The 115,343-nt window shown below is 34.8% G+C and carries 67 protein-coding genes (1 of these 67 cut by a window edge); 56 read left to right on the top strand and 11 right to left on the bottom strand.

Features of this window, described 5'->3' with window-relative positions:
- Positions 1 to 857, bottom strand: partial view of a GntR family transcriptional regulator gene (locus DMB65_RS03035; RefSeq protein ID WP_110305195.1) — the 5' portion only. Its footprint begins 184 nt before the window's first position; the window shows 857 of its 1,041 coding nt (coding positions 1-857); it begins with the start codon at positions 855 to 857; the stop codon falls past the left edge of the window.
- A 291-nt stretch (positions 858 to 1,148) separates the two neighbouring features.
- Between DMB65_RS03035 and rhaT the strand changes: the two genes are divergently transcribed.
- The 12 genes from rhaT to DMB65_RS02975 all read left to right on the top strand — a co-directional run bounded on the left by rhaT (position 1,149) and on the right by DMB65_RS02975 (position 19,099).
- Positions 1,149 to 2,219 (top strand): L-rhamnose/proton symporter RhaT, encoded by a 1,071-nt coding sequence (gene rhaT, locus DMB65_RS03030; RefSeq protein WP_110305194.1) that lies wholly within the window; start codon positions 1,149 to 1,151, stop codon positions 2,217 to 2,219.
- A 29-nt stretch (positions 2,220 to 2,248) separates the two neighbouring features.
- Positions 2,249 to 4,390 carry a bifunctional aldolase/short-chain dehydrogenase gene (locus DMB65_RS03025; protein WP_110305193.1) on the top strand — a complete coding sequence of 714 codons (2,142 nt, stop codon included), beginning with the start codon at positions 2,249 to 2,251 and terminating at the stop codon, positions 4,388 to 4,390.
- Positions 4,391 to 4,607: 217 nt separating this feature from the next.
- Positions 4,608 to 5,882: a TIM barrel protein gene (locus DMB65_RS03020; RefSeq protein WP_110305192.1), complete on the top strand. Its 1,275-nt coding sequence runs from the start codon at positions 4,608 to 4,610 to the stop codon at positions 5,880 to 5,882.
- Positions 5,883 to 6,052: 170 nt separating this feature from the next.
- Complete coding sequence (locus DMB65_RS03015; RefSeq protein WP_110305191.1) at positions 6,053 to 7,414, top strand: FGGY-family carbohydrate kinase; 1,362 nt, start codon at positions 6,053 to 6,055, stop codon at positions 7,412 to 7,414.
- A 146-nt stretch (positions 7,415 to 7,560) separates the two neighbouring features.
- Positions 7,561 to 8,292, top strand: coding sequence for a (Fe-S)-binding protein (locus DMB65_RS03010; protein ID WP_110305190.1), 732 nt, complete (start codon positions 7,561 to 7,563; stop codon positions 8,290 to 8,292).
- Between the two features lie 171 nt (positions 8,293 to 8,463).
- Positions 8,464 to 9,864 (top strand): lactate utilization protein B, encoded by a 1,401-nt coding sequence (locus DMB65_RS03005; protein ID WP_110305189.1) that lies wholly within the window; start codon positions 8,464 to 8,466, stop codon positions 9,862 to 9,864.
- On the top strand, positions 9,857 to 10,444 hold the full coding sequence (locus DMB65_RS03000; RefSeq protein ID WP_110305188.1) for a LutC/YkgG family protein: 588 nt from the start codon (positions 9,857 to 9,859) through the stop codon (positions 10,442 to 10,444). Before DMB65_RS03005 ends, DMB65_RS03000 begins: the two co-directional genes overlap by 8 nt.
- A 20-nt stretch (positions 10,445 to 10,464) precedes the next feature.
- The gene (locus DMB65_RS02995; RefSeq protein ID WP_110305187.1) at positions 10,465 to 11,283 is read left to right on the top strand and encodes an SDR family oxidoreductase; all 819 of its coding nucleotides are present in this window, start codon (positions 10,465 to 10,467) and stop codon (positions 11,281 to 11,283) included.
- 24 nt (positions 11,284 to 11,307) lie between these two features.
- Positions 11,308 to 12,462 (top strand): mannonate dehydratase, encoded by a 1,155-nt coding sequence (gene uxuA / locus DMB65_RS02990; protein ID WP_230470597.1) that lies wholly within the window; start codon positions 11,308 to 11,310, stop codon positions 12,460 to 12,462.
- A 158-nt stretch (positions 12,463 to 12,620) separates the two neighbouring features.
- Positions 12,621 to 14,216, top strand: a complete 1,596-nt coding sequence (locus tag DMB65_RS02985; RefSeq protein ID WP_110305185.1) for a family 43 glycosylhydrolase — start codon at positions 12,621 to 12,623, stop codon at positions 14,214 to 14,216.
- A gap of 324 nt (positions 14,217 to 14,540) precedes the next feature.
- Positions 14,541 to 17,366, top strand: coding sequence for a beta-galactosidase GalA (gene galA, locus DMB65_RS02980; RefSeq protein WP_110305184.1), 2,826 nt, complete (start codon positions 14,541 to 14,543; stop codon positions 17,364 to 17,366).
- Positions 17,367 to 18,244: 878 nt separating this feature from the next.
- Complete coding sequence (locus DMB65_RS02975) at positions 18,245 to 19,099, top strand: helix-turn-helix domain-containing protein (protein WP_230470587.1); 855 nt, start codon at positions 18,245 to 18,247, stop codon at positions 19,097 to 19,099.
- A gap of 97 nt (positions 19,100 to 19,196) precedes the next feature.
- Here the strand turns inward: DMB65_RS02975 and DMB65_RS02970 are convergent, their stop codons facing one another.
- The 4 genes from DMB65_RS02970 to DMB65_RS02955 form a co-directional block, all read right to left on the bottom strand.
- Complete coding sequence (locus DMB65_RS02970; protein ID WP_110305182.1) at positions 19,197 to 20,567, bottom strand: GH1 family beta-glucosidase; 1,371 nt, start codon at positions 20,565 to 20,567, stop codon at positions 19,197 to 19,199.
- A 200-nt stretch (positions 20,568 to 20,767) separates the two neighbouring features.
- Positions 20,768 to 21,061 (bottom strand): DUF3861 domain-containing protein, encoded by a 294-nt coding sequence (locus DMB65_RS02965; RefSeq protein ID WP_110305181.1) that lies wholly within the window; start codon positions 21,059 to 21,061, stop codon positions 20,768 to 20,770.
- Between the two features lie 15 nt (positions 21,062 to 21,076).
- Positions 21,077 to 21,808: a LytR/AlgR family response regulator transcription factor gene (locus tag DMB65_RS02960; RefSeq protein ID WP_110305180.1), complete on the bottom strand. Its 732-nt coding sequence runs from the start codon at positions 21,806 to 21,808 to the stop codon at positions 21,077 to 21,079.
- Complete coding sequence (locus DMB65_RS02955; protein ID WP_230470586.1) at positions 21,805 to 22,857, bottom strand: sensor histidine kinase; 1,053 nt, start codon at positions 22,855 to 22,857, stop codon at positions 21,805 to 21,807. The genes DMB65_RS02960 and DMB65_RS02955 overlap by 4 nt, the downstream gene beginning before the upstream one ends.
- Before the next feature lie 261 nt (positions 22,858 to 23,118).
- Between DMB65_RS02955 and DMB65_RS02950 the strand changes: the two genes are divergently transcribed.
- The 15 genes from DMB65_RS02950 to DMB65_RS02880 all read left to right on the top strand — a co-directional run bounded on the left by DMB65_RS02950 (position 23,119) and on the right by DMB65_RS02880 (position 49,633).
- A complete protein-coding gene (locus tag DMB65_RS02950; protein ID WP_110305179.1) occupies positions 23,119 to 24,282 on the top strand; it encodes an efflux RND transporter periplasmic adaptor subunit in 1,164 nt (387 codons plus the stop codon).
- Positions 24,283 to 24,287: 5 nt separating this feature from the next.
- Positions 24,288 to 27,467, top strand: coding sequence for an efflux RND transporter permease subunit (locus tag DMB65_RS02945; protein ID WP_110305178.1), 3,180 nt, complete (start codon positions 24,288 to 24,290; stop codon positions 27,465 to 27,467).
- An 18-nt stretch (positions 27,468 to 27,485) separates the two neighbouring features.
- On the top strand, positions 27,486 to 28,889 hold the full coding sequence (locus tag DMB65_RS02940) for an efflux transporter outer membrane subunit (RefSeq protein WP_110305177.1): 1,404 nt from the start codon (positions 27,486 to 27,488) through the stop codon (positions 28,887 to 28,889).
- Between the two features lie 540 nt (positions 28,890 to 29,429).
- Positions 29,430 to 30,863, top strand: a complete 1,434-nt coding sequence (locus tag DMB65_RS02935) for an MFS transporter (RefSeq protein ID WP_110305176.1) — start codon at positions 29,430 to 29,432, stop codon at positions 30,861 to 30,863.
- Positions 30,864 to 30,892: 29 nt separating this feature from the next.
- The gene (locus tag DMB65_RS02930) at positions 30,893 to 31,918 is read left to right on the top strand and encodes a glycoside hydrolase family 43 protein (RefSeq protein ID WP_110305175.1); all 1,026 of its coding nucleotides are present in this window, start codon (positions 30,893 to 30,895) and stop codon (positions 31,916 to 31,918) included.
- Between the two features lie 213 nt (positions 31,919 to 32,131).
- Positions 32,132 to 33,139: a GntR family transcriptional regulator gene (locus tag DMB65_RS02925; protein WP_110305174.1), complete on the top strand. Its 1,008-nt coding sequence runs from the start codon at positions 32,132 to 32,134 to the stop codon at positions 33,137 to 33,139.
- Positions 33,140 to 33,143: 4 nt separating this feature from the next.
- Positions 33,144 to 34,625: a xylulokinase gene (locus tag DMB65_RS02920; RefSeq protein ID WP_110305173.1), complete on the top strand. Its 1,482-nt coding sequence runs from the start codon at positions 33,144 to 33,146 to the stop codon at positions 34,623 to 34,625.
- A 10-nt stretch (positions 34,626 to 34,635) separates the two neighbouring features.
- Positions 34,636 to 35,961 (top strand): xylose isomerase, encoded by a 1,326-nt coding sequence (xylA, locus tag DMB65_RS02915; RefSeq protein ID WP_110305172.1) that lies wholly within the window; start codon positions 34,636 to 34,638, stop codon positions 35,959 to 35,961.
- Between the two features lie 280 nt (positions 35,962 to 36,241).
- Complete coding sequence (gene fsa / locus DMB65_RS02910; RefSeq protein WP_110305171.1) at positions 36,242 to 36,898, top strand: fructose-6-phosphate aldolase; 657 nt, start codon at positions 36,242 to 36,244, stop codon at positions 36,896 to 36,898.
- A gap of 590 nt (positions 36,899 to 37,488) precedes the next feature.
- A complete protein-coding gene (locus DMB65_RS02905; protein ID WP_110305170.1) occupies positions 37,489 to 40,662 on the top strand; it encodes a SusC/RagA family TonB-linked outer membrane protein in 3,174 nt (1,057 codons plus the stop codon).
- A 13-nt stretch (positions 40,663 to 40,675) separates the two neighbouring features.
- Positions 40,676 to 42,307 carry a RagB/SusD family nutrient uptake outer membrane protein gene (locus tag DMB65_RS02900; protein ID WP_110305408.1) on the top strand — a complete coding sequence of 544 codons (1,632 nt, stop codon included), beginning with the start codon at positions 40,676 to 40,678 and terminating at the stop codon, positions 42,305 to 42,307.
- Positions 42,308 to 42,344: 37 nt separating this feature from the next.
- Positions 42,345 to 43,724 carry a glycan-binding surface protein gene (locus tag DMB65_RS02895; protein WP_110305407.1) on the top strand — a complete coding sequence of 460 codons (1,380 nt, stop codon included), beginning with the start codon at positions 42,345 to 42,347 and terminating at the stop codon, positions 43,722 to 43,724.
- 13 nt (positions 43,725 to 43,737) lie between these two features.
- A complete protein-coding gene (locus tag DMB65_RS02890) occupies positions 43,738 to 45,939 on the top strand; it encodes an endo-1,4-beta-xylanase (RefSeq protein WP_110305406.1) in 2,202 nt (733 codons plus the stop codon).
- 131 nt (positions 45,940 to 46,070) lie between these two features.
- Entirely contained in the window at positions 46,071 to 47,699 is a 1,629-nt protein-coding gene (locus tag DMB65_RS02885) for a GH35 family beta-galactosidase (RefSeq protein ID WP_110305405.1), read from the top strand.
- Positions 47,700 to 47,719: 20 nt separating this feature from the next.
- Entirely contained in the window at positions 47,720 to 49,633 is a 1,914-nt protein-coding gene (locus DMB65_RS02880; RefSeq protein WP_110305169.1) for a sialate O-acetylesterase, read from the top strand.
- 417 nt (positions 49,634 to 50,050) lie between these two features.
- Here DMB65_RS02880 and DMB65_RS02875 read toward each other — a convergent pair whose 3' ends face one another.
- From DMB65_RS02875 to DMB65_RS02860, 4 genes are read right to left on the bottom strand one after another with little or no spacing between them, the layout of a single operon-like run.
- Entirely contained in the window at positions 50,051 to 51,232 is a 1,182-nt protein-coding gene (locus DMB65_RS02875) for a DUF3570 domain-containing protein (protein WP_110305168.1), read from the bottom strand.
- An 18-nt stretch (positions 51,233 to 51,250) separates the two neighbouring features.
- On the bottom strand, positions 51,251 to 51,484 hold the full coding sequence (locus DMB65_RS02870) for a DUF4266 domain-containing protein (protein WP_110305167.1): 234 nt from the start codon (positions 51,482 to 51,484) through the stop codon (positions 51,251 to 51,253).
- Positions 51,481 to 52,404, bottom strand: a complete 924-nt coding sequence (locus DMB65_RS02865; protein ID WP_110305166.1) for an FAD:protein FMN transferase — start codon at positions 52,402 to 52,404, stop codon at positions 51,481 to 51,483. The genes DMB65_RS02870 and DMB65_RS02865 overlap by 4 nt, the downstream gene beginning before the upstream one ends.
- Positions 52,405 to 52,415: 11 nt before the next feature.
- Positions 52,416 to 52,850 (bottom strand): thioredoxin family protein, encoded by a 435-nt coding sequence (locus DMB65_RS02860; RefSeq protein ID WP_110305165.1) that lies wholly within the window; start codon positions 52,848 to 52,850, stop codon positions 52,416 to 52,418.
- Positions 52,851 to 53,819: 969 nt separating this feature from the next.
- Here DMB65_RS02860 and DMB65_RS02855 point away from each other — a divergent pair.
- From DMB65_RS02855 to DMB65_RS02820, 8 genes are all read left to right on the top strand, one after another.
- Complete coding sequence (locus tag DMB65_RS02855) at positions 53,820 to 59,885, top strand: hypothetical protein (RefSeq protein WP_110305164.1); 6,066 nt, start codon at positions 53,820 to 53,822, stop codon at positions 59,883 to 59,885.
- Positions 59,886 to 59,901: 16 nt separating this feature from the next.
- The gene (locus DMB65_RS02850) at positions 59,902 to 60,486 is read left to right on the top strand and encodes a hypothetical protein (RefSeq protein WP_110305163.1); all 585 of its coding nucleotides are present in this window, start codon (positions 59,902 to 59,904) and stop codon (positions 60,484 to 60,486) included.
- Between the two features lie 51 nt (positions 60,487 to 60,537).
- Positions 60,538 to 69,294: an RHS repeat-associated core domain-containing protein gene (locus tag DMB65_RS02845; RefSeq protein WP_110305162.1), complete on the top strand. Its 8,757-nt coding sequence runs from the start codon at positions 60,538 to 60,540 to the stop codon at positions 69,292 to 69,294.
- A gap of 2 nt (positions 69,295 to 69,296) precedes the next feature.
- Positions 69,297 to 69,839 (top strand): hypothetical protein, encoded by a 543-nt coding sequence (locus DMB65_RS02840; protein ID WP_110305161.1) that lies wholly within the window; start codon positions 69,297 to 69,299, stop codon positions 69,837 to 69,839.
- A gap of 509 nt (positions 69,840 to 70,348) precedes the next feature.
- Positions 70,349 to 71,857, top strand: a complete 1,509-nt coding sequence (locus tag DMB65_RS02835) for an RHS repeat domain-containing protein (protein ID WP_110305160.1) — start codon at positions 70,349 to 70,351, stop codon at positions 71,855 to 71,857.
- Positions 71,857 to 72,576, top strand: a complete 720-nt coding sequence (locus DMB65_RS02830) for a hypothetical protein (protein WP_110305159.1) — start codon at positions 71,857 to 71,859, stop codon at positions 72,574 to 72,576. The genes DMB65_RS02835 and DMB65_RS02830 overlap by 1 nt, the downstream gene beginning before the upstream one ends.
- 241 nt (positions 72,577 to 72,817) lie before the next feature.
- On the top strand, positions 72,818 to 74,269 hold the full coding sequence (locus DMB65_RS02825; protein WP_110305158.1) for an RHS repeat domain-containing protein: 1,452 nt from the start codon (positions 72,818 to 72,820) through the stop codon (positions 74,267 to 74,269).
- Positions 74,253 to 74,606: a hypothetical protein gene (locus DMB65_RS02820; RefSeq protein WP_123955252.1), complete on the top strand. Its 354-nt coding sequence runs from the start codon at positions 74,253 to 74,255 to the stop codon at positions 74,604 to 74,606. Before DMB65_RS02825 ends, DMB65_RS02820 begins: the two co-directional genes overlap by 17 nt.
- A 113-nt stretch (positions 74,607 to 74,719) precedes the next feature.
- On the opposite strand, the gene DMB65_RS02815 is transcribed toward DMB65_RS02820, so the two are convergent.
- Positions 74,720 to 75,658, bottom strand: coding sequence for a methyltransferase domain-containing protein (locus DMB65_RS02815; RefSeq protein ID WP_110305156.1), 939 nt, complete (start codon positions 75,656 to 75,658; stop codon positions 74,720 to 74,722).
- Between the two features lie 98 nt (positions 75,659 to 75,756).
- On the opposite strand from DMB65_RS02815, the gene DMB65_RS02810 reads away from it, so the two are divergent.
- The 21 genes from DMB65_RS02810 (at position 75,757) to DMB65_RS02715 (ending at position 114,144) form a co-directional block, all read left to right on the top strand.
- Positions 75,757 to 76,767, top strand: a complete 1,011-nt coding sequence (locus tag DMB65_RS02810) for a hypothetical protein (protein ID WP_110305155.1) — start codon at positions 75,757 to 75,759, stop codon at positions 76,765 to 76,767.
- A gap of 301 nt (positions 76,768 to 77,068) precedes the next feature.
- Positions 77,069 to 77,269 (top strand): hypothetical protein, encoded by a 201-nt coding sequence (locus tag DMB65_RS02805; protein ID WP_110305154.1) that lies wholly within the window; start codon positions 77,069 to 77,071, stop codon positions 77,267 to 77,269.
- A 213-nt stretch (positions 77,270 to 77,482) separates the two neighbouring features.
- Positions 77,483 to 77,614 (top strand): hypothetical protein, encoded by a 132-nt coding sequence (locus DMB65_RS22580; protein WP_262511958.1) that lies wholly within the window; start codon positions 77,483 to 77,485, stop codon positions 77,612 to 77,614.
- 616 nt (positions 77,615 to 78,230) lie between these two features.
- Positions 78,231 to 80,405, top strand: a complete 2,175-nt coding sequence (locus DMB65_RS02800; protein ID WP_110305153.1) for an alpha-N-acetylglucosaminidase — start codon at positions 78,231 to 78,233, stop codon at positions 80,403 to 80,405.
- Between the two features lie 31 nt (positions 80,406 to 80,436).
- Positions 80,437 to 82,365 carry a glucosamine-6-phosphate deaminase gene (nagB, locus tag DMB65_RS02795; protein ID WP_110305152.1) on the top strand — a complete coding sequence of 643 codons (1,929 nt, stop codon included), beginning with the start codon at positions 80,437 to 80,439 and terminating at the stop codon, positions 82,363 to 82,365.
- Between the two features lie 162 nt (positions 82,366 to 82,527).
- A complete protein-coding gene (locus tag DMB65_RS02790; protein WP_110305151.1) occupies positions 82,528 to 85,539 on the top strand; it encodes a SusC/RagA family TonB-linked outer membrane protein in 3,012 nt (1,003 codons plus the stop codon).
- An 18-nt stretch (positions 85,540 to 85,557) separates the two neighbouring features.
- Positions 85,558 to 87,177 carry a RagB/SusD family nutrient uptake outer membrane protein gene (locus DMB65_RS02785; RefSeq protein ID WP_110305150.1) on the top strand — a complete coding sequence of 540 codons (1,620 nt, stop codon included), beginning with the start codon at positions 85,558 to 85,560 and terminating at the stop codon, positions 87,175 to 87,177.
- Between the two features lie 261 nt (positions 87,178 to 87,438).
- Positions 87,439 to 89,751, top strand: coding sequence for a GH92 family glycosyl hydrolase (locus tag DMB65_RS02780; protein WP_110305149.1), 2,313 nt, complete (start codon positions 87,439 to 87,441; stop codon positions 89,749 to 89,751).
- Positions 89,752 to 89,758: 7 nt separating this feature from the next.
- Entirely contained in the window at positions 89,759 to 92,035 is a 2,277-nt protein-coding gene (locus tag DMB65_RS02775; protein WP_110305148.1) for a GH92 family glycosyl hydrolase, read from the top strand.
- A 2-nt stretch (positions 92,036 to 92,037) separates the two neighbouring features.
- Positions 92,038 to 92,607: a hypothetical protein gene (locus tag DMB65_RS02770; RefSeq protein WP_230470585.1), complete on the top strand. Its 570-nt coding sequence runs from the start codon at positions 92,038 to 92,040 to the stop codon at positions 92,605 to 92,607.
- A 60-nt stretch (positions 92,608 to 92,667) separates the two neighbouring features.
- Complete coding sequence (locus DMB65_RS02765) at positions 92,668 to 94,464, top strand: hypothetical protein (protein ID WP_110305147.1); 1,797 nt, start codon at positions 92,668 to 92,670, stop codon at positions 94,462 to 94,464.
- 266 nt (positions 94,465 to 94,730) lie between these two features.
- Positions 94,731 to 95,579: a DUF4861 family protein gene (locus DMB65_RS02760; RefSeq protein ID WP_110305146.1), complete on the top strand. Its 849-nt coding sequence runs from the start codon at positions 94,731 to 94,733 to the stop codon at positions 95,577 to 95,579.
- A gap of 120 nt (positions 95,580 to 95,699) precedes the next feature.
- Positions 95,700 to 97,274 carry a glycoside hydrolase family 28 protein gene (locus DMB65_RS02755; protein ID WP_110305145.1) on the top strand — a complete coding sequence of 525 codons (1,575 nt, stop codon included), beginning with the start codon at positions 95,700 to 95,702 and terminating at the stop codon, positions 97,272 to 97,274.
- A 6-nt stretch (positions 97,275 to 97,280) separates the two neighbouring features.
- Positions 97,281 to 99,110: a metallophosphoesterase family protein gene (locus DMB65_RS02750; RefSeq protein ID WP_110305144.1), complete on the top strand. Its 1,830-nt coding sequence runs from the start codon at positions 97,281 to 97,283 to the stop codon at positions 99,108 to 99,110.
- A 40-nt stretch (positions 99,111 to 99,150) separates the two neighbouring features.
- On the top strand, positions 99,151 to 103,185 hold the full coding sequence (locus DMB65_RS02745; protein ID WP_110305143.1) for a hybrid sensor histidine kinase/response regulator transcription factor: 4,035 nt from the start codon (positions 99,151 to 99,153) through the stop codon (positions 103,183 to 103,185).
- A 219-nt stretch (positions 103,186 to 103,404) separates the two neighbouring features.
- Positions 103,405 to 104,277, top strand: coding sequence for an inositol oxygenase family protein (locus DMB65_RS02740; RefSeq protein WP_110305142.1), 873 nt, complete (start codon positions 103,405 to 103,407; stop codon positions 104,275 to 104,277).
- A 63-nt stretch (positions 104,278 to 104,340) separates the two neighbouring features.
- Positions 104,341 to 107,481, top strand: a complete 3,141-nt coding sequence (locus DMB65_RS02735) for a glycoside hydrolase family 2 TIM barrel-domain containing protein (RefSeq protein WP_110305141.1) — start codon at positions 104,341 to 104,343, stop codon at positions 107,479 to 107,481.
- Positions 107,482 to 107,593: 112 nt separating this feature from the next.
- Positions 107,594 to 108,742 (top strand): acyltransferase family protein, encoded by a 1,149-nt coding sequence (locus tag DMB65_RS02730; protein WP_110305403.1) that lies wholly within the window; start codon positions 107,594 to 107,596, stop codon positions 108,740 to 108,742.
- Between the two features lie 74 nt (positions 108,743 to 108,816).
- Entirely contained in the window at positions 108,817 to 110,454 is a 1,638-nt protein-coding gene (locus DMB65_RS02725; protein WP_110305140.1) for a sodium/sugar symporter, read from the top strand.
- Between the two features lie 39 nt (positions 110,455 to 110,493).
- Positions 110,494 to 111,933 carry a glycoside hydrolase family 28 protein gene (locus tag DMB65_RS02720; RefSeq protein ID WP_110305139.1) on the top strand — a complete coding sequence of 480 codons (1,440 nt, stop codon included), beginning with the start codon at positions 110,494 to 110,496 and terminating at the stop codon, positions 111,931 to 111,933.
- 225 nt (positions 111,934 to 112,158) lie between these two features.
- Entirely contained in the window at positions 112,159 to 114,144 is a 1,986-nt protein-coding gene (locus DMB65_RS02715) for an alpha-L-arabinofuranosidase C-terminal domain-containing protein (RefSeq protein ID WP_110305138.1), read from the top strand.
- Between the two features lie 96 nt (positions 114,145 to 114,240).
- Here the strand turns inward: DMB65_RS02715 and DMB65_RS02710 are convergent, their stop codons facing one another.
- Entirely contained in the window at positions 114,241 to 115,119 is an 879-nt protein-coding gene (locus DMB65_RS02710; protein ID WP_110305137.1) for a helix-turn-helix domain-containing protein, read from the bottom strand.
- Positions 115,120 to 115,343: the final 224 nt, after the last annotated feature.

Genomic DNA, 115,343 nt, shown 5'->3' with positions numbered 1-115,343 from the left:
TATTCTTCATCTCTTATTTGTTTGACTAAATTCACCAAATCAGATTCTTCAATAGTGATAAACAAGTCTCCTTTTTTCAAGATCATATCATCATAAACTTCGCTTAGGATTTCAAAGTTAATTTCATGCTCAACACAAAACTTTCTGAAACCATGCAAAATTCTTCTCGGATAGGGGTATACGGCTTTTTCAGGATAAACTAAAATCAGTCTTTTGTATTTATTTATTTTAGAGAGTCCTTCTTTTAAGGCATTGTAAATATCATTTTCAAAATCCTGATAAATTTTAATAACCTCGGTTCCTAAACCAATCTTTATGTTATCCATGATTACCAATTTGTCCTGCGGGATTTGCTGGATGGCTTTGGCTACTTCATCAGTAAAACTTAAGTGTTTTAATTCATCAGTCTTAAAATGTGTTGTAATTACATAATAATCATAAGCACCTTCAAATTTATCCAGCAGATTTAGAAACAGAGTTTCATCACAATGGTAAATATGTAAATCAACATGTGCATTTGCTCCTAAAGTGTTAATAAAAGAGCTGTATGTTTTCATTTTATATGCACTCAGTTTATTAAAAAGAAACAAAATATTGACTTTCGATTCTAATTTTGTTCTGGTAATATAGTATCCCTTTCCTCGTATTGAAGAAATGATTTTTCGTTCTTTCAAAATATTATAAGCTTTCTCAACGGTATCCCTTGACATATAAAACTCTTCACTGAAATTGTTTATAGAAGGAATCTTTTGATTTATTTTCAGGTTACCATTGGCAATATTTTGTAGAATAGAATCTACAATTTGCTTGTATTTAGGTACTCTGGAGTCTTCATCTATTTTAATTAACTTAATCATGGTTGGTATAGTAAAGTTTCTCTAAATGTTAAGAGATTGGAGTTATTAATTGTATAATACGTAATATTTTTCTTCAAAAAGGTCTAAAAAATATTAATAACGCATGAGTTTGCTAAAATATGAATTTTAAATTTAAAAAAACACTATAAAACCAATCTTATCGCAATAATTTATGATTTGAAATAAATAAAAAGTAGAGAAAGGACAGTACAGGATAGTTTTCTTTTTTACATTCTATTATTTTACATCATCAGATTTAACTATCGCCTTAACCACTAAATAAAAAATTAAATGGAATCATTACTAGGGATTATTTTTCACTCCATTGGAGGATTTTCTTCAGGCAGTTTTTATATGCCTTTTAAAAAAGTTAAAGATTGGGCTTGGGAAAGCTATTGGCTTATAGGTGGTTTTTTCTCCTGGTTAATTGTTCCCCCGATTGCTGCTTATTTAACGATTCCAAATTTTGTAGATATTATTGCTGACACTTCTTCAAGTGTAAAAGTACTGGCTTATACAATGGGATTAATATGGGGTATTGGAGGACTTACTTATGGTCTTGGTGTTCGCTATTTGGGGATGTCATTAGGAAACTCAATCGTTTTGGGTTTTTGTTCTGCCTTTGGAGCTTTAGTACCTTCCATATACTATAATTTTTATCCTACAGAAGGTAAAATTTCTTTTACGGATATGCTAACTAATAATGGAGGAAGACTGGTTTTACTTGGTGTATTGGTTTGTCTTATTGGGATAGCAATTTCAGGAAAGGCAGGAATGCTGAAAGAAAAAGATTTTGCTGTAGGTCATGAAGATAAAGATCAGGATTTTAATATTACAAAAGGACTTATCATTGCTATTGTTTCAGGGATTTTAAGTGCGTTCTTTAATTATGGTATTGAGGCAGGAAAACCAATGGCAGATGCTGCTAATGAAGCATGGAAAGCATTGCATCCAAATCAGGGTGAATTTTTGTTTCAAAATAATGTAAGCTATATCGTGATACTTTGGGGTGGACTGACGACTAATTTTGTATGGTGTCTTTATCTTAATTTCAAGAACAAAACTTTTGGAAATTACACTGATACCAAAACACCAATTTCAAAGAACATACTTTTTTCAGCCATTGCGGGAACAATGTGGTTTTTACAATTTTTCTTTTACGGAATGGGTGAAAGTAAGTTAGGAAACGGGGCAAGTTCATGGATTTTGCACATGTCAACTATTATTCTTACGGCAAACTTCTGGGGATTTTACCTTAAAGAATGGACAGGTGTTTCTAAGAAAACGTTCAATACATTTTTATTAGGAATCGTATTGATCATGTTATCCATTGTTTTAGTAGGAATTGGAAACTCTTTATAATAATCAAAACATAAATATATATTCATAAAATGTCAAATATAAACACAAATAATATGACTTTTCAGCATGTAAGCTATCTTTGGGATGACGCTAAAGCTGCAGCACTGGCAGGAGACGAAGTTGCTCTTTTTATCTATCGCTCTAATTTATTGGGAGCTGATTTAAGACTTACCAATTATGGAGGTGGAAACACTTCTGTAAAAATCACAGATAAAGACCCATTGACAGGTGCAAGCTCTGAGGTAATGTGGATTAAAGGTTCTGGTGGAGACATCGGGACATTGACAAAATCAGGTTGTGCAGCACTGTATTTGGACAGATTGCGCAATCTTGAAAATGTATACAGAGGCATTGAATTTGAAGATGAGATGGTTGAGTTGTTTAACCACTGTATTTTTGATTTGGCTTCTAAAGCACCTTCAATTGATACACCTTTACACGGTTTTTTACCGTTTAAACATATTGATCACCTGCACCCAGATGCCGCTATTGCAATTGCGGCAGCAAAAGACGGAGCAAAAATCACAGAAGAATTATTTGATGGAGAAATCGGTTGGGTAGGCTGGCAGCGTCCAGGCTTCGATTTAGGACTTCAATTAAGAAGCTGTCTGGAAGAAGCTGATAAAAAAGGAAAGAAATTACGTGGCATCATGTTAGGTTCTCATGGTTTGTTTACTTGGGGTGATACTGCTTATGAAAGCTATATTAATACACTGGAAGTAATTGAAAAGTGTGCTGAATATTTAGAAAGTAATTACGGAAAAAAACGTCCGGTTTTTGGAGGTAAAAAAATCGACAGCCTTGCCGAAGCGGATCGTAAATTGAAGGCTGCTAAAGTAGCTCCGATTTTAAGAGGTTTCTGTTCTTCTGAGCGTCAGATGATTGGTCATTATACGGATGATGCAAGAGTTTTAGAATTCATCAACTCTAATGATCTGTCAAAATTAGCTCCTCTTGGAACTTCTTGTCCGGATCACTTTTTGCGTACTAAGATCAGTCCTTTGGTTTTAGAATTAGATCCAAACGAAGATTTATCAGATATAAATGCAATTAAAGCAAAATTAACTCCTGCGTTTGAAGCATACAGAGCCATGTATAAAGACTATTACAATGCTTGTAAAAAGTCTAATTCGCCTGCAATGCGTGATCCAAACCCAGTTGTGATTTTATATCCCGGAGTAGGTATGTTTACGTTTGCCAAAGATAAAACAATGGCACGTTTAGCATCTGAATATTATGTGAATGCAGTAAATGTTATGAAAGGTGCAGAAGCAGTTTCAGAATATACTTCATTGCCACATCAGGAAGCTTTTGATATCGAATACTGGTTGTTGGAAGAAGCAAAATTACAGCGTATGCCAAAACCAAAAGCTCTTTCAGGAAGAGTAGCATTAGTTACCGGTTCTGCCGGTGGAATTGGAAAAGCTATCGCTAAAAAATTTGCAGAAGAAGGCGCTTGCGTAGTGATCAATGATATTAATGAAGAGCGTTTAGAAGGTGCAAAAGCAGAATTTATCAAAGCATTTGGTAAAGACGCTGTTTCAAGTACGTTACTAAATGTTACTGACGAGGTAAGCACAGAAAAAGCATTAGATGCAGCTTGTTTAGCATTTGGTGGAGCTGATATCATTATCAACAATGCGGGTATCAGTATTTCAAAATCAATTGCAGAACACACACTTGAAGAGTGGGACAGATTATATGACATTTTGGTTAAAGGACAGTTTATTGTTTCTAAAGCCGGAATCGAAGTAATGCGTAAACAAGGTTTTGGTGGAGACATCGTAAACATTGTTTCTAAAAATGCAGTAGTAGCGGGGCCAAATAATCCTGGTTACGGTTCTGCAAAAGCAGCTCAGGCGCATTTAACACGTTTAATGGCTGCTGAGTTAGGAGCTGATAAAATCCGTGTAAATACGGTTAATCCTGATGCTGTAATCTCAGATTCTAATATCTGGTCTGGCGGATGGGCTGAAGGTCGTGCAAAGGCATACGGAATTACCGTTGAAGAATTGCCTGCATACTATGCGAAACGTACCTTATTAAATGAAATTATATTGCCTGATGATATTGCAAACGCATGTTTTGCATTTGTGGGTGGCCTGTTAAACAAATCAACAGGTAATGCTCTGAATGTAGACGGCGGAGTAACAATGGGCTTTTACCGATAAGTTGTTTAGTTTTTTTAAGTTTATTTAACAAAGTGGTTTTTGTTTTCTAACGTTCGATTCTGTCGGACGTTAGATTTTTTATGACATTCCTGATTTTATAAATAAATTTCCTAAACACATAAAATAAAAAAATAAGTATAAAAAAGTAACATAAATCAAGGTTTTACTTTGTAGAAATAGTCCTATATTGTAGACCGACCTTAATAAAAAAATAAGTATGATAATCCAATCAAACACTATCGCATCTCATAATGATGGTTTATTAAAAAAACATCAGAATAAATTAGTTTATACAGCTTCCGAAATTGCCGAAACCGAATCGATTATTCAAAAACTAATCGATTTTCAAATTGCAATTCCATCATGGGCTTTAGGAACAGGAGGAACAAGATTCGGACGTTTTCCAGGTGGAGGAGAACCTCGTTCTATCGAAGAAAAAATTGAAGATGTAGGTTTGCTTCACGCTTTAAACAATGCTTCTGGTGCCATTTCTTTACACATTCCGTGGGATATCCCAACAGATCATGCCGCTATTAAAAACTTAGCTGCACAGCATAACCTGAAATTTGATGCTGTTAACTCAAATACTTTTCAGGATCAGGCAAATGCAGAACAAACTTATAAATTTGGGTCATTACAAAATGTAAACAAAGCTGTTCGTAAACAGGCTATTGCCCATAATATCGAAGTGATCCAGCAGGGAATTGCTTTAGGTTCTGAATCGTTAACGGTTTGGTTAGCTGATGGATCTTCTTTCCCTGGACAATTAAATTTTAGAAAAGCATACCAAAATACATTAGAAAGTCTGGAAGAAATCTACGATGCATTGCCTTCTAACTGGAAATTATTTTTAGAATACAAATGTGCTGAACCAAACTTCTATTCAACTACAGTTGCAGATTGGGGACAATCTTATTCTTATGTAAAAAAATTAGGCGATAAAGCGCAGACATTGGTTGATTTGGGTCACCATTTACCAAACGCCAATATTGAGCAAATCGTTTCTTTATTGTTGATGGAAAATAAATTGGGAGGTTTTCATTTTAATGATTCAAAATACGGAGATGATGATTTAACTGCAGGGGCTTTAAAACCATACCAATTATTTTTGATTTTCAATGAACTGGTTGAGGGTATGGACGCCCGTGGAATGAATCATGCTAAAGATTTAGGCTGGATGATTGATGCTTCCCACAATATTAAAGATCCATTAGAAGATTTATTACAGTCAGTTGAAGCAATTATGATTGCTTATGCTCAGGCACTTTCTGTAGACAGAAAAGCATTAGAAATCGCTCAGGAAGAAAATGATGTGGTGAAAGCACAGGAAATTCTTCAAAATGCTTTCCGTACAGACGTCCGTGCATTGGTTGCAGAGGCACGTTTACGTTCAGGAGCAGCGTTAAACCCGGTTGATTTGTACCGTAGTCTTGACGTTAGAGGAAATCTAATTGGGGAAAGAGGATTAAAAACTATGGCTACAGGCTTGTAATTATGAGTTATGAGTTATAAGTTAACAAACTATTGTTGTTGATATTTATCGTTGCATATAAAAAACAAAAAACTTAGCTCAATACTATTGAAGTCTTCGGACGAAAATCATAACTCTTTAATTCATAATTTATAACTCATTACTCATAATTCATAACTCATAATTAACTAATGAACGTAGTTGCAATTTTTGATATTGGTAAAACCAACAAAAAGGTATTTTTATTTGATGAAAATTATAAAATCGTTTGGGAAAAATCAGTAAATCTGGACGAAACTGTTGATGAAGACGGTTTTCCCTGCGAAGATATTGATGTATTAAAGTGCTGGATTCTCGAACGATTATCAGAAATAAAAGAACTAAATAACTATGTTCTGAAGGCTATCAATTTCAGCACTTATGGAGCTAGTTTTGTTTATATTGATGCAGATGGCAATGCTTTGACTCCTTTATACAATTATCTGAAAGACTATCCCGAAGAACTGAAAAATGGTTTTTACAAAAAATACAAAGGTGAAGAAGTTTTTGCAGTAAAAACAGCTTCTCCTGTTTTAGGAAGCCTGAATTCCGGAATGCAGATTTACAGGCTTAAAGAAGAAAATTCGGAATTATTCGACAAAGTTAAATTTTGCCTGCATTTACCGCAATATTTAAGCTTTCTTCTAACCGGTGAAGCTTATACAGACATTACCAGCATCGGATGCCATACGAATCTTTGGAACTTTAAAAAGATGAAGTACCACAAATGGCTGAAAAACGAAGCTATTAAAGAAAAGCTTCCACCAATTCATCCCGGAAGTGATGTTATTAAAAAAGAAAATGATCTGTCAATAGGAATTGGCTTACATGACAGTTCATCAGCAATTATTCCTTATACCATCAATTTTACGGAGCCTTTCGTTTTATTGTCAACCGGAACATGGAGTATTTCTCTGAATCCTTTTAACAATAAACCTTTGACGTTTGAAGAGCTTAAAAATGACTGTTTGTGCTACATGCAATACACAGAAAAACCAGTAAAGGCAGCTCGTTTGTTCTCCGGTAATGAACATGAAATTCAGGCCAAAAGACTTGCAGAACATTTTAAAGTACCTTTTGATACTTTTAAAGAAGTTTATTTTGATAAAAAAATTGTATCAAATTTAAGAGCGGTAAATTTCCAAATTGTTTATCCTAAGAAATACGATTATGATATACTGAAAGAATGTCCGTTTCAAAAAAGAGACCTTTCGGTATTTAAAACTTACGAAATCGGATATCATCAATTAATGCTTGATCTCGTTGAACAACAGGTTTTTTCAACTAATTTAGTGATTCATAACAGCCCTGTAAAGAAAATTTTTGTAGATGGAGGTTTTAGTAAAAATTCAATTTTCATGAATTTACTGGCCGAAGCATTTCCGGATGTAGAGGTGTATGCCGCTTCAATGGCGCAGGCAAGTGCATTGGGTGCTGCATTGGCGATTCATCAAAACTGGAATCCAAAGCCTATTCAGAATGATTTAATTGATTTGAAGTTTTATAAACATTAAGATTATAGAGTCACAGAATAAAGGATTTAAAAGAAATATTTCACGCAGATTTAAGCAGATTTTTTTTTTAGATAATTAATTATAAAAATCTGCTTAAATTGTTCCAAAATCTGCGTCAAAAAATATTAAAAATAATTACCCAGAATATGAAAATTGGACTTTTTATACCATGCTACGTCGACCAGTTTTACCCCAAAGTAGGTATTGCAACCTACGAATTATTATTAAAATTAGGTTGTGATGTTCATTTTCCAATGAAACAAACCTGTTGCGGGCAGCCTATGGCAAACAGCGGCTATGAATATCTGACAAAAGGCTGTGACGCTAACTTTATAGCCAATTTTTCAGAATTTGATTATATCGTTTGCCCTTCCGGAAGTTGCGTTCTGCATGTAAAAGATCATTTGCATGATGAAAAGCAGGAAAAACTGGCTTCAGAAATGCGTAAAAAGGTTTATGAATTAACAGAGTTTATTACTGATATTCTAAAAGTTGATTCTATAGAAGGGAATTTTCCGTACAAAGTAGGAATGCACGTAAGCTGCCACGGACAACGCGGGCTTAAGCTTTCACAAATGACAGAATTAAACGCACCTTTTTTTTCTAAACCGGAACAATTATTAAGCAATATTAAAGGGCTGGATTTGGTTTCATTAAGAAGAAAAGACGAATGCTGTGGTTTTGGAGGAACTTTTTGCGTTACCGAAGAAGCTGTTTCCGTAAAAATGGGACAAGACCGTATCAAAGATCATGAGAAAAATAATGTTGATTATATTACCGGAGGTGACATGTCCTGTTTAATGCATCTGGAAGGAATTCTGAGAAGACAAAACAGTCCAGTAAAAACCATTCATATTGCTGAAATATTGAATTCGTAGAAATTAAATTTAGCGAATAGTAATTAGTGAAGAGTGATTAGTCTATTGATTTAATAAAAAAGGAAGTTATTTTAATTACAACATTTGGGTTATTTAGGATGTACTTTTTAGAACTAATTACTAATAACTATTTACTAATCACTAATTGATTGTTTTCAAAAAAATATAAAAATGTCCTCAGAAAAAATAATATCACATAGCGAAGCTTCAACAATTTTCAATAAAGACATTGAACGTGTAAACTGGCACGATGAAACGCTTTGGTTTGTCCGTGAAAAACGCGACAAGTCTGCGCATCAAATTCCGGATTGGGAATTGCTCAGGGAAACGGCTTCACAAATTAAAAATAATGTTCTCTCCAATATTCACGACTATTTAGTAGAATTTGAAGCAAACGCTCAAAAAAACGGAATAACCGTACATTGGGCTGCTGACGCCAAAGAACACAATGAAATAGTACATGCTATCATGGTGAAGAATAATGTTAAGCAAATGGTGAAATCCAAATCCATGCTTACAGAAGAATGCCATCTGAATGATTATTTAGCAGACAAAGGTATAGAAGTTATTGATTCTGATTTGGGAGAATATATCGTACAGCTTCGTAAAGAACCGCCAAGCCATATTGTTTTGCCGGCTATTCACCTTAAAAAAGAAGATGTAAGTGAAACTTTCCATGAGCATTTAGGAACCGAAAAAGGGAATTTCGATCCGCAATATTTAACGGAATCAGCACGCCAAAGTTTACGAAACACATTCTTAACCAGAAAAGTAGCGTTGACAGGAGTTAATTTTGCTGTTGCAGAAACAGGAGAATTTGTAGTTTGTACGAATGAAGGAAATGCTGATATGGGGGCGCATCTTGCTGATGTACACATTGCCTGTATGGGATTCGAGAAACTGATTCCGCAACGTAAACATTTAGGCGTTTTCCTTAGATTATTAGCGAGAAGCGCTACCGGACAGCCAATTACCACTTTTTCAAGTCACTTTAAAAAACCTAGAAACGGACAGGAAATGCATATTGTGATTGTAGATAATGGCAGAAGCACACAATTAGGAAGGGAAGATTTCAGAAATTCATTAAAATGTATCCGTTGCGGAGCTTGTATGAACACTTGCCCTGTTTACAGACGAAGTGGAGGACATAGCTATCATAATGCAGTAGCAGGACCAATTGGTTCTATTTTGGCTCCTAATTTAGATATGAGTAAAAATGCCGATCTGCCTTTTGCCAGTACACTTTGTGGTTCCTGTACTAACGTCTGTCCTGTAAAAATTGATATTCACGATCAATTGTATAAGTGGCGTCAGGTATTGGTTAAAGAAGGTCATACACCTACAGCCAAAACAATGGCAATGAAAACGATGGCGACGGTTTTAGCCAATCCAACAATTTTTAGTATTGCAGGAAAATCGGGTAGGTTTGTAATGAAAAATATTCCTGCGTTGGTTAATAATAAGATGAACAAGTGGTTCGACCAGCGTGAAATGCCGGCTGTTCCTGAAGAGTCTTTCAGAGAATGGTACAAGAAAAATTCACGAGAATCTAAAGCAAAGGATAATGAATAGCAAGGCTGAAATTTTAAAAAAAATAAAACAAAACCAACCACAGAACACTACGGATTTACCGGATTTAGAGCTTTTAAATTCGGACAACCCTAATGTTTTGGAAACGTATAAGACCGTTTTGAAAGGCATAGGGGGAGAAACTGTTGAAGTTGCAGGTTATCAGGATATTTTAGATTTTATCCGAAACAATTATTCACCTGACAGGAGAATTATCACCACTATTCCTGAACTTTCTGAGGTGGCTTCTTTGAATTGGAAAAATGATGATCCACATACACTTCAGGATGTTGAACTAGCTATTATAAGCGGACATTTTGGTGTTGCTGAGAATAGTGCTATCTGGGTAACGGATGACATATTGGGGCAGCGAGTAGCTCCATTTATAGCGCAATATTTAGCTATCATTATTAAAAAAAGTGATATTTTGGCAACAATGCAGCTTGCTTATAAAAAAATTGGAAATCTTGAGTATGGTTTTGGGACTTTTATTGCAGGACCATCAAAAACAGCAGATATCGAACAATCTTTAGTGTTGGGCGCACACGGCGCAAGAGGATTAATTGTATTTTTACTGGATTAAAAAAACTAAAAGAAAAAAAATTGAAAACAGATTTTGCATTAAACGGAAAAGTAATAATTGTTACCGGAGCAACCGGAGTATTAGGTGAAGCTTTTATTAATGGTATCGCTGCTGCAGGGGGTATCGTAGGTGTTTTGGGAAGAAACGAAAAAGTGGCCAATGAAAGAGCTGAGTTAATTGTCAAAAACGGAGGAGAGGCAATAGCGTTAATCGCTGATGTGACCATTGAAAGTGATTTAATAAAAGCCCGTGACCTTGTTCTATCTAAATACGGAAAAATTGATGGCTTGGTAAATGCTGCCGGTGGAAATATACCGGAAGCTGTAATCCAGTCAGATCAGGATATTTTTAAACTGAATATGGATGCTTTGCAAAAAGTGATGAATCTGAATTTATTCGGAACACTTTTGCCTACACAGATTTTTGGTGAAGTAATCAAAAACAGTGATGGTGTAGGAAGCATTGTAAACATCTCATCTGTAGCAACAGAGCAGGCTATTACAAAAGTTTTGGGATACAGTCTGGCAAAATCTGCAATTGATTCTTATACTAAATGGTTTTCTGTTGAACTGGCAAAACGATACGGTGATAAAATCAGAATGAATTCTATTGTTCCCGGATTCTTTTTGACAGAACAGAACCGAACGCTATTGACAAATCCTGACGGAAGTTTAACTGAAAGAGGAAATTTAATCATAGCAAATACCCCTTACAAACGTTTTGGAAATCCTGATGAATTAATAGGAGCTTTGATTTGGCTGCTTAGCGATGCCTCGAAGTTTGCTACAGGTTCAAAAGTGACCATCGATGGCGGGTTTACAATCTTTAGCGGAGTATAATTTAAGAAGACAATTATGAACAGAATGACACAAACCTGGAGATGGTTCGGTCCAAATGATCCGGTAAGTTTACAACATATCAAGCAAACGGGTGCTACCGGAATTGTAACAGCCTTGCACCATGTACCCCATGGTGACGTATGGACTATTGAAGAAATCAAAAAGAGAAAAGCAGAAGTTGAAGCATACGGTCTGACATGGGATGTGGTAGAAAGTATTACAGTTCACGAAGATATTAAAACCAGAACAGGCGATTATCAGCTATATATCGAAAAATACAAAGAAAGCATTCGTAATGTTGCAGCTTGTGGTATTAAAATTATTACCTATAATTTCATGCCGGTTAATGACTGGACAAGAACACAGTTAGATTATAAAATGCCTGACGGTTCAGAAGCCTTATATTTTAACTGGGTGGATTTGGCAGTTTTTGATATCTATATCTTAAAAAGAGAAAATGCAGAAAACAGTTTCCCTGAAAATATCGCTGTGAAGGCAAAAGAACGTTTTAATTCGTTAAACGAAGAACAATTACAGGCACTTTCAGATGTGGTGATGTTTGGAATCCCCGGAGAAAAAAAGATGGCCGTTGCCGATATGCAGGCAAAGTTAAAACCTTATAAAAACATTGACAGAGCAATTTTAAGAGAAAACCTGAGTTACTTTTTAAATGAAATTTGCCCTGTTGCTGATGAAGTTGGAGTAAAATTAGCCATTCACCCGGATGATCCTCCTTTTGATATTTTGGGATTGCCGCGCATTGTAAATTCAATGGAAGATTATGATTTTATCCTTTCAAAAGCACCTTATAAATCAAACGGAATTTGTTTTTGTACAGGTTCTCTTGGAGCATCAGAAAAGAATGATTTACCTGAAATAGCAAAAGCTTTAGGCGATAAAATACATTTTATTCACCTGAGAAATGTCCGCAGGGACGAAGAAGGTAATTTTTTCGAAGCAGATCACTTAGATGGAAACGTAGACATGTATGCAGTAGTAAAAGAGTTGTTGCTGATTCAAAAAAACAGCAATATTTCAATTCCGTTCAGACCGGATCACGGACACCAAATGTTAGATGATTTAGGAAAAGTAAATAATCCTGGTTATTCGGCTATTGGAAGATTAAGAGGTCTGGCAGAATTAAGAGGTCTTGAGGAAGGTATTATTCGATCGTTGTAAATTGTATATTATAAGTATAACTTCAACATTTATAGTTGTTTAATTTAGTTTTTATCAAGTTATTGATAAAGTAAAAATAAGTCATATAGGGACATTTAATTTTAGATGGACTTATATGACTTATTTATATTAAGGTATTTTAATTAAAAAAAGAGAAAATGGAAATTAATAAAAATCACTCGGCTTTACTATTGGCATCTATTTTTTGCATCAGCATAATCAATACAGTTTGCTCACAGAAACACAATATCAAAAATGACGTTTTTTGGAATACAAAAGACGGACAGCCATTAAATAGTCAGGGTGGAGGTATTTTTAAATTTTCAAAGCCGGTTAATGGAGTGCAAAAATATTATTGGTATGGTGTTCAGTATGAAGAAGCGAATATGTATAGAAATGCTCCACATATTACTTTACCCAATGCTACTTTTAAATCGGTTACCTGTTATAGTTCTACAGATTTAGTGAATTGGACTTTTGAAGGAGATGTAGTAACCAAAGAAGAAGCAAATAAGTCAGGAAAAACCTGGGTTGGCCGTTTAGGAGTCGCTTATATGAAAGAACTGAATAAATATGCCATGTTTGTTCAGCATGGAAGTGAAGTATTGATTACGCTATCTGATTCTCCAACAGGGCAATTTAGCTGGCATCAGAAAATCAATATGGAAAAAATGATTGGAACCAGTAATACCGGCGATCAAACTGTATTTACGGATGAGGATACCGGGAAATCTTACCTAATCTATTCTTATGGGAAAGGAAGAAATAAGATTTATGTTTCAGAAATTGGTATCATAGAAGGAAAAGTAAACTTATTAGACTGTACGCAGGTTTTTAAGGGTGAAAGCCGTGAGGGAAACTGCATGTTCAAATACCAAAACAAATATTATATGTTTGCCTCTAATATTTATGGCTGGGATGCTTCACTTGCCTATTATTTAGTTGCCGATGATATAAAGGGACCTTATCTTCCTATTAATGAAATGCTGGTTACAAATGGAGTTTCTGAGGATTTCGCACACGTATCACAGACTGGTTTTTTCTTTTCTGTAAAAGGAAGTAAGCAGGAAACAATTGTGTATTGTGGTGACCGATGGGCAGATTTTGCAGGAAACGGATTAGGCTATAACCAATGGTGTCCAATCTCCTTTGATGGACAAACGCCTTATTTTAACTCGCTGAACTCCTGGAATATTAACGCCAAAACTGGTGAGTGGAAAGTAGCCAAAGACAATGATTACGTTAAAAATGGCAGTTTCGAAGCCGATCGCAGGCATATTCCGAGTCCTGTTAAACCTGTACAAACAGAATTAACGGGCTGGACGAATGAGGTTATTGAAGGAAATAAAATCGGGTTGGATACTTTAACTTCTCCGGTAATCAATTATTTCAATACTGAAAATGACAGGAAGATCGTAATAGGCGAAAAAAGCTTAAATATTAATGACAAGGTTAATTTTAAGAGAAAAACGTTTCAAACCATCGTTTCTTCACCTTATGTAAAACTCGAAGATGGATCGTATACGCTTACTGCCAAAGCAAAGAACACCAAAGGTTTTACCAACTTAGAAATGTATGCTGTAAGTAATGGCATAAAACTTTCATATAATATAAAAGAAGAAAATGCATCATGGAAAACCATAATCATAAAAAACATAGCTGTTAACGAAGGAAAAGTTGAGATTGGTTTCCTTGCTGATGGTACTGCAAATGCTTCTTGCCAGATCGATGATGTTTCATTGGTTAAGAAATAATTTTCTGTACAGAGTTTCTAGTGAGATTTCTTCTTTTGGTCGAAATGACAAATTGTACAGATGATGATTTTTTTAAAGAAGCTAATCCCGCTATCCGTTTCAATCTTTTATGGCGAACCCCGCCACAAAAGGATTTTCACTGCTATCGGGGCTAGGGCAATCGTTTTTTCATAAGAATATTTAAAAGAAGAAAAAGTGAATTTACAATTCAGCATTTAATCACTAAAATTGATTTAGACTTTGATAAAATACTATTAATTCTGGTGATGTAAAAAGGGTATATTTATCACCTTTAAATAACTATCAAATTAACCGGAATTATTTATGAAATCTATTACTCTTAATCGATTTTTTCTCTGTTTTATTTTTTTTATATCCTTTTATATTTCAGCACAAAATCAGTCTGAAAGAGATTTGACTTTAATTGATAAAGACTGGCGTTTTTCATTTGGTCATTTGTATGATACCCAGAAAGATTTTAACCATGCAACAAGCTATTTCTCCTATCTGACGAAAACCGGATTTGGTGATGGTCCTGCCGCTCAGAATTTTGATGATCGTGCCTGGAGAAAATTAGATTTGCCTCATGATTGGGCAGTAGAACAGCCTTTTAGTGAAAAAGGAAGTTTTAGCCACGGATTTAAAACAGCCGGAAAGGGCTTTCCTGAAAAAAGTATTGGCTGGTACCGAAAAAAAATCACTATTCCGGAGGCTGATAAAGGGCGAATGATCTCTTTGAAATTTGATGGTGTTTTTAGAAATTCTAAGGTGTTTTTTAATGGTTATTTCCTCGGAACTGAAGAAAGCGGTTATAATGGATTTGAATACGATGTCACAGCTTATGTAAATTACGGAGGAGAAAACACGATTGTAGTTCGTGTTGATGCTTCGATGGAAGAAGGCTGGTTTTATGAAGGAGCCGGTATTTACAGACATGTTTATTTACAGAAAACAAATCCGATTCATGTTGCAGTAAACGGAACTTATATAACTTCAGAAATTCAAAATAAAAATGCAGAAGTTACAGCTCGGGTTACAATCGAAAATAAAGGAAATTACAAAGGAGAAATCGAAGTTATTCAAAGCATTTTAGATACCGAAGGAAAACAAATTGCAACAGTTTCTGAAAATATTACTGCTCCTGATTTTTATAAAACAGCCCATTATACTTCAAAATTTAAAGTCAATAATCCATTATTATGGGATCTTGAAAATCCAAATTTATATCGTTTGGTAACACTAATTAAACAGGAGAGAAAACCAATTGACCGTTTTGAAACGACTTTCGGAATCAGAACTATAAAATTTGATGCTGAAAAAGGTTTATTCCTTAACGGAAAACCGATAAAACTAAAAGGGACAAACAATCATCAGGATCACGCCGGAATAGGAACAGCCCTGCCTGACGAATTACAATACTACAGAATTAAAAAGCTGAAAGAAATGGGTTCGAATGCTTATCGTTGTTCACATCATCCGCCAACACCGGAATTACTTAAAGTTTGTGATGAGTTGGGCATGCTGGTTATAGACGAAACCCGTTTGATGGGAGTTAATGATTATCATCTGAATAATTTGAAACGAATGATAGAACGTGACTATAATCATCCAAGTGTTTTTTGCTGGTCGGTAGGGAATGAAGAGTGGAATATTGAAGGCGGAATCGTGGGCGAACGAATTACAAATGTCATGCAGGGATTTGCGAAAAGTATTGACCCTACAAGACCAGTTACCGTAGGAATCAGTAGTGGTTTTAAAACCGGGATATCTTCTGTAGTCGAAATTATGGGGTATAATTATATGGGGAACGGAGACATAGATGCTCACAGAAATGAATTCAGACAACAGCCTGGAATGGGTACAGAAGAAGGTTCTACCTTTGCCACACGAGGCATTTATTTTACTGATGATGACAAACATTACCAAAGTGCTTACGACAAAAAACCACGCCCGTCTTTTTACAGCATTGAGGAAGGCTGGAAATTTTATGCCGAAAGACCTTATCTGGCAGGAATGTTTATCTGGACTGGCTTTGATTATCGAGGAGAACCAACACCTTATGGATGGCCATCGGTTACGTCATATTTTGGAATGATGGATGTTTGCGGTTTTCCAAAAGACAATGTTTATTATTTGAAATCTTGGTGGGGAAAAGAACCGGTTTTACATATTATGCCTCACTGGAACTGGGCAGGAATGGAAGGCAAAGAAATTGATGTTTGGGTACATTCAAATTGTGATGAAGTCGAACTTTTTCTAAACAAAAAAAGCCTGGGAAAAAAGAAAATGGAATTAAACAGCCATTTAGAATGGAAAGTTAAATATATTCCGGGAACATTAGAAGCAATTGGATATAAAAGTGGTAAAAAGGTGCTTACAGAAACCAAAAAAACAACTGGAATTGCTGAAAAGATAGAACTTACTGCAGATAAGGAAAATGCTTCAAACGGAAATGTTGTGGTGGTAACTGTTGCAACCACAGACAAAAAAGGATTGTATGTGCCAACTTCCAATCATGAAATAACATTTTCTGCAAAAGGAGGAAAGATTCTGGGTGTAGGGAATGGTAATCCGACATCTTTAGAAAATGATCAATTTATTGATAATGTAGATCTTGTTTCGATTACAAATTTTGAAGAGAAGAAATTAGCCTCTGCGAATACAGACCGGATACCTTCTGAAGGAGATAATAGCTGGAAGGAAGCTTTTAAAGACCGTGATTATAAAAACCAGGCTCCGGCGTATGTTTATCGTGGTAAATTTGAATTAAAAAACAATCTGAAAACAAATACAGTTAACTTTTTTCACAAAAAAATAGGCACAGAAACAGTAGTTTTTGTAAACGGAAATAAAGTTGTTCCAAGTACAGAAGATAATCAAAAGTATGTTTTGAACAGCAACGTTTTAAATCAGGGAACAAATACGATTCAGATTATTGCAACGCCTTTGCAAAAAAACAAAGACTGGGATGTAATGAATACAGATCCTGGAATCATTCAGGTGATAACGCCTGCAGAATCATGGAAAAGAAAACTGTTTAACGGATTTGCTCAAATCATTGTTCAAAAAGATGGAAATGCTAATGAAGTTGTTTTATCTGCTTCAGCCAATAGTTTAAATCCGGGAACATTAGTTATTTCTAAGAAGTAGGTTTTTGGTTTAAGTTATACCTTATATAATTCATTTAAAAGTTCGATATTCTCTGGAATAACTCTGATATAAATACAAGCTAATTTTATTAGGCTCTATTGACTACAAAATCATCATTTCACTAATCCTGCAAGGTCTTTTCGACCTTGTAGGTATAATTTAAGCCTATTATAGTTGAATAAGTAAGAAATTTAATCTTTTTTCATATGTTGTTAAAATAAAATAATTTATCTTTGGTTTGTTAATGTATTGGTATATAGGTATATATTGCCTTTTTGTTCATGTGGAATTTTAATACATCAACGTTAATACTAAATTAATTACCAATTTAAACAATAACACAAATGCCTATTAAAAGAAAGATTGTGCATGTAGATATTGGTGATCGGTGGTATGACGACCGTGATACCTTTTCCTCCTGGAATAGTAAAAAAGTTTACAAAACTTGGATTAAGGCTAAGTATACTTTTCAATGGCTTAATAAATCAATTCTTTTTAATTGAACTCAAAAAGACATATAGGAATGTATTAATACGGATTAAGTTATTATGATGGATATTCTACTTTCACTTTTCTTTTTTTTAGCTATAATACTTGGGTTTGCAACTTCATTTATAGTCCTTTTTTCGAGAAATAATTATTCAAAAAGTTTTTTTCTGGGATTATTTTTGTTGAGTCTGGCTGTAGTTAGTATATATAGTTTTTATTTATCGGCTATTAGTTTTAAAAATTTACCCAGTTTATTTATACTTGCTAAATCTTTCCTGTTTTTAGTAGCTCCTTCGGCCTTTTTGTATATACGAAGTGTTTTGTTTTCAGATAAAACATTAAAAAAATATGACTGGCTACATTTTTTGCCTTTTTCAATATATTTTAGTTTGACAATTTTTGTCTGGATTGGTAGTTATTTTGACTTCAGGTTTATCGACTTTCCTTCAGATAAAACAGATAGCCCATTTTCAATGCTGAGCCTCACGATTTGGTTATTTTATGCTTTTTGCCAAACGATGATGCTTTTAAATTATGATCCCAAAAAAATTGAAGAAAATAAGCTGTGCAGAATAAAGTTATTAGGCTGGATAAGAGTCTATAATTTGGTAATATTATTTTTGTTTTCAACTCTTTTTGTACATCACTTTTTAATTAGTGAAATTGATGGAGTAGATTTATCATGTTATATCCTGCTATCATCAGTACTTATTTTTACAGTTGGCTGGCTTTATTTTAAACCGCAAATTTTTAATGATTCAAATTATTCATTAGATAGTTTTAATTTTATAGATGGTAATTCACAAATTACAAAAACTATTCAAAATGAAAGCTCGCTTCCCTTAATAAAAGAAATCTCACAAGAAAAAAAAGAAGAATATTTATTGAAACTCAATACGGTTTTTTCTCGTAAAAAACTTTTTTTAAAAAAAAACTTTGTAATTCGGGATCTGTCTGATGAAACCGGTATATCAGTAAATAATCTTTCTAATTTAATCAACTCAGAATTTAATCTTCATTTTCAGGATTTTGTAAATCTTAAAAGAATAGAATATTTTAACGAAAAGGTCAACGATCCCGAGTGGAAAGATCTGTCTCTTGAAGGTATGGCATGGGCAGCAGGTTTTAAATCAAGGAGCACTTGTTTCAGGGCTTTCGTAAAGCATACTGGAAAATCACCTTCCGAATATTTTAAAGTCGTCCGGAAAAATCCTGATAAGTCAAATTTAAGTATTCAGAATTAATTCAATTGAAGATGTGTAATTCTTTTGTTTTTAGGGTTTTAAAAACAGATGCTGTATGTTAAATTGCGGCATAAAAAAGGATTATATAAATACTGAGTTATAAAATTTCTTTATTTTTTTCTAAAAAATCCCGAAACCAGATTCCTGATTGTTTGATAGTTCTTTTTTGAGTTTCAAAATCAATGTAAACTAATCCGAACCGGGCATTGTAACCCTCGGCCCATTCAAAATTATCAGTAAGGCTCCAGACAAAATAGCCATCAGCTTTACATCCTTCCTGTTTTGCTTTAAATAATTGCTCTAAATGGTCTTGTATATAATGTGTTCGCTTAATGTCATATACTTTTCCATTTACTACTTTATCAGGAAATGCAGCACCATTTTCGGTAATTATAATCTTTTTAATTCCACTATAAGAATTAAATTTTTGTAATATGTGGTATAGGGCAGGAGGGTAAATTTCCCAACCCATTTCAGTCGATATAACATTTCTTTTTTCTGCGCTTACTAATTCAGCCCCAATGTACGGAGTAAGTAAGGACGATTTGACTATTTCGCGGGTGTAACACTGTAGCCCTATGAAATCAAAGTCAAAAGCTAAATTGTCAAGATCATCTCCCTGAATATAATTATTAAGTTTTTTAAGAACCGGCAAATCATTTTGAGGATATCCCAGTCCCAAAATCGGTTCTATAAAAGTTCTGTTCAACAACGTATCAACACGTTTAGCAGCCTGAATATCTGAAGGTTTATCTGAGAATGGTTCAATATGTGTGCAGGAAAAGGTAGTACCAATATTGGCCTCAGGAATGTTATGTCGTAGCTTTTTTGCCCCTGCGGTCGTAGCTAATGTTACATGGTGTATTGCTTTTAAATAATTCGTTATGCCTTTTTTTCCCGGCGCATGAATCCCAAGAAAATAGCCAGCACCTGTAAAAACAGAAGGCTCGTTGATAACCATCCAGTTTTTTACACGATCTCCAAAATGCTGTGCACATACTTCTGTATAATCTGCAAACCAGGAAGTACATTCTCTGTTTGTCCATCCTCCTTTAATTTCGAGAGCATGTGGTAAATCCCAGTGGTAAAGTGTAACCCATGGTTCGATTTTGCATTCCAGTAAAAAATCGATTATTTTGTTGTAGTACGCTATTCCTGCCTGATTGACAGGATGAAGACCGCTGGGCATAATGCGCGACCAGCTAATAGAAAACCTGAAATTCGGAATATTCAGTTCTTTTATCAAATGGATGTCATCTTTATAGCAATTATAAAAATCGCATGCATTTATAGCATGATGACCATTTTTTATTTTACCTTTTTGACGGGTAAAAACATCCCATATCGAAGGTCCTTTTCCGTCGGCGTCATGGGCTCCTTCTGTTTGAAAAGCTGCAGTAGAAACACCCCACAGAAAATCTTCACCAAACTGGTCTTTATTTAAAAATGACTTCTCTAATTTATTCATTCAAATTTACTATCCTGATTGTGAAAATTAATGAATGAAAGAAGAATGCATAGCTCTTAAAAAAAGCCATTCTTTAAATGAAATCAGGAAATTTAAGCTTAAGAATTTCATAACTATTTGTTTTATTCAAATTAAGAAAATAAATATAAATCTATAGTAACCTTAATGTTATCAAATAGTTAACTTGAAAAAAGTTTTGTTTATAAACTTTTCAGCTTTTTCATGAAGGCTGGAAATACTTCATTTATTTCATCAAAAAGAGGATTATGTCGATGTTTTAATTTAATTTCTCCAAATAATTTTAAGCCTAGTGCAAATTGAGTCGCTTCGGATTCACTATCAAATAAGTTTTTAGCTTTTATTCTTTCGATGATGCTAAAAATTTCATCGTGGTTTTCAAATTCAATTCCAAGTTCTTTGGCGGGTTTTGTTTCTCCATTTGCATATTCTTTTAAGCTTAATGTGAGATAATATTTGTTTGATCTTTTTTTCATGTTGTTGTATTATAGTTATTTAAGCCATTTTTCAAGTATAGTTCGAAATGCTTCTTTATATTGTTCACCTACAGTAATTTCAGTTTTTCCAATGAAAACAGAATTTTTGCTAATGCTATTTATTTTGTCCAGAGAGACAATGAAAGAACGATGAATTCTCATAAATTTTGTGGATGGTAATTTTTCTTCCAAAGCTTTTAAAGAGATAAGCGAGAGTATCGCTTTATCAGAATCTACGAAATGAACTTTTACATAGTCTTTTAAACTTTCGATATACGATACCTCTTTTAAAGAAATCCGGACCCATTGATACTCAACTTTTAAGAAAAAAAACTCATCATCTCCTGTAGCGTATTGGTAAGAATTTAAACTTTCGTCATTAATTTGCAGGACTTTATTGGCTGCACGTAAAAACTCTTCATAGCTAAAGGGTTTCAAAAGATAATCAACCGCATTTACTTTATAACCTTCAATTGCATAATGATTATAGGCAGTTGTGAAAATTATTTTCGGAATAGGTACGGGATGATCTTGTAAGAGTCTTGCCAGTTCCATTCCGGTGAGATTAGGCATGTTTATATCCAAAAAAACAAGATCAGGCTGTTTTTCACGAATTAAACTTAAGGCTTCAACTGCATTATCGCAACTACAGCTTAATTGCAGAAAAGGGGTCTGTTCGATAAAAGTTTCGACTAGTTTTAAAGCCAATGGCTCATCATCTACTGCTATACATTTTAATACTGTCATTGCTCTAAAGTTATCTGCAGTTCAACTTCATATTTTCCGTTATTGTTTATACCACAGTTTATAATATGTTTTTGAGGATAAATAAGTTGTAATCTGCGTTTTGTATTCGTTAAACCAATTCCGCCAGGTTCTGTATTGGATGTTTTTTCGAAGAAAGTATTGAGTACTTCGAATGTCATATTGGCGTCATATTGTTTTAAGGTTATGATAATTTCGCTTTTTTCAGTAGCATGTACCCCATGTTTAAAAGCATTTTCTACTAAAGGTAATAATAACATTGGTACGATTGGGTAATCGTTTAGCTTTTCAGGTATGTTTGTCATAATATTCAACTTGCTGTTGGCACGAAGTTTCATTAAGGCAATAAAATCTTTGAGGAATTCAACTTCTTTGAGTAATGTTGTTCTTTCACCTTCGGTGCTGTAGAGTAAATAGCGCATCATTCTGCTCAAAGTATGCAGTGCATTTCTGGAGTCTTCGATATTATAATAGGTAAGAGAATAGATGCTGTTTAAGGAATTAAAGAAAAAATGCGGATTAATTTGTGCTTTCAGCATAGCCAGCTCAGCCATTGTTTTATCCTGTTCCAGTTTTTGCTTATGTTGTGCTGCTTTTTGCCAATATTGTAGCATTGACCAGCTGGTACTAATTCCTAAAACCAATAATGTGAGCATAAAGACGTAATTGTCAAAATATGGATTTCTATATTTTTTAAAACCTATGACTTCGCTAACTTTGGTATGTACACCAGTTTGCGAAGAAAAAAAATAAGCAATAAGCTGCATGGCAAAAATCGCCAGAAAGGCCCAAACTAAAAAAGGTGTGGTGTTGTCTTTAAAAATAGTTTTTGGAACAATGATTTTGGCATTAGAATAAAATAAAAGAATTAATAATATCAGGACGATCACCTGCCAAAGCCAAAAAACATCCGGAAGAACGACGTTCCATGCCAAAGGGATATAAAACAACATAACAAACCCCAGTAATAGCCAACCCAGAATATGAAGTCCGGCAAATAAATAGGGTTTTAGAAAATTTGGTGCTATCATAATTTATGATTTTAAGACAATATTACATTTTATTTAAATACCAATAAAAAGCAATCGCCGAATATAGAATTACACGCTTTATAAACCATTTTATAGCCGACGGAGGCGAATTTAAACACTTGTTTAATAAATCATAAAAAACCATCGGCTGTAAAGTTATCTCTATCGATTGTACTTAGCTGCTCGTCTATTTGGGAAATTTTGTTTTGCTTATTTGCTTTATTTTGTTCGAATATAATCTATAATTATACCTTTTTCAAAATGAACAAGCAATCTTTTTTAAGCATCTTTGCTGCGTCTTTTATCATCGTTTCATGCGGAAATAAAGATGATAAATCTGCTCAGGCCGGCGGTGCGTTACAAGTTAAGGAATATAAAACACTAACTTTAGAAACTAAATCAGCTACCTTATATACTGATTTTCCGGCAACTATTCAGGGGCAGCAAAATATAGAAATCCGCCCAAGGGTTGAAGGTTATATCGACAGGATTTTTGTTGATGAAGGTGCAGTAGTCAAAACGGGGCAGCCTTTATTTAAGATTAGTGCGCCGGAATATGAACAAGAAGTCCGAACAGCATCAGCAAGTATTAAAAGTGCACAGGCTTCTGTTAGTGCCGCAAAATTAGCAGTTAACAAAGTAAAACCTTTGGTTGAAAAAGGAATTATAAGTAAGTACGATTTAGAGTCGGCACAATATAACTACGAGTCAGCAATGGCTACTTTAGCGCAGGCAAATGCAGCTTTGGTAAATGCAAAAACCAATTTGGGATATACAACCGTAACCAGTCCGGTTAATGGGGTTGTGGGGTCTGTTCCGTTTCGTTTAGGAAGTCTGGTAAGCTCAAACACAACCGATCCTTTAACTACAGTTTCAAGTATTGGAAACGTTTACGCCTATTTTGCATTGAATGAAAAGAAGCTTTTAAACCTCACTCAAGGTAAAAGTCCCGGAATTACTTTAGCACAAAAAATCAAGAATATGCCTGAGGTCTCATTACTCCTTTCGGATGGTTCATTATACGCTGAAAAAGGAAGAATTGAAACCGTAAACGGATTAATTAATACAGAAACGGGTACCGTAAACATCAGAGCTCGTTTTTCGAATCCAAAAGGGATTATCAGAAGCGGAAGCAGTACAACAGTGCAAATTCCAAATGTGATTAAAGAAGGAATTATTGTTCCTCAGAGTGCAACATTTGAGCTTCAGGATAAGATTTTTGCAGTAACAGTAGGAAAAGACGGAAAAACCAAAAATGTCAATATTACTGTCCTGGATGACACAGCAGGCAATTACTATGTGGTGACAAGCGGCTTAAAGGCAGGCGATCAAATTGTATTGGAAGGTGTAGCTTCATTAAAAGACGGAAGCCAAATAAAACCTCAAAATCAGAATCAGAAAACAGTTTATACTGACTTAAAATAAAAAAGATGTTTAAAATATTTATACAAAGACCTGTACTTTCGACAGTAATATCTGTTATTATTGTCATCTTAGGAGTTTTAGGTTTGGTAGAACTCCCTATATCGCAATATCCTGATATAGCCCCTCCAACAGTAAACGTATCAGCGAGTTATACAGGTGCCAATGCTGATGTTGTATTAAAAAGTATTGTAATTCCGCTGGAGGAGCAGATTAATGGGGTAGAAAACATGACTTACATGACTTCTACAGCAACGAATGACGGAAATGCTTCTATCAAAATCTATTTTAAAGTAGGAACAAATCCTGATTTAGCAGCTGTAAATGTTCAAAACAGGGTTTCAAGAGCCACAAGTTTATTGCCTTCAGAGGTAACGCAAGCAGGTGTAACTGTAACCAAGAGCCAGAGTAGTAATTTGTTGATTTTCTCTTTATATAGTGATGATAAAACGTATGATCAGACATTTCTTCAAAATTATGCCAAGATTAATCTTGTGCCGCAAATTCAGCGTGTGGTTGGGGTAGGAGATGTATCTGTTTTTGGATCAAAGGATTACTCAATGAGAATCTGGCTGAAACCAGATATCATGCAGCAATACAAATTGATTCCGAGCGATATTTCTGCTGCTCTGGCAGAACAGAATATTGAAGCTGCACCAGGAAAATTTGGAGAGAATGGCGATCAGGCTTTTCAGTATGTAATTAAATATAAAGGGCGTTTAACAAGCCAAAAAGAATTTGGTGATATCATCATAAAATCGGTTGGAAACGGACAAATGCTGCGTTTAAAAGATGTAGCAAAAGTAGAATTAGGGTCTTTAAGTTATGCGGCAACGATTAAAACAAATGGAGTAGAATCTGCGGCGATGGCTATTAGCCAGACCCCGGGATCGAATGCGAGAGATGTAATCAATAATTCAAAGAAACTGATTGAAGAGGCAACGAAAAGTTTTCCAAAAGGAGTAAAATATACGATTCTTGTAGATGTCAACGAAAATCTGGATGCCTCTATTGAAAAAGTAATTCACACTCTGATTGAAGCTTTTATATTGGTTTTCATCGTTGTATTTATTTTTCTTCAGGATTTAAGGTCTACTTTAATTCCGGCTATTGCAGTTCCGGTGGCTATTGTTGGAACGTTTTTCTTCCTGAGCCTATTTGGATTTACAATTAATTTATTGACACTTTTTGCGATGGTACTGGCTATTGGTATTGTCGTCGATGACGCCATCGTTGTTGTAGAGGCCGTACATGCCAAACTGGATCATGGCTATAAATCGTCAAAAAAGGCAACAATCGATGCAATGAATGACATATCAGGTGCTATTATTTCGATTACGCTTGTAATGGCAGCAGTATTTATTCCGGTAACCTTTATTAACGGATCTACGGGAGTATTCTACAAGCAATTTGGTATCACATTGGCTGTTGCCATTATCCTTTCGGCAGTAAATGCTTTGACTTTAAGTCCTGCTTTATGTGCTTTGCTTTTAAAACCTCATGCAGATGATCACAGACATAAAAGTTATTTACAAAGATTTTATACTTCTTTTAATGTGGCATTTGAGAATGTAACGAACAGATATAAGCGTTCTGTTAGTTTCCTTTCCGTTAAAAAATGGATTGTTTTAGCAGCTATTCTAATTGCTGGTTTAGGATTGTTTTATATGATGAAAACGACACCATCAGCTTTCGTTCCTGCAGAAGATCAGGGAACCATTTTTGCCAATATCAGCTTACCTCCATCAGCTTCTATGGAGCGTTCTGATATTATTGCTAAGCAGGTTGACAGTATTGCCAAAACGATTCCGGGTGTTAAAAATACGCTTCGTATTGTAGGGCAAAATTTTACGGCAGGAGCAGGGAGTGCTTATAGTATGGTTATCGTAAAATTGGTACCGTGGGGCGAACGTGACTTAAGTGTTAATGATGTAATTGGTCAGCTTTTTGCCAAAACAAGCGGTATTCGTGAAGCCAATATTTTCTTTATTTCGCCTCCAACCATTCAGGGATTTGGGCAAAGTGGCGGATTCGAGTTTCAATTGCAGGATAAAGGAGGTCATTCGACAGCCGAGTTTTTTAAAGTAAATACAGAATTCTTAGAAAGACTCGCTAAACGTCCCGAAATTCAATATGCAACAACTCCTTTTAATCCTGGATTTCCTCAATACATGATGGAAATTAATCTGGCAAAAGCCAAAGAGGCAGGTGTACCTGTAAATACAATTTTGTCAACAATGCAAGGGTATTATGGAGGATTGTACGCTTCGAATTTCAATAAATTCGGTAAGCAATATCGTGTGATGATACAGGCTTCTCCAGAATTCCGTACCAATACTGAAGGACTTAATAAAATTTTTATCAGAAACAATTCGGGAACAATGGCACCTATTACAGAATTTATAAAAATGACAAGAGTTTTTGGACCGGAATCCATTTCAAGGTTTAACCTTTTTTCTTCTATATCAATTACTGGTGCACCAAATCAGGGCTACAGTTCTGGAGATGCGATTAAAGCCATTCAGGAGGTAGCAGCAGAAAACCTTCCGGCGGGTTATGGTTACGAATTTTCGGGCTTGACACGTGAGGAACTGGCTTCAGGAAGTGAAACTATTTTCATTTTTATATTGTGTCTTGTTTTTGTTTATTTCTTGCTGAGTGCACAATACGAGAGTTATATTTTGCCTTTTGCAGTATTATTTTCGATTCCGTTTGGATTGGCAGGTGCCTATTTGTTCTCAATCATTTTTAAACTGAACAGCAATATTTATCTGCAGATTTCATTAATCATGCTGATTGGATTGCTGGCGAAGAACGGAATTTTAATTGTCGAATTTGCCTTAGACAGAAGACGAAAAGGATTGCCAATTGTAGAAGCGGCAATTGCAGGAGCGGTAGCACGTTTGCGACCAATTTTAATGACTTCATTTGCCTTTATTTTTGGACTTGTTCCGTTGATGTTTGCCACTGGTGCAGGAGCCGTAGGAAATAGATCAATTGGTACCGGAGCAGTGGGAGGAATGTTAATCGGAACCATTTTAGGAGTATTTGTTATTCCGGTATTATTTATCATTTTTCAGACTTTACAGGAAAAGGTTAGTGGTCCCGCCAAAGAGAGTTATGATGATGATGATGAGGATGATGAGGATGAGGATGAAATACAATTAATAGAAGTTCACAAAGAGTAAAATTTAATTAAAACAGAGATGACTAACAGTTCAAATAAATATATTTTACTAGTGCTGACAGCCGTACTTTTGAGTGCATGTTCAGTTACCAAAAAGTACGAACGCCCCACAACTTTAAAAACAGATCAATTGTATCGTGATCAGGTTTCAGCCGATTCTACTACGATTGCCAATATGCCGTGGCAGAGTGTTTTTAAAGATGAAAAACTAAATACATTGATTCAGAAAGGATTAGGTAATAATCTTAATTTGAAAAATGCTATTGAGAATATCATTCAGGCACAAGCTTCGCTGCGTCAAAGTAAATTGGCATACTATCCAACGTTAAGCCTGGATGCAAGTACTACACATAGTAAACAATCTGAAGCTTCTTTAAATCTTGGAGGGGCTTCGATCAACACATTAACAACGACTTATAAACTAGGTTTAAGTACTTCTTGGGAAGCGGATATCTGGGGAAAACTGAGCAGTTCAAAACGAGCAGCTTTGGCTTCGTATTTAGCTACAGATGCAGCAAAGCAGGCAGTACAGACACAGTTGATATCAGATATTGCAAATAACTATTTTCTGTTATTATCTTTTGATAAACAACTCAAAATTACAGAAGAGACTTTAGAAAGCCGTGTCAAAAATGTAGAAACAATAAAAGCCTTAAAGGAAGGTGCTATAGTTAACGGAGCATCTGTTGTACAAAGTCAGGCTAATATGTATGCGGCACAAGTGCTGATTCCAGATTTGAAAAGAAATATTCGCGAAACCGAAAACGTGCTAAATATTTTGTTAGGTCAAGCACCTGGACCAATCGAGAGAGGAACATTAGATGAGCAGGTTGTACCCGAGAACCTTTCAGTAGGTTTACCATCACAATTGTTACAAAATCGTCCTGATGTTCGTCAGGCAGAGTTTAATTTCAGAAGTGCTTTTGAAACTACAAATCTGGCTAAAACCTATTTTTATCCAAGTTTGACACTTACGGCTAGTGCTGGTTTTTCGAATCTGGAATTGAAAGATTTTTTTACTAACTCTATTTTCTATTCGATAGTTGGTGGATTGACTCAGCCTCTTTTTAATCAAGGAAAAAATAAAGCAAGACTTACTACTGCACAATCGCAACAATTACAGGCTATGAATAATTTTCAGCAAAGTCTTTTAGTTGCAGGGCAAGAAGTTTCAAACGCATTATATTCGTATCAGATGGCCGTCGAAAAAGAAGATTCTAGAGCGCAACAAATTGCAGCACTTGAAAAATCAGTCGATTTTACACAGCAGCTTTTAGAATACAGTTCAGCTACCAATTATACCGATGTACTCACTTCGCAGCAAAATCTTTTGTCTGCACAAATGAGTGGCATAGATGATAATTTACAAAAATTGCAAGCTGTTGTCGATTTATACCGTGCTTTAGGTGGTGGCTGGAAATAATTTTTTTTGATTATCTTTAATTAAAAATTGCTAAAAATGAAGAGTGTCTCAGTATTTGAGGCACTTTTTTATTCCCTAAGATATTTTCTTTTTTGTTTGATCTCCAGTTTTAAGTTGGTAAACGCAGTTACGAAGCCCTCTTTTTTTTTCTTTTTAGCCATTTAGTGTTAAAGGCATGTCGTCATCAGTCTTTCATTGTACAAGCAAATTAATAATAAACAGGAGTTTAATTTTAAAATAAAACGCTCTAATTGCTTAATCATCATTTGTTTTGTATATTGATAATAATGATTAAAAAAAAACATTTAATATTTTTTTGGTATAATTAACTTTATATAGTAACAACCGATTGTAGTTTGATGATAATAATGTTATAATTGAATTAATGCTGCTTGAATTATATTTTTATAAATTTTACACAACCGATTGTTTTTATTATTATTTTAGCACCAAAATTAAGAAGTTCATATAGCATAACTTCAAATGATACAACTATTTTAAACTTAGCTAACAAATTCAATAACCACACAAAGTAAAATGATGAATTTAACCTCTCAAAAATTATCTGTAAAAGAAAAAATAGGGTATAGTCTGGGTGATCTGGCTGCCAATTTAGTTTTTCAGACCCTAATGACCTATCTGGCCTATTTTTACACAGATATATACGGATTATCTCCAACCCACTCCTCGATTATAATGCTGGTTGTAGGCTTAGTTGCTGCTTTTATTTTTAATCCTATTATTGGGGCACTTGCAGACAGAACAAATACAAAATGGGGCAAATTTCGTCCGTGGATTTTATGGACATCAATACCTTTAGGAATTATTGCACTTTTAGCTTTTACAACACCTGATTTTTCGTATCAGGGAAAAGTTATATATGCTGTTATTACCTATTCATTTTTATTATTACTGTATGCTGCTAATAATTTGCCTTACTCTGCCTTAAGTGGCGTTATTACAGGAGATATGTCAGAGCGAAACAGTATGTCGTCATATCGATTTGTGGCCGTAATGTTTGCTCAGTTTTTTGTCCAGGTTTTTATGCTTGGCATCATTAAAAGTGCCGGAAACGGGGATAAGGCAATTGGTATCGAAAAAGTAATGACAGTTTTGGCAATAATTGGCACTATTATGCTGCTGATTACTTTTATAACTACAAAAGAGCGTATTGTACCAAGACCAGAACAGAAATCAAGCGTAAAAGAGGATTTAGCCGACTTAGTAAAAAACAAACCCTGGATTATTATACTAACCCTTACATTATTGGTTTTTGTTACACTTGCTATTAAAGGTGGCTCCTATGTATATTATTTCGAAAATTATGTAAATAAACAAGAATTAGCCGGTTTCATACAGCCTATTCTAAATTTTCTCTCCGCAATAGGATTGAACACTTTTGGTAACGATCCTGTTTCTGCTGGATTTGGATTGTTTAATGCAGGTGGTATTATTTTTATGATAGTTGGAATTACATTATCAAAGAGATTCGCTGATAAATATGGCAAAAGAAATGTATTTGGACTCTTTTTATTTATTTCTACTTTATTTATCATTGCATTTTATTTCTTTTCTTCAACCTCTATTGGTCTGATGTTTTTTTCTCAAATTTTTCACGGATTTTTCTATGGTATCACCATTCCTCTTCTCTGGGCAATGATCGCAGATGTTGCTGATTATTCTGAGTGGAAAAATAATCGCCGGGCAACGGCAATTATATTTTCGGCTATGATGGTGGGACTAAAAGCCGGATTAAGTATTGGTGGCGCATTAACAACATCACTTTTAGGATATTTTGAGTATATACCAAATTCGACACAACAAACAGATATTGCCATTAACGGAATCAAATTACTGGTAAGTATTTTTCCTGCAATACCATTTTTAATTGGAACAGTATTATTGTTTTTTTATGAAATTGATAAGAAAATGGAAATACAGATTGAAGCAGATTTAAAAGAAAGAAGAGCATAAATTATTATCATTAAAGTAAAAATACGACCATGCCTGAAGATAGCATTGAACAAATTGATTTTGAAGTGATTAACCTAACAGCCATATCCCAACCTTTGGTTAGACACATGTATACTGCAGATCCTTCTGCACATGTATTTAATGGAAAAATCTATATTTATCCATCCCATGATATTGATGCGGGGATTCCCTTTAACGATAACGGAGACCATTTTGGAATGGAGGATTATCATGTGTTTTCTATGGAAGGCATAGACTCTGCAGTGACAGATCATGGTACAGCCTTGCATGTGAAGGATGTTCCGTGGGCAGAGAAACAAATGTGGGCACCTGATGCTGCCTTCAAAAATGGTAAATACTACCTGTATTTTCCTGCGAAGCGTGCTGACGGAATTTTTCAGATTGGAGTTGCCACTAGTAATTCGCCTACAGGACCGTTTAATCCGGAACCAGAAGCAATTAAAGGAAGCTATTCGATTGATCCTGCGGTTTTTGAAGACGAAGATGGTAAGTTCTATCTTTATTTCGGGGGTATCTGGGGAGGTCAGCTTCAGAAGTACAGAAATAATCAGTTTTCTGAAGAAAACGAAGAACCTCATAAAGAAGAACCTGCTTTAGGACCAATAGTAGGCTTGCTTACTGATGATATGAAGCAATTTAGCGAATCACCAAGAGAAATTAAAATTCTCGATAAAAATGGTGATGTACTATTGGCGGGAAATAATGAACAGCGCTTTTTTGAAGGTCCATGGGTGCATAAATACAAAGACAAATATTATTTCTCCTATTCTACAGGTGATACGCATTTCATTTGTTATGCGACTGGAGACAGTCCTTATGGACCATTTACGTACCAGGGACGAATTTTGAATCCCGTAATTGGCTGGACTTCGCATCATTCTATCTGTGAGGTAGAAGGGAAATGGTATCTCTTTTATCATGATTCCAGTCTTTCAAAAGGGGTTACTCATTTGAGATCGATAAAAGTAACTGAAATTACCTATAATGAAGATGGTTCAATAAATACTATTGATCCGTATAGTAAAGAAAAGTAAATCTTGCTTTTTGTTTAAAAGAAAGTACTTCAAATTAAATTTTTAAAAAATAGGTTGCTACCGAAAATTTTATAGAGAATTTCTAAGGCCTTTGTTTAAAATTTTGAGATTACTTCATTTACTTTAAAAAGATAACAAATTTAAAGAAAAATATTTTTTTTTATAAAGTAGAAATACATAATTTAGCATACCAGAACAGAACGGAACAGTATAATGAATGAGGAACAGCAAAAGTTTGTATTTGTAATTAATCACGATAGTGATGTACCTAAATACCAGCAATTGGTAAACGGAATAAACAATGCGATTGCAAAGAATATTTTAAAAAAAGGGGATTTACTTCCATCTGTAAATTCAATTTGTAAAGAAAATCAGTTATCAAGAGATACTGTTTTTAAAGCTTATACAATTTTAAAAGACCAGAAAATAATTGATTCTGTTCCAAATAAAGGATATTATGTGTCTGGAGAAACCAGAAAAGTACTGTTGGTATTAGATACTTTTAAAGCTTATAAAGAGGTTTTGTATCACTCCTTTGTGAATAATTTGCCGGACAATATTATTACCGATGTGCAATTTCATCACTATAATATTGAGGTTTTTAAAACCATAATTAATAATAGCGTTGGAAAGTATTATAAATATGTGATAATGAATTTTGATGATCAGGAAGTATCATCAACGTTATCGGCAATTTCGAATGATAAATTGCTGTTAATTGATTGGAATATTCAGTCAAAAAAAGAGAACAATTATGTTTTTCAGGATTTTGGAAAAGCATTTTACAGTTCATTGAAAGAAGCGGCTGATTTGTTTAAAAGATATAAAAGCATCTGTTTTGTTTATCCGAATTACACGAATCATCCAAAAGAAACACTGGAAAATTTTAAGAAATTTTGTAACGACTTTAATTTTAAAAATGAAATTATAACCGATCCAAAGAAGTTTGATATTGAAAAGGGAATTGCCTACATCAGTATCAGTGACAGGATTTTGGGACATTTCTTAGAACAATGTAAGCAGAAAGATTTCGAGCCGGGTCAGGATGTTGGCTTTTTATCTTACAATGAAACCCCAATGAAGAAATTCATATACAAAGGCATTTCGGTTGTGTCAACTGATTTTAATGAAATCGGGACAAAGGCAGCGGCATTTATTACGCATGACGAAGTGATGCAGTGTTATGTACCAACAAGTTTAATATTAAGAGAATCATTATAAAATTATGTATTATATAGGATATGATATTGGAAGCTCTTCGGTCAAGGTTGCCTTGGTTGAAGCAGCAACAGGCAAAAAAGTTATTGTACTTAATGAGCCACAAAACGAAATGGAAATCCTGTCATTACAGTCTGACTGGGCAGAACAAGATCCAGAGATGTGGTGGCAGTACATTTGTACAGCAACAAAAAGGGCTATTAAAGAAGCTAATGTTGACGCTTCGAAAATTCAGGGTATTGGTATTTCATATCAAATGCACGGATTGGTCATTGTTGATAAAGACGGCAAATCACTACGAAACTCGATTATCTGGTGCGACAGCCGTGCGGTTGAAATTGGCAACAAAGCTTACGCTGAAATCGGAGCAGATAAATGTGCCGGGCATTTATTGAATTCACCGGGAAATTTTACCGCTTCAAAATTAAAATGGGTAAAAGAAAACGAACCTGAAGTTTATAATAAAATTGCCAAATACATGCTTCCGGGAGATTATATTGCTTTGAAATTGACAGGCGAAGTAACGACTACCAAAAATGGTTTGTCTGAAGGAATGCTTTGGGATTATAAAGAAAATAAAGTAGCTGACTGGCTATTGGATTATTATGAAATAGATAAGTCACTGACACCAAATATTGTAGAGAATTTTACAAATCAGGGTCTGGTTACCGAAAAAGGTTCACAGGAATCAGGGCTTCCTGTTGGAATTCCGATTGTTTACAGAGCCGGAGATCAGCCGAATAATGCGCTGTCACTGAATGTACTGCGTCCTGGAGAGGTAGCGGCAACCGGAGGGACTTCTGGTGTTTTTTACGCCGTTACTGAGACAAATTCAGGTAATAGTACCCGTGTAAACAACTTTGTTCATGTAAATTATTCGGAATCAAACCCCAGAGTTGGAAAATTACTGAACATAAACGGTGCCGGAATCCAATACAGGTGGATGCGAAACAACACCGGAAATGAGTCGTATGAAGAAATGAACGAAAAAGCATCTCAGGTAAATGTGGGTTCACAAGGATTAGTTGTGATTCCGTTTGGAAATGGTGCCGAAAGAATGTTCAATAATAAAAACATTGGATCTCATATCTTAAACCTGAATTTTAATATTCATTCCAATGCTCATCTATACAGGGCATCTTTGGAGGCAATTGCCTTTTCGTTTGTGTACGGAATGGAATGTCTGAAAGATGATAATGCAAAAATTAATGTAATCAGAGCGGGAAATGATAATTTATTCCGTTCAGAAATTTTCTCCAATACCGTAGCAACATTGATTGGTCATGAAATAGAAATTTACAATACAACCGGAGCTGTTGGAGCAGCCAGAGCAGTAGGCTTGACGGATGGTGACTTTGAGAAATTTGGTTCAGGAATTACAACCAACGATCACGTAATGACGTTTTTACCTTTAAAAAATAAAGACGAATATGAAAAGGCTTATCAAAACTGGAAAAAAGAATTAGAATTAATAGTAACAAATAAATAAAAAAATTAAAATGATAACTTTAGGAAATAAAGAATACTACAAAGGTATTGGGCAAATTAAATTTGAAGGAAAAGAATCTGACAATCCTTTAGCATTTAAATATTACAATCCGGAGCAGGTTGTGGCAGGAAAAACAATGCGTGAGCATTTTAGATTTGCAATTGCTTACTGGCATACATTCTGTGGGCAGGGAAGTGACCCATTTGGACCAGGGACACAAAATTTTGCATGGGATCAGTCTTCAGACCCATATCAGGCCGCGAAAGATAAAGCAGATGCGGCTTTTGAGTTCATCAGCAAAATGGGATTTGACTATTTCTGTTTTCATGATTATGATTTGATTGCTGAAGGCCCAACTTTTGCCGAATCAGAAAAGCGTTTAGCATTTATTACAGAATACTTAAAAGAGAAAAAAGCAGCATCAGGGATTAAATTACTTTGGGGAACTTCAAACTGTTTCTCAAATCCAAGATTCATGAACGGAGCAGCTACAAATCCAGATTTTAATGTTGTGGCGAGAGCAGGAGGGCAGGTAAAATTAGCTTTAGATGCAACTATCGCTTTGGATGGAGAAAACTATGTATTCTGGGGAGGTAGAGAAGGTTATATGTCCTTATTAAATACAGATATGGGAAGAGAATTAGACCATATGGCTCAATTTTTAACAATGTCCAGAGATTACGCAAGAGCACATGGTTTTAAAGGAACTTTCTTTATCGAACCAAAACCAATGGAGCCATCAAAACACCAGTATGATTTTGACTCGGCAACTGCAATTGGATTCTTAAAAGAATATGGTTTAGATAAAGATTTCAAAATCAATATCGAAGTTAATCATGCAACATTAGCACAGCATACATTTCAACACGAACTGGAAGTTGCTGCAAAAGCAGGAATGTTAGGAAGTATCGATGCTAACAGAGGAGATTATCAAAATGGATGGGATACAGATCAATTCCCAAACAACATTCAGGAAACTACTGAAGCGATGTTGGTTTTCCTTAAAGCCGGTGGATTGCAAGGCGGTGGTGTGAATTTTGATGCTAAAATCAGAAGAAATTCTACTGATTTGGAAGATGTTTTCTTAGCACACATCGGAGGAGCTGATACTTTTGCGAGAGCTTTACTGACTGCTGATAAAATTATTACTTCTTCTCCTTACGAAAAATTAAGAAAGGAAAGATACAGTTCATTTGACTCAGGAAAGGGTAAAGATTTCGCTGACGGAAAATTAAATCTTAAAGACTTATATACTATCGCAAGTGAAAATGGAGAATTAAATCTTCAAAGCGGTAAACAAGAATTGTTTGAAAATATTATAAATCAATATATATAATCTTAACTGAAATAAATTTTATCCAAACAGTTGCATTGTTTTAAAATTAATGTTTTAAAAAATAGTAGTATTTTTTTTATCTAAAAAAGTTCATTATCAAAATAATAGCCCTTTTTTGAGATAATTTAAGTAACTATTCTATAGAAAATTAGGGTCGGAGGTTTTTAGTTAGTTCCAACGGCCTTAATTTTTTTGTGCCTTTTTTAGCCAAATTAATGTTTTAGAAAGTTACTGTTAAAATAAATTTATTGGCGGATTATTAAAATTAAAATTTAGATAAATGAAGTTTTTTATAGATACAGCAAATTTAGAAGATATCAAAGAAGCTCAGGCAATGGGGGTTTTAGATGGAGTTACTACAAATCCGTCATTGATGGCCAAAGAAGGTATTGCAGGAAAGGAAAATATTTTACAGCATTATCTTAACATTTGTAACATTGTTGATGGGGATGTTTCTGCCGAAGTTATTTCAACAGACTATGAGGGAATGATTAGGGAAGGGGAAGAACTGGCGGCTTTACATAAACAAATTGTAGTAAAATTACCAATGATTGAAGCTGGTGTAAAAGCATGTAAATATTTTTCGAGTAAAGGAATCAGAACCAATGTTACATTGGTATTCTCTGCAGGTCAGGCATTATTAGCGGCTAAGGCAGGGGCAACTTATGTCTCTCCTTTTCTGGGAAGATTAGATGATATTTCAACAGATGGTATGCATTTGATTGCCGAAATAAGAGAAATTTATGATAATTATAATTATGAAACTCAAATATTATCGGCTTCTATCAGACATACAATGCACGTTGTTAATTGTGCAAAGATTGGATCAGATGTTATGACAGGCCCTTTGTCTGCAATCAAGGGTTTACTAAAACATCCTTTAACCGATATTGGACTAAAACAGTTTGTAGAAGATGCTAAGAAAATGAATTTATAAGCCTGAATTAACATGCAGATCAAATAAAGTTAAAATTGACTTAGCTATATTTTTCTTAGTTAGCAGAACTCCTTTCATATGTATTTGAAAGGAGTTTTTTGTTTTAAAATAACTTAAATTATCTTTTTTATCATTCATGAATTGGCAATAATATCGCTTTATAAATTTGATACCAAATATTTTGTAGGATTAGGTTTTGGTTTATTATTTAGATATTAATTTAACAGTATTTAAGATTTTAAATTCGATATAAATATTTAATTTTTTATTATTCTCTGCTTTTATGTTTTTTTTAAGAATTCATATCAATGCATTCAATATCTGTAATCTTTTATTATTTAATTACTCCTGTATTGAATAATATTTATGTTTTTGTCATTATAACTATGTATTATGTTTTTTAAATAAATAATTTTTTCAATATCCATAAAAATAATTAACACAACCGATTGTGTATTATTATATTTTATATATATTTGTCTTGATTAGGTCTGTTTTTATTTCTCTTCGAAACAAAAAAGATCATCGAAAAAATCAATTGAGTAAAAACTAACTAACTATAACCATTAACTAATTTAAATCAATTATTTATGACTAACTTTTTAATTACTAAAAGCAAATCAAAATACTTTAAAAATTTAGGATTTTTAATTCTAATGCTGGTATTTTCTGCTGCGGTAAATGCACAACAAACCACTGTATCGGGAACAGTATCTGACAGTAACGGTCCAATACCCGGAGTAAATATTATTGTAAAGGGGACAAGAAACAGCACAGTTACTAATTTTGACGGTACATTTACAATTAGTTCTGTTCCTGCTAATGCAGTTTTGAGCTTGAGTTTTATTGGATATAAAACCAAAGACGTTGCTGTAGGCAATCAAAATAAAATTAATGTAGTTCTTGAAGAAAACTTAAACAGTCTGAAAGAAGTAGTTGTGATTGGATATGGTACCATGAAAAGAGGAGATTTGACAGGTGCCATTTCTTCAGTAAATGCCAAAGCAATTTCTCAATCAGTAGCAACTACCTTAGATCAGGTTCTGCAAGGTCGTGCTGCAGGTATAAATATTCAGGCAAATAACGGTGCGCCGGGTTCCAGTTCTTCTGCCCGAATTCGTGGTATTAGTTCGATAACCGGAGATAATGAACCAATTTATGTGATCGACGGTGTAGTAATTAGCGGATCAAGCAATTCCAATAATAATAACCCTCTAGCAGGAATTAATCCGGCAGACATTGCCTCTGTAGATATTTTAAAAGATGCTTCTGCAACCGCTATTTATGGCTCAAGAGCAGCTGGCGGTGTCATTATTATTACAACAAAAACAGGTAAAAAAGGAGAGCTTGCTTTGAATTTTGACAGTTATGTGGGCTGGCAGCAAATACCTAAACAATTAGAGGTTCTTAATTTAAGAGAGTACGGAACACTGAAAAACACCCGTGCTGATTTAGGTATTGTACAAAGAGACCCTTATTTTATTCGTCCTGATTTATTAGGAGAGGGAACAAACTGGCAGGATGAATTGTTTACAACAGCTATGATGAAGAGTTATAATTTGTCAGGTTCAGGAGGTTCTGATAATACAACTTATGCTTTTGGTATTGGGTATTTAGATCAGGAAGGGATCGCAATCGGTTCAGGATTTGATCGTTTTAATCTTAGAGGGGTTATCGATTCACAAGTAAAAAGCTTTTTGAAGGTTGGAGTAAATTTAGCCTTAAATAAAACAAATCAAATAAATACATTTTCAGACGGCTCTTTAATACTTACAGCTTTAAAGCAAACACCCAATGTAGCAGCTCGTAATGCAGATGGTACTTTTGATGGTCCTGATACAACAGAATTTGTTCAGAACAATCCGTTAGGTCTGGCCTTAATGAGAGATAATCACAATCAAAATTATGGAATAAGGGGAAATGCGTATGCTGAAATTAGCTTTACTAAAGATTTAAAATTAAAAAGTCAATATTCTGTAGATTATAATTTTGGAAACACTTATACTTTTAGTCCTTCATATTCTTTTGGGGCGCTTGTAAATGATGTGAGAGAAGGTACAAGAACAAAATCATTGAGCGATAACTGGATTTGGAATAATCTTTTAACATATAACAAATCTTTTGGAAAACACGCAGTAACTGTAACTTTAGGTCAGGAATTTGTAGAAAACCATTGGGAGAGTTTGTATGGTTACCGTTCTGGTTACATTACTAACGGAGCAACTGATTTGGATGCCGGTGACCCAACAACGGCAAAAAATTCAAATGGAAGTATGACAAAGTCTCTTAGTTCTTATTTTGGAAGAGTATTTTATTCTTTTAATGACAAATATTTATTAACAGCTACTTTGAGAAGAGACGGTTCTTCTCAGTTTGCAGAAGATAATCGTTGGGATTATTTTCCGTCTGCTGCTTTTGCCTGGAAGGTTTCTAATGAAAGTTTCTTAAAAGATAGTAAGATAATTAATAATATGAAATTAAGATTAGGTTGGGGGCTTGTTGGTAATCAAAATAGTTTATACCCTTATCCTTACACGTCACTTTATGGGACATCCGCTACTAATTGGGGCAGTGGGCAAATTGCAACCAACACAGCAAACCCGGATTTAGGGTGGGAAAAAACAAAATCAACCAATATAGGAATAGACTTGGGACTTTTTGATAATAGAATTGAACTGATTGCTGATGTTTATTACAAAAAAACAGACGGATTATTACTTCCTTTATCACTTCCGGCCTATGCAGGAACAACGGGACAAGGATCTACTACGGCACCTATTTTCAATATCGGTTCTCTTGAAAACAAGGGGCTTGAATTGACTTTAAACACGATTAACATAGAAAGAGATAACTTTAACTGGAAATCTAACTTCGTTTTCTCAATGAACAGAAGTAAGGTTCTTGCTCTTAATTCAGAAACGGGAGTTTATAACCAGACACTTCAGCAAGGTTCAGATGTGACTGTTGTGACACGTTCTGCAGTTGGACAACCAATAGGTCAGTTTTACGGATACAAAGTAATTGGACGATTTGAGAAAGCTACTGATTTTTATTATAAAGATCAAAATGGAGTAGTACAGCCAACAGCTTTGCCGGAAGGAATGGTAATTGGAGAAAATGGTGTTTGGATTGGAGATTATATCTTTGAGGATTTAAATAAGGATGGTGTTATTAATGAAAAAGATACAGATTATATAGGAAACCCGGCTCCGGATTTTACTTTTGGTATCGGGAATACTTTTACATACAAAGGATTTGATATCAATATATTGGTGACAGGTACTTACGGAAATGAAGTATTAAATTATCAAAGACGCTGGTTAGAAAATCCTCGTGAAAACACCAATTTATTAAAATCAGCTTTAGGGTATGCACAATTAGAATTAATTGATCCAAATGGACCAAACGATTATCGTAACGTTCAGATTGTTGGAGGAGATCCTTATATGCCCAGAATTGGTGCTTCATCTGCTTCATCTGCTTCAAATTATCGTTTGAGTAACCGATTTGTAGAAGACGGATCATATGTAAGAGTAAAAAATATTTCAATTGGTTATAATCTGCCTAAGAGTTTATATTCAAAATGGGGAATTTCAAATATCAAAGTATATACAAATGCACAAAACGTATTGACATTTACTAAATACAAAGGATACGATCCAGAAGTAGGTTCTATCAACCAAAATAACCTTTTGACAGGTGTTGATAATGGGCGTTATCCATCACCAATCATCACTACACTTGGATTAAATGTTAACTTCTAAATTATTACAAACGATGAAAACGAAAAATATATTTTACAGGGTTCTTCTAATTGCATTACCATTTGTTTACACCAGTTGTAGTGATCTTTTAGATGTTGAACCGGAAGACCGAATTACAAAAGAAAATTTTTATAAAACTGAATCTGATTTTCAGGCAGCTACAGGACCATTATATAACAAAGTATGGTTTGATTTTAATGATAAGTTTTATTATGGTTTAGGAGACGGACGTTCAGCTAACCTTTATGCTCCATTTTCTGATTATGTTTATCCATTTACAGATTTAACAGAAACAGGATTAACAGGGCCATTAGTATCGGCCTGGGCATCTTTATATAATGTCGTACAACAATCCAATAATGTTATAATTGGTATTTCAGGTAGTACAGTTGATGCAAATGTTAAAAACAAATATATTGCAGAAGCCAGATTTATGAGAGGAACAGCTTATTGGTACTTAGCTTCATTATGGGGTGATGTGATTATTTCAACTGATCCAAAAGAATTGGTTAAAAACCCGGTAGTCAATAAGAACCCATTAAAAGATGTTTATGAATTTGCTATGCGTGATTTAGAGTATGCTGCCAAATACCTTCCGGCACAGGCAGGGCAATCCGGACGCTTAACTAAGTATAGTGCTTTTGGTATGCTATCGCGCGTTTATTTATCTTATTCAGGAGTAAGTGACAATCCTAATAGTGGAACCAGAAATGAGGAATATTTGGATTTAGCTAAAAAAGCAGCCTTAAAAGTAATTAACGAAGGCCCTTATGTTTTAATGGATAATTATGCTGATTTATACAAAATAGAGAACAATAACAATACAGAATCTATGTTTGCTTTGCAATGGGTGCCAAACGGAGATTATGGTGTAACTAATACACAACAGGCCTATTTTGCATTTAGCTCAGATATTACAGGCGATGATGCAGCCTGGGGATATTGGACAAGGGCTTCATATGATGTTTTGAAGGAATACGAGCCGACTGATAACCGCCGAAAAGCTACCTGGATGGCAGATGATGATTTTTATGCAGAAATCAATAAATCAAATGGAGGTTTTACTGTAGATCACGGAAAGGATTTCTTAACTGTAAAAAAAGGAGTTGTTGGCTCTACAAAAGACAATTCAAAAATCACCCGTATGAATTCCGCTTTAAACACCTATATGCTGCGTTTAGGTGAAGTATATTTAAATTATGCTGAGGCAGCTTTAGGAAATAATGCAAGCACATCAGATGCAACTGCACTAATGGGAGTTAATAAACTTCGTTTGCGGGCTAATGTTGGAACTAAATCAAGTCTTACTTACAATGACATTATACATGAAAGAAGAGTTGAGTTGTGTATGGAAGGACAATACTGGTATGATTTGGTTCGCAGATCTTATTATAAACAACAGGAAGTTATTAATTACATTACGGGGCAAAACAGAGGGACTATTACACCAATTTTATATGATACACCTACAAACACTGTGTCTGTTGATGCATCAAAAAGTACCAGCCCGCGTGCGATTGGTGTAATTGACGCTACTATTTTTGTTCTGCCTTATCCTGAGTCTGAACTTATTCAAAATCCTTTATTGAGAGAGAATCCTGTTCCATATAAATTTACTGAGGATAGAATAACAGATTTATTCTAGTATTATGAAAAATAATAAATATAAAAGAGCAATCAATATGAAGAAATATATTTTAAATAAAAATTATTTGATTCCCTTATTTCTTGGGATAATGATTTTTAGTATGTTGTTTACTGCGTGTGACAATAGTGACTCCAGTGAAGGTGGCGGCGAGATAACCATTACAAAAGTATTTTTAGAAGATGTAAATTCATCAGTACCTGACAGAGAAGTTAATTTTGCAAGATTAGGACAATTATTACGTATTGAAGGTTCTGGTTTTAAAGGATTAAGAAAAGTTTACATCAACGGATATTCGACTTATTTTAACGTAGTTTTCGTTACAGATAAATCGATGCTGGTTAGTGTTTCTGCTGATACTCCTATTTTAGATGCTGATCCTTCAGTTAGAAATACAATTCGTTTTGAAAATGATAACAACGAAACAATTTATTCATTTGAGATTCGTGCCGGAAAACCAATAATTACAAATGTTTCAAACACAATGCCTAATGTTGGTGAAACCATTACTGTTAAAGGATCTGGTTTGACAGAAGTAAGCAAAGTCATTTTTCCAGGAAATGTTGAAGTTACTTCAGGTATTACTTCTGACGAAGATGGTGAGTTTTTTACCGTAGCTATGCCAAATGGTGTTTCGGATATTGGAGGTTCATTATATGTACAAACTTCAAATGGTGGTGTTTATTCTCCAGCTTATTTTAATTTTAAAAAAGGAATTATTTTAGATTTTGACGGAAACGGAACTCAGGGGTATTGGAGTACTTCAACCATTCCTGGTATGATTACACCAACAGATCTGGGATCAGCTTCTATTGGTCAAACAAATCTTTCTCATGGGAAATATGTACCACATCGTCCAGATCGTATTGCTTCCATTTCGGCTGCAACAACCAGAGCAACAGAAGTTTGGACCGCAGGAACAGGGGTAGACAATTGGAGAACACAATTAACACCTTATATTCCGGCAGACACTCCTCTAGATCAAGTGGCATTTCAGTTTGATATTTATGTTCCCGATGCATGGAAAGATTCAGGTTACTTAAAAATATGTACTATTAATAATTTTAACGGAGGTGCCTGGTCTGGAGGTGTTTATAATTATATTCCCTGGCTGATCGACGGAAAATCAGTTGCTTTTCAGACAACAGGCTGGGTAACGATTACGATTCCTTTTAATAAATTTTATCAATGGTCTAAAGCTGATTTCACTTTCGAAACTGTACTGGCATATCGTGAAGCGGCAACGTATCAAAATTTTGGGATATGGTTTGAAAATGCCGATGTAAAAATGAAAGATGTTTTGGGAACCGACAGCGCAGTTGAATTTGCTTCAAAACCAACTACGGTAAAAGTTTATACTGATAACTGGAGAATAGTGTCTTTAGATACACCAGTTTATGATGATTTTGCAAACTAAAAATAATAGTAAAATGAAATATAAATATATAATACCAATAATTGCTTCATCTTTAATGATATTGACATCATGTGATGATAATCTGATGGAATGGAAAAAAGTTGAAGGGCATGGTGAAATTGCATCATCAGAATTGCCTTTAGAATTAGCTGAAAAAATTACGAGATACGAACCTCTTAAAAATTATTCTACTTTTAATTTAGGAAACGGGATTGGGGTTAGTTTGTATTTAGAAGACGAAACTTACAGAAGTATTGTTAATGCAAATTTTGATGAAGTAGTTCCAGGTTACGAAATGAAACACGGAGCGATGGTAAAATCAAACGGAAGCATTGATTTTGCAACGATGGATAAATTTGTAACAGAAACTAAAAATGCAGGTTTATCCATTTATGGACATACATTGGTTTGGCATTCCAATAATAATGCGAGTTACTTAAACGGATTATTGGCTCCAACTATTATTCCAGGTTCGAGTGGTACAAATACATTAAATATTACCGGATTAAAAGATGGTACTTTTAGCAGTTGGTCAAGAAATAATCCTGGTGCAGGAATTTCAATTGTTGATGCCGCCGGATTAACGAGTACCTCAAAGGCCATAAAATTAATTTCAAGTGCGACTTCATCACAAGCTTATAATTTGCAATTAACGTCACCAGCTGTTCCAATTGTGAGCAATCATAATTATGAAGTTTCTTTTTTCATAAAATCAGATGTAACAGGTAAGGGGCGTGTCTCTTTCAACTCAAGTTTGACCAATATGTATCCCTGGAAAGATTGGTTTGCTACTGGTGGATCATGGACAGAAGCATTTTCAACAACATCAGCATGGAAGCAGGTAAAGATTAAACTAGCTCCCGGTGATTTCGCTTCAGGAGCTACCAGCTTCCAGTTCAATTTAGATTTAGGATATTTACCAAATGTTACCTATTTGATTGATATAAATACTCTTAATGTGGTTGATTTAGATGCTGCTCCGGCAGTTACAAATCTAATTTCTAATGGTAATTTTGAAGGAAATACTTTATCGCCGTGGTCTGGTTACGGAAATAGCTCAACACGTTCTGTTTCTGCTAATGGAGAGGGACATAATGGCGGTTATGCTATGGTATTAACAAATCCAACAGCAGCAAATAATTATAGTGCTCAACAAGTTTATACTTTTGCTTCTGCTTTAACTAAAGATAAAGAATATACATGTACTTTTTGGATTAAATCATCTGTAAACGCAACATTACAGGTTGAGTTGCAAAATGCTTCTTATGCAGGCGATTATTACTCAGGCATTGCAGTTGGAACTTCATGGACACAGGTTACCAGAACATTAAAACCTTCAACTGCTGATCGTACAAAATTCATTTTTGACTTTGGTGAGACTGCGGCTACTTTATACATTGATGATATTGTGATTGTAGCAGCAGACGCTTCCTCAGGTGCAACAGGACCAGTTACCATAGAAAAAACAGATGCAGAAAAAACACAACTGATCGATGCGGCCATGACTGACTGGATTTCAAAAATGATGACGCATTTTAAAAATGATGTTCATGCCTGGGATGTAGTAAACGAACCAGTAAAAGAAGATGGAAGTTTACGTGACGGTGTTGTTACTAATATGGCAAATGATGAATTTTACTGGGTAAAATATCTAGGAAAAGATTATGCGGTAAAAGCGTTTAAATTAGCACGTCAATATGGTAATTCTACAGATAAATTATTTATAAACGACTATAATTTAGAATCAAGACTTGATAAATGTGACGGATTAATTGAGTATGTTAAATACATTGAAAGCCAAGGAGCTACTGTTGATGGGATTGGAACCCAAATGCATATTTCTTTAACAACTGATAAAGCCAAAATTGATCAGATGTTTCAAAAATTAGCGGCTTCAGGAAAACTAATAAAAATCTCTGAGCTTGATATTCGTTTGGGAACAAAGAGTCCAACACCTGTACAATTAGCAGATCAGTCTGCAATGTACCAGTATGTTATTGATTCATACAAAAAATACATTCCAGCCGCTCAACAATATGGAATAACCATTTGGGGGGTATCTGATAACGAACAAGAACATGAATATTGGTTGCCTGATGAATCTCCAAACGTATGGGATGCCAGCTATAAACGTAAACATGCCTATAAAGGTGTAGCTGACGGTCTTGCAGGAAAAGATGTGAGTAAAGACTTTTCAGGCGAACTGCAACCTTAAATTTGTATTATTATAATGAATCCGTATTAAAATCTCAATTGATTTGAGGTTTTGATATGGATTCGTTATTTTTAAATATTTGATTTTTAAAGTGAAATTGAAAAATGATTTTTAATATTAAAAAAGACAGAATGTTTAATTTTAAAAAAAGCAGGTTTATTTTATTAGGTTTCCTGGTAATTCAATTTGGATTTACGCAGAATAAAATTCCATTTCTTCAAAAAAAAGGCAATAAAACGCAGCTAATTGTCAATAGTAAGCCATTTCTTATCCGCGGAGGAGAATTAGGAAATTCTTCTGCAACCAGCATGGAAAGTATGGAATCAATTTGGTCTAAACTGACTGATATGAACCTAAATACAGTATTAACCCCTGTTTATTGGGAGCTTATAGAACCCCAGGAAGGAAAATTTGATTTTTCATTAGTAGATGATTTAATTATAAGAGCCAGGAAAGAAAATTTAAAATTGGTATTTCTATGGTTTGGATCCTGGAAAAACAGTATGTCAAGTCATGTTCCGGAATGGGTCAAATTAAATCAGAAAAAATTTCCCAGGGTTAAAGATGAAAAAAACAAAAGCCATGAAATTCTGACGCCTTTCAGCGAAAATAATTTAGAAGCCGATTTAAAAGCTTTTCAGGAACTAATGAGACACATTAAAGATTTTGATCAAAAGGAGCAAACGGTAATTATGGTTCAGGTAGAAAATGAAATTGGAATGCTGCCTACAGCAAGGGATTATTGTGTATTGGCAAACGAAGCTTTCAATAAGCCTATACCTGATGAATTAATGCTACACATGCAAAAAAACAAAGAAAAATTAGTGCCGGAATTTTTTGAGGTCTGGAAAAAAAATGGTTTTAAAACCTCAGGAAACTGGAATCAGGTATTTGGAAAAGGATTGCAGACAGATGAAATTTTCATGGCGTGGTATTTTGCAAAATTCACCAATAAAATAGCCAAAGCCGGAAAAGAAACCTATGACATACCATTATTTGTTAATGCAGCCTTAAATGCCCCTGAAAAAAAACCGGGCGAATATCCTAGTGCAGGACCATTGCCACATTTAATGGATATTTGGAAAGCCGCAGGAACTTCAATTGATTTACTCTCACCGGATTTTTATAATCCTTTGTTTAAGCATTGGAATGATTTGTTTACCCGTCTGGGAGATCCGCTTTTTATTCCGGAGCATCGCTTTGACGAAAGCGCTCCATTTAAAGGACTATATGCTATTGGACATTATGAAGCCATTGGTTTTTCGCCTTTCTCGATAGAATCTATTGTTGATGCTAAAAAAGAACCTCTTGGCAAAATTTATAATCTGGTTAAACAATTAACACCTGTTATCGAAGCCAACAAAGGGCAAGGAAAAATTGACGGAGTTTTATTAGATAAAGAAAATCAATTACAGGTAATTAAACTGGGTAATTTCGAGTTTACATTTAAGCATGATTATACCTTAAATTGGTCTGATGGAGCAAAAGCAGATGTCTGGCCAATGTCCAGCGCCATCATTATAGAAATCGCTCCGAATGAGTTTTATATTGCCGGATCCGGAATTGTAGTGACTTTTAAACCTTTAAAAAGTATGGAACTTAACGCCGGAATTTTAAAAACTGATCAGGGAATATTTGAAAATGACGTTTGGAAAACAATCAGACATTTTAATGGAGATCAGACTCATCAGGGAAGACATCTTAGAATTTCGGTGGGTGATTATGAAATTCAAAAGCTAAAACTGTATACTTATGAATAATTTAAATCCATAATTTTAAGATGAAAAAGACAGTATTGCTGATTGCATTATTCGCTAGCCTGGCAATGAATTCTCAAATAAAATTGCCCAGATTAATAAGTGACGGCATGATTTTACAGCGTAATATCAAAGTGAAAATTTGGGGCTGGGCTGCTGCCAATGAAAAAATCGAATTAACCTTTAATCATAAAAGTTACAAAACAATTACTGCTGAAGACGGAAAATGGACAATTATGCTGCCTTCACAAAAAGCTGGCGGACCTTATACAATGGTTTTTAAAGCAAGTAATACCATTACTTTAAAAAACATCCTTTTTGGCGATGTCTGGATTTGCTCGGGACAATCTAATATGGAACTTCCAATGGAGCGTGTTAAGGACAAATACAGTAAAATAATTGCAAATGCACATAACCAAGATATCAGACAATTTTTAGTACCAGATCAATATGATTTCGAAAAGGAGAACACTGATTTTTCTTCAGGTCATTGGGTTTCAGTGACTCCGGCTAATATTCTGCAATTTTCAGCTGTGGGGTATTTTTTTGCTAATGAAATTTATGAAAAGTATAAAATTCCAATCGGATTGATTAATGCTGCTTTGGGAGGTTCTCCTGCTGAATCCTGGATAAATGAGGAAGGAATTAAAAAGTTTCCGGAATTCTATCACGAATATCAAAGATTTAAGGATAAAAATCTGATTGCTCAAATTGAATCAAATGATAAAAAAATCAATAATGAATGGTACCAGTTACTGAATAAAACGGATGAAGGTTTAAAGAACAAATGGTCAAATCCAGAATTGAATGATGCTGACTGGAATACGATGGATGTTCCGGGTTATTGGGCAGATAATAAATTGGGAAATGTAAACGGAGCCGTCTGGTTCCGAAAAGAATTTAAAATTTCAAAAGTTAAGGAGAACACGGTTAAACTTACTTTAGGACGAATTGTAGATGCCGATTCTGTTTTTGTAAACGGTCATTTCGTAGGAACTACTTCCTATCTGTATCCGCCCAGAAAATATACTTTTAAATCCAATATTTTAAAAGAAGGAAAAAACGAAATGGTCATTCGTGTAATAAACAACTCAGGCAAGGGAGGTTTTGTTATGGATAAGGAATATCAATTAGTAAGTGGAAATGATTCGATAGATTTAAGCGGTTTATGGAAATATAAATTAGGAACAAAAATGCGTCCTTTACCATCACAAACTTTTATCCGATGGAAACCCGTTGGACTTTATAATGCCATGATTGCCCCACTGAAAAACTTTGCAATCAAAGGTGTCCTTTGGTATCAGGGTGAATCAAGTACCAAAAATCCGGTAGAATATTCAGCTTTAATGAAAACATTAATTAGTAATTGGAGAACAGAATGGAAACAGGGTGATTTTCCTTTTTTATATGTGCAGCTTGCTAATTATATGGAGACTAAGGCAGAACCGGTTGAAAGCAATTGGGCAGAACTAAGACAGCAGCAAAAAAATACGTTATCTGTTCCTAATACTGCGATGGCAGTAATAATAGATGCAGGCGAATGGAATGACATTCATCCTTTAAATAAATATGATGTAGGGCACAGGCTGGCTTTACAGGCAAGAAAAATGGTTTATGGAGAAAAAAAATTGGTTTCATCTGGCCCGCTTTTTCAATCCATGAAGAGAGAGCAAAATAAGTTAATTCTAAGTTTTTCAGATATCGGAAGCGGATTAATACCAAAAAATAACGCTGTTTTAAAAGGTTTCGCTATCGCTGGTACCGATGGAAAATATGTTTGGGCAAATGCTAAAATTTTAAACGATAAAATTATTGTTTGGAGTGGTTCAATTCCAAATCCAATGAAAGTGAGATACGCATGGGCTGACAATCCTTCGGAGGCTAATTTATACAATAAGGAAAATTTACCTGCTTCGCCTTTTGAAGGTAAAATTTAAATTCGAATAAGAGTACATCAAAACTATTAATATTTTAAAAATTTAGCTTTTTATTCTGTGAAAAATCTGAATTATATAAAGACTTTACATTAAGGGCAAAAAAGATTTTTTAGTTTGTCCACCACTCTGAAATTAGTTGATCCAACAGGTATAAAATTTGAAATTAATCAAAGCATAATATTAGCATCTCCAAAAGGTATTTTAGAACCCTCTCAAAATTATCATAAAACACAGAAGAATAATTATAAAGAACCATAAGATAAAATTGATTAAAATCTTATAGGAAATGATCCATTTTATACTTCCTTTTTAAAAAAAAGTTGAGAACCTCCGGGGATGATCTCAACTTTTTTATGAACAAGTTATTTTAACGCTTTATTATAATTTGAAATTAAGTCAGATTAAAATTAATACCTTTTATTTATACTTAATGTTGATACTTATAATATCCGAAGTCATATTAGTGGTTCTGGTATAATGACCGTAACGAATCTCTAATGTATTCCAGTGTTTAAGACCAAAGATGCCATTAGGAGGTGTGAATTTCATTCCCATACCAAAGAAACTGCTGTCAAACTTTGATAAATCATAGTTGCTGGTATAATATGCATCAGCAGCTGTATGTTCACCATAAGGTTTAAAATATTTGGTTCCTGTTTGCGTATAATATCTGTAAAATGGACTAATCGAAAAAGCTTGTGATAACTTCACAGGAATTTCGAGATCAGCCGTATGCGCTTTTAAGCTCCAATCATCTGTGTAATATCTATAATAAGCCCTAATAATCATATTATCTCCCAAAAAATAGCTGGCTCTGAAACCTAAAGGAATTTTTAATCTCGTATCCGGCATTTTTTCCTGATTTACAGATCCGTTTGCAAAATAAACCCTGTGAAAAGGAAGACTCAAATAGCCGTTTTGACTAATAACATCTCCTATAATCATTATTTGAAGGTTTTTATTTACAATCTGAGAATAGCTTAAAGTTCCTGCAAAAGTATTTCTATTGGCACTACTTCCATATTCTTCACTCGTAGAGGCCCCAACAGGCTGAATTAATTTTAGTTGATCGATAAAAGTTTGAAATTTTGCAGTAAATTCACCGTTTTTATCTTTTGTTTTTTGCGAAAAACTGATGTTTCCACCAAAAGACTGATAATCATATTCGGTTGATGATGAAACACCAATACCAATGGTTCTTCCGGCTGCTTCATTTTCCCTTAAATATGTTAAAGAAGGGTAGAAACGATTATCAGAAGAAGAAGCAGATGAATTTGCACTTAAATCTATCATATCTGAGGAAGCAGATGTGTAATGGTCAATACCCGCTTCGATATCAAAAGTATGCTTAATTCCGGTTTCTCCGTATTTAACTAATTTAACATCAATAGTATTTGCAATATCTGTAAGATGTTCAGAGCCGGTTCCGCCTGTAACTGCGGAATTGTTTCCATCTTGTTTGTAATAACTCGAAACTAAATTTACTTCTTCAAGTTTTAATTTTTTACTCTTATAAGCAGTAGAGTCTGTAGGAATATTTTGTGCTCTCAATTGGAATAATCCTAATAAAGCAAGTCCTGTAATGAATATTCTTTTCATTTTTTTATAGTATGAAAATTAGTTACAGCCGCAGCCACCGCCACTTTTGCCAGAATTTGCACCGGAAGCTCCTTCACGGTAGGATTGAAAACTGAGTTCTGTCTTTTCGATTTTCCTGTTAGACAATACCATCTCAGAATCGTTTATTTTTTCTTTTTGGTATTCTTTTACCGAAGTGCAAGAAGAGAGTAGGATGCCTGTGAAAGCAATACTACATAGCAATACGAAATTTTGTTGCTTTGGCTTTTTCATTTTAGGCGAATGTTTTTTGAAGTGTAAATTTTGTTGTTATCGTCGATTATAATACAATATAAATCAGGTATCTGGTCAATTAAATATAAGCCAGCCTTTATTCCCATCACTGCAATAGGTGTTGCCATAGCATCTGCAAATTCGGCATTTGAAGCAATAATGGTAACACTTTTTATTCCGGTAATAGGTAAACCGGTATTGGGGTCAATAGTATGTGAATATTTTTTATTGTTAATAGTTACAAATTTTTCATAATTCCCTGATGTAGCTACCGCTTTATTGGATATTTCCATATAAGAAAATGGGGTATTTGGGGAGTCTGGGTCGGCTACACCAATAGTCCATCTTTTACCATCTGGTTGTAATCCCCAGGCTGATAAGTCTCCGCTGGCATTGATAATTCCACTAAGTACATTTTGTTTTATTAAGATCTGTTTCGCCATCTCTGCTGCATAACCTTTTCCGATTCCTCCAAAACCTATCCGCATACCTTTTTCTTTTAGAAAGACAGAATAATTCTCTTTATCCAGAACAATATTTCTGTAATCAATAAGATGTACCATTTTTAAAGCCGTTTCAGCGTCAGGCAATTTTGTCATTGCTTTATCGAAGTTCCACAGACTCTTATCGATACTGCCATACGATATATCAAACGCTCCTTGTGTAATCTTTGAAATTCCGAGACATCTTTCAATTAGACTGAAAACTTCAGCATCTACAACTGTGGGTTGTATACCAGCATTTCTATTAATTAAATTAGTTTGACTATCATCATTATAAGTAGTCAGAAGTTTTTCAATTCTTCTGATTTCTTCAACAGCCAGGTTAATATTCTCATTTCCTGTTTTCTCATTTTCAGCTACAACTGTAATAGTAAAGCTGTTTCCCATGAGTTTTAAGGATTTTGAATATTTTTGCATCTTTTTATATTTTATTTTTTACTGTCGCAGATTGCTTTTATTTCGGCAGTCCATTCATCAGGGGTAATTTCCGGTTTTCCACGCCAGATTTTAAGAACTTTACCATCTGAATCCAAAAGTAGCGTCAGTGGAAAACTTCCTTCTTTATTATAAATTTCAGCTAACTCTTCGTTTCTTTTTACCTGCTCCGGTGTTCCGATATTTTTCTTTTTTCTTGGAAAATCAGCGTTGACCAATATCAAATTATCATTTGCCATTTGAGTAAAGTTCGGATTTCCCAGATAATCTCTGTGTAAAACAATACATGGTCCGCACCAGTCTGAACCAGAAAAATTTAAAAGAATTAATTCGTTCTTCTCTTTTGCTGTTTTTTTAGCATTATTAAAGTCCGGTTCCCAATTTATAGGAAGAAATGTAATCAAAAGTAATAATGCTGTTAGTTTCATTTTATAGTATATTTTAATATTTACAAAATAACGAATTGTAAATATATTTTATTTTTTTTAATCGCTTAATATTTGATTAATATTTAACTCTTCCTTTTCTGTTTTTCTGAAAGTTAGGTGCACGTATTATCAATACTGATTTTCAACTTGAATCTTTGCGTTTTATATCAATATGCAGGTATTGCTTTTTATAGAGTTATTAATGCATAATATGTCTAAGAAAATCGGTTCCAAAAGCAATATAAATTCGATAACGATTAATAGTATAATACACTTTGGCATTAAAATAAATCAAAAAAAAGAAGTGTGAAAAAAGATAAAGGTATAAATAGAATTTATATTTTAAAAAGAACTATAAAAGAATAAAGTTATATAGATTGATCAGAATAACCGGAAAAGCACCGATAAAAAAAGTAATTATTATTTAAAATTCACATTGACCAATTAGTGGTACATTCAGTTCTTTTGTTTGAGAATTATCAGAAACCAATTAAGTGACATAAAATATTCGGAATACTAATACCACAATAATAAAGCTATCAAGCATAGTATTATATTTTATTATTAGTTATCAACAATTATTTAACTAAATGGTTGAAAATTATTATTTTAAAAATTATTATTTCGTGAATGAAAAATTTTAAGTTTGTAGTTAAATTTAACAAGTTTTTTTGTGTAAAAAAAACACACATCTGTAAACAGCTATGAGTATTAAGTTAATTACGATTTTAATTTTTATATGCTCTTTTAAAATGTCTAGAATATAATAAAATAAGTGTTCTGCCTGAAAATATTTGACAAGTATAATTTAATAAACGTTATTAAATCATAAAAGATCCATCAGTAAATTAAAAGAATCAAACAAAAATAATTCTCATAGAACTAACCATCTTTCAAATTATGTTCTTATTATCTCCAAATGATTTCATTAAATATCCCACTCAATAATATCTATACTGAAATACTATTATGATTAAGCAAAAAAAAATAAGCAAAATAAAAAAAACAATCGCTATTTATTTAGCCATGATGATTCTGTTAGAAACTTTACAGCCTCTTCAGATGTATGCTTTAACAAGTGGTCCGACACAACCAGAGTTTAATGCATTTACTCCTATCGGTACATCTGATATGGTAGATTTAACTAATGGAGATTTTAATTACAACATCCCGATCATGGATGTAGGTGGATACCCTATAAATCTTTCCTACAATTCTGGAATTACGATGGATCAGGAAGCCTCATGGGTAGGATTAGGCTGGAATTTAAATATAGGTCAGATTGAGCGTCAGGTTCGGGGATTACCAGATGATTTTAATGGTGATGAAATACTTTATGAAAATAACCTGAAAAAGAATATAACCGTAGGTACTAATTTAGGTGTAAATCTGGCATTTGCAGGAACTGACAGCAAATTGTTTACAGCCGGTGCCGGTATTGGAGTAGAATACAACAATTATGAAGGTGTTTCTTTCCGGCCTTCGTTTGGAGTCGGTTTTAATTTAAGCGACGAAGTAGGCGTTGGACTAAATTTTACAAGTTCAGTTACTGAGGGTGCAAGTGTGACCCCTTCACTAAGTATTTCCCAAAAAATGACAACACAATCAAGTGGTGTAGTTAATTACATCGATGGTACAGGTACAATAGGATTGGGATTCAATAGTCGAAAAGGACTTGAGAATCTTAATTTATCTGCATCAGTAAAAAACAAAGCGTATGTTGCAAATTGTGAATCTAATCATGATACTCGTATAGAAAATAAAGAGAGTATTGGAGGAAGTATTTCTTTTAATAATCAAAGTTTTACACCAAGTAAACGAATAGGGTTTAATAATTACAGTTTTAGTTTTAATGGTGCCGTGGGTATTGAAGCCTGGTTCTTAGAGCCGCAGTTCCAAATGACCGGATACGGATCTTATCAGGAAATTGCACCGGAGTATAAATATCGTCCAGAAAAAGCCTTTGGGTATGAATATACTGAATATAAAAAGAAGCAATCTGGAATATTGGACTTTAACAGAGAATATGAAAGAAATGTTTCTGAAAACACCACGGCACTTCCTGTCACAAATTACACCTACGATACCTATAATATTGAAGGACAGGGTGTTTCAGGAATGTTTAGACCATATCGTTCAAAAGTAAGTTATGTTTACAACGACGCCGTTGTAGACAGAGGAACAGGAATTAGTACAGGAGCAGAATTTGGGATTGGGGAATTACTGCATTGGGGTTTTGACTTTAAAAAAACAACTACAGTTAGTTCAACTGATGGCTGGTTTCAGAATAATAATACGATAAAACATTTAGAAGAAAAAAATACAGATAAAAAAGCTCCCGGTTATGAACCTGTAAGTTTTAGGCTGGTTGGAAGCATGTCAGCAGATCCGGAAATTAATATTTACAACGGAATCCAAAATACAAATCCGTTGCGATTTGGACTTGACGGACCATCCAAAAGCAGAACCCTAACACCTAGATATTATAATGAAACCAGCGAGACAAGTCAAATTCCAATTAAAAGAACTAAACGCGTACTAAGAAATCAACTAGTTCAAAAAATCACTGACGAAGAAGCAATCAGAGACTCTAATTTCATTATAAGAAACCCCAATGCCAAACTACATCATACAGCCGGTATAAAAGTAGTACAAAATAATGGCACCACCTATGTGTACGGAAATACCGTTTATAACACCAAAAAAGTAGAAGCAACTTTTGATGTGTCGGGTAAAACCGGAAACAATACCAGTGGATTAGTTCCTTATGATGCAGATCTAACTAAAAATTACAGTCCAGACAATAAAAGCGATCAGTATTTAAATAAAATTACTACACCCTCTTATGCACACTCTTATTTATTAACTTCAGTTTTGTCCACCGACTATCAGGACATTGATGACAATGGTCCCTCCATTAATGATTTGGGAAGTTATACTAAATTTGAGTATGAAAGCAAAAATTCTAATTATAAATGGAGAATTCCGTATGAAGAAAATATGGCCACTTATAACAGAGGGCTTATTTCTAAAAAAGAAGATGAAAAAGGAACCTATTTGTATGGCGAAAAAGAATTAAAATATTTAACCCGAATTGTCACTAAAACACATGTGGCCTTCTTTGATCTGGAGGAAAGGAAAGATGCCAGAGGTGCTCTGGGAGAAACTGGTGGTATAGGTTCAGGTTCCGGAAAAATGTATAAAATTAAATCCATAAGACTATATTCGCTGCCTGAAGTATCCAATTCAGCAGGTGGTATTACGGATCCGGGTGAAGATGGCGCAATAAAACCTATAAAAACAGCCCATTTTGTTTACAATTATAACTTATGCAAAGGAATGCCAAACAATGACGGAACCGCTGTGGAACTAACAGGTGATAATGCAAAAGGAAAGTTGACATTAGAACGTGTTTATTTTACATACAGAGGTTCGAAAATGGGAAAATATACACCTTATGTTTTTGATTACGGAACTAATAATCCGGATTATGATTTAAAAGGGTTTGACATCTGGGGTAATTACAAAGTGAATCCTGAACATAGCGGAAACAGTGAAATAACTTCATCCGATTTATCAACTGCAGAATTTCCTTTTGTAGAACAAGATTTGGTAAAGGCGAATTTATATACCGGTGCGTGGACATTAAAGACCGTTACTTTGCCTTCTGGCGGAAAAATTTCCATCGAAACCGAAAGTGATGATTATCAATATGTTCAAAACAAAAAGGCTATGCAGATGTTTAAGGTTTTAGGATGTGGAAACGTTCCTGTTCCCCCAACTACTATAACCAGCACATTATACGGTAATGGCTCACAAAACAAATATCTGTATGTCAAATTAAATAATGAAACTTCAGTTACAAACAAAGACGAATTTATTGCAAAATATTTAGAAGAAAATTTAGACAAACCCATACAGTTTCGCTTTTTATTGAATATGACAAGCAAAAGCTGGCAGAAGGAATATGTTTCGGGTTATTTTAAAATTAAAGATGAAGAAGCTAATCCAATAACGATAACTGAACGATCAGAAGGCACAGTAGTTTCAATTCCTTTAGAATTTTTAAAGCTTGATGGCGGGACTAACTCAAACGATAATGTTAATCCAATAGCAAAAGCAGGCTGGGGATTTGGCAGAACGTATCTAAATCGAGTTGTTTACAGTTTAGGAGGGGACAGCGTAAATGATGATTTTACTTCAATTGTTAAAGATTTAGTAGGAAGTATTAAGGCTATTTCTGAGATCTTTAATGGTCCTAATAAAGCTTTAAATGATAAAGGCTGCGCCAGTAATTTTGACCCAAATAAATCCTGGATACGACTAGAAAATCCTACAGGAAGCAAATTAGGTGGCGGTTTAAGAGTAACCTCAATAAAATTAAGTGACAACTGGGGTAAAATGCTTGGCAATACAGGTGATGAAAATTCAGATCCAGATACGATGCAATATGGACAGACCTATACCTACAAAAATGAATTTGGAAAATCCAGTGGTGTTGCTACTTTCGAGCCTAATTCCTGCTCCGAAAATCCTTTGGTAGAACCTTTTTATAATAATCAGGGAAATTATGCCGAAAATATTGCTGCCCCAAAAGAAAACAATTACATTGAAAAACCATTTGGAAAAGACTTTTTTCCTGCGCCAAGAATTACTTATTCGCGCGTCACAGTAAAAAACCTCGAACGTAAAGATGAGGCAACACAGTTTAAGGTAAAAAAACACGCCACAGGTATTGTTGTTACAGAACATTATACAAGTTATGATTTTCCAACAAAAGTTAACTATACAAAACTAGATACCAGACCAGATATAGTACCGAATGATATTTTAGGGGCTGCAATTAAAACAGCAAATGTAAGAGTAAGAAACCATCTTACCATGTCACAAGGTTATTCAATTGAAACCAATGACATGAATGGCAAAATGAAATCACAATATGTATATGCTGAGAGCCAGGCTGATTTACTTTTACAGCAAAATCCTGCGAGTCCTGCTGTCCCAACTTCGTATGTAAAATATAAATACAATGTTGATGCAGATCAAAATTTAGTTAACAATTTAACAACAATCAATTCGGCAGGAGAGGTTGAAACGAAATTAATAGGTGTTGATTATGATTTAGTGAATGATTTTAATGAAAGCCATTCTGAAACCAACCTTGTAGGATTTGATGCGAATGTCGCCACTGTTTTGTTTGGTATTTTCCCTGTATTTGTACCTAAAGTTATTCCGAAATTGTCTTATCATGAAAATTTACTGCGCACTGCGGTAACGACAAAACATGTTCACAAATCGGGTATTCTCCTTGAAAAAACAGCTTATGATTTAGGTTCTACAATAAATACTAAAAATATAGCCTGGGATGCTGATAGCGGCGAAGTTATTTTGACCCAGACTCAAAACGAATACAACGATAATTATTATTCCTTTACCTATCCCGCCTACTGGATGTATGACGGAATGGGAATGGCCAGTAAAAATATTGGTATTGAAGGTACTTTAATTGCAAAAACTTCAGCTACACCTGTTGGTACTGATCCTGTAAATAAAGATGCTGGATATACATTAGAAAATTATACTGGACCATTAACTGGTATATTTCATGTTGGGGATGAACTTTACATAAAAGACGGTCTAACACAAACCTCTGAAGTATTTCCGCAAAACCAACCAACAGCGTACAAATTATGGGTTGTATCAGTCAATAATGGTGCTATATTATTGATGGATCGAAATGGAAATTATACTAACCCATGCGCAGACACCAATAGTATTAAATTTAAAATTATACGTTCCGGTTATCGCAATTTGCAATCAGCACCGATGGCGACCATAACAACGATGACAAACCCAATTGCCAATGGTGATTTAAATGCAAATAGTTTTATTTATTCCAGTTCCGCGTCAATTAATCCTAAAATTCTAAATGCAAATGCTATTGTGTATAAAGATTTTTGGAACACCCAAAAAGAATCTGGCTTACCACTTTATCCTGAAAGAGATCCAAATAAATATGTAACTTATACTGGTTCCGGAGGTGTGCCTGTAACAGTATATACGGGCGCTCCATATACTTCCGAAGACGGCACTCCTGTTTATTCATTTGATTTAAAATTAAATCCTTATTTATGGAATATTAAAGGAAATTGGAAAGCCGAGAAATCATACGCGTATTTGACAGGAAGAAATGCTACATCAGCAACTAATACTAATGATCCAAGAAATGAAGGTTTTTTTAATAATTTCATTCCATTTTATCAAATTTCTAATGGTATATGGATTGCAAAAACTGATAATTGGACCTATGCCAGCAGCGTTACAAAAGTAAGTCCGTATGGTCCCGAACTGGAAAACAAGGATGCCCTGGATCGTTATAGTGCAGCACAATATGGGTATGGGTATAAATTACCAATTGCGGTAGCATCCAATTCGAAATACCAACAAATGGGATTTGAAGGATTCGAAGAAATAAAGTCATGGAAGCCGAATACACATTTTGGATTTAATACTATGCCGCCCGATTTGGTTTCAACAGAATCTCATACAGGAAAAGGCAGTTTAAAAGTACAAAATGGTCAGACTAAATCATTAATCAGAAAATTATCCCCGGTATATCAAACTTACCCAAATGTCAAGTGTCCGGTTGATCCAAGCAAATTTTGCCCTACCAGTGTAACAGTTGTTAATGGAACGGAACTATCCCCTAGTTTGAATATGAATAATATGGTGGTGACCGTGCTTACCTATTCTTTCAATATTAATGATAATATCTCACTTTATGAAAACGTAAACTTCCCAACTGATAAAGTTTCGATTAAAAATGTTAATAATATAATTTATGTCGGTATTGACAAAACAGAATATAATAAATATAAAATCGGAGGTATAAAAGCTAGACAATATTTCTATGTTAGTTTTTATCATTCCATCAATGGAACCCATTTAACTAAAGTTCGAGTTGGAAGCAAAGGAAATGATTCTGCATCATTAACGTATGATTGCAATTTAAGTTCAATCAGTCCAACTTGGTAATTTTAAATAGTAAAAAATGAAAAAAACAATATACACCTTCACCCTATTCCTGGTCATTATGTCAGCTTCTTTCGCTCAAAGTAATGATGAGGGCTCTTTCATGCCTCTCACTTCTACTACCTCAGCAACAAAGTATATTGTAAGCGGATGGGTAAAAGAAACGCAAACAATATTGCCTGTAACTTATACCAATTCTTCAATAGCTGTCTCAGTAAATAATCCCACCGTCATCAAGACCATAACCTGCGCTCCTTCCGGGACAATTATTGATGGGTGGCAGCGAATTATTGGTATTCTGGAAATCCCGCCTATACCAATATTAGACGCAAATGCAAATATCAAAATTGATTTAAATTGTAGCGGAACTTCGCCAAACTGTTATTTTGATGACATACGGTTTTATCCCTACGATGGAAGTCTTAAAAGTTTTGTTTATGATGAAGACACCCAAAGACTGATAGCAGAATTAGATGAAAACAACTATGCCACCTTTTATGAATATGACTTAGAGGGAGGACTCATCCGGGTAAAAAAAGAAACCGAAAAAGGAATTTATACCATACAGGAAACCAGAAGCAGTACGGCTAAAATTACGCCATAAAAAATCTGTTTCAGCACAAAACTTTTAATTCCAAATCAATATTAAAAATATATGGACATTATATTCAAAAATTGGATCAAAAAATTCTATCTGCTTGTTGCATTTTGCTTTTCACTGTTCTCCCACGCTCAGGTACAAGAACAGGAATATGGCAGTTTTAGCCCAACACCATTACGAACTTTTACCGCCGGTACTGTTCTGGATTCTGAATACAATATCCCCAATCAAAAAAACATAGATGCTTATTGCTATTTTTCATTGGCAATAGACAATGAAAAAGCACCTTATACCGGATATAGCGTCACGGCGGCTTTTGAGATTACACCTTATGACCAGTCTGGAACTTTACTTACGGCCGAAATGGTTACCAAAACTATGACTGTCAACTACAATCATAATTTTAGTACCGTCAGCCCTGCTTTTAGCGACTTAAATTATTATAAAATCAAAAATAAATTTGGGATTAAAGTCGCCTTGGTTTCTAACAGCATTGTAGTAAAAGATCTTTCCAATACTGTAATTCCAATTTCTTCTGCCACTGCCCAACTAAATAATGTCACGGTAAATATGGGATTCAAGGCCCGAAGATATTATCCTTTGGCTACGACTTTAATTAGCCCAACAGCAACAACAAATACTAATGCAACAGCCGTTAAAATTTCCTGGGGCGCTTTAACAGGAGCCATTGAATACGAGTTAGAATGGACATGGGTTGATAATTATAGTGAAACAAACAGTACTGCTGTTACTCCTCCTCAAAATATTCCGTTTACGGAAAGAAATTTCGATTTGAATAATACCCGAATTGTAATAAAAGCAAATGGATCTGCAAATAATTACGATATTCCACAAATTTACAGCAAAGGGTATCTGATGTACAGAATAAGAGGGATAGGGCGAAATGCTACTAATGAAAATGCAAAAACATATGGAATCTGGAGTTCAGGAACCGGAGCAAAAACAACTGTTGCAGACTGGCCCAATCAAATTACAATAGCCGAGCATGAAAATAATAAAAACTGGCAATTTCAGGCCAGTTATGCCGAAGACGGGAAGAAAAAAGAAGTCGTTAGTTATTTTGACGGATCTCTCCGAAATCGCCAGACCGTTACCAAAATAAACTCAGACAATGTTGCTATTGTAGGTGAAGTTATATATGATACTCAGGGAAGGCCTGCTATTGAGGTATTGCCAACTCCGGCCGCCGATAATACAATTCATTATTTTCCAAATTATAATTTGTTTAATGCCACTACCCGATATTCAAATAAAAATTTTGATTATGGCCCAAATAGCTGTACAACTACGACAGCGTCCATGACCAATACTGTTTCAGGGGCAAGCAGATACTACTCGGCAAATAATGATTTCTCAACTTCTGTAAATCGAAACTTTATTCCGGATGCAAAACTGTATCCTTTTTCCCAGACAGAATATACACCGGACAACACCGGAAGAATTTCGCGCAAAGGAGGCGTTGGCGACAAACACCAACTGGGATCCGGCCATGAAATGAAATATTTTTACGGAGTTCCGTCAGATATAGAACTAAACAGACTTTTTGGTTATAAAGTGGGAGATGTTTCCCATTACAAAAAAAACACCGTAATTGATCCTAATGGCCAAATTTCTGTAAGTTATTTAGATCCGCAGGGAAGAACCATTGCAACTGCGCTGGCAGGAGCAAATTTTACTAATTTAGAGAGCCTTCCTGAGGAAACAAGCGCAGGCAGTCCAATAAACAACAATTTAATCACCAGTAATACATTGCAGGAAAGTGGTTCATTTAAAGGCAATTTGGATAAAAAAACAATTACTAAGGAGATTGTAGTTTCAGATCTTATACCTTATAGTTTTAGTTATACTTTCAATCAAAGCAGTTCTTTTCAGCCGGAATGCCAGACCCCTGCTTTTTCTTATCCTTTTGTTTACGATCTGGATATATCCCTTAAAAACAATTGTGGAGAAGAACAATTAACAACGCCTGTACACCAGCCTTTAGGTGAAAAAAAATTAGATGGAATCCCGGCAGGAGTTACAATAAACAAAAGTGGCCTTAGTGGACTTAGTACCCCTCAACTCACAGCGGGAAAATATAGTTTATCAAAAGAGCTGAAAGTAAATGAAAGTGCATTAAAATCTTATGCAGCCCACTATGTAAAAAAACTGACCACCCCTAGTTCGTCCTGTTATATAAACCCTAATGCATATAAGGCAGATGCATCACTGTTAATTGAAAATTGTAAATTTAGCTGTAAAACCTGCGAGGATAAATTAGGAGAAAAACCAGCATATATCCAGAATTCATTTAACGCCTATTATTCCAGTACTTTAATTACTGTATCGATTACTGGTACAACCATTAATGTTCAGCTTAATGGTGCTACAAATACTAATGGTACTGCTATTGACGCAGAAGAAAAATCAGGCTTAACGACCCGTTTTTCTAAAGAATGGGATTTGTTAAGCAGTGAATGTAAGAAATATTGTGACCCTGATGCTGTATTTGCACCTTCATGCGATGTAAATGAAGGAATGCTGCTGGCGGATGTGAGCCCAAATGGCCAATACGGAGCTACATCGAATACCTATGTTAATGATGAAAATCTTCCGGTTACACCAAATCCTGCCTATAAAGTAAGTGTCTTTAATAATACAAGTCCGGAAAGCATAACAGGAAACCAATTATTTTATTATGCTGATAATTCAACTTCTGGAAATAACTGGAAAAAACCCACAACACCCTATGTAAATGAGGATGAATCCATTCCGTGGATTGAGTTAGAAACTACAACTGCTGCAAATGGAGAAATTACATTTGACCCTGAAATTGATAAGTATAGTGATATTCCACCAGCGGGTAAACGGGAAATCACTAACCCTGATAATTCAATTACCTATAAGGTATTGCCACAATACCTGAAACACAATAAAGATTTTATTGTCAAATGGGATGATGGCTGGGCTGCTTCATTGGTAAAATATCATCCGGAATATAATTATCTGGTGTACACCAAAGCACTATGTGGAATCACAAAAACTGTTACAATTAACGGTGTTTCTGTTACCTTAAATTCAGACGATTATGACAACCGTGTCCAAAACACCACTACTTTTCTACAGGCACAATCAAATGGGTTCATTGATTCCTCAGGAAATTTTGACTTCATTTACACCAACGACCCCTATTTTCAAAGTTTTACAAGTGCTGGTATTGAAACCACTAACCAGCCTGCTCTAAGATATAACCCAAATACCTCTGGCAATACCAGTATCATGTATCAGGCACTAAAAACCAATTATGCCAAGGATGCCAATAATGTCAGTTTGACAATGTTTCAAAATGCGGTTAAGACCGTCTTGTGTTCGCCTTTAACTACTAATTGCAACTCAGCATTTAGTTCAGCAACACCAGAACAAAAAGATGCGATATGGAACATCTATAAATCTTTATATCTGGGGCTAAAGGCCAATATAAAGCACATTTATATGAACCTTTATGCTTTAGAGAAAAAAACATATAATGGTTGTATTGGTCCGGAAAAGTCTAAAAATGTAGCCAATGTGCTGAGCAGCAGTTTTGCGACCCAAAAAACAGCGATCAACAATGCCATCCAGTCCATCACTACTTCAGGCACATTATGCGCCAGCAGCAGTGCACCTCTATATGCAAAACTGGAAAGACGTTTTATTCCGACAGATTATAGTTATGATTCTTCAGCAGATCCTAATACAGTAGTCACTAATGCGAAAGCTGTAAACCATTATCAGGTCTATGCCCAAACAGGTAATTGTCCACTTTTATCAGATTTAGATCTTTTTTTAAATAACTTTTTTAAAGATCCAATTCTTCCTATTACGTTTACTACTACAAATGCTACTTATTCAACATTTAATAAGCAATATTTAAGTACTAATTTATTAAAAGCATTATCCCCGGGCGTTGCAATACCTACTGCTACACTTACTATCAACTCGACTTCTTCGGGAACAAAATTAGACATCCGTTTTAGCAGTACTACACCCAGCATCACCAGCGGTATTACAAGTTTGACTACACCATCATCTACTTACAACTGGTCTGTTTATGGCTCGACCTGGAAAATTATCAATCTAAAACAATTTTTCTATGATAAAGCAGCTTCTACGGCAGGAAGCGGTATTTTCAAATTCAAAGTAATTGCTGAAATCAGTAACGGATCAAATGCTGTAAAAATTGGAGAAATTCTATTAACAGGAACAACCTCTGCCCCAATAGGCGAATGTGGAGTTGACACTAATAGCATTGGAGAAGTATTAAATCCGAATGCAGGTTCATCTAACGAATGTAATTATAATCAAATAACTGAATTACAGACCGATTTTGTAAAACTTTTTAATGAGTTAGCTTACAATTTAGAATCTACCACTCCTGTTAATATCTCAAATTATGTTTCTTATAAAAATACTCATTTAGAAGAGTTTTTTGGTGTGGATCCCTTAACAGTTTGGTATAAGGTCCCAGGAGATTCCGGTGCTACTTACTTCATAAAAAAAGGAAATGTAATTGTTGCAAAATTCTTTTTTAGTAATAGATCTAATTTTCCTACTGTCCAGACTTTTATCTCTTTTGAAATAAGTAATTATTCATCACCGACATTTAGGTTTTCATTAAAATATCATTTAGAACGTGGACTAATATATAGCGTTAATGGAACAATGACTTTACCAGGCCGTAGTTTTGATTGTCCAATTTTAAGATGTATCCCGCAGCCTGTAGCACCCGTTGCCTGCGACAGTGCCAAAAAAACGGAATACATCGAATTTATAAATGGCAAAAGTGGGGTTCCTGCTGCTCTGTCCAATTACAGTATCGATGTTGCCACCGTACAATTTTGTGAGAACAACTACCAATATATTTTTGATAGTTACAAGGCTTATATCAATCAAATGAAAAGTATTGGTTTAAACTCCGCACACGATATTCGTTTCAGAACCATTTCAGAATTTGGAAATACCTATCTTAATTATGGTTTTTCAGATATCGGAAATGCCATTACACAATATTCCGCTTATTACGTAGCTCATGCAACTGATGCCGATTTACTGAACTGGAATAACTGGGTAAATATAGAATTTAGGAAAACCAATACTTTATGTCCGCCGGCTCCCCTGTCAAATACTTTCACAAGCCCAATGCCTGCTGATGAAGCAAAAACCTGCGATCATTTTAGTATTAATATAGATGGTGCATTTGGTAATGATATTTACAACAGTGTTATAGAAGCCAAAAAACAGAAATTCATAAAAGATTATATTACTCAGGCGATGACTGCAGTTGAGACTTTTGATATGAATTATACCGATAAGGAATATCAATATACCTTATACTATTATGATCAGGCAGGAAACCTTACCCAGACTGTGGCACCTGAAGGAGTACAGCGTATGACTTTGAATAAGGCCGCAAACGACAATATAAATGCGTACCGAACATCCGCCAACAATCCTGTAGAAAATACAGCGTTGCAGCCTGCCCACACCTTTAAAACCCAATACAAATACAACACATTAAATCAATTGGTGTGGCAAAAAACGCCTGATGGTGGTGAAACCCGTTTCGCTTACGACAAATTAGGCCGAATTATTGCCTCACAAAATGCAAATCAAGCCAAGCCGGTATCAGGATCGGTAAGATTCAGTTATACTGCCTACGATGGATTAGGCCGTATTTTGGAAGCCGGCGAAGTGCAGAATCCAAATACAACTGCAGCAACGACTTATACGATCAATGATGAGGGAAAATTAGTTTATGGAGGTGCTGCGATAGTGAATGGCTTTACCGATAATATTGCCAGCAAGGGCGAAGTCACCCGAACCGTATATTCTGATGATGTTGCTGTAGAAAACTGGAGTCCTTCGGTTCCGCTGGGAGTAACTCCTCCTGTATATACCCGAAATGCATCTTATTTCTTTTCGGATAAATCTACTACTCCTGCCCTCAATAATATAAACAGGGTAACTGGTGTTTTTTATTATGACACTTATATAGCGGCGTCTCCGCTGAATTTCAACAATGCTATTTTATATAATTACGATATTCATGGCAATGTAAAAGAAGTAGTCAATTATTATTCGGCACTTAGAGATCCTAATTGTTATTCTCCTACCAAAAATGATTGCGAAAAACATATCAAAAGAGTCGTATACGATTATGACCTTATCAGCGGGAATGTAAATACAGTGACCTTTCAGCCTAATAAGCCTGATTTATTTATTCATAAGTACAATTATGATGCAGATAATCGAATTGTTGATGTACAGACCTCATCAGACAATGTGCTATGGGAAAAAGAAGCGAATTATAAATACTATCTCCACGGTCCTCTGGCACGAGTTGAGCTAGGGAATAAAAAAGTACAGGGTATCGATTATGCCTATACACTGCAAGGATGGCTTAAAGCCGTAAATGGTGAAAACCTGACCGCTGCTGCCAATGATATGGGACAAGACGGACTGGCTTCAGGAACCACCAAAACATTTGATGCTTTTGGATATTCTTTAAACTATTACGACACAGATTATAAGTCTATTGGCAGTCCCGATGAAACTTCGGGCTTCAAACCTTTGATGTACAGCCGAAATAGCACGATTCAGCCCAATTCAAAAGATTTGTTTAATGGCAACATCAAGCAAATGACTACTGCAATACGCAAAACCGATGGCAGTTTGCTTAACATTCAAAAGAACACTTATACGTATGACCAGCTCAATCGTATAACAAAAATGACTTCCAGTGCGATTGTACCTAACGCGACTTCCGGAACTACCAGCTACGATTCGAGTTATTCGTATGATAAAAACGGAAACCTCCAGACTCTAAACAGGAAAGCGCCAAACAGCAACGGAGTACCAACCGACATGGATAAACTAACCTATGAGTATCCTAATGAAGCCGGCAAGCCCTACCGAAACAGCAATAAACTGGCCCTGGTTAAAGATGCGGCTCCGATACCGGCAGCAACATTTGTTGGCGATTTAGAAGATCAGGTGACCAAACTGGCTGCCTTAACCCCTGGCATAACGTATAATATCAATAATCCTGAAACGCATAATTATATTTATGACGATATAGGACAGCTTATTGAAGATAAAACTGAAGGGATACTCATAAACTGGCGTGTTGACGGAAAAGTAAAAAGTGTCGTAAAAGGAACTGTAACCTATGCTTTTGAATACAATGGCTTAGGAAACCGAATCGCTAAAAAAGAAGTGAAACCGGGCCTTATCACCACCACTTATTATGCTCACGATGCCCAGGGGAATGTGCTTGGCGTATATGAAGAAAAATTTAAGCCTAAGGAAACCGACCTGCAAAACGACCTGCTTTTAAACAGCTACAATGTTACTAGTGTTGCCTTAAAACGCGCCATCAATAACATATTTATGACCAGTGACGGCAGTACTGCAAGCGTAAGTGCAAACGGAAATTTAAAGCTGCAGGCAGGGAATTCTATTACGCTTAAAAATTTCACAGCGGTTCAGGGCAGTACTTTTGTGGCACAAATTACACCTGTACAGGCCAATAACAACGAGTCTGTTTTGACGCTTAAGGAACACCATATTTTTGGCAGCAGCCGACTAGGTATGGAAACCAAAAGTTTAGTGGTATACAACAGCGCCACTACCAGCGGAACACCTGATCCGGTTCCGACAAATTTTGTATCTTTGATTGGTGATAAACATTTTGAATTATCCAACCATTTAGGCAATGTACTGGCGGTAATAAGCGACAAAAAAATCCCTACCGCTACTGCAGGGGTATTTAATCCTGACGTTCTTAGTTATTCTGATTATTATCCTTTTGGGATGCTAGTACCTAATAGGCACGGAACTAGTGAACCTAATGGATACCGTTATGGGTTTAATGGGAAAGAAGAAGATGATGAAATAATGGGTGAAGGAAACTTCCAGGATTATGGAATGAGGATGTACAATCCTAGAGTTGGTAGGTTCTTTAATGAGGATCCTTTGACGAAATCTTATCCTGAATTAACACCTTATCAGTTTGCAAGCAACACGCCTATCCAGGCTATTGATTTGGATGGATTGGAACAGATGCATTATACTTTGGTTCAACCTAAAAATGGTAAGCCATATTTGAAATACTCTCATTCCACAGATATTATAGAAAAACAAATTGTACACACTACAAAAAATTCAGGATATGGTGTTACAGTCAAGAATCCAAGGAAAGAATATATTGTACACGGAACAGTCACAATAACAGCTGGTTTAGATGGCGATCGTATCTCTACTGAGGACGTTACATGGACTTTTTCTTCTGGTGCTGAAATGCGAGCAGCTGAAAAACATGGAGGGCCAAGTAATTATGGTGGTTGGAGTTCTGTTAGTTCAGATCAGTGGTTGAATATAGCTGGATATCAAAGTGCTATTGGTGTTTTGGAAGCTGAAGCTGAAAGTGAAACAGGAGGATTGGCTGGTTTGGGGTCTAAATTTAGGTTTACTACTTTAGGACGTCTAAAAGGGAGAAAAGATTTTTCAATAATTGATGATTTTTTTAAATCTAATATTGTAAAAACTATTCCTAAAGTTAGAGCTTCTGATGGAAAGGTAATTAAAGGGAAAATTGATATGTATAGAACAGATAAAATTATTATTCCGGACGGGCTATCGATTAAAACATTGAAAATATATAAAAAAAGAGCTTTAGAAATTAGGGCTGAGTACAAACCAAGTGATGCTAAATATCAAGAACAAACAAATAGAGTTGAATTGATTGATAAATTAATTTCCGAAAGAAAATAAATATGTTTAGAATAAATAAAGAAGAATTCTTAAAACAACTTAACCTTGCGGTAGAATGGACAGATGTACTTTCTCGAGACTTTGATTTTCAAAATGGTTTTTATGGAACTGTTTTTAGAAAGACAAATCCAGTTATTAATGGTATTCCATTGTATTCATTCGATGGAGATTATACCACATGGAATATTGATGAGCATAATGTAGAAAATTATGAATTGGCGTTAGAACAAGCAATTTCTAGGAGAATCTCGGTTAAAAATAAATTATCATATAATGGCAAGATACTTTGTTTCACAATTGGATTAACTACAAATGATGGGGCTGCAATTGTTGATAGTCATTGTTTTTTTGATGAGTCAGATGTGCCTCCAATAGATACTTGGTTTTATATAATTGATAATAATAATGACTATGAATGTGAAAAAGCAAATTTATTTTGTTGGATACCAACTGGATTTATTGAAGTTGTCCAGAGAGGGATTGATGTAGAAATGATGGGAAGCTATTTATGGCTTGAAATAGGTGATCTATTGGATGTTTTGTAAAAACGCAATGATAGCGCGGAAATGTTTTCCGTGCCCGCAACGATTGAGATACAAACAATTCCCCACTGGCGCTCGTTTGTTCGTCATTCTGGCGCTCGATTGCATCGAGTACCTACTTAAATTAGAAGACAAAAGGTAGCGTTTGCAACGCGGGTAATTAGCAAAAAAAGCAACTCGTAAATGAGTTGCTTTTTTGCTTTTATACTAATTGTTTAATCATATCTTTTTGAAACAGAAACGCTTTTAAGAGCGATTTTACACATTTTCTGTTCCCACTGGCGCTCGTTTGTCAATTATTCTGGTGCTCGATTGTATCGAGTACCTACTTAAATTAGGATATAAAAGGTAGCGTTTGCAACGCGTGTAATTAACCTGATGCCCAGGGCAATGTACTTGGCGTATATGAAGAAAAATTCAAACCCAAAGAAACAGACCTGCAAAACGACCTGCTTTTAAACAGTTACAATGTCAATAGCGTTGCCTTAAAACGCGCTATCAATAACATATTTATGACCAGTGATGGCAGTACTGCAAGCGTGAGTGCAAACGGAAATTTAAAGCTGCAGGCAGGGAATTCTATTACGCTTAAAAATTTCACAGCGGTTCAGGGCAGTACTTTTGTGGCACAAATTACACCTGTGCAAGCCAATAACAACGAGTCTGTATTGACGCTTAAGGAACACCATATTTTCGGAAGCAGCCGACTGGGTATGGAAACCAAAAACTTAGTAGTATATAACAGCGCCACTACCAGCGGAACACCTGATCCGGTTCCAACAAATTTTGTATCTTTGATTGGTGATAAACATTTTGAATTATCCAACCATTTAGGCAATGTACTGGCGGTAATAAGCGACAAAAAAATCCCTACCGCTACTGCAGGGGTATTTAATCCTGACGTTCTTAGTTATTCTGATTATTATCCTTTTGGGATGCTAGTACCTAATAGGCACGGAACTAGTGAACCTAATGGATACCGTTATGGGTTTAATGGTATGGAAAAAGATGACGAATTAAAGGGTGAGGGAAATAGCTATGATTTTGGTGCTAGAATGCTTGATCCAAGGATTGGAAGATGGGGCAGTGTTGATCCTAAGTGGAGAGAATTAGAATCTTTATCCCCATATAATTTTTCAGCAAATAATCCTATTAAATTTATTGATAGTGAAGGTGAAATCCCTATTGATCCTTTAGGATTGCTCTTTAAAGCTATACCTTGGATAAGAGATAATTTTACCTCAAGAAATTTTGCATTGAAGATTATAGATTCCAAAGACATTTCTCTTAAAAAGAAGAAAGAGATTATGTATAATGTTGGACTGTATGATGGAATCTTAAGTACGATTGATCTTGAAGACATGACACAAGGGGAGCAAGAAAATTTTAAAGATTGGCTTAGTTCTAAACCTTTTGATCTAACAATTTTTAAGCATAAAACTCCAGATGAAATCGAAAGAAGTATTTTAGGCTCACAAGGTATAGGGCTAAAAAAACAAACAGAACAAATAATATCTATAATTTCCAATTGGGATAAACTAGATAATTATACAAAGGGGCAAGTTCATGGTCAAATACTTGGGACTTTAATACAAATTGGGACAGCTAAAGCATCTAAATTCAAAATTTCAGAACTTAAACTTGATCTAATAAAAAGATATAGAATCAAGTTTTATACTGGAAAATTTTATTCTGGAATTCCACTTCCTGAGTTTGTTCCAGTCGCAAATAAATATATAAATCAAGCTATTAAAAAAATAGTTAGAGGAAATGGAGTTCCAAGGGTAAATCCTGATGGCAGCCAAAAAATTTATAGTAATAGAGAAGGTTTTTCAGGTAAGAATAACAGAGAATTTACTGGTGCACTAGAGTGGGAAGCGGAAGGTCCTTCCGGTACTCATTATCGAGTGCTTGAAAAAACAACCATAAATCCCGATGGAACAACAACAACAACAACATATGGTTATAGTAGTGATGTTAATTACCAAAATATACATAAATTTACACCCAAAAATCCGTAATGAATAAAGAAATTTTAGAAATTAGAATTGTTTTTAATAATGTCATAATTGGATATTGCAGTTATCTTAAATTAGAGAAAGAAATGTATACGTCTGCATCTTTTTTTTCATTAAAAGATTTTCATTTTTTAAAAGAAGTAACATTTAATCAAGAAGATGTAGTAAACATTCAAATTTATTATTATAATAAGTTTAATGTAAAAATACATCTTCTGGACTTTGGTATTTTTGTGATTGATGATTTAATTCAAGATGAGTATTTAAAAATATTCGGTTTACTTATTCCAATAGATGGAACCATTTATGATCAAAGAATTATAGATATATTTTATAAATGGCAAAATAATGAAGATATAGATTGGTGGAAAATGGATAAAGATTACAAGAAAAGTTATATCTATTGTTGTGGTAGTTGGTCTGGTTTATCAAAAGAAGTTTCTAGAAAAGATTATATTATTGATTGTTCAATAGTAAATGAAGAACTCGATTTTTATTATTTATTAGCTAGTACATTTTTTGGAAATAGAGGATATTTCGGTGATTACACCTATACTTTAGGAGATTGTTTAACCGAAATTTATACTAATTCAACTTCTTTAGCGAATCTGAAAGTTGATTTTTTACATCATGAAAAAATAATTAAGGTTTTGGGTCTTGATGTATTTAATGAAATTTGTTTTCTATTTGAAAATAGTGGGGTAAAAATATTGAAAAAATAAAATCCCACTGGCGCTCGTTTGTCAATTATTCTGGTGCTCGATTGTATCGAGTACCTACTTAAATTAGGATATAAAAGGTAGCGTTTGCAACGCGTGTAATTAACCTGATGCCCAGGGCAATGTACTTGGCGTATATGAAGAAAAATTCAAACCCAAAGAAACAGACCTGCAAAACGACCTGCTTTTAAACAGTTACAATGTCAATAGCGTTGCCTTAAAACGCGCCATCAATAACATATTTATGACCAGTGATGGCAGTACTGCAAGCGTAAGTGCAAACGGAAATTTAAAGCTGCAGGCAGGGAATTCTATTACGCTTAAAAATTTCACAGCGGCTCAGGGCAGTACTTTTGTGGCACAAATTACGCCTGTGCAGGCCAATAACAACGAGTCTGTATTGACGCTTAAGGAACACCATATTTTTGGTAGCAGTCGACTTGGATTGGAAACCAAAAGCTTAGTAGTATATAACAGCTCCACTACCAGCGGAACACCTGATCCGGTTCCGACAAATTTTGTATCTTTGATTGGTGATAAACATTTTGAATTATCCAACCATTTAGGCAATGTACTGGCGGTAATAAGCGACAAAAAAATCCCGACCGCTACAGCAGGGGTGTTTAACCCTGACGTTCTTAGTTATTCTGATTATTATCCTTTTGGGATGCTTGTACCTAATAGGCACGGAACTAGTGAACCTAATGGATACCGTTACGGGTTTAACGGTAAGGAGATGGATAATGAAATAAAGGGTGAGGGAGCTCAATATGATTATGGGTTTAGAATCTACGATCCAAGGATTGGAAAATTTTTGTCGCAAGACCCATTATTTCAGTCGTACCCTTGGTTAACTCCTTACCAATTTGCAAGTAATAGTCCTATTTGGGCTGTAGATTTAGATGGTTTAGAAAGTAAAATTGTAATTCTTGCAAAAGATGCTCCACCAATGGTTATAGAAAGGACATCTGAAAACAGAATACAATGGCAAGCAACAAAAGCAAGTTATTATAAAGCTTTTGCTAATAATTCAGGATGGGGAGAAGGGAAATCACTATATCATAGTACAACGGAGAATTGGTCTGGACCATTAAATGGTACGCTAACGATTAACGCCTCTGGAAACACTGCTAAAATATCTTATAGGGAAGGTACTAAAATAGAGGCTACAACTGAATCTATTTCAATGGGACTTAAAGCTATGAAGACCTTTTTTATTAAACCAGATCCTTTAGTTGAAGGTTCTGAAAAGTTTAATGAGACTTTTCAAAACTATATAGGTGGTGTTAGTATGGTTTTTACAGGAGGTGCAAGTATAGAGCTTAGTTTAGGGCCAAAAGCACTTTCTTTTTTAAAGACTTCAGTTGGAAAAGCTGTTTTTGAAACATTAGCTCAAACTTTAGTAAAAGGAGATATAAAAAAGGTTGATATAACCGATGTTGCCGCAACGGTTTTTATTAAAAATTCAAAAGCTAGAGATTTAGTTAAATCATTTGTTAATATGTCAGTTGATAAAGGACTTAACATAAATAATATTAATGATGGTTTGACAGAATTTGGCTTACGTTTATCATTAACTAAAGCAAGCGATGGTCTTAAAGATGGAAAAGGGCAAAAGTATGTTTTAGATATTATTAGAAAGGTTCAACTTAATGAAATTAAAAAAGAGCTCAAAAAAGATGAAAAAACTAATTAATCCATCAAGTATTTTAGTAACATTATTAATTGTTGTCATTCTCTTTTTTAGTGTGAAAAAAAGTTATAAAGAGTATTTAGATAAAAATAAAATTAAATCTAACCCAAAGATAACATTTGGTTATATTACAGATTATTATGAGATTGGATTGGCAAATTACTATTTAGATTATCAATATAGTGTTGATGGAAATCTTTATAAAAAAGAAGTGTCATCTGATGTAATATATAAAAAGTGCGAATATGACAATTGGTGTATTAATAAAAAAATATATGTTCGTTATTTTGTGGACGACCCGTCAATAAGCGAGCCAATATTAGATAGTATAGTCAACTAATACAACGAGAATAAAATAAGGTTATAAAAAAACAGGCAATTTGCCTGTTTTTTGTTTTTATACTAATTGCTTAACCCGACCGCTACAGCAGGAGTATTTAGATACAAACAATGTTAAGCTTTTATGATAAAAGTTCCTCTCTGAAACTTAGTTAAATCTTCCGTTTCTGGATTTGAAATATACTTATTTATAACATCTTTATGAATAAAATTTAAATCCAACTCTATTCTTTTTCTGTAATTTTCGCCAATAAAGCTAATTACTTTTAAGTCGTATTTTTCTGATAATTGCATGTAATAAATATAAGAAAGCCTGTTTGTATAAGCAATTGAATTACTCGCCCAAAATGACCAATATTTATCAGAATATTTTAAAAAGTTAAATTCCGAAATAGATTTGTCCTGAAAAAATCCCGGATTAGCAAAATGATCAATAAAATTTACGGTATGTACACAGAACCCATCTTTAGTTAACCAGCTTTTAGTTTTTTGAAATAATTCGTTTAAAACATCGGGAGAAATATGCTCTAAAACTACTTGTGAAGAGATATAATCGAATGACTGAGCGTGTTTCTCTATTTCCTCAAAAGTATACGGAGCAAGATAAGCAATATTTAAAAACTCAAAAAGTGCAGAAAACGATTTCTTTTCTTTTATTGAAGAAATCATCGATTTTATTTGATTTTCATCATAAACGCTTTTTGATACGATTTCGTTCAAAAAAGAAGGTGACTCAATAAAAGCAATTTGCTTTTTATAGGTTGAAAACTTCAAATCTTTAGTGATGTCAACCGTTATAATTTTCTCAAACCCTAATAAAGCCAAAACTATTGACGAAAGAATTGAATATCCTGTTCCGATTTCTAACGCTGTAGATTTTACTCTAAGATTTAAATTACAATAACTGAATTTTCTCAAACATTCATGAGTTTGGTACAGGAAAATATTTTTATGATACTCTTTGTTAAAAGTAACAGGAAGATGATTTAATTGATCTCCCAATTTACTTGCTGCCAATATCTTTTGTAATGATGCTTTTATTCTCCAGTTCATAAAGGCTAATATATTGAAAATATAGTTGTTTTGATAAAATTTACCTAATTAAATTTTCTATGTTTGTAAATTATTAACTACATATAAAACAATATGATATGAACAATTCTCTTAAATTGACTTTTTTAATATTTTTAGTTACTTTCTTATCTCAAGCTCAAATTAGTACTGGAACAGGTGGTGCATCAAATGTATTACCCAATTCTCCAACAACAAATACTAATATAGGAATTGGTATAAATAATCCAACCCAGAAATTAGAAGTTATAGGAAATATAAAAGGGACAAAAGGAATCTTTTCCGGAAATGAGTTTAGTAATCAAACTTTTGCTAATTGGGATGCTGGAATTGATGAAAGTATTTGTTTTTCGGGAGGAACGATAAATCCCGCTTACCCGAATCGTCGTGTGTTTAATATGTATGATATGTCAATGGCTAGTCCTTATGATGTAAAGTTAGTTGGGTTTAATATGTCAGACAGAACAGGTAAAGAAAGATTTGTCGTTAATTTATTTGAAAATTCTACTACTGAACTTGTATTAAATGATGCTCAAAAAGCAGAGTTTTTTAAGGTTAAAGATTATGGAGATATAAAAGGTGCTTATCTACAGATGGGAAAACCCAACACTAAAGTAATTATTGGTGGTTGGGCAAACGAACCCATTATAGCTACACATAAGTTTGTTGTTAAGGGAAGTTCTTTAATACAAGGAGACATTCTTACAGATTCGAATATTGGGATTGGAACTTATAACTTTACAGATGGAACAGAAACTTATCGTTTGTCAGTAAAAGGAAAAATTAGAGCTGAGGAGATTAAGGTTTATAATACTTGGGCAGATTACGTTTTTAATAAAAATTATAAGTTACCAAGTTTAGAAGAAGTTGAAACTTATATTGCAGCCAATGGTCATTTACAAAACGTGCCCTCTGCCAAAGAAGTTACAGAAAATGGTCTAAAACTTGGTGAAATGACTAAAATTCAACAAGAAAAAATTGAGGAGCTAACATTATATATCATTGAGCAAAACAAAATCAACGAGAAACAAAATCAAGAAATTGAAGAGTTAAAAAATCAAGTAAAAGCTTTATTAGAAAAAAAACAATAAACCTGCAACGATGAGTCACAAATATTAGTCAAACAAAAAAGCAATTCTTAAAAGGAGTTGCTTTTTTTGTTTATTTCCAATAATATGAAAATATTAAGTTTAAAAAAATATTATGATTGATGATTAAATTAGGAACTAAGAACTAAAAAGCCGGTTATAAACAAACCCGATGGCTCGGAGTGTGCTGTGAATGAGTCGTAGTTGCGAACACGATTAAATGCTGTATAAAAGATGGTAGTAGGTCTACCGCAATCGTTGTGCAAGCGAGGGTTGCAAACCACCTCTCGTTGCTTTGAAAGTAATGGATAGGTATTGGGCGGAAAGAGGAAAAGGCTGTGAAAACAGTCAGGTGCGAATAAGAGAGATGAACGCAAGTGAACCTTCGATGAAGTTGTGTCATATCGGAACATTTTGTCAAAAGTCTATTTTTCCGAGAATGGATGATTATTATAGCGAGAACTTGCTTACTGGTTATAAGGCAAACGAAATAAAGGGAGCATGACTTTTATTCAGGCTTTTATACGGAATTCGGGAAGTCCTTGTTGGATTGGTAAGAGAACGGCACAAGCGAGCATACTCTCAAGGCTTATAGTATCGAAGCCAACAAGGATCGCGGATGGTTTTGTAGTAGTGATGGAGCTTTTGTAATGTGAATGGAGCGAAGAACATCAATCATACGGTTGTTGGTAGATTAACAACTTAACTATCTTTAAGGATGACTAATTTATTTACGACAGAAACAAAACCAATTCCGATAACCAAAAAGATGGTCAGGGAAGCGTACTCCAAAGTGAATTCTAACAAAGACAGTGCAGGTATTGACAAAGAAAGTTTGGAGAAATTCTAAGAAAATTTATTTTGCAATTTGTACAAAATTTGAAATAGAATGAGCTCGGGCAGTTACTTTCCACAACCCGTCAAGGAGGCTATCATAACAGACGGATATGTAATCGTTTCAATAGCGGTTTTTAAACCAGAAACAATAGATTTTTCTTTGGACATAATCATCCATTAGCAAGAGCTGGAGAATTAAATACTTTTAGTCAGCAGATAGAGAAGTTTTAGATTTACTTCAGATATAGTAATACAACTATATGCATTAATCTTTCCCTATCACAACAATAACACTCAAAAACTACAACCCTAAGAAAGTTGTAGTTTTTTATTTCATACTGTAAAATAACAAAAAAGCAATGCTTAATATGTCCATAATTTTGAATAACGTGTCCATTTCTTAAAGAATCTTTAGCAGTAATTTTATCATAAGTTAATCATCTGGTTTGGTTAAGAGATGAAAGATTTGTAATGACTGTTTGATGTAAATATTTTAATAGAATATTGATCGTGAATTTTGAGTTAGTTTTTTAGTGATTTGAAGAAGGGAGATTTATTGATAATCTCCCTCTTTTTTATGCTTAAATCTTAAGAAAATAATTTTGTTGTTAATCTAAATTTGAATTTATATGAAAAGTGAGTGTTTTGAAATTAAAAATTATAATTCCTTAATAAATAATGGCATACTGTTTTTTCTGTTGCTGTTTTTTTTACAATCTAATACGTTTGCCCAAAACACAGCTAATACAAAAAGTGCCCTGGATGTAATTGAAAGACTTATTGGTAATCGGGCAAAACAATTTGATTTGCATATTATAGAAAATCAAAATCAGGATTTGTTTGAAGTAACAGCAACAGAAAATAAAGTAATAATTAACGCAACATCAAACACTTCAATTTGTTATGCGGCTTATACTTTTCTAAAAGATATTGGTGCTGTTTCAGTAAGCTGGGAAGGCAAACGGATCAATCTGCCCAAAACATGGCCTGCATATTCAAAAAAGCTGACTACTCCTTTTAAATATAGAAAATACCTAAACGCCTGTACCTTTGGCTATACTACACCTTGGTGGGACTGGAAACGCTGGGAACAGGAAATTGACTGGATGGCGCTTCACGGAATTAATTTGCCGACCGCTTTGGAAGGTCAGGAGGCAGTCTGGCAGGAATTATGGAAAGCGTATGGAGTAACAGACATACAATTGCAGGCCCATTTTACAGGACCTGCATTTTTGCCTTGGCAGCGAATGGGAAACATAAACAGCCTTGATGGGCCGTTGCCACAGGAATGGATGGATAAAAAGAAAGACATTCAAAAGAAATTATTGCAGCGAATGAGAGATCTGGGAATGCATCCCGTTGTACCAGCCTTTAGTGGATATGTACCAAAAGCTTTCGCAGAATCACATCCCAACTCAAAAATAAGCGAATTGAAATCGTGGTCGGGAGGTGGATTTGAAAGTACTTATTTATTAGATCCTAATGATCCTTTGTTTAAAGAAATAGGAAAACGTTTTATCGAAATTTATACCCATACATACGGACCATCAGATTTCTATCTGGCCGATTCCTTTAACGAGATAACACCACCCGTTTCTGAAGAACATAAATATGAAGAACTGGCTGACTACGGAAAGACCATTTTTGAAACAATCAATGAAGCTTCTCCAAAAGCGACCTGGGTGATGCAAGGCTGGCTTTTTGGAGATAATAAAGAATTTTGGACAAAAGAAGCCACAAATGCTTTCCTGAGTAAAGTGCCAAATGACCGAATGATCGTTCAGGATTATGCAAACGACAGATATAAAGTATGGGAAAATCAGGAGGCTTTTTACGGAAAACAATGGAGTTATGGTTATGTGCATAATTATGGAGGATCAAATCCTGTTTACGGAGATTTAAATTTCTATAAAAATGAGCTTACCGGTTTACTACAAAACCCTAAAAAAGGGAATCTCGTTGGTTATGGCGTAATGCCTGAAGGTTTGAATAACAATTCGATAGTTTACGAATATATTTATGACCTGCCGTGGAGGCAGGGAAAAGAACCGGTAAATGAATGGCTAAAAAAACATTTGGATGCCCGTTACGGAAAAACTACAAATGCTGTTCTTCAGGGCTGGCAATTATTAACCGAATCCGTTTATAGCACAAAATATTGGGAAACCCGCTGGTGGAATGACTGGGCAGGAGCATATCTGTTCTTTAAAAGACCTACATTAAAAGTAACTGAATTCAAAGGCAATCCGGGAGATAAAGAAAAACTAAAACAGGCTCTGGATATTTTGAATAAGGAGGCAAAAAATTACGACAAAAAGAACCTGTACAATTATGATCTAATAGACGCATCAAGGCATTTTTATTCGCTTTGTATTGATGAAATGTTGATGGAATGCGTAAAAGCGTATGAAAGAAAAGACCTCAAAAAAGGCGATGAATTATTCGGAAAAATAGAAAAACAGGCTTTGGATATTGATAAAATGATGTCAGGTCAGCCTTTGAACAGTCTGAATAACTGGCTGAAATCAGCATCAGCCTACGGAACAACTCCTGCTGAGTCGAAATTGTATGTAAAAAATGCCAAAACTTTAATAACGCTTTGGGGCGGAGAAGGACATTTAAATGATTATGCTTCAAGATCCTGGAAAGGGATGTACAAAGATTTTTACTGGCCAAGATGGAGAATGTTTTTGCAGGCACAAAGAGAATCAGCCATCAAAAATACATCATTTGACGAAGAGAAAGTAAGAGCATCTATAAAAAACTGGGAGGAAAAATGGTGCGAAAGCAACGAAATGTATTAAAACCAAATATTAACTATAAAAAAATAAGACAATGTTAAAAAGCGGTATAGACAAAGCGACAAGTTTTGAAAAACGATTTGAGAATATTGGTACTGTGGTTTACGAAAATTCAGTAATAGCATCTAAATCAGTAGCCAATGAAATAGCGGCTTTGATTAAAGAAAAGCAAGCCCAAAATCAGTTATGCATCTTAGGACTGGCAACCGGCTCAAGTCCGAAAAGTTTGTATGCTGAGCTGGTTCGGCTTCATAAAGAAGAAGGGCTGAGTTTTAAAAACGTAGTGTCATTTAATTTGGATGAATATTACCCAATGGAACCCGATTCCATTAACAGTTATGTGCGTTTTATGAAGGAATTATTGTTTAATCATATTGATATTTTGCCTGAAAATATTCATATTCCGGATGGCACTTTATCAAAAGAAGCAATTGGAGATTATTGTGCTGATTATGAAACCAAAATTGAAGCACTGGGAGGTATTGATCTTCAGGTTTTAGGAATTGGAGGAAATGGTCATATCGGATTTAATGAATCAGGATCACTTCAAAATTCAAAAACCCGCTTAGTTGCCCTAGATCATATTACGCGTGTAGCAGCAAGCAATGATTTTTCAGGACTGAATAATACGCCTAGAACAGCGATTACGTTGGGGGTAAAAAAAATAATGGAAGCTAAAAGAGTTATATTATTGGCCTGGGGCGAAGGAAAATCAAATATTATTAAGGCTTCGGTAGAAGGAACAGTAACTAATCTGGTTCCGGCCTCATTTTTACAGGAACATAACAACACCACTTTTGTATTGGATAAAGCCGCTGCTTCAAAATTAACCCGAATTAATACACCATGGCTCGTTGAAAATGTAATCTGGACAGACAATCTTATTCGAAAAGCGGTTTTAGGTTTGGCACTATATTTAAAAAAACCAATTCTGATGCTCACAGATGCCGATTATATCGAAAATGGAATGAGTGATTTACTGGCAGACTTAGGTCCAGCATATGATATTAACATTAAAATTTTCAACAAACTTCAGAATACGATTACCGGCTGGCCTGGCGGAAAACCAAATGCAGACGACAGCAAAAGACCGGAGAGGGCAGAACCTGCCAAAAAACGTGTCCTTATTTTTAGTCCGCATCCCGATGATGACATTATAAGTATGGGAGGAACTTTTAAACGCCTCCACGAACAGGGGCACGAAGTACATATAGGGTATCAAACTTCTGGAAATATTGCCGTTGCAGATGATGAAGCATTGCGTTTTGCCAGTTTTGTGTGTGATTACAATGATAAATTCAGAATAAAAAGCGTCGAAGCTGATGCTATTTATAAACAGTCCTTGCAATTTCTTCAGCATAAAAAGAACAGCGAAATTGATATTCCCGAAGTTAGAAACATTAAAGGACTAATTCGAAAAGGAGAAGCACAGTCTACCTGCTATTTTGTTGGAATTCCGGATAGTCAGATTCATTTTATGGAACTTCCGTTTTATGAAACCGGCACAATAGAAAAAAAACCATTAGGAGAACAAGACATCCAGATCACAATGGATCTGATCGAGAGAATAAAACCTCACCAAATATATGCAGCAGGAGACTTGGCAGATCCTCACGGTACACACAAAGTTTGTCTGGATGCTGTTTTTGAAGCAGTAACCCGTTTGAAAACAAAAGATTTCATGAAAGATTGCTGGGTTTGGCTCTACAGAGGAGCATGGCAGGAGTGGGGAATAGATGAAATTGAAATGGCAGTGCCAATGGGACCGGATCAGGTTACGGAAAAGAGAAAAGGAATTTTTAAACACCAGTCTCAAAAAGACGGAGTGGTGTTTCAGGGGTCGGACAGCAGAGAATTTTGGCAAAGAGCCGAAGATCGCAATAAAGAAACCGCAGATTTATATCATGAACTTGGATTAGCCCATTATGCAGCCATGGAGGCTTTCGTGAGATGGATTTATTAATAAGATTTTAACTATATATTATTTCAAAGAAAAGTGTCGGAAGCCTTGTTTTTATTGATGTTAATGAAAAAGTCCATATTTATGATTAACCTGTCCATTTCTTAAAAATTCTTTAAAACTAATTTCGACAAAACTATTAACCAATTTAACTAATACTAAAGTATGGAAAAATTAAAACTTTTATTGTTAGCCTTTTTTCTAGGTCTTTCAATTAATTCGTGGGCACAGAAAACAGAAGTGTCCGGCGTTATTTTAGATGATAAGAATTTACCCCTGCCTGCGGCTAATATTCTTGAAAAGGGTACTACTCGAAGCGTAGTTACAGATTTTGATGGCAAGTTTAGAATATCTGTATCAAATCCTAATGCGGTTTTAGTTGTATCTTTCCTTGGATTTACAGATCAGACTGTTAAATTAGACGGAACAAAAACAAATCTGACCATTAAACTGGCTTCTGCTACTAATACTTTAGAACAAGTTGTTGTAGTGGGTTATGGTAAAGGGTCACGTAAAAATCTGACCACTTCTATAACTTCTATTAAAGCAGAAGAATTAAACAGAGGAGCAATTAGTGATGTTGGACAATTGCTACAGGGTAAAGTATCAGGTCTTAATATCTCTTCTAGTGGAGATCCTACAAGAACTGCATCAGTAGTTTTACGTGGAGTTTCTACATTAAACAGTTCCCAAGGACCTTTTTATGTTATAGATGGTGTTCCTGGTGTTGATATTTCAATGATTTCACCAGATGATATCGCAAGCATTGATGTATTAAAAGATGCCGCTGCGACTGCAATTTATGGTAACCGTGCTGCTAATGGTGTTATTATGGTTACTACAAAAAAAGGAAGTAAAGACAGAACACAAATTGCTTACAATGGTTACGTTGGCTGGGAAGAAGTTTCGAATCAGCTGGATATGATGAATGCAGATCAGTTGAGAGCATTTACTACAAAAAACGGTTTGAATTTCACCCCTGAAAATGATAAAGGTGCGAATACAAACTGGCAAAAAGAAATTTTAAGATCCGGAAAAGCGCAATCAAGCAGTCATAACTTATCGATGAGCGGTGGTGGTAAAAATGGTAGTTATACGGCTAGTATTACCTCACTAAATAAAGAAGGAGTTCTTTTGAAAAGTGATTTTTCACGCGTGATTGCCCGTTTATCAGTTGAGCAATTTGCTTTTGATGATAAAGTTAAATTTGGTTTGAATGTAACGAATTCAAATAGCAAATATATAAATGTTCCTCAGCGTAATACCGTACTGTTACAAGCAGCAAGTTATCTTCCGATTTCTCCTGTGAGAAATGAAGATGGAAGTTTTTTTGAAAATTTCACAAGTACTGGTTATTTCAACCCTGTAGCTTTAATTGAGCATGGAACAGACGAAACCAAAACAAACAATCTTGTTGGTAACCTGACTGCAGAGGTAAAACTTCCTTTTGGATTTACTTATAATTTAAATATTGCACATCAAAAGTTAACTTCATCACATGGAGAGTTTTATGATAGCTATTATTCAAAGTATAATAGTGCTAATTTCTATAATAACCCAGATCCACCACAAACTAAATCGTTAATTAATTTTGGTGTTAACGGTTCAGCTTTAAGAAACAACTATGAGAACACCAATAATATTATTGAAAGTTTCTTAACGTGGGACAAAATATTAGGAAGTCATAAAATTAAAGCTGTTTTAGGATATTCATGGCAGGAAAACACATTAGGTGATGGATTTCAGGCTACAGCAACTAACTTTCCTGTAGATAATGTAGGATATAATAACCTGGCTCTGAGCAATTATACATCAGTAAATGGTTATGTAGTGAATTTTGGAGACAGTAGAGCTTATCAAAAAACACGTCTGATTGGTGAATTTGCCCGTTTGAATTACAACTATGAGGATAAATATCTTTTACAGGGTACTATTAGAAGAGACGGAGGTTCTGTATTTGGAGCAAATAACCGTTGGGGATACTTCCCTTCAGTAGGAGCTGCATGGAGAGTTGATAAAGAACGTTTTATGAAAAACCAGAAAATCTTCAGTGACTTAAAATTCCGCGGGAGTTATGGAGTTACAGGAAACTCTTCCGGGTTCAATGCTTATACAGCACAGTTTATTTCCGGAAGCCTAGGTACTTTCTATTACAATGGACAGCAAATTGGAGCTTATGGACCTAATCAGGCAGCGAATCCAGATTTGAAATGGGAAAAAACTGCTACTGCAAACATCGGACTTGATTTTGGATTGTTTAACGGTAAAGTTACTGGTTCTGTTGATTTATATGACAAGAAAACTACTGACATGATTTTTAATTATTCCGTAAATCCTGTTCTTGTACCTATAGGAACGATTGTGGCAAACGGAGGAACAATGTCTAATAAAGGAATCGAGGTAAGTTTGGGAGCAACTCCTGTTAAGACTGCTAACTTCACATGGTCAACAAACCTGAATGTAGCAAGCAACAAAAATAAAATTGTTAAATTGACCAATCCATTCTTTATTGGAGGGGATTCAATTCGTAGAGTACAGCCAGATGGAGGAGGACAAACGGGTAGCACTTTGCAAATTTTTAAAGAAGGAAAACCGCTTGGGCAATTCTTTACGCTTAAATATGCAGGGAAAAATGCAGCGGGTGTTTCTCAATATGTTGCGAAAGATGGTAGTTTAACCACAACACCTGCAATTGGTGTAGATTATCACTATGCAGGAAGTGCACAACCAAAAGTATTATTAGGATGGGGAAATAATTTTCAATACAAAAAATTTGATTTGAGTGTTTTCTTCAGAGGAGTATTTGGTAACAAAATTTTCAATGCTACCAAAGCTGATTTATTCAGACCTAGTACTGCAATGACTACCAACATATTGGCAGATGCGGCAAATGAATCTCCAAACGATCTTAATGCTTATAAATATTCATCACGTTTTATAGAAGATGGAAGTTATATCAGGTTAGACAATATGACTTTAGGATATAATTTTGGCAAAGTGAGTAAATATATTCAAAGTGTCCGTGTATATCAAACGATCAATAACCTATTTGTTATTACCAAATATTCAGGAATTGATCCGGAAGTAGAACAAGGAGGAACAGCTCCTGGTGTAGATTCTAATAACTTCTATCCAAAAACCAGAACATTTATGTTTGGCTTAAACGTGATATTCTAAAATTAAATTGTAAAAATTATGAAAAAGATATTAAAATATTTGGGGCTTCCAGTACTTATGGTTGGATTATTCTGGTCTTGCGAAGACCTGGATGTACCCATTACAACACAATTGACACCAGAAGTTTTTCCTCAGAACTCAACGCAATATATACAAACTACAGGTCCTGTCTATTCTGCTTTCCGAGGTGAATTTTCATTCTCCTGGTGGTGGTCACAATCATTAACAACAGATGAGGCTATTTTGCCTGCAAGAGGAGGAAACTGGTTTGATAACCGAAACTACATTGCCATGCATTTTCATGACTGGACAGCTGACAATGGTATCATAGGAAGTCTTTGGGACTGGTCATCCAAAGTGATTGGGATCAGTAATCAGACGATTTCAATTCTAAATCAGGCAATGCCGGCAGGTGAAGAAAAAAACACGTTGATTTCTGAAGTAAAAACCATGCGTGCCATCTCTTATTATATGTTAATGGACAGTTATGGAGACGTACCATTGGATACGGTTTATGGAGATTTTAGCTCCCGCGCCAAATCGAGTAGAACTGAGGTATTTAATTTTATTGAAAAAGAATTAAAAAAAGCAATACCTAATTTAAATGCAGCATCAGGAGTTACAACTTACGGAAGACCTAACAAGCAGACAGCAAATGCATTGCTTGCCAAATTATATCTGAATGCTCAGGTTTATACAGGCACACAGCGTTATAATGACTGTATTGCAGCTTGTGATCAGGTAATTAGTTCAGGGTTGTATAATATTGAGTCAAGAGCGACTTATCTTCAAATGTTTTATCCAACCAATGGTCCACAAATGAAAGAGTTTATTTTTGCGGTACCTTATGATCCTTCTGCAGTGACGGTAGGTTTCAACGGGCAAATGTATCATGCACGTTATGATGTTCCTCGTTCTGAAAGAGCTAAATTTGGTCTTCCATTTACACCAAGTGCCCCTAGAAGTACACTTCCTGAGTTTTATGCTAACTTTGATGATGCTAATGATATTCGTAACAGACAATGGTTGACAGGTTTACAGTATATGAATGACGGAGTGACTCCTGTAAGGGTTACTACAACCAAAAAGGGGTATGACCAATTCTATACCGGTTCAGATGGTGGTGCGGCTTTGACTTATCAGGTAGACCTTACACCTAATATTGTACCTCGCCAAAATCTTACTTTGTTTGACTTAGGAAATGACGAAATTGCGTGGAACATGGGATATAGAAACATTAAATTTTATCCGGACAATACTTCAACAAACCGAAATCAAAATAATGACGTTCCATTTTTACGCTATTCAGATGTATTGTTAATGAAAGCTGAAGCAATTTTACGTGGAGGGAACGAAACTTTGGGACAGACAGCTATTTCACTTGTTAATATGGTTCGTTCCAATCGTACCACTTCTACTGCATGGAGCAGTGTGACACTGGAAGAACTTTACAAAGAAAGATGCCGTGAATTTGCATGGGAAGCCTGGCATAGAAATGATATGATCCGTTTTGGAAAGTATGAAGGGCAATGGGGTTACAAAACAAATACTGACACCTATCGTCGTGTTTTCCCAATTCCTACAAATGCTATGGTTTTAAATCCGGCTTTAACCCAAAATGAAGGATATCCTAATTAATGAATAAATACCAGAAACAATTTTTTTAATTCTAAAAGGAGAGGAAGACTATAAATTCTTCTCCTTTTTTATCAGGTAAGATTTCTAATGGTTACACTTTCTACGGAGCAGAGTAGCTACGTTTGCAATACCTGTACCTTAAATGTTTTATTTATAAAATAATAATAAATTACTTGTTAAATAGATGGTTTTTTCAACTGTCTTTGATTAACTATATTATCTGATCTGTTTGTCATAACAGACTCCCAATACTTCAATTAGATGAAACTGAACAAAATTTATAAAACAGGACGCATCGGAATATGTTTAGTTCTTATTTTTATAGTGTCATGTAAGTCAGAAAAAGGCTCTTCTTTTAAAAAAGAAGAATTAACAGAGTTGGTGTATCCTCTGCTTGATACCGAAAATTCAAGATGGTTTTTCTTTTCATCTGCAAGCCGTCCTTTTGGAATGGTGAACTTAAATCCTGATACCGAAATTAAAGGTGACTGGGGAGGCGGATACAAATATACTACTAATACCGTAAAAGGTTTTAGCCATGTCCACGAATGGCAAATGTCAGGGCTTTCTATTATGCCTGTAGCGATTACAAAGGAGAATAGCGAAAATATCTTTTCAGATTTTTATTCTGAATTCAGCCATGAATCTGAAAAAATATTTCCGGGTTATCATTCCTTATTACTCGACAGATACCAAATAAAAGCAGAATTAACCAGTACAAAAAGGGTAGGTTTTCATAGATATACGTTTTCAAGTTCAGCTCAAAAAGCAATTCTTTTCAACCTGAACACGATTTTAGGACCCTGCGAAAATACAAATGGCAAACTTGAAAAAATTAATGATTACGAACTTTCAGGATCATTGGTTTTAAGTACCAATTTCAGGCGTCCAAAACCTGTAACGGTATATTTTAAAATTAAATTTAATGAGCCTGTTTCTTCAATTGAACGAAATGCAGCAACGGGAAATTATCTGGTAAATTTTAGCATAGTCAAAGATAAAATACTCATGAAAGCCGGTATTTCTTATACCTCAGTTGAAAATGCAGCAAATAACCTGCAGCAGGAATTATCGCATTGGGATTTTGATAAAGTAGTTTCTGATTCAAAAACCGAATGGAATAATTTATTAGGAAGAATTAAAATTGAAGGTGGTACAAAAACAGATCAAAGACGATTTTATACGGATCTCTGGCATGCATTGCAGGGAAGAAAAACCATCAGCGATGCAAATGGTGCTTATCCTGATAACTCCGGTGAAAATTTCAGAATAGGCCAATTACCTTTAGACTCAAACGGAAAACCAAAATTCAATCATTATAATTCGGATGCCTTTTGGGGGGCTCAGTGGACCATAAATACACTCTGGGGATTGGTATATCCTGAAATTATGGATGAATTTGTTCATTCTTTAATGCAGTATTATAAAGACAGCGGTATGATTCCGCGTGGTCCTTCGGGAGGGAATGATACCTATGTCATGACGGGTGCTTCGGCTACGCCCTTTATTGTAAGTGCCATTCAGAAAGGAATCATAAAAGATGATCTGGAAGAAATTTACACAGCAATTAAAAAAAACCATATGCTAAATGGTATTATGGGAAAAGCCGGATACGAACACAATACAGATCTAGGTGGCGGATTAAAATATTATCTGCAAAAAGGATATGTTCCGTATCCGCTTCCTGATGGCAATTTTGGAAGCCACCAGGACGGAGCGAGCCAGACTCTAGAATATGCTTATCAGGACTGGACACTGGCACAATTAGCAAAAAAATTAAAACATCAGGAAGATTATGATTATTTTATGGGCAGGTCTAAAAATTACCAAAATATTTTCGATAAATCATCCGGCTGGATGCGTCCAAGGGATGTAGAAGGAAAATGGCGTGAAAATTATGATCCCTATCAATACGAAAACGGTTTTATAGAGTCAAACGGAGCGCAGTCAACTTGGTTTGTACCACATGATATTGAAAACCTGGCTATATTGATGGGAGGGAAAGAAAAAGCTGTGGAAAAATTAAACGAGCAATTTGAAACAGCAAAAGATCTAAAATTCACTTCCGGAACTTCGCATGATGCGGAATTACATCCGGAATTTAGCAGGATTCCAATTAATTTCGGAAACCAGCCTTCTATTCAGACCTCCTTTATTTTTAATTTATTAGGAAGACCGGATCTGACACAATACTGGACCCGAAATGTTGTTAAAGAAACCTTCAGCGGATTATCTCCCGCAACAGGTTATAATGGAGATGAGGATCAGGGATTAATGGGAAGCCTGAATGTATTACTCAAAATTGGCTTGTTTCAGATGAATGGAGGAACTGATAAAGAAGCTCAATATCAGATAGGAAGTCCAGCTTTTTCTAAAGTAACCATTCAACTAAACCCAAAGTATTATAAAGGCAAAAAAATTATCATTGAAGCAGATAATAACAGTACCGAAAACATTTATATTAAGGCAATCAAATACAATAATTCACCTGTAGAAAAAAATACTATTTCTCATGACGCAATTACTAACGGAGGAAAATTGATTTTAGAAATGTCTAATAAAGCAAAGCAATAAATTGGCAATGAAAGTATCTACCAAAACTATAATTTCTTTCGGGATATCAATATTTTTCTCCTTAACGAATTATGCCCAGACAGCGGCTCACAATTACGTAGACCCCATGATTGGTTCAGAAGGAGATGGGCGGGTTTTTATTGGTCCGTCATGCCCTTACGGAATGGTTAAACCAAGTCCGGATTGTACAGTAAGTCCCAATAGTGGGTGGCTGCCATTACCTAAAGAAGTAACAGGATTTAGTCAGGTTCATGTGAGCGGGACGGGTGGCGGTCCTAAATACGGGAACATTCAGATAATGCCATTTTCCGGAACTTTAGACAAATTAGACCAAACCTCTCGCAGAGTCGAAGAAAGCGTAAAATTGGGGTATTATCAAACGGTTTTCAAAGAAAACCAGATCAGGACTGAAATTACAACAGCCGAAAAAGTTTCATTTTATAGAATTACGTATCCAAAAAATGCGACAAAAGAGTTAAAAATTGACCCGGGATTTTTTCTTGGTGAACAGCCCGAACCCGATGGAAGAGAAGCACAACAATTTGTAGGGTCTCAAATAGAAATAGTTTCAGACACTGAAGTCAGGGGATACAGCAGAATTAGAGGCGGATGGAATAATGGCCGTGCTTATACAGTTTACTTTTGGGCCACTTTTGATCAGCCAATTGCAAAATATGTTACCTGGAAAGACGGTATATTTTATAGCAATCAACCAGCTCAGTTTGATTCTGGTAGAAAAACAGCTGCTTTGATTTCTTTTGGAAAAGACGGAAAACAGGAACTCAACGTGAAAATTGGGATTTCATTTCTTAGCGAATTAAAAGCAAAAAACAATATTGAAGTCGAAATTCCGCATTGGGATTTCAGTGCGGTTTTGTCATCTTTAGAAAATAAATGGGAACAGCTGTTGAAAAGAATTCAGCTATCTCCTGATACCTCTTTAGAATATAAAAAGATGTTTTATACCGGTTTGTACCACACCATGATTATGCCTGTTGACAGAACCGGAGAAAATCCGTTGTGGACTAATACCGAACCATATTATGATGATTTTTATTGCATCTGGGATACTTTCAGGAGTTCAAGTCCTTTAATTACGCTTATTGATCCGAAACGTCAGACAGAAATTGTGAACGCAATGCTGAATATTTACAAACGCGAAGGCTACTTGCCTGAGGGCAGAAGCGGTAATGATAACGGGCGTACTCAGGGTGGTTCTAATGCAGAAACAGTTCTTGCAGATGCTTTTGTAAAAAACTTAAAAGGAATAGATTATGAACTCGCATTAAAAGCAATGCTTAAAGATGCTACTATACCGCCCGGTGGAAATGAAGAGCGAGAAGGAAGGGGCGGTTTATTAGATTATTTGCGTTTGGGTTATGTTCCGTTTGGTATAGATCGGGCAGGAAACCGTACAATGGATTATGCCTATAATGATTATAATATTGCTACCGTTGCCAAAGGTTTAAACCATACCGAAATTTACAATCAGTATATCAAACAGGCAGATAACTGGCAAAATTTATGGCGTTCCGATTACATGAATAACGGCGCTACAGGATTCATTATGCCAAAGGATGCTTCAGGAAACTGGCTTGATGATGTGATCTTCGGTGAATCAAAAATTCAGAAACCGACTTATAAATATACACCGGTAATTACAGAATCTCCATGGTATGTGTGCCATTGGTGTGTGTTTTTTTATGAAGGAACTTCCTGGGAATATTCCTTAAGTGTTCCGCATGATCTTCCTGAAGTTATTCGCAGATCGGGTGGTGATTTGGCCTTCAAAAATAGGCTGGATACTTTTTTTGAAACTAAATTATATGATGTTTCAAATGAACCTTCTTTTTTAGCTCCTACAATGTACCACTGGATCGGAAAACCGTATTTGAGCAGTGACCGGATCAGAACTATTATTAAGGATAACTTCAATACTTCGCATGAAGGTTTACCAGGTAATGACGATTCGGGAGCAATGTCTTCCTGGCTGGCTTTCCACATAATGGGACTGTACCCAAATGCCGGACAGCCTTATTATTTACTGAATTCACCATTAATTAAAGAAATTACTTTAGAATTGGAAGAAGGTAAGTCCTTTAAGATTACAGCAAAAAAAATGAGTGATAAAAATAAATATATCAAAAACGCTTTTTTAAACGGAAAACCATACAACAAAGCCTGGATCTTACACGAAGATATTGTTAAAGGAGGTGAATTGATTTTAGAAATGGATTCAAAACCGTCTGTCTGGGGAACGACTATTTTACCACCTAAAAAATAAGCATGATGAAAAATATGATCTTAACCGTCCTTTTGTGTGGAATATTTCAGATGGTAACAGCACAGGATTTTGCTCCCACTATTAAAAACAATACGGTGTTGCATTATATCTGCAAACTTCACGGTCAGACCAGAACATTAACACTCACTTCTGAAATAACGACCGATGCACTTGTTCTTAAGCTAGACACAAGAGGTGTAAACAGCAGTATTGTAACAAAGTCGGAAGCACTAAAAAATGGGAATGCCTTAAGCTATAATCAGGGTGAATTTTCTCCGGTTTTGAATTTAAAACCAAATGAGACCTTTTTTATGATTTCGCAGGCAGCTTATCAGGATTTAGTGAAAAACAATAAATTTAGCTACAACAATACAACTTATGTATTAGATCAGAATTCAGATAAAAACAATGTGGTAATTGAAGGAAAATCAGTTGATGCAATGCACGTAATCGCACAGATTGATGAAACAGAAATGTGGATTGTGAAAAATCCTGAATTTCCTTTGATCTGTAAAATAACCAAAAATCCATTAGGAATTAACTGGACATTAGTGAAAATAGCAGATAAGTAATTAGATTTTAGCTTTAAAAGTAAATCTTAGCACTAGGCTGAATCAGTAAAAAGTGATAATATGAAAAAGCAGATTACCCGTGGAGAATTTCTCAGATTATCAGGTCTGAGCGTAGCAGGGGCTTTGGTTAGTGATGTAATTTTAGCAAACGATCTCTTGACAAATAATCTGACTGCTAAAACAGATACTGAACTAATGAAAAAGCTCATTTTAAACAATGATGCTAAAGTAAATAGCCTATTAAATAAAGCTCCAATTGAACCAACGATCAAATTAAACAGTTTTCGGGGGATAGCAAGTGCTATAAACACAATGACAGCTTCGGTATGTAATTCTGAATCTGAATTTTATAAATCTAAAATTGTAGCAGAGAAACTGAATGATGCTATAGATGTTTTACTCAAAGAGCAATATAATGACGGTACTTTAGATGCAGGAGGAAACCGACAATCGCCACCAGATACTGCTTTTATTTTAGAATATATCTGTCAGGCGGCCTCGATTTTAAAAAATAACAAACAAAAAGATTTAGAAGGGCTGACAATCAAACTGAAAAAGTTTATTCTGAATGCAGGTGAGGCGATGGTTACCGGAGGGGTACATACACCGAACCACAGATGGGTCATTTGTGCTGCTCTGGCGAATATAAATTCTCTTTATCCGGATCCCAGATATCTTCAAAGAATTGATGAATGGCTGTCTGAAGGTATTTATATGAATGAAGATGGGCATTATGCCGAAAGAAGCGGAATTTATTCAGCCGTGATTGACAAGGCTTTAATCACAATGGCGAGATTGTTAAACAAACCAAAGTTACTGGAAATTGTCAACAAAAACCTCATAACCTGTTTTTATTACACAGAACCCAATGGTGATCTGGTTACTGTAGATTCAAAAAGGCAGGATCAGTTTATGAATTTAAAAGTCAATAATTTTTATTTACAGTACCGGTATATGGCTATTCTTACTGAGAATCCGATGTTTGCATATATGGTAAATACAATCGAAAAACTGCCTGAATTTACGACAGAAATTCTTTCCGGTTCACTAGGGCATTTTATGGAAAACAGAGAACTTCAGAAGCAGGTTCCTGCCCTTGGAACTATAACCAATGATTTTGAAAAGTTTTTTGCAGTTTCCAGTCTGGCAAGAATCAGACGAGGCAAAACTTCGATCACCCTATTTGGAGGAAACGACCATCCTGTAATGATTGTTTCGGGAAGATCTTCAAATCCTAATTTTTTGATGTACAGAAAAGGAGATGCCCTACTAAAATACATGCGACTTTCAACTTCTTTTTTCAGAATGGGCTATTTTAGCAGCGAAGGTGTTGTAAAAGAGGGAAATAAATACATTTTTAAAGAAACCAAGCAAGCAGAGTATTACCAGCCTCTTGCAGCAGAATTTCGAAAACCCGATGGCAATTATAAATTATCCGAATCACCCGATGGAAGATTCTGGAATAAAATGGACTTCGATTCACGAATAAGAAGCAATGTAAAAACACAAACAACAGTCATTGAAATCACAGAAAGCAAGGGCTCGCTTAGCTTCGATTTTAAAGTAGACGGACCACCAAATGTTGAAGTGACAATCGAAATGTGTTTCAGGGAAGGCAGTACTATCAGCGGTGCGGTTATGGACGATAAAAAGAATTATTTTCTACAATCGGGACTGGGATTATTAACCGCAGGCGCAGATACGGTACAATTTGGTCCCGGAAAATGCGAACATTTAAATGTAGAAAACCTGGACAGTGAAGAATATATGTATCATCAGGGGAGCCTGCGTACTGCGGGAGAACATGTTTATATTACCGGATATACACCTTTTCGCCACAAAATGGTGATTTCGTAATATATATTAAGGATTGGACGATTTAAAAGTATAAATATCAATAAAATAGATTTTAACCAATTAATTCAATATTCAATTTCATGAGCTAATTGAATATTTTAAGAGTGGGTGCATTTAAAAACATACTGAATTCGTGTGAATTTGTAAAACTTATGTCCCTACTTTTGAATGATTAATTTCTTAATATTATAAAAAATGTAGCTGAATTATTAAAAGGTTGTTTTATTTTTACGGAAATTAAATTAATCTTATAAATAATTGAAATTATGAAATTATCATTTATTGCCACTTTATTATTTGGTTTTACTTGTTTTGCACAAAATAATACAGATACCAGTTTGTATATGAAGTCAGATAAAATAACGTATTTGACAGACATAGGTTCAGAATCTGGTGATTTGTACAAAACAATCGGGCATCATGGTCCTGCAATCGAAAACGAGTGGATGGCATTGAGAATCTATTTTAGTGATAAAGTGGCTATTGATGTTTATAATAAAGCAAAATCAGGTTTAGAATTAAGAAAAGCAAATTGGTATCCAACTCCGGAACAACAAAAAGAAGGCTGGGGAGCTGATTATTATAAAGTAGCCTCAACCAGTGGTTTAGGAGGAGTAAAACTGTGGGATGGAGAAAAAGTAGTTCCATTAAATCCAGTGACGAATCGTTTGGCACGTGTTGGAAAAACAGATACGACATCATGGATGGAAATGATTTCAAAAGGAGTGCCTTACAAAGGAAAAAAAGTAGATATTTTAGTTCGTGTAACCGTATTTTCAGGAAAAAGAGAGGCTAAAGTTGAAGCTTTTAGTCTAAATGGAGAAAAAGTACAATTTGTTACAGGAGTAAATTATTTTAAAGATTTCCAGACTAAAAAAGGGGAAAACTACATCGCTGTATGGGGAAAACATCCTGAAGATGTAGCAGCAGAGATTGTTGAAGTTGGAGCTGCCATCATCTACAATCCTAAAGATTATGTAAAAAAGGACGACGATGGAACACAATATTTGTTGATCTCTAAACCAACAAAACATTTAGAAACAAAAATTATATCTTCTTGTGCAAGAGAAACAGAATTAAATACTTTGGATAAGTTAGAAGCATATATCAAATAATATTTTACCCTTTGGGTGTAAATTATAGCCTTACACCCAAAAGGTATATTCTTAATTTGTTTCAAAGTCTGTAGTTTTGGTTTATTATGTTTTGCTCGAATTGTAAAATAATAAAAAAATATGTTAAAAATAAAACTACACGTAACGGCTTTGATTATAACTCTTTTTGCATCTGGCTGTAGTTGTAAAGCACAAAATAGAACCCAATCTCAAAAAGAATTTTTAATTACCAATTACGGTTCAAAAGCAGATGGAAAAACACTCAATACCATTGCGATCCAAAAAGCAATTGATGCTGCTTTTAATAACAAAGGAGGCCGCGTAGTTTTTCCCAAAGGAACTTTTTTATCAGGAAGTATTATTCTAAAAAGCAATGTTTCCTTGTATTTCGAAGAAGGAGCCACATTGCTCGGAAGTACAAATCCAAAAGATTATCCGAATATGACTTTTGAAGGACGACCTGACTCTCCCAAAAAAGACGACAACTCCCAAATGGCTTTAATCATTGCGCATAAAGCCTCTAACATTTCACTAAAAGGAAAAGGAACTATTGACGGTCAGGGACTAAAACTGGCCTTAAATATTGACAGTCTGCATCATGCTGGTGTTGCTGTAGATCCAAAATACAGCCTTCGCCGAAGCCGCCCAAACGAAACCATGAGACCTAAACTGTTTCGTTTCTCACAATGCAAAAAAATTACTATTGAAGGACTATATGCCGGAGAAGCCTCTTGCTGGGGATTATCTTTTGAATTGTGCCATAATCTGGTTTTAGATAACCTCAAAATTGTAAATCGCTCATACTGGAACAATGACGGAATCGATATTACGGATTGTAAAAATGTTACCGTTACAAACTGTGATATCAACTCGGCAGATGATGGTATTTGTCTCAAATCATACTACCCCGGATTTTATAATGATTCCGTTTATATTGCCAACTGTACGATTAGATCTAGTGCCTCAGCCATAAAATTCGGAACTGCTTCTTTCGGTGGTTTCAAAAATGTAACAATTAAAGATATAAAGGTCTATGATACTTTTCGTTCAGCTGTTGCCATAGAATCTGTTGATGGTGCTTTTATAGAAAATATTGAAGTTTCCAATATAAATGCTGTTAATACAGGTAATGCGATTTTTATCCGTTTAGGAAACCGTAGCGGCGACAAGCCCGGTAGTATAAAAAATATTAGTATCAGGAATATAAAAGTACAAGTGCCTTTTGGTCGTCCGGATAGTAATTATGATCTGAGAGGTCCCGAAGTCGATTTTTTCCATAATCCTTTTCCTGCTTCAATTGTGGGTTTGAAAGGATATAATATTGAAAATGTAGTTTTAGAAAATATTGAAATAAATTATCCGGGAAGAGCTTCAAAAGGAATGGCATATATTCCGTTAAACAGACTAAATCAGGTTCCGGAAGCTGCTCAGGATTATCCTGAATTTTCTATGTTCGGCGAACTGCCGGCTTACGGTTTTTATGTGAGACATGCTAACGCAATAACCATGAAGAATATCAAACTTACCTTAGAAAATGCTGATTTCAGACCTGCTTTTGTATTTGATGATGTAAAGGATTTAAGGATGGAAAGAATAGAATTTCCAAAGGAAAATCACAAGCAGCTTATCTTTAAGGATGTAAAGTCATCAACTACAGATAATGAATTATCAGTACATAAAACAGAAATTAAGTAAAATTATATGTTGCGAATATCAGGAATCATATTAGTATTACTCTTTTTGTCTGCCTGTAAATCCCAACAGACTGATAAAAACAATACTGTCCAAATTGCTTTTATTGCCGACGCTCATTTACAGGATATTTTTGCCAAATTTGAAGATAACAATTATAAAGGAATCCAAAATCCGGTAACAGGGGAATATGCGAATATCAGAACAATGAATTCACAATTACATTCTACCCGAATTTTCAATGAGAATTATTTTGCTTTTTTAGAAGCTTTAAATGATATTACAAAAAGAGGCATCAAACAAGTTGTGCTTCCGGGAGATTTCAGCGATGACGGACAGCCAGTTCATGTTCGGGGATTAAGAAAAATACTAGACGAATACTCAAAAAAACACGGAATATCATTTTTTGTCACAACAGGAAACCATGATGTTGTCAGACCATTTGCTCAGGATGCCTTTAAATCTGATTTTTTAGGAAAAGACGGAAAAGAACAGATTATCAGCAGTTCAAAAACGAACTTAAAGTTTCAGAAAGATCAATTAGAACCTGTTATCACAGTTGATATCAAAAACGGCGGATACAAAGAAACCCTGCAGGAAATGGCCGGTTTTGGATTTTTTCCAAAGAAAGATGATTTGTATTGGGAAACGCCTTTTTCAGATTATAAGTATGAAAACTACAATTTTGATGAAGCATTAGCAGCATCTGTTTTAGAGAAAAGAACCTACAAAGTTAGAAATACCAATTTATATCTCCCAGACGCGAGTTATCTTGTTGAACCAGTCAAAGGAGTATGGCTTCTGGCAATAGATGCAAATGCGTATACTCCTAATGAAAAATTATCTGGTCTTCCAGATGATCCTCATGATTTTTCGGGAGCAAATATTGGCTATAATAATGTGCTGGTTTATAAAAATCATTTGATAGAGTGGGTTAGGAAAGTTTCAGCGGAAGCCAGACAAAAAGGAAAAATCCTGATTGCCTTCAGTCATTATCCAATGGTTGATTTTAATGACGATGCATCACCGGAATTAAAATCGCTTTTTGGAGTCAATAAAATGCAATTGCAAAGAATTCCTAATGAAGAAGTAGCACAAATATTTGCAGATGCAGGTATTCAGATTCATTTTGGCGGACACATGCACATCAATGACACAGGAGTACGAAAAACCGCAAAAGGAAACACATTGTTTAATATTCAGACACCTTCGTTAGCCGCTTATATGCCGGCTTATAAAATATTGACAATTCATTCAATCGACGAAATTGAAATAGAAACCATTGTAGTAGGCAAGGTTTCAAAATTCAATAGTCTGTTTCCTTTTTATAATCAGGAATACGAACATTTAGCGAATCGCAAAAGCCCTGAAATATGGAACAAGGAAATTCTTAAATCTAAAGATTATAAGTGTTTTACAGAATGGCACTTAAAGGAACTAGTGAGAATGAGATTTTTACCTGAAGATTTTTCAGCAGAACTTTCTGCATCGCTTTTAAAACTCTCAGGAACGAATTTATTGTATATAAATAAAAATGATTCAGACATGGATGCGGCTATCAAAGCGAATTCTTTAACAAAAAAAGATTTCGGATCCTGGACAGGTTTTGATATGGTTTTCGATTTTTATCGATTAAAGGCTGCAGATGAATTAGCAAAACCTGAAATAGGATTAAAAAGATTGAAGCAATATCAGATAATCTGTCACGAGTTAGAGAAAACGAATGACCCTAATCTGGTTTTATGGGCCAGGATATTTCTAAAAACAATGAACAGCAGACCTTCCGGTCATTTTAGGATTAGTTTAAAAACAAATCAGATTCAGCACATAAATCCTTAAAATTCGCTAACTTTAATTTGACCAAAATCTATATTTATTTATGAGAAAAAATTCTTTCATACTACTTCTTATTTTATTCATTTTTTATAATTCGCATTCACAGAATATAAAATTTGCACATTATAATGACAATAACGGACTCTCACATAATTCTGTAAGGCATATTGTTCAGGATAAAAAAGGATTTTTATGGTTTGGGACATTCTCAGGATTAAATCGTTTTGACGGGTATCAGTTTAAAAATTACTTAAGTTCAGCACTGGGTAACAATAAATTATATAATGATGATATAACAGCCCTGGAACTCGACGGGGCATCAAATCATTTGTGGGTTGGTACCCGAAAAGGTCTGACATTATTCAAAATGGACACTCAGGTCTTTGTTACTTATTTACCCAAAAAAAACGACCCGAACAGTTTACCTGAGGAAGAAATCCGTTCTGTACATGTTGACAAATTTAAAAGAGTCTGGGTTGGAACAAAAAACAAGGGTGTTTATCTGTTTTTTTTGAAAGATAACCGATTTGAAAAAATTCCGGTAAAAGGATTTGATTATGTAAAGGAAATTTTTGAAGACAAAAATGGAAATATCTGGCTGGGGAGTTATGGCAAAGAATCTGTGGCCAAAATAACTTTAGATACAAAAGGAGCAATTGTAAAAATAAACAATTATCTGCTTACAGTTCCAAATTCTAATATAAAAAATCCGTATGTCAATTTTATTTATGAAGATGCTAAGTCAGATATTTTTGTTGGTACACGCGAGGGGCTTTATAAACTAGACAAAAAAAACAACTCTTTTACCAACTTATATATCGAAAATAAGGAAATTAGAGGAAGTCTGGGACCTTATTTCCTTTCGGTAGCAAAGGCTCCTGATGGTAAATATTGGGTAGGGACACTTGGAGGATTACTCGTTTGCAAACAATTGGAAGATATTCAGAAAGGAAATTATAAATGGTACTATTCAATACTCTCAGACAATACCTCTTTGGTAGACAATCTGGTTTCGGCACTTTATTTTGATGCTTCAGGGGTACTATGGATAGGAACAGAAGACGGATTGGATAAGTATGACCCGTACGAAAATCAGTTTGTACTCAATAAAGATATATCACGTTATATAGGCAATCAGGCCCCACGTATCAGGGGGTTTTCTAAAACTTTTGATGGAAAAGTTATCGTGGTTACCAATCATAATGGTTTGTTTATTTCGAGTTCAAATGGATTCGTTCCGTTACATAATAAAGGCCGGGATATTGCCAGTATTTATTCTGATGACGGGAAGACTTTTTATTGTGGAATGTGGAATGGTCATATATTGGTTTATAATTATACAAGTAATTCTTCAAAAGAAATTGCCGTAGGTTTTGAAACCTCTCCGGTTTTTGCTTTCAGTAAAATTGGAGATGATTCTATGATGGTTGGCTCATTTGGAGAAGGAGCGGTTGTATTAAATACAAAAACATTACAAGTACAAACATCTAAGGGCAAATTATTACCTGATTTTCAAATCAATGCAATAGAAAAGGACAAAGGAAACAATGTGTGGTTTGCTACAGAAACGGGTGTTGTAAAATACAATAATATATCCGGTAAAATAGAAACTTACAAGACACTCTCAAAAAAACAAAATGCTGCACCTCATGAAGACAATGTAAGCGATATTATGCTAGATAAGGCTGGAAGAGTATGGGCTTCGACACGTTTTGGGCTATGTCTTTATGACCCTGTAAAAAATAAACTCGTTACAATAACAAATTTTTCAGAACTCTCAGATAAGTGGATTACAGATATGTTATCTGATGACAATGGGGATTTATGGCTAAATATTAATAATAACAGTATTGCATGGGTAAAATCGAACTTAAAAGATATCAATATTTATCATGTAAACAGCGGTAACAGACTGGACGTTTTTAGTTCCGGTGGATTTTTTAGTTTTAATTCCAGTATTTATCTGGGAGGCAAAAATGGTATTATTTCATTCTCACCTCAAACTATGAAAAGAAATAATTGGTCTCCGCTTCCTGTTATTACCGAATTTAAAATCCAGAATGAAGAAGTATTTCCTGAAATGGAAATTAACGGAGATATTCCGCTTTCAAATGAACTTAATTATGGTAAAAAAGTAGCACTCAATTACAAAAACCGAAATTTTTCGCTTCAGTTTTCAACTCCTTCATTTGCAAATGAAAAACTAAACAAATTTCAATATATGCTTGAAGGTTTTGATAAGGAATGGATTACTGCCACTAGCAACTCCAGAACGGTTCAGTATACCAATCTTTATCCGGGAAATTATGTTTTTAAAATAAAAGCCAGCAATAGCGACGGGCATTGGAGTAAGATAGTTTCATATCAAATTAAAATCCTTCCGCCGTTTTGGCTCACCCCAATTTCATTTTTATTACTTTTTATTGTCTTGCTCTTTGTTTTCTATTTCATCAGAAGGGAAATTAAAAACAGAATACTTTTAAAACAGGAATTGTTAACCGAAAAAGTAAACAGGGAACACGATATTAAACTGAATAATGAAAAGCTTCGGTTTTTTACCAATATTTCACACGAACTAAGAACCCCGTTAACCCTTATTTTAGGCCCTGCGAAACAATTACTGGATGAAAACAGTAATGCGACCGATTATGAAAAAAGCCGGTACAACCTTATCTATCAAAATGCCAGCAGACTGCTGAACCTGGTAAATCAGGTACTTGATTTTAGAAAAGCTCAATCAGGAGAATTAAAACTTAAGGTATCAAAAACGGATATTTTAAGCTATTCCAGAAATATTTTTGATTCTTTTAAAGAAATGGCTTTCAACAAAAAAATTAAACTTAATTTTATTACTGAAGAAGAAGCTATAACAGGCTGGATTGATAATGACAAATACGATAAGATTCTTTATAACTTATTATCAAATGCACTAAAATTCACTAATAGATACGGAAACGTTGATTTGTTTATCAGATTAAAAAACAATACTGATGAAGTATTAGTTATAGAAGTAATTGACGACGGGATTGGAATTCCTCTAAAAAGTCAGGAAAAAATCTTTAAACGTTTTTATCAGGCCACCAATAGTAAAGCGCATAATACAGGATCAGGTATAGGGCTTTCTTTAGTAAAATCTTTGGTCGCAATCCATAAAGGAACCATAACTGTCGAAAGCGCCCTTGGCAAAGGAAGTGCGTTTAGGGTTGAAATTCCCATAGACCGAGTTTCTTATGAAAGTAAGGAAGTATTTGAATATGCTTTGAAAAATGACAATTTAAGTATGCTGATTCCTGAAAAATCAGTTAAGAAAACAATTCAAAATACAGAATTAAAACAAAAAATACTGGTTATTGAAGATAATACTGAATTAAGAAAATACCTGGTAGACTTTTTATCAGATTTTTATAAAGTTTATGATGCCGAAAATGGAGAAGAAGGTCTTAAAATTTGCCGCCAGGTAAAACCAATTTTATGCGTTGCAGATGTAATGATGCCGGTTATGGACGGTTTGGAATTTTGTAAAGAATTAAAGAACGATGAGTTTATCAGCCATATACCGGTTGTATTGCTTACAGCCTTGGGTGAAAATGTCGACAAAGTCAAAGGCTATGAAACCGGCGCAGATGGTTATCTGGTCAAACCTTTTGAACCTTCATTATTAAAAACGGTTATTGAAAATGTCATCAAATCAAGATTAGAACTAAAAGCAAAATTCTCAGGTGAAGTAGAAAGTAAAGTAAGTCTCTTGACCCATTCTCCTATTGATGAAGAGTTTATGGAAAAAATTACAAGTCTAATCAATGATAACCTTAGCGAACTGGATTTATCGACAGAATTTTTGTGTGATAAACTAGGAGTAAGTTCGTCAAAACTATATCGAAAAATTAAAGAATTAACAGATTTGGCACCAAATGAATTTATCAGAACGATTCGCTTAAAGAAATCTGCAGAACTCCTTAAAACAAAAAAATATAACGTTTCAGAGGTAACCAGTCTGGTTGGATTTAATGATCCGTTATATTTTAGCAGATGTTTTAAAAAGCAGTTTGGTTTTCCTCCGAGTAAGCTTATAAATTAAAATAAAATCCAAATTTTTAAATTCCAAATTCCAATTCAATGAGCAGTTGGAATTTGGAATTTATTTTTTTTAGTATTGCCAACATTGGACTTTACTTTATAATTTATAAATGTAAAATTCACGCAAAATTAAATTCTATCCATGTTTTTGATGTATTAATCCATTTTGAATACTCTTTCTAATTCTATTTTTGTCTTATAACTTTTAATTTAAATCTTTATGAAAAAGCATATAGACACTGACAATCCGTTGCATAATTTAGATGAATGGGAAGACGATTTGCTAATACGATATCCTGATCCTTCTGGACCGGTTAAGGAAAAAGAGGAATTTAGAAATTATGTAGATTCAGAAAGAGTAGAAACAGTTCGTGAGTTTTACAGAATAAACCATACTTACCAGACCTATGATTTTGTCTGTAGTAAAGAGCAGGAATTTTTACAGTTTAATAAAAAACAAATGTCAATCTGGGAAGCAGTAGATTTTTTGAATACCCTTGTTGACGATAGTGATCCGGATATAGATTTAGATCAGACACAGCATCTATTACAGACTTCAGAAGCGATCAGGGCAGACGGTCATCCTGATTGGTTTGTACTTACAGGTTTTATACACGATTTGGGCAAAATTTTATGTTTGTTTGGAGAACCACAATGGGCAGTAGTAGGAGATACTTTTCCGGTGGGTTGTGCCTATTCGGATAAAATTGTTTACCCGGAATTTTTTAAAGACAACCCGGATTATACAGACGAAAGATTCAATACAAAGTTTGGTGTTTACACAGAAAACTGTGGATTAGATAATGTAAAAATGAGCTGGGGGCATGACGAATATCTGTATCAGATTATGAAGGATTATCTTCCTGAACCAGCTTTATACATGATTCGTTACCATTCATTTTACTCACAGCACAAAGAAAATGCCTATACACATTTGATGAATGATAAAGATATTGAAATGTTTGACTGGGTAAGAAAGTTCAATCCGTACGATTTATATACAAAAGCACCCGTTAAACCAGATGTAAAAGCATTATTACCGTACTATAAAGAATTAGTCGCCAAATATCTGCCTGAAAAATTAAATTTCTAATCGGGGTTTATTATTTCTTAAAATTTAGAATTCTTCTCTTTTCGAAGATTTAAACTAAAATAAATGCAAAAAATCAAAACGAAGATATTTTTATTTGGTTTGTTAGTAATTTTTGTTTCAGGTGCTGTAGGACAGGAAAAAGACAGAAATGACTGGGAAAATCCACATGTTTTTCAAATTAACAGAGAATTGGCACGAGCATCTTTTCTCCCTTATGCAGATGAAACATCTGCTGTAAGCGATCAATATGAAAACTCACCATGGTATTTTTCCCTAAATGGTAAATGGAAATTTTCCTGGTCCCCAACACCCGATCAAAGACCAAAAGATTTTTACAAAACCGATTTCAGTACACTGCATTGGAAAGAACTTCAGGTTCCATCCAACTGGGAATTGAACGGTTATGGCATTCCAATTTACACTAATATTACTTATCCGTTTGAGAGAAATCCGCCTTTTATAAATCATTGGGACAATCCTGTTGGTTCTTATAAAAAGGATTTTACCTTACCTGAAAACTGGAAAAACAGGCACGTTTATCTTCATTTTGAGGCAGGAACATCGGCTATGTACATTTGGGTAAACGGGAACAAAGTTGGTTACACTGAAAACACTAAAAGTCCGGCTGAATTTGATATTTCCAAATACCTGAAACCCGGAAAGAATGATATTGCTGTAGAAGTGTACAGATGGAGTGATGGTTCATATCTCGAAGATCAGGATTTCTGGAGACTTTCGGGCATAGACAGAAATGTTTATTTGTATAGTACTGATGCTATTCGGATTTCAGATTTTTTTGCAAAACCTGACTTAGATGCTAATTACAAAAACGGAAGTTTAAATGTTGATGTAAGTCTGAAAAACCTAACATCATCAGTAATTAACAGCCAAAAATTAATTTTAAAATTACTGGACGCTTCCGGCAAAACCATTTTTTCAAAAGAAGCAAATGTAAATTTTGAAGCTAATAAAACGCAAAAAATCAATTTTTTACAAAACGTTTCCCGTCCAAAATTATGGAGCAGTGAAACTCCTAATTTGTACACCTTGCTGTTGACCTTAAAAAATGAAAAAGGCACTATAGTCGAAACAACTTCTACCCAAATTGGTTTTAGAAAAGTAGAATTAAAAGGGGGACAATTGTTGGTAAATGGCGTACGATTAATGGTACATGGAGTCAATATTCACGAACATAATCCGGAAACAGGGCATTATCAGGATGAGGCAACAATGCTGAAAGACATCAAAATGATGAAACAGCTGAATATCAATTCGGTTCGATGCAGTCATTATCCAAATAATATTTTATGGGTAAAACTCTGTAACAAATACGGTTTGTTCCTGATAGATGAAGCCAATATAGAAAGCCACGGAATGGGAGTAGAAGGACAGACTTTTATGAACCCGAAAACGAATCCGGGGCATCTTCCGGAATGGCATGCGGCTCACATGGACAGAATTTACAGTTTGGTCGAAAGAGACAAAAATGCACCGTCAGTAATTATTTGGTCATTAGGAAATGAAAGTGCCAACGGACCTGTTTTTCATGATGCCTACAAATGGATAAAAGACAGAGATAATTCACGTTTAGTACAGTTTGAGCAAGCAAAAGAAAATGAAAATACCGATATCATCTGCCCCATGTATCCTACAATCGCATACATGAAAGAATATGCGGCCCGTAAACAAGTTACACGCCCTTATATCATGTGTGAGTATTCGCATGCGATGGGAAACAGCAACGGAAATTTCCAGGAATACTGGGATATTATTCGTGGAAGCAAAAACATGCAGGGCGGTTTTATCTGGGACTGGGTAGATCAGGGATTCAAAATGAAAGATGAAGCCGGTCGAGAATATTGGGCGTACGGAGGCGATATGGGAAGTCAAAACTATACTAATGACGAAAATTTTTGTCATAACGGATTAGTTTTTGCAGACAGAACGCCACATCCGGGAGCATTTGAAGTTAAAAAAGTATATCAGGATATTTTGTTTGAAGCTGTTGCTATTAAAAATGGAATTATCCAAATAATAAACGATTTCGGATTTACAAATTTGAATAAATACCACTTTAGATATCAAATTTTAGAAAACGGAAAAAGCATCAAAGAAGGAACGATTGATGTTGACCTAAATCCGAAATCAAAAAAACAATTCAAAATTGACTTGCCAAAATTACAATCGAAAGAAGGAGTTGAATACCTGCTGAATGTTTTTGCCTACACTAAAACCGGCTCTGAACTACTGCCTCAGAACTTTGAAATTGCAAGGGAACAATTTGTGATAGAAAGCCATAACTATTTTGCAAAAGCAGATCAAAAAAACGCTTCGAAAATACAGGATGAAAAAGATGTATTTGTTTTAAACGCTACAGATGTGCTGGTTAAAATCAGTAAAACAACCGGTCTGATCACGCATTACAGTATAAAAGGTCAGGAATATTTTAAACAATACCCTGAACCCAATTTCTGGAGAGCCCCAACAGACAATGATATTGGAAACAAAATGCAGATCAGGACTAACGTTTGGCGTACAGCTGGAAAAAATACCTCAGTAGAAAATGTGCAGGTTACGGAAGAAAACGGAAAAAGTTATGTAGTAGCAAAATTGAGGTTAAATGATGTTTTTTCAGATTATGTAATTAAATACGCATTGGATAATGATGGCGCTTTAGAGATTCAGTCTTCTTATAAAAAAGGAAGTAATCCGGTACCGGAAATACCTCGTTTTGGAATGATTTTTACACTTCAAAATAATTTTGAAAATCTTAATTATTACGGAAGAGGACCTTTTGAAAATTATCCCGACCGAAATACGGCAGCTTTCAAAGGAATTTATCAAAGTAAAGTAGCTAATCAGTACGTTCCCTATTCACGCCCTCAGGAAAATGGATATAAAACCGATGTGCATTGGTTCACACTTTTAACCAATTCAGGAAATGGTTTCGAAATAAAGGGGCTACAGCCTTTAGGAGTGAGTACATTGAATAATTATCCGGCCGATTTTGACGGCGGAATTTCTAAAAAGAATATCCATTCCAGTGATATTACACCAAGAAATGAAGTTGTAGTTTGTGTTGATTTGACCCAACGAGGATTAGGAGGAGATAACAGTTGGGGATTGCCTCCACATGAACAGTATCGACTGACACAAAACGAATATAGCTACGGATTTGTAATAAAACCAATAGAAAAGAATTAAAACTAAAACGGCAAAACACTGTTGCCGTTTTATAATTGTGAACACAATACTACATTTAAATTGTTGATTTAAAATGTCAACAGATCAAAAATGCCTTAAAATCGGTACTAAAATGAGTAAAACAGTAATAAATGGAAGATTAGTTTCCTTAGATGCTTTAAGAGGTTTTGTTATGTTTTGGATTATGAGCGGAGAGCATGTCATCCATGAACTTGCAAAGGCCGCTCCAATTCCGGTTTTTGTCTGGATGTCATCACAATTACATCATCCCGACTGGAATGGTATCACTTTCTACGACATGATTTTTCCGATATTCTTGTTTGTTGCAGGTGTTTCGATGCCATATTCTTTTGAAAAGAAACTTATCAGTGCAGGTGTTAGTGCGCCCCAGGAACTGCCATCTGCTGAAAAACGAAAAATATATCGTTCCATGTTAAAAAGAACCTGCATATTGTTAGTACTGGGATTTGTGGTAAACGGACTTTTTAAATTTAATGGCTTTGACCAGACTCGTTTAGCAAGCGTTTTGGGGCGAATAGGACTTGCTTGGTTTTTTGCAGGTCTGATTTATCTCAATTTCGACTTAAAAAAACAAGTGTACTGGTTTGTTGGTATTTTGATTAGCTATTATCTGGTAATGCGATTTATTCCGGTTCCGGGTTTTGGTGCAGGTATTCTAACTAAAGAAGGCTCTCTTGAAGGTTATTTAGACAGAATGTTCCTTCCAGGGAGACTGCATAGCACGGTTTATGATCCAGAAGGTTTGCTGTCAACGATACCCGCAATCGCAACAGCATTATTGGGAGTCTTTCTGGGGACTTTTCTAAAATCAGAGAATCCGTACTATTCAACAAAAAATAAAGTAGTTATTATGACTGCTTCGGCTCTGATACTAATTATGATAGGTCTTTTGTGGAATTTTGATTTTCCAATTAACAAGCACTTATGGACGAGTTCATTTGTATGTTTTGTTGGAGGTTTCAGTATTCTCTTCTTCCTCTTTTTTTATGTACTAATTGACTTATTAGGATTTCACAAATTGGCTTTTCCACTCTTATTAATTGGTTCGAATTCGATCCTGATTTATATGGCCTCAGAAGGACTGATCAATTTCAGGCATACTGCAGATTTTGTATTTGGAGGATTGATTGAATTCGCACCAACTGTCTGGCAGCCTGTATTTGGGGCTCTGTCCGTTACTTTTATACAACTTGTTTTACTTTATTTTTTATACAAGAAAAAATGGTTTTTAAAAGTATAAACCAATAAAATTATTCCAAAAAACTATCTCAAAATAAACCACTCTACTACTAACTACCTAAAAAAAGCCTCATTATGAATACCTTACAAAATGCAGATTACATCGTTTTTCTCATTTATTTTGTCATTGTGACATCTTACGGGATGTACATTTACAGAACCAAGAAAAATGCAACAACGAGTTCTAATGACTACTTCTTGGCAGAAGGTTCACTTACCTGGTGGGCCATTGGTGCTTCATTGATTGCTTCCAATATTTCGGCAGAACATTTTATAGGGATGAGTGGTTCCGGTTTTGCTATCGGATTAGCGATTGCATCTTACGAATGGATGTCAGCCGCAACATTAATTGTAGTGGCCATGTTTATTTTACCGGTTTATCTTAAAAATAAGATATTTACAATGCCACAATTTTTAGCAAAGCGTTACAACGGCACTGTAAGTACTATAATGGCCATAATCTGGCTGCTCATTTATGTATTTGTCAATCTTACTTCGATTATTTATTTAGGAGCTTTGGCTATCTCATCAATTGCACCAGTTAGTTTTCAGTTTTGCGTAATTGGTTTGAGTTTATTCTCTATTATTGTAACGCTGGGAGGAATGAAAGTAATTGGTTATACCGATATGTTTCAGGTTATAGTGCTTATTTTAGGAGGACTGGTTACCACTTATTTATCCTTAACTTTATTGTCTGAACAGTTTGGTTTTGGAAAAGATATTCTAAAAGGGCTTTCTGTTATAGCGAATGAGGCACCGGGTCATTTACACATGATACTGGATAAATCCAATCCGCATTATACTGAATTACCTGGAATGTCTGTATTAGTTGGCGGAATGCTGATTAATAATCTGGCATATTGGGGTTGTAATCAATACATTGTACAAAGAGCTCTTGGAGCCGACTTAAAAACAGCCCGAAAAGGAATTTTATTTGCTGCTTTCTTAAAATTATTAGTTCCAATTATCGCTGTTCTTCCTGGTATTGCTATGTATGTAATGCATCAAAACGGCATGTTTCAGCACGAAATGGTAGATGCTTCAGGGATTTTAAAACCGGATCATGCTTATCCTACTTTAATGAATTTATTACCAGCCGGATTAAAAGGGGTAGCGTTAGCAGCTTTAACGGCTGCAATTGTTGCTTCATTAGCAGGAAAAGCCAATAGTATTTCGACTATTTTTTCACTTGATATTTATAAAAAATATTTTAACAGAAACGCATCAGAAAAAAAATTGGTGATTACCGGGAGAGTTTGTGTAATAATTTGTATGATCATTGCAGCTCTGGTAGCACCACAATTAAAATCATTAGATCAGGCCTACCAGTTTATACAGGAATATGTAGGTTTCTTTTCACCCGGGGTTCTGGCCATTTTTTTATTGGGAATGTTCTGGAAAAAAACAACTCCTGCTGCAGGACTTGCAGGAGCATTATTGACAGTACCTATTGCAGCAGTATTAAAGTTCCTGCCAATGTGGACCAACGGTGCTTTCCCAGATTATCCATTTTTAGACCGAATGACGATTTCTTTCTTTGCAATAATAATTTTAATGGTGGCAATTAGTATTTTAAAACCTTCATCAACAGAACAGGAGCAAAGACATAGTATAGAAGTAGATAAGTCAATGTTTAAAGTGTCTTCAGAGTTTATAATTGGGTCTTTTATCATCAGCGGAATATTAGTAGCCTTGTATACAGTGTTCTGGTAAATCTGAATTAGGCCTTGAACGTTTTTAAATAAAAATAAAATGATAAAGAAATCTATAATTGCAGTAATCTTTTTTTGTGTTTCACTGACTGCCGTATCGCAAAAAATATATGATGTTAAAAAATATGGTGCAAAAGGTGATGGTAAAACCAATGATGCAGTTGCCATTCAGAAAGCCATCGATGCCTGCAGTAAAACAGGAGGTCAGGTACTTATACCAGCTCCTTTTACATTTTTGACAGGACCTTTTAATGTGAAATCGAATGTAGATTTGCATATTGAAGGAGGCGCTAAAATTTTGGCGAGCCCTGATGAAAAAGTATATACAGAAAGTGCTTTTCGCGAAAATAAAGGCGAAGGCACCATCTGGATTGGCGGAAAAAATGTAGAAAACTTCACCATTAGCGGAAACGGAAAAATTGATGGAAACGGCATTTCGTTTATGGGAGCAGAGGAGGAGGATGCTTATATATTAAAACCTTTCAGTGTTTTAGATCCACGTCCTCATGTTTTGACAATTATAGGAGGTAAAAACATTAGAATAAAAGATGTCCATATTGGGAACTCAGCTTATTGGACCATTCATTTAGTGGGTTGTAACGACGTAGTTATTAGCGGCATCACCTTATTAAACAGCTTAAAAGTACGTAACAGCGACGGAATTGATTTAGACCACTCAAAAAATGTACGTATCAGTGATTGTTATATAGAAAGCGGCGATGACTGTATCTGCCTGAAAAACAGAAGGGAATTTGAAGAATTCGGAGCCTGCGAAAACATAACAGTAACCAATTGCACCATGACCAGCAGCAGTTGCGCCATCAAAATTGGTTCAGAAAATATGGATGCTATCAGGCAAGTGGTTTTCAATAACTGTATTATTAAAAAAAGCAATCGGGGCGTAGGGATTCAAAATCGTGATGAAGGAACTGTGAGCGATGTTGTTTTTTCGAACATGATTATCGAAGGTCAGCTTACAACTGATACATGGTGGGGAAAAGCAGAACCTATTTATGTAACAGCTTACAGCCGTGCAAACGGAAACCATAAAGATGCCAACTGGCGCTTTCCAAAAGGTGCAACCGAAGGAAAAGTAGGGGCAATCAGTAATATTTATTTTACCAATATTCAATGTTTTGGAGAAAACGGAGTTTATGTTAGCGGAGAAACGAAGGATAAAATTGAAAATATCGTTTTTGAAGGTGTGAATGTAGCTATTAATAAAACATCGGATTTTAAGGGTGGGATTTATGACCGTCGCCCTTCCAAAATGGACGGTTTTGTCAAAGGCAGCACATCCGGATTTTATTTTGATACAGCAGTAAAGATAAAGGTTCAGAATTGTTCTGTAAGCTGGGGAAAAAACAAACCGGATTATTTTAAATATGCTGTAGAAAGTAAAAATGTAGATGTTTTAAAAATAAATAATTTAGACGGTGAAGCAGCTTTTCCTGATAAATATGAAACGGTTAAAAAATAAACCCAAAAAGCAAAATATTTCACTTTAGCCCCCAAAAGAAGTGAAAATTCTTATGTGCCGTCTTTCGGCACATAAGATTGCTTTATTTGAAACCCATTTGAACCATAGTTTAGAGTACTCCGTATGTAACGAACAGTGGAACGATATTGGAAAAAAACTTAATCTTTCTGCTCAAAATGATAAAAGTTTGGATAAATTAGCCTTAAAAAATCAACTATTATATAAATGAAAAACAATATAATTACAAAAATCATCATTGGCGGTTTGTTATTCAATGGCATCTGCATGCATGCTCAAAAAACAACTTTAGAAGTCGATGTTGCCAAAAGCATAACTAAGATTCAGCCAACGATGTTTGGTTTGTTTTTTGAAGACATCAACTTTGCAGCAGATGGCGGATTGTATGCTGAAATGATTAAAAACAGATCTTTTGAATTTGAAAAACCTTTGATGGGATGGGAGCAGCCTAATACAAAAAGAGCATCTTTGAATATGAATTCGGGCATAGCAACACCTATTAAAGTATCAGAAAATGAAACCAATCCTAATTTTTGCCGGATTCTTATAAATGATGACAAAGGATATGCAATAATAAACGATGGTTTCAGAGGAATAGGGGTGAAAAAAGAGACCAAATACAATCTTTCTTTAAAGGCAGCCAACCACAATGGAGCAATCAAAAAAATAATTATTCAGCTTATAGATAAAGATAAAAAAGTAATCGGTGAAACCATTATTGTCCCAACATCAGATGAATGGGAGAATTATTCAGCACAATTTACTGCAAATCAGACTGAGGCAAAAGCCAAACTAAAAATTACTTTTGAAGGAACAGGAACAATTGATCTCGATATGGTTTCATTGTTTCCCGACGATACCTGGAAAAACAGAAAGAATGGTTTACGAAAAGATCTTGTACAACTTTTGTATGATATGAAGCCTGGTTTTTTGCGTTTCCCGGGTGGTTGTATTGTAGAAGGACGAACTTTGGCAGACCGTTACCAATGGAAAAAATCAATAGGCGATATTGAAGACAGAAGAACGATGATGAACCGCTGGAATGTAGAGTTCGGCCATAAGCAGACACCGGATTATTTTCAAAGTTTCGGACTTGGATTTTATGAATATTTTCAGCTTTCGGAAGACATTGGTGCTACTCCATTACCTATCTTAAGCTGTGGAATGGCCTGTCAGTACAATACAGGGGAGTTGACTCCGATAGAAGAACTTGATCCTTATATTCAGGATGCTTTAGATCTAATTGAGTTTGCAAATGGTTCAGAAGAGACAACCTGGGGGATAATTCGTTCAGATATGGGACATCCGAAACCTTTTAACCTAAAATATATTGGTGTTGGAAATGAACAATGGGGACCGGATTATATCGAAAGATATAAAGTTTTTGAAAAAGCAATCAAAGCCAAATACCCGGACATTATCATCGTTTCAGGAAGCGGACCATCTCCGGATGGAGAACATTTTGATTTTGCTATGCAGGAACTTAAAAAACTAAATGCCGAACTGATCGACGAACATTATTACAAAAGTCCGCAATGGTTCAGAGAAAATGCATCACGCTATGATAATTACGATCGAAAAGGTCCAAAAATATTTGCCGGAGAATATGCTGCCCAAAGTGTTTCTGGCGCCAACCCAAATAACAGGAACAATTGGGAATGTGCCTTTTCTGAGGCTGCTTTTATGACAGGTTTGGAGAGAAACGCCGAAATAGTAAACATGACTTCTTATGCTCCGCTAATGGCTCATGAAGAGGCCTGGCAATGGACACCAGATATGATTTGGTTCAATAATTTACAGGCGTATGGTTCGGCTAATTATTATGTTCAAAAATTATTTTCAACCAATAAAGGAACCGATTTATTAAATATTACCAAAGAAGGAAAACCGTTAACCGGACAAAATGATTTGTATGCATCTGCAGTAAAAGATCTAAATACAAAAGAAGTTATTATAAAACTGGTAAATACAGCGGTAAAAACACAAGATATTACAATTGATTTAAAAGGAAGTAAAGTATCATCTAAAGGGACGATAATTACACTTTCAAGTCCGAATTTACAAGATGAAAATACTTTTACTGAACCTAAAAAAATAAGCCCAATCGAAAAAAACTACAATTTAAAAGGGGATAAAGCATCCGTAAATTTACCTGTTTATTCAGTAGTTATTTTAAAGTTAAAACTGAAATAATAAGTTATAAAAAAATAATTACCAGTTATTTAACTTTTACAATTCAATCCTGTAAATACCCTTTTAAAAGGATACCAAGTTTACCAAAACAAAGATTCATTTTAAGTCTGTATTCTGATTACGATATGCACCTGGTGTAATACTTACTATTTGTTTAAATATTTTAGAAAAGTGTGGCAGATTGGCAAAACCTGTATCGATAGCGATTTCAATAAATGTTTTATTAGTCGTTGCAATAAGATATTGTGCCCTTTCAATCTTTTTTTTGTGGATGTAGTTTAAAGGCCTTTCACCAGTATGAAGCAGGAATTGTTTAGAAAAGTAGTCTTTGCTCTGATTGACTCTTTTTGCCAGTTCTACCACCGTAAGATTCTCATCTAAATGCAGTTGTATATAACTCATAGTATCTAATATTTTTGAGGATGTTATTTGTGGATAGTTGGATCTGAAGCTGGAGGAATTCAGGAATTTTGAAATTAATTGAAGAAGGATTCCCTGGTTTTCAAACTTTTGGTGTATTTTCATTTTATCATTAAGGGCACGATATTCTTTATAATAGGCTTCTTTTTCATAGACTTTTGGATTATCAGACCGGTTAATACCTCTTCCGGGATTGTTTTGATGCATTTTTTTTATAAGGGCAATGTCCATATCATCAGCTTTAAGCTTTATGACATTTCTATGGTTGTTAAACAAAGAAATTCCATCAGGTGATTCTTCAAAAAACTGAATAAAAAACTGGCTCATAAATTCTTCGCAATTCAGGTTGCAAAGTGTAAAACTCGGAATCAGATAAAGATAACCGGTCTCCAGAATTAATTTCCCAGAACTATCTGATACCGAACCTGTTCCTTGATCTATATAATACAAACGATAATAAGGACTGATTACATTGTCGTAATTCCATTTATTATTAAGTTTCACATAGTCAATATGCAAAATGGAGAAATTATATTTTAAAATATTGGAAGGCATACCAATCAGATTTGAATAATAATCGTTTTTGAATAATAGAAAAGCGTTTTTGTATAAAATAACAGAATCAATAATCTGTTATTTTTGTAAATATAATTGTTTTAAATATGTAAATAAAATTAAGAATGCTATAATTTTTATATTAATTTTTCATCAATTCACTTTAAGCAACCTATGATAGTAGCGATTAAGAATTGTTCTTTTTTAATTTTATTTACGACCAA

This window comes from Flavobacterium cheongpyeongense, from assembly GCF_003202435.1.
Lineage (GTDB): Bacteria > Bacteroidota > Bacteroidia > Flavobacteriales > Flavobacteriaceae > Flavobacterium > Flavobacterium cheongpyeongense.
The sequence above is the reverse complement of the archived record's forward strand: the minus strand, read 5'-3'. Positions and strand labels throughout refer to the sequence as shown.

Bases quoted from the DNA above. Each gene is read 5' to 3' on its own strand.
- DMB65_RS02890 (WP_110305406.1), top strand. From the start codon at position 43,738: ATGAAATATAAATATATAATACCAATAATTGCTTCATCTTTAATGATA.
- DMB65_RS02940 (WP_110305177.1), top strand. From the start codon at position 27,486: ATGACTAACAGTTCAAATAAATATATTTTACTAGTGCTGACAGCCGTA.
- DMB65_RS02875 (WP_110305168.1), bottom strand. From the start codon at position 51,232: ATGAAAAGAATATTCATTACAGGACTTGCTTTATTAGGATTATTCCAA.
- DMB65_RS02720 (WP_110305139.1), top strand. From the start codon at position 110,494: ATGATAAAGAAATCTATAATTGCAGTAATCTTTTTTTGTGTTTCACTG.
- DMB65_RS02935 (WP_110305176.1), top strand. From the start codon at position 29,430: ATGAATTTAACCTCTCAAAAATTATCTGTAAAAGAAAAAATAGGGTAT.
- DMB65_RS02965 (WP_110305181.1), bottom strand. From the start codon at position 21,061: ATGAAAAAAAGATCAAACAAATATTATCTCACATTAAGCTTAAAAGAA.
- fsa (WP_110305171.1), top strand. From the start codon at position 36,242: ATGAAGTTTTTTATAGATACAGCAAATTTAGAAGATATCAAAGAAGCT.
- DMB65_RS02845 (WP_110305162.1), top strand. From the start codon at position 60,538: ATGGACATTATATTCAAAAATTGGATCAAAAAATTCTATCTGCTTGTT.
- galA (WP_110305184.1), top strand. From the start codon at position 14,541: ATGAAATCTATTACTCTTAATCGATTTTTTCTCTGTTTTATTTTTTTT.
- nagB (WP_110305152.1), top strand. From the start codon at position 80,437: ATGTTAAAAAGCGGTATAGACAAAGCGACAAGTTTTGAAAAACGATTT.
- DMB65_RS02925 (WP_110305174.1), top strand. From the start codon at position 32,132: ATGAATGAGGAACAGCAAAAGTTTGTATTTGTAATTAATCACGATAGT.
- DMB65_RS02750 (WP_110305144.1), top strand. From the start codon at position 97,281: ATGTTGCGAATATCAGGAATCATATTAGTATTACTCTTTTTGTCTGCC.
- DMB65_RS02830 (WP_110305159.1), top strand. From the start codon at position 71,857: ATGAATAAAGAAATTTTAGAAATTAGAATTGTTTTTAATAATGTCATA.
- DMB65_RS02800 (WP_110305153.1), top strand. From the start codon at position 78,231: ATGAAAAGTGAGTGTTTTGAAATTAAAAATTATAATTCCTTAATAAAT.
- DMB65_RS02930 (WP_110305175.1), top strand. From the start codon at position 30,893: ATGCCTGAAGATAGCATTGAACAAATTGATTTTGAAGTGATTAACCTA.
- DMB65_RS22580 (WP_262511958.1), top strand. From the start codon at position 77,483: ATGACTAATTTATTTACGACAGAAACAAAACCAATTCCGATAACCAAA.
- DMB65_RS02905 (WP_110305170.1), top strand. From the start codon at position 37,489: ATGACTAACTTTTTAATTACTAAAAGCAAATCAAAATACTTTAAAAAT.
- DMB65_RS02955 (WP_230470586.1), bottom strand. From the start codon at position 22,857: ATGATAGCACCAAATTTTCTAAAACCCTATTTATTTGCCGGACTTCAT.
- DMB65_RS03010 (WP_110305190.1), top strand. From the start codon at position 7,561: ATGAAAATTGGACTTTTTATACCATGCTACGTCGACCAGTTTTACCCC.
- DMB65_RS02855 (WP_110305164.1), top strand. From the start codon at position 53,820: ATGATTAAGCAAAAAAAAATAAGCAAAATAAAAAAAACAATCGCTATT.
- DMB65_RS02810 (WP_110305155.1), top strand. From the start codon at position 75,757: ATGAACAATTCTCTTAAATTGACTTTTTTAATATTTTTAGTTACTTTC.
- uxuA (WP_230470597.1), top strand. From the start codon at position 11,308: ATGACACAAACCTGGAGATGGTTCGGTCCAAATGATCCGGTAAGTTTA.
- DMB65_RS02850 (WP_110305163.1), top strand. From the start codon at position 59,902: ATGAAAAAAACAATATACACCTTCACCCTATTCCTGGTCATTATGTCA.
- DMB65_RS02880 (WP_110305169.1), top strand. From the start codon at position 47,720: ATGAAAAAGACAGTATTGCTGATTGCATTATTCGCTAGCCTGGCAATG.
- DMB65_RS02945 (WP_110305178.1), top strand. From the start codon at position 24,288: ATGTTTAAAATATTTATACAAAGACCTGTACTTTCGACAGTAATATCT.
- DMB65_RS02920 (WP_110305173.1), top strand. From the start codon at position 33,144: ATGTATTATATAGGATATGATATTGGAAGCTCTTCGGTCAAGGTTGCC.
- DMB65_RS02960 (WP_110305180.1), bottom strand. From the start codon at position 21,808: ATGACAGTATTAAAATGTATAGCAGTAGATGATGAGCCATTGGCTTTA.
- xylA (WP_110305172.1), top strand. From the start codon at position 34,636: ATGATAACTTTAGGAAATAAAGAATACTACAAAGGTATTGGGCAAATT.
- DMB65_RS02725 (WP_110305140.1), top strand. From the start codon at position 108,817: ATGAATACCTTACAAAATGCAGATTACATCGTTTTTCTCATTTATTTT.
- DMB65_RS03025 (WP_110305193.1), top strand. From the start codon at position 2,249: ATGTCAAATATAAACACAAATAATATGACTTTTCAGCATGTAAGCTAT.
- DMB65_RS02840 (WP_110305161.1), top strand. From the start codon at position 69,297: ATGTTTAGAATAAATAAAGAAGAATTCTTAAAACAACTTAACCTTGCG.
- DMB65_RS02775 (WP_110305148.1), top strand. From the start codon at position 89,759: ATGAAAGTATCTACCAAAACTATAATTTCTTTCGGGATATCAATATTT.
- DMB65_RS02815 (WP_110305156.1), bottom strand. From the start codon at position 75,658: ATGAACTGGAGAATAAAAGCATCATTACAAAAGATATTGGCAGCAAGT.
- DMB65_RS02870 (WP_110305167.1), bottom strand. From the start codon at position 51,484: ATGAAAAAGCCAAAGCAACAAAATTTCGTATTGCTATGTAGTATTGCT.
- DMB65_RS02805 (WP_110305154.1), top strand. From the start codon at position 77,069: ATGGATAGGTATTGGGCGGAAAGAGGAAAAGGCTGTGAAAACAGTCAG.
- DMB65_RS02715 (WP_110305138.1), top strand. From the start codon at position 112,159: ATGAAAAACAATATAATTACAAAAATCATCATTGGCGGTTTGTTATTC.
- DMB65_RS02760 (WP_110305146.1), top strand. From the start codon at position 94,731: ATGAAATTATCATTTATTGCCACTTTATTATTTGGTTTTACTTGTTTT.
- DMB65_RS02970 (WP_110305182.1), bottom strand. From the start codon at position 20,567: ATGAATAAATTAGAGAAGTCATTTTTAAATAAAGACCAGTTTGGTGAA.
- DMB65_RS02790 (WP_110305151.1), top strand. From the start codon at position 82,528: ATGGAAAAATTAAAACTTTTATTGTTAGCCTTTTTTCTAGGTCTTTCA.
- DMB65_RS02740 (WP_110305142.1), top strand. From the start codon at position 103,405: ATGAAAAAGCATATAGACACTGACAATCCGTTGCATAATTTAGATGAA.
- DMB65_RS02780 (WP_110305149.1), top strand. From the start codon at position 87,439: ATGAAACTGAACAAAATTTATAAAACAGGACGCATCGGAATATGTTTA.
- DMB65_RS02820 (WP_123955252.1), top strand. From the start codon at position 74,253: ATGAAAAAACTAATTAATCCATCAAGTATTTTAGTAACATTATTAATT.
- DMB65_RS02765 (WP_110305147.1), top strand. From the start codon at position 92,668: ATGAAAAAGCAGATTACCCGTGGAGAATTTCTCAGATTATCAGGTCTG.
- DMB65_RS02900 (WP_110305408.1), top strand. From the start codon at position 40,676: ATGAAAACGAAAAATATATTTTACAGGGTTCTTCTAATTGCATTACCA.
- DMB65_RS02835 (WP_110305160.1), top strand. From the start codon at position 70,349: ATGACCAGTGATGGCAGTACTGCAAGCGTGAGTGCAAACGGAAATTTA.
- DMB65_RS02730 (WP_110305403.1), top strand. From the start codon at position 107,594: ATGAGTAAAACAGTAATAAATGGAAGATTAGTTTCCTTAGATGCTTTA.
- DMB65_RS02950 (WP_110305179.1), top strand. From the start codon at position 23,119: ATGAACAAGCAATCTTTTTTAAGCATCTTTGCTGCGTCTTTTATCATC.
- DMB65_RS02755 (WP_110305145.1), top strand. From the start codon at position 95,700: ATGTTAAAAATAAAACTACACGTAACGGCTTTGATTATAACTCTTTTT.
- DMB65_RS02985 (WP_110305185.1), top strand. From the start codon at position 12,621: ATGGAAATTAATAAAAATCACTCGGCTTTACTATTGGCATCTATTTTT.
- DMB65_RS02710 (WP_110305137.1), bottom strand. From the start codon at position 115,119: ATGCCTTCCAATATTTTAAAATATAATTTCTCCATTTTGCATATTGAC.
- DMB65_RS02895 (WP_110305407.1), top strand. From the start codon at position 42,345: ATGAAGAAATATATTTTAAATAAAAATTATTTGATTCCCTTATTTCTT.
- DMB65_RS02860 (WP_110305165.1), bottom strand. From the start codon at position 52,850: ATGAAACTAACAGCATTATTACTTTTGATTACATTTCTTCCTATAAAT.
- DMB65_RS03020 (WP_110305192.1), top strand. From the start codon at position 4,608: ATGATAATCCAATCAAACACTATCGCATCTCATAATGATGGTTTATTA.
- rhaT (WP_110305194.1), top strand. From the start codon at position 1,149: ATGGAATCATTACTAGGGATTATTTTTCACTCCATTGGAGGATTTTCT.
- DMB65_RS02745 (WP_110305143.1), top strand. From the start codon at position 99,151: ATGAGAAAAAATTCTTTCATACTACTTCTTATTTTATTCATTTTTTAT.
- DMB65_RS03005 (WP_110305189.1), top strand. From the start codon at position 8,464: ATGTCCTCAGAAAAAATAATATCACATAGCGAAGCTTCAACAATTTTC.
- DMB65_RS02735 (WP_110305141.1), top strand. From the start codon at position 104,341: ATGCAAAAAATCAAAACGAAGATATTTTTATTTGGTTTGTTAGTAATT.
- DMB65_RS02885 (WP_110305405.1), top strand. From the start codon at position 46,071: ATGTTTAATTTTAAAAAAAGCAGGTTTATTTTATTAGGTTTCCTGGTA.
- DMB65_RS02785 (WP_110305150.1), top strand. From the start codon at position 85,558: ATGAAAAAGATATTAAAATATTTGGGGCTTCCAGTACTTATGGTTGGA.
- DMB65_RS03015 (WP_110305191.1), top strand. From the start codon at position 6,053: ATGAACGTAGTTGCAATTTTTGATATTGGTAAAACCAACAAAAAGGTA.
- DMB65_RS03000 (WP_110305188.1), top strand. From the start codon at position 9,857: ATGAATAGCAAGGCTGAAATTTTAAAAAAAATAAAACAAAACCAACCA.
- DMB65_RS02825 (WP_110305158.1), top strand. From the start codon at position 72,818: ATGACCAGTGATGGCAGTACTGCAAGCGTAAGTGCAAACGGAAATTTA.
- DMB65_RS02770 (WP_230470585.1), top strand. From the start codon at position 92,038: ATGATGAAAAATATGATCTTAACCGTCCTTTTGTGTGGAATATTTCAG.
- DMB65_RS02865 (WP_110305166.1), bottom strand. From the start codon at position 52,404: ATGCAAAAATATTCAAAATCCTTAAAACTCATGGGAAACAGCTTTACT.